The following is a 109,658-nucleotide window of genomic DNA, read 5'->3' on the forward strand; positions in this document are numbered from 1 at the left end:
GACAAGACTTTATATAGATCTTGTCTTTTTTTTATATAAAAGATTATATGCCATATTTTATATAAATAGAGCATTAAGCTATACTCAGAATATATTATAAAGCATTTTTATTACATTGCATATCTATTCTTTATATTATAAACAAGTATAACCCTATTAAAAGATTAATCCTTTTTTATTTCTCTAGGGAAATCATATTCCTCTAAAGGCAGCAATTTAGGAGCTTTTTCAGATATATCTCTAAGCTCTTTTGAATAGAAATACTCTGTACCTGAGATTTTTTTAGATATATATTTTCTCATGCTCGAAATATATATAGTAACTCCCGGGAAAAATCCTTCCATAGAAGTAATGCTGCTATGGTATAATTTTTCAAATTCTGCACTCATTTCATCTCTTTTAGCCTCTAATTGGGCAGTCTCTCTTACAAGATTTGTAATTCTTTTGAGTATATCTTTTATACCTTCTCTTTTGTTAGGCGGTATTCTCTCTATAAAGGCTTTTGGATTTTTAAAATACTCTGTACCTAAAAGGGATTTAATCTTACTCATTTCTTCCTTATTGGTTTTCACTGTTGCAACAATGTTTTTAAACTCTGCATCAGCTTCAGCATCTCTTCCAACTGTAATAGTAGTTTTTGCTTCACTCATAGAACCTATGCTTTTAGCCCAAACACCATTCAAAGCCTTAACATTTCCGCCAATAATAACGCCCTTACCTTCCAATACAATAACCCTATCATTTCCTGCTATTTCAGCATTAACAAGCTGCTGAGCCAATACATCTCCTTTACATATTATATTGGCATTTCTAATGAATTGAGAATACATCTTTCCATTAACATGTATTGTACTATTAGGACCTCCTATTATGCCTCCGGATACTATCAAATTACCGGCACATTCTATATATGCATCTTCAATATTACCATGAACATATATATCACCCTCTGTTTTTATAGAAAATCCAGGAGCAACATTATCCCTAATGATAAGAGAACCATTAACTTCAATATTACCTGTTGATAAATCTACCTTATCTATTTCAGCTACCGTACTAACTGATAAAGTGCTATTATGATTGCTTAATATTCCTCTAATACCGCTTCTAATAGTAATACCATCATCATCAACAACTATATTTTTTCCTAATTTATAGCAAGGATCATCATCATAATGTGCTTCCATAAGAACATCATATATATCAAGACCATCAATAGAAGGTTTTTCTTCCATAAAATGAGCTATTTGAATTCCTGCTTCTATATTATGAATAAATCCCCGTTCTTTAAAGTCTATAGAACCTGTTTCAGACTCTTTTCCGCTATCCAAAGTAAAATCATAATCAAGTATAACCTTTTGAATATTACCATCTATAGGCTTTCTGCCTTCCACAAATACACACATAACCCCTTCATCATATTTCAAATTATGTGCTACAAGTTCGGCTATTTTATCATAATTAACCATTAATTTGATAGGCATTTCAGCTATGATAGCCTGTATTTCCTCAAGTGAAAGCTGCTTTTTCAAATGCTTTTGAGGAGGAAGAACCATTACGCCTCTCCATTTATCTCCTACATTGATAACAGGTATTACAGAAACTGATTTTAACTCATCATAAAATACATATCCGTAAACAGTACTTTTATAAACCCCTGTCATTTTATCAAATTTTACATTTTTACTAGCTTTTACACCCTCTCTTTTTGAAATTGATTTTAATACGGGATCTCCGGGACGAACATAATTTTTTAACAATTCATCATATAAACTATCATTATTGCTATCAACATCTACAATTTGATCGTATACATCCCTTGTATTTATAAGATTATCATAATAAAATTCATAATTATTTGGATCAATTGATAATGTTTGATTTACAACTTCCTTAGCCATATATTCTCCTTAAAAAAACAAATCAGCATACTCAACTTTTTTTACATAAGAAGAGCATAACATCACCCATATTAAATAATTTAACATATTTATCAAAAAAAGCTTTAATTATTTTATTGGGCTTTTTCTCTATAGGTATAGACCCCCAAGAAAAATCACTGATTATCTTAAAACCTATACTTTCCATATATTTATACAATGTAGTCTTTGAAAATAGCCATAAATGCTGCGGCATTACTGCTCTCCAAGCTCCCCCATATCTTTTAGCAAACAACCCATCTGCATTCGGAGTTGTTATTGCTAAATAACCGCCTTTGGCAAGTATTCTGTAAATTTCTTTAAGAGTATCCGCCGGATTAGGAACATGTTCTATAACATGCGAAAAATGTATGAAAGAAAAATATTCACTATCAAATCCGACATCAAGCAAAGGTTTTTCATGCACTGTTATACCATAATTTTTTCTAGCATACTCAGCCGAAGATGAACATATTTCAATACCTTGTGCATTATAACCTTTAGTTTTTAAATAATTTAACATCATACCCGTAGCACAGCCTATATCAAGAACATTTTTATTAGGAAGTTTGCTTTCTATTTTTTCAAAACCTATATCCCTCATAGCAAGCTTCATAAGTCCAAAAAAATTTTCCTGATTAGCTACTTCATACTCAAAATAATTATCACTATATATATCATCTATTTCTTCCTGACTCAAAACAGGATACTGATATATAAGTCCGCAATTTAAACATTTATTATAGCTCACTAAATCTGTTTTTATATAAACTTCAGACTCAGTGCTACCGCAAAATTCACATTCTTTCTTTTCCACTGTAAGACTCTCCAATATATATTCGGAAAAAAAGATTGTTTCTTTACATCTTCAACAACATATCATATATTCTATTGAATGTTAGATTCTTTTTTATTAACAGTTAATATTATCTCGCTATTAACTCCAACTACCTCCTCTGCTGCTGGAATTTGAGATAATACTACATCATTTTCATACATATCATCAGATACATTTACTTTAGGTAAAAGTGTTACATTAGTCATGCTATTTAAAACTTCATTACTAATTATACTGAGAGCTTCATTATACTTCATACCTGTAACATCCGGCATTTTTATAAGAGATTGCTCTGCAACATTAACCACCAAATATACTGTTCTGCCTCTTTTAACCTTTACTCCGCTTTTAGGCTCCTGACTTACAATAGTACCTAATGGGTAATTATCAAAATAATGTGTTTGAACATTAAGATTCATACCCTCTTTTTCTAACAAATTAAATGCTTCAAATATCTCTTTTCCTTGAACATCTGGAAGTTTAAATGATTCGCCTCCGGATTTAACAACTATAAATACTATTAAAGTAACAACAATACCTTGTAAAACAAAAAGAAAAACAGCGAAAAGTATTAATCTTTTAAATACTAAAAATGACTTAGGATCACTGATTATACCATCAGGTAAAATTTTGTTTATTATTTTTTTTATAAAGAATAGTAATTTATTAAAAAATTCTTTTATTTTATCCATTTTTAATTAAAATATTCTCCTACAGCTAATTTATTTCCGCATAAAAACTCTTTAACAGTCTGCCTTTTTTTTCCTTCTCTTTGAAGTTCTTTTATTACATATAAACCATTAAGAGCCTCTATATAAATACCATTATTATTAATATCTACTATTTTACCAAAATTACTGCTATTTGATTTACATATATATTCACTATTAAAAACTTTTATAGAAATATTTTTGTAAAAACAGTAAGCAGTAGGCCATCTTACAAAAGCCCTTGTCATATTATGCAAACTAATAGCATCCTTTGAAAAATCAAGTCTGCCATCTTCTTTTTTTATCTTACTGCAATAAGTAGCCAAAGAATCATCTTGCTTTATCATACTAGATATATATTTATCAGTATCTTTAAAAAACTCTTTTAATAAATATACTCCACTTTCTTTTATTTTATCATATAAATCATTAAATTGCCAATTTTTATCTATACTAACCTCATGCTGAAGAATAATATCGCCTTCATCTAATTTAATATCCATTTTCTGCAATGTAGTGCCGCTTTTTTCAAAACCATAAAGCAAAGCATGTTCTACAGGACTAGCCCCTCTAAGAATAGGAAGCAGAGAGCCATGAATATTAAGAGGCATTATTTTTGGCAAGGATAAAGTTCTCTTATTTAAGATTTTACCATAAGCTACTATTATAAGAAAATCAGGAGCTAAATCTAATAAAGTATTATAAAAATCATCTTTATTTATACTCTCCGGCTGAAAAAGATTAAGATGTTTATCTAATGCAATTTCTACTACAGGGGAATTGATAATATTGCCTTTTCTATCTTTTTTAGTATCTATAGGAGCTATTACTCCATTAAGATTAACATTATCTAATTCCATTAATTGTAAGATACAATCTCTTGTAAAATCGGTTGAACCAGCTACTATAACATTATACATAACATTATTGATTATATATTTTTATTGTTAAAAGTCAAATATAAATTATCAAATAAATTAATAATGCTATTCTTCTATAACTTCTATGCCTTTTACATCAGACAAAAATTGAATAAATAAATCCAATATTATAGGGTCTACTGCTATTTTATTTTCTGTAAACATCTTCTTCATAAATAATGCTACTTCCTGAGGATTTTTATTTCTACGACCTTCCATGAAACTTAATGTATCATATATATCCACTACCTCAAACATTTTAGCAGGAAAATATGCAAGTACATCTGCATTTATGATATCATCTGTTTCAAAACTCATTAAAAAATCAACTTTATGTTTAGGATCATTTACTTTTTTATCCATAAAGTTCTTTAATATTCCGCTGCCGTAACCATAGCATTCATGATGAAGTCCTACAATTAAAGAGGCCTCATCTTTCTGATTTAATACATATTTCAAAAAGTAATATGCTTTAGCTGTATGGAAATCTTTAAAATCTCCGTCTTTAATAAAATCATCTGTAGGTACAAAATCTGTCATATTAAGCATAGCTACATCATGATAAAAAGCACCTGTAGCATAACTTACTATTTCAGAGCCTGTAAACTTTCTTATTCCAAGCCTAAATACATTTTCCAATTTTTCTATACTTTTAGAAATATTAAATCTGCTTAAAATAGTTCTGTATTTTTCGAGATATATGCTTTTATAATCTTGTCTTAATTTACTGCTCAAACCTTTATTAAATATTTTATTATAATAGTATAAAAATTCTATCATAAGTATACATACCCTGTTACTATGACTTAATATATTTGAATCATCAAGCATATCTAAATTATCAAATATATCTCTATAAAAATATTCTTTTTCTAAATATGTTACTATAGCATTCATTATACTTGATATCATAATTTCAGTTTCTGTATTAATAATATCATTTCTTTTTATACTAGCACTCTTTATATATTTTAAATGTCTGATAAAATCTAATCTTCCTATAATTCCCATTCCTGTTAATAAACGCTCTATATTAACTGCAATCTCTGATGTAACTTTTGGAGCTTTAGATTCTAATTTTAATTGATCCAGATTAGGTTTTAATAAATAAAGTCTGTTATTAACTCTCTCTTTTACTATTTTGGATAAGAGATCATTATTTGCAGTCTTTAATTTCTCATTATTATTTGATATGCAGTTTTTATAAATATGGTAAAAATATTCAAATTCTCCATATTTATTTTCATCTGTGCCGTCTATTACGCTGCTTTTATTAGTTTGAGGATTATTTAAATTAAAAAACTTTGTAGAAAATGATGATATATAAAACTTAGCACCTTTAATTAAAGCATTATCTTTTTGCTCTAAAAGTACATTAACCGCTGTACCCGGTATAATGATGCTTATGCCGTCAGAGTTAATACAAGTAAGCTCTATATTTTCTTTAATTATCATTTCTTTCATTTCTATGATCTTATCAAAGTTAATCTCATAGTATTTGTTCATTGCCTTAAACATAATTTACTTCCCATATTTATTTTTTATAATTAATTAATTTAATTTCCCATTTCTTGTAAAATTTCATCTATATGTTTAAGCTGTCTGTCTGCTGTTTTATTATAATCTATCTCGCCAAGTGCTATTTTGTATGCCTTATCAATCAAATTATCCATTTCAAGTTTAGCTTTATTTTTCATAACTTTATCTGCTAATTCTTTAGTTAAAGCCCATCTTTCCTTAGCTAAATTATAGAAAAATACTGCATATTCAAAACTCTTCTTTATATCCTCATCAAACTGAGAATTATAAAAATAATAATTTTCCTTGTCATAAAGCCCAGCAAGATAAATATAATTTTGTGTTATTAGATAGTTAAACTGCATATGCATAAGATCTTTATATCTGGTATAAGCCTCTTCTGTTTCAATAATTGTTAATGCCCTATTAACGAAATCAAAAGGTGCATTTAAAGCCCTTTCAAGATAATCTACATTTCTAAGCAAATCATATTCGCCGTAATAGGAAGGCAAAGAGTAAAGCCTGTAATAATCTTCTGCATAAACTATATAACCATAGTCTTTTTTCTCTACTATAGTGGACTCTTTCATGCCTATTTTAGGGTATAGGCTTATACTAAATATAAAAACAAATAATAATATTATTTTTTTCATAATTCACAGCTTATAATTTAAATATCACTGTTTTTATTAACGGTATAAATAATATAATTCTTTATAAATTATTATTCTGCTTTTCTTCAGCCTCTTTTAAAATCTCAAATATAGCACTGTTATTATTATCCCTTGCTATATCTATAGGATACTTTCCTCTGTTATTTCTAACAAGAACATCAGCCCCTGATAACACTAATTCGCTTACTATATCAACATTTCCAGAATTAACAGCTTTATGCAAAGGAGTATCTCCGTCTTGATCTTGTATATTAAGATTAGGCTTTTTTTCTAATAACATTCTAACAATAGGAAGTTTTGAATATCCTGAAGCTATATGCAAAGCAGTATCTCCATATTTATCAACTGCATTTAAATCTACTTTCTGTGTTAATAGTATTCTAGTAATATTTTCTGCTCCGCTTTTTGAAGCTATCATTAAAGGAGTATAACTTGATATTCCTGCATAGTTTATATCCGCACCATTTTCAACTAATATCTGAAGTAAATCAACATTATCATTATTAATAGCATATTCAATTAAGCTCTCTCCATCTTTAGTTACAACTGAAAGATTAGCTTTATTAGCTATTAACAATTTTGTAAGCTCAACATCATTATTCATAACAGCAATAGTTAAAGGACTAAGACCATTACTGTCTTCCGCATTGATATTTGCTTTATTTTCTATTAAAAGCTTTATCATGTCATTTCTGCTTGATTCTATAGGACTGTTCATAGCATATAAAAGAGGAGTTTTCTCTTCATAGCTTTTAGCATTAACATTAGCATTATTTTCTATTAAAACTTTAGCAAGGTCAATATCCCCATTATTTGCTGCATACATCAAAGAAGTCCAGCCGTCATTGTCTGAAGAGTTTACATCCGCACCGTTTCTAAGAAGCACTTTAACCGTATCTATATATGAATTACCGCTTGCTATTATTAATGCATTTTTTCCATTAACAAGTCTATTAAGTATATTTTTATCTATATTAGTAATTATTTTCTCCATTATTTTGGCACTGTCTGCCGATTTCTGCTGAACCAATACTAAATCCACAGGAGATGAACTAGTATTATTAAATTTAGAACCAGCAGCAGCCATTATTATATTTCCATATACATCACTTTCGCCTGCATCTTCTATTTTAGCGCCTTTAGATACAAAATAATCAACTAATGCAGGATTAAGTGATAAAACAGCATTATAAAGTACAGTAGTTCCATCAGCATTTTTATAATTAATATCCGCCCCATTATCTATTAAATAACGAACTATATTCTCATCACTATTTTGAATTGCATAACTTAAAATTGAAGGCTCTCTTTTTAAATCAAATGAATTATCTAAAAGAAGTTTTATCATATTTTTATTAGTTTGAGAAACAGCATAATACATAGGATATTTTTCCACATCATTTCCTGTATAAGAACCATATACATTAGCCTTGCCTTCTTTTATAAGAAGTTCAGCTATTTTTGTATTATTATTGCTTATAGCTAAAATTAATGGAGTAATTCCTAAATTATTGGCGATTTCTGTATCTGCTTTATTTTCTATTAGGAATTTTACGGCTTTAAGATTATTATTTTGTACAGCATAAAATAATGGTGTTTGATTATTATTGCCTGTTTCATTAACATCAGCAGCATAATTATTGACCATTTCTTTTACAATGCTATCTCCGTATTTTTTCTTATATATTTCCTCACTGTATATTTCATAGTTTCTAACCATTTTCTCCATATCAGACTTGCCCTTTATAAATAAGAACAAACCTACAAGTATACCGGCACCAATAAAAAGTACGAATACTATAGCAATTGCTACAACTGCAACTTTGAATATATATTTTTTATTTTCTTCTGCTTCTTTAGCTTTATCTATTCTTTGAATATTAGAATTTACATTATTATTTGAATTGTTTTGATTATTATTAATTAAATTATTATTTTCACTGTTATTATTTTCTAAATTTTCCATAAACTTAACCTGCCAAACTAAATTTTGAGAAATATAATAACATATTTTTAATAAATTTTAAAGGCTGAAATAAAAAATTTATATACCAACCTATTGTAATGCAAAACTTCTAGTTTCTATATAAGGAGTTTCATCTGCTATATAAGACTCTACTACAATAATATAATTTCCTCTAGGCAAAGATGCCAATTCTTCTTTAGTTATAGTTAATTTAAATACATCATTTTCTAAAACTGCATTATATTCTCTTTCGCCTCCATTTTGTAATTGAAGCAGAACTTTTACAGTAGTATTAGGGTCTGGAAGCTCCAAAGCATTGTCTGGATAGTTGTATGAAGAAACATAAATATCAATATTAATATCATTATTTCTATTTGCTATAGCTGGCATATCAATATCTTCTATCCTGCTCATTTTAGTAGACAGTCTTTCAATCCAATACTCAGCAGTATAACTATAATCTTTAAAAGCGGTTAACTCTATATAATTAGCCTTTGAATCTATTCTTGATATAAAGAAAGGTCCGTTTGATATATATGCATGTCCATATTTCTCTATAAAGTCAATAGCAGCCTGATATCTTTTAACCGCTTCTTCTTTTGTGATGAAATCTTCTATGCCAGCAGGTATATATTCACTGTCTCTCATCTCAATTAATTTCTCTTTTATATCCGATACACAAGTAGGATTTTTTACATCTATGGAAGTTAAAGACTGATCCTGAGAAATAGTATAAACATTTCCAGATTTAGAGCCTTCAAGTACAATTTTCATTATAGCTTCATTTATCTCAAAAGGAATAACAGTATTTCTGTTTGGATTTCCTATTTTTGGACTAACTGCTGCAATGGCAATTTGTTTGTCCATATCCATAGGCCAATAATAATTTCCATAGAGAGTAAAACTTCCGTCTTCATTTATAATACTTCCAACAGCTCCGTCCATAGCTGAAAGATATCTTCCAGCCATAGCAGAATCATAATATTTATCATTTTCATTAGTTTTTGTTATAACATTAGCTATAAATACGCTTCCATACATCAAATCAACTAAAGAAGATTCTATACCATGATGCCATTTGAAACTTCTAGGCTTAAAATCACATTTCACATAAGCAGTAAGATTATCTGACTTTTGATAAACTAGCTCTCCGTTTTCATTGACTTTTACAGTAAGACCCTCTTCCCATTTCTGAGTATAAGGGTTATACATCTTAGCATTTTGAGGCACCTTTATAGTACCAACAGGTATTCCATTATTTCCAGCTCTCACTCCTATTTCTAAACTATTAGTGTCAGCCTCTCCAAGTATAAATACGGTTTTGGCAGTAGAAGGCGATTCAAAAGTAGCACCCGCATCCGAACAAGGACCTATCATAATAGCAGAATAAGCATCAGAAAATCCGCCCACACCCACAGGATCCCAAGGACTTATAAACAATGAACCTTGAGCCGAATGCTGAAGAACTCTTAATACTTTTTCTCCGTTTCGGTTGGGCTTTATATCTGCACTTCTTATAGACCAATCATTAACACCGTCTCCTACTCCGTAAAGCATTCTTCTATTGAATCTCTCTTTATTAGCAACAAAAAACTGAGTCTGAGAGTTTAAATATATTCTTACAGCATCTTCAAGCCCTATTTCCTGCAAACGCATATTACCATTCCAATATTCATCAGCAGTCAAAAACCAGCCGTTTGAATTCTTATCGCTTATTCTTGAAGCCTCTTTATTATCATAATTCCAAAACTCAGAAATATTTCCGCCCGGCATATAATTGCCTTCTCTTACATACATCTGCCTTAATGTAACATCCCACCAAGCTCTTGTTGCACCTGCTCCCCAAGCCTCAGTTATAATATTCCATTCATAGTCTTTTGGGTCTGAACCGTATACAACTTGTGTGGATTTATTTCTGTCATATAGCAGCTTTTCTACTTTTATGCCTGTTTTTTCTATCAAATCAGAAATGGCATTACCTGCAGGAAGCCTTCCTGTTGGGTCATCAACTCTTATAACAAATTTAATGGTTACTATTTCTCCATTATATTTCCACCAGCCATTTTCTTTTACTAATTTCCCTCTATTTTCTGGTAAATTAGCAGCTTTTTCCATAGCTTTATTTATATCATTAATTGCTTTCTCTTCATTGCCGTTTGCTGTCATACCCATTTTTGAAGGGATAAGGTTATATCTGTAAGTACCCGGCTGTCCCGGTGTAGCCTGAGTAAATGAAGGCTCCCCTGCTCCTCTTAGAATTTCATCAACAAGCTTTTTTCTGTCAATCAAAAAATTCATTGCAAATCTTACTTCTTTTATAGCCAAAGGATTAAAATAAGTTTTACCGTCTCTAGTTGTAACTGTATATGGGGCTTTATTTGGTACAGGATTAAAAAGCAAAGACCAAGATCCTGAAGGGACTGCATAGGTATCTAATTTTTCCAAATCACTTTCACCTAATGACAAATATGTACTTCCATCTATTCCGCTTGCCATTAAATCTGCTCTTCCAGCCGCTACATCTTTGATTGCTATTGTCATATCAGTTCTCACTTCATATATTATTTTATCTATTAATGCTCCGCCTCTGTCTATTTCTTTTTGCTCAATTTCTTCTTGGTTATTTGAACATGATAAAATTATAATTGATAAGATTAGTAAATATACTTTACCCAAAATTTTATTATTTAGTTTCATTAAAAAGCCTCATTATACAAATTAACATAATATATAATAATAGTATAAATGATAAATGTCAATAAAATAATATCTATAAAATTTGTTTAAAAATATTTTTTATTTTAAAAAAATATAAAATATTTATTATTATAAATAAAATATTTTTTATTAGTAGTACATGTACAATAAATATATAAAAATAAATAACTTGACAAATATAAAAAAGAAAATTAGAATAACTAATTAAATTCCAATATGCTTAAAAAGTTAAGAGGAAATTATGAAGGTAATAGATATAGATAAAAAACCAGAAAGCGAGAAAATATTCTTTGGAGATTTCGGGCATTATATAAGAATAGATTCTGTAAGCCATGAAATAGCCAGAAAATTAAAGGAAGCAAGCGAAGGTAATACATGGTTTACTAAAGAAGTTGACTATAAATCTGATAAAACTAGATTTTCTTCACTTCCAGAAGATGCTCAAAGGGCTTTCAAACTAAATATAGCATATCAAACTCTAATGGACAGCGGAGTTACAAGCGGATTTTCATCTATATTAAATAGAATAGTAACAAGTTCAATATGGTCTATACTTTATGCGAGAATAGCTATAGAAGAAACTATACATGCCGAAAGTTATTCTTACGGACTTTCTGAAGTATTCGGTCATCAGGCAAGCGAAACATTGGATTTAGTATATAATGATGAGTTTGTAAAGCATAGAATGGAAAAAGAAGTAGAATTATTCGGAAAAGTTGATGAATTATGTAATTTAGAAAACTCTAATGCTCCATTAGATGAAAAAAAGCAATCTATATTAAAATTATTATTAGGAATATATTTACTTGAAGGTATAAAATTCCCATTCTCTTTTCTTGTAACTTTCACTATAAATAACAGTTATGATAATGCCATAGCAGGATTTACAAAAACTATTAAACTAATAGCACATGATGAGCTTAATGTTCATGTACCTACCGGTAAAAATCTAATGACAATATTAAGAAAAGAAACTAATCAAGGTTTTACTCATTTATTTAAAAGCGGCTGGTTTAATGATACAGCTAAAGCAATGGCAGAATATACTGTAAATGAGGAGATAAAATGGGCTAAATACCTATTTGACGGCAAAGAAGTTTCAGGAATTAATTCTTCAATAAGCGAGCATTTTATTAAATATTGGGCAGGCATAAGATTAAGAGATATAGATGTAGAAACAGAATATTTATCTGAGAAGAAGTCTGATATTATAGATTGGTTTAACAGCTATAGAGATATAAATAAACAAAATGCAGCATTACAGGAAACAACTAATACATCTTATCAAAAAGGTGCATTAAAAAACGATTTATAATTTATACTTAATTAAAAAATAAACAATAATTATCAGGGTAAAATTATGATAGAACTTACAAAAGATAAAAAACATATAATCATTAAAAGGGACGGCAGAGAAGAGCCTTTTAACGATGAAAAATTAAGAAAAGTTATAGATTGGGCTACAGAAGGTAAAGAGGCTTTCACTAATAAGCTATTAGAAGGACTCAATATCAAAATCAATGATAAAATGAAAATAGAAGTATTATATGATGAGCTTATAAATACAGCAGTTAATATGATAAGCCCATTATATCCTATGTATGATACAATAGCAGAAAAACTTTATTTAATGAAAATATATAAAGAAACATGTGGGCTTAAGAAAATAGGATCATACCCTCATATAAAAAATTTCTTAAAAAAAGGTATAAAATACAAAATATATGATAAAGATATAATAAAACTTTTTACTGATAAAGAATTGGATAAAATCAATTCTATGATAGAGCCTAATAGAGATTTGCTTTTTACATATAAAGGATTAGCCATATTCTATAAAAAATACTGTAAAAATATAGGAAATAAAAAATTAGAGCTTCCTCAAATAACATATATGGTAGCTGCTATGTTTTCATTTTATAATGATTATTATAAAGGTGAAAATAAAGATAAATTAGAAATAAGTAAAACTGAAAGACTTAAATATATAAAAAGAACTTATGACATGCTTTCAAAACATGAAGTAACATTTGCAACTCCTAGGATAGCTAATAGTATGACAATAAAGGCCCAGTTGGCAAGCTGTATATTAAATACACCTGATGATGATACTTGGAGTTTGAATCAAACAGACGGAAATATGGCATTATACTCAAAATTTTCAGGCGGCATAGCTTATGATGCTTCATATATAAGGGCATCTGGTTCTACTATACAAACAAATAGAGGCCGTTCTGACGGACCTATACCTTTTATAAAAAGAGTTGAGCAGACTATATCATCTTTTAATCAAGGCGGAGTAAGAAAAGGAGCTTGTGTTATTACTTTTCCTTGGTGGCATTTAGATGTATTAGACCTTATTATGCTTAAAGATGCAGGAGGCACTGAAGATACTAGGGCTAGAAAATTAGTTTACTCTATTAGAATAAGCAATATATTTAGAGATCGTGTTAATAAAGACGGATATGTAACTCTTTTTGATCCTAAAGAAACTCCTCTTCTTAATGAAGAATATGGAGAAAAATTTAATGTTGCTTATATGTATTATGAAAGTAAATCTTCTATAAGAAAAAAGAAAATTAGAGCCAAAGATTTATTATTTCAAATATTAAAAGTAAGACAGGAAACAGGAAACTTATATCTTACATTTGTAGACAACATTAATGAACAGAATATGGTCAATAGATTTGTAGGAGCTTCCAACCTATGTCAGGAAATAGTAATACCCTCCTACCCTTCTAAACTCATAAAAGAAAAATATATTATTAATGAAGATGGGGAATATGAAATAGTACAAAGAAAGAAAAGCGGTGAGATAGGTATATGCAATTTGGTTTCTGTAAATCTAATGTCTTGGGTAAATTTTAGCCCAGAAAAGAAAAAATCATTCTGCTATACTCTTTTAAGGGGCTGTGATAATATAATAGATACTCAATTTTATCCTGTTAAAGAAGGTGAAATTGCTAATAAAAAAAACAGACCTATAGGAATAGGGGTTATAAATTATGCCAACTTATTAGCCTCCAATAAATTAAAATATACAGATAAAGAAGCTTTGGAGTTTACAAATAAAGTTTTTGATGATTTATATTATCATATATACGAAGCCTCTAATATATTGGCTATGGAAAGAGGAGCTTATAAAACTTTTAATGAATCAAAATGGAAAGACGGACTTACACCTTTTCATATATCATTATTAAACAATAAAAAAAATAATTTAAATGTAACTGTAGACAAGGAAAAATGGGATAAGCTGGCTGAAAAAATAAAAGCAAATGGAGTTAGATTTTCATTTCATGGAGCAATAGCCCCTACTGCTACATCAGGAAAGAGCGTATCTGCAACAGAATCTATAGAACCTATAGTAGATTTATTCTTTGTAGAAGAAGGCATACAAACTCTTCCTAGCTTAGTACCTAATATAAAAAAGAATAGAGAATATTATCAGAGATGCTGGAATATTCCTGCAAAAACTATAATAGAGCTTGCGGCTGTAAGACAAAGATATATAGATCAGTCTCAATCATTAAATTTATATTATGTAAAACCAGAATCTGCTAAAGAACTTTGGGACGATATTCAATATGCTATGGATTTGGGGTTAAAAACTCTTTATTATATGAAAACACCTAAATCTAATTTTGAACTTGAAGAAGTATGTGAGTCATGTACATAAAACATATAAATAAAAAATTAAGATAATCAAGTTGACATATTATAATATTATGTTAGCTTGATTTGTTTTTTATTATATTCTTCTATTATATAGATTATATATATCTGGGTATAGTTTATATAAAAAAGCAAAATTTAAAATTAAATTTCAAATTTTGTATTGACATAATCTTTTTTCTAGTATATAAAAACTGCGTTAAGCTTGAGAATTAACAAAAAACTATTTCGGAGTGAATCAATATTATGAAAAAGATTTTGATTTTCCTAATACTTTCAAGCATGTTCATGCTTATTTCATGTGCAGGCGGTGCCTCAAATCCAAATGATGTAGTAATTACAGGTTCTTCTTCAGTTTCTCCATTGATGTTTAAATTGGCGGCAAAGTTTGAAGAGCTTAATCCTGATTACATAGTTAGAATAGAAACTTCTGATTCTACTATAGGAATTCAAGACACTGTAAACGGAAATAACAATATAGGAATGGCTTCAAGAAATTTAAAAGAAGATGAGCTTTCTGGTCTTGATACTTATTTATTATGTCAGGACGGCATAGTAATTATAGCAAATAAAGATGCGGATATAAATCAGATAAGTGAAGAAGAACTTTATAATCTTTATATGATGAATACTGCAGTAAACGGTATAACAAAATCAATATCAAGAGAAGACGGTTCTGGTACTAGAAGTGCTTTTACAGATTTAACTTTGATAGGCAAAGATAATCCTCTTCCTTCAACAGTAGAAATACTTGATGCTACTGGAAAGGTTAAAACTTCTATTATGAATGATGCATCAAAAATAGGCTATATATCTTTAGGCTCTATCGATGATACAATAAAGCCTCTGGCATACAAAGCAAAAGGACAAGATGAATATATTTCTGCTTCTGTAGAGAATATACAGAATAGTTCATATAAACTTTACCGTCCTTTCTACATATTCACCAAAAAGGGAATTGAGCTTGATGCTGGTACTAAGGCTTTCCTAGATTTCATAAATAGTGAAACAGGAAAAACGGTTATAAATGAAAACGGGTATGTAGCTAGTTAATAAAAAGCAAAGTCGGTATACAAGCAATTAATATTTGTATATCGGCTTTTTTATTATTACTAAATTTTTTTATATAAAATTTTTATTATAAAAAATTAATAACAAAAAAATAGGATATATATTTTGAATAACAATATTAATAAACATATAATTAATGAAATTGCAGATAATATTATGAGATATATATTTTTTATATGTTCTATATTTTCAGTTATAGTTGTATTTTCAATATGTATTTTTATATTTATCTACAGCATTCCAATATTTAAAGAAGTAGGATTTTTAAATTTTGTTTTTGGTATGAATTGGTCTCCTTCATCAAAAGAGTTTGGAATATTTCCGATGATAGTAGGCTCTGTATATATAACAATTCTCTCTACAATTATTGGAGGAGGATTCGGATTTTTTACAGCAGTTTATATATCGATGTTTGCACCATCAAAATTAAAAACAATATTATCACAGGTTATAGATTTACTTGCTGGAATACCATCAATAGTTTACGGATTTTTTGGAATGGCGGTATTAGTGCCTTTTCTAAAAAATATATCTCCAAACAATATTGGCGAAGGAGTTTTAGCAGGTTCTATAATACTTGCGGTTATGATACTTCCTACTATAACATCTATTACCAAATATAATTTAGAGGCAGTATACAAATATTATTATGACGGAGCTATAGCATTGGGCAATACTCATTCTCAGGCTATTTTCGGCGTTATAGTAAAAGCTGCAAAATCTGGTATATTTTCGGCTATAGTGCTTGGTATGGGAAGAGCTATAGGAGAAACTATGGCGGTTATGATGGTTGCTGGAAATGCTCCTTTTATACCTAAAGATTTATTTTCGTATTTCAGAACTATGACTATTAATATAGCTTTGGAAATGGGATATGCTACTGGTATTCATAGGTCGGCATTAATTGCAACGGCATTTGTACTTCTCATTTTTATACTTATAATCAATATTATTCTCTCTCTATTAAAAAGAAATAATTTATATTTTTCATTTTCTTTAAGCAGTTTATTTAGTAGAAATAAAGAATTAAAAAATGATATAAATAATTTCTCTTTTAAAAATATAGATATGAGAGTGTCAACAGTAAAAGCGGATATACTTAAATATATTTCTATAATAGCTTCTATAATAGCAACACTTTTTCTTGTATTCATAGTAGTGTTTATACTTGTAAGAGGATTGCCTCATATTAACTTTAATCTTTTATTTGGAAAAAGCAATAATTCTCAAATGACGCTTCTACCTGCTATAGTCTCTACTGCTATGATACTTTTTATGTCATTAATAATAGCAATACCTCTTGGAGTTTTTGCGGCAATTTATTTGACAGAATATTCAAAGGCTAAAAGCAAATTAATATCAGTTATAAGAATATTTACTGATAGTTTGTCTGGCATACCTTCAATAGTATTCGGGCTTTTTGGTATGCTTGTATTTGCAAATCTTTTTGGTATAGGAAGAAGTATATTAGCAGGTTCTCTAACATTAGTTTTGATAATACTTCCTTCTATAATAAGGCAGACTGAAGAGACATTATTATCAATTCCTTCAAGTCTTCGTGAGGGAAGTTTGGCACTTGGAGCTTCTAAAGTGAGAACTATATTTAAGATAGTGCTTCCATGCGGTTTTTCTGGAATAATGACTTCTGTTATACTAAGCATTGGAAGAATAGTAGGAGAAAGTGCCGCATTAATATATACTGCTGGGGCTGTAAGATATATGCCTAGAGGATATTTAAGTTCTGGAAGTACATTTTCTGTTATGATGTGGATGTTTTCAAGCGAGGGGCTTTATATTAATCAAACTTTTGCTACGGCTAGTATTCTTCTTATTATGGTTATATTTCTTAATGCTTTATTATTCTTTGTAAATAAAAAGCTGAAAAAAGATTATTAAGAATATTAATATTATTAATAAAATGGAGGTTAATATATATCATATGACTAAAGAATTAAACTCTAATATAAACTTTGATTTTAATATTGATAAAGTTATAAAAACTCAGAATCTAAATCTGTATTATGAAAGTTTTCAAGCATTAAAAAATATTAATATAGATATAAATAAAAACAGCACAACTGCATTTATAGGTCCTTCAGGCTGCGGCAAGTCTACCCTATTAAAAACTTTTAACAGAATGAATGATTTAGTTGCAAACTGCAAAATAGAAGGTGATATAGAAATAGCAGGAGTTAATATTTATAATAAAAATGTTAATGTATCATATTTAAGAAAGAATGTTGGAATGGTATTTCAAAAGTCCAATCTTTTTGCTATGAGTGTTTATGATAATATAGCTTACGGACCTAGAACATTCGGAATAAAAAAGAAATCAGAACTTGATGATATAGTAGAATACAGTTTAACAAAAGCAGCTATTTGGGACGATATAAAAGACAGGCTTAATAAAAATGCTTTAGGACTTTCTGGAGGACAGCAGCAGAGACTATGTATAGCAAGAGCATTATCCGTAAATCCAAAAATACTTCTTATGGACGAACCTACAAGTGCATTAGACCCTATAAGTACGGGTAAAATAGAAGACCTTATTAATGAACTTAAAAATGAATACACTATTGTAATAGTTACTCATAATATGCAGCAGGCTATGAGAGTATCTGATAAAACTGCATTCTTTCTATTTGGTGAAATAGTAGAATATGATGATACAGAAGAAATATTCTCTAAACCTAAAGATGAAAGAACAGAAAAATATATTACAGGAAGATTCGGATAATTTATACTTTTTATACTATTTATTTTATAAAAACAAATGGAGAAACAATAGATGAAAAAATTTGAAGAAGAATTAAATAAATTAACAGAGTATGTTGCTGAAGCTGGGGATATGATACTTGAAGCTTTAAGAAACTCATCTACTGCCTTAATAAACGGAGACATTGAACTAGCTAATAATGTAATAGAAAATGATAGAAATATAAACAGAATATCATACAAAATAGAAAGTGCATCTTTAAAAATGCTTTTATTAGAGCACCCTGTAGCAACGGATTTGAGAATAGTTTCTGCAGCATTAAAAATAGCCACTGACCTAGAGAGAATAGGAGATCAGGCTAAAGATATATGTGATTTGATTAGATTTTTACTAGAAGGAAATCTATATAAAAATAATATTGATACTATAATAGAAATGTCAAAAATAATAGACTATATGGTTACAAACTGCATTAAGGCTTTTAGAGAAAGGGATTCTCAATTATCAAGAGATGTTATAGAAAGAGATGATAAAGTAGATAAGCTATTTTATAAAATGCGTGATTCTATGGTTGAGCTGATAAAAAGCGGAGCTGAGAATGCTGACCAAGCTATATATTTAATGATGATAGCAAAATATTTTGAGAAAATGGGAGACCATGCGGAAAATATAGCTAAATGGGTTTATTACTATACAACAGGCGAAAGATTTAAATAAATATAATTATTTAAACTAAATTAATAAATATTATAAAAGTTCTTATACTATAATCATTTTTTAGTATAAGAACTTTTTTATTTATATATAGTTTATTAGACCTGTTTCAAAACTACTTGACAAACAATGTTATGAGTTTATTATTTTATGTTAAATTAAATAATATTAACGACAATTTAATTAAATGTTTTATATGTTGTATAAATTGTATGTTTAAGCTAGAAAATGCAGTTCTTTTGGTTCTTTTATACCAATAAAAGAACTGGGGTTTGGCACGACTGTGTACTTCGTAGGCAAAGCCCCAATTATTAAAACTATAAATATTATTTTTAAATTTATTATATAATAATATCACTATATGTATGTACAAAATTGCAACAAGTCTAATCATTTTTTAGTATAAGAACTTTTTTATTTGTATATAGTTTATTTATAAAATATCAAAAAAATTCTAATTTACATATTGCACCTTGAGTTAACTTCAATGATATAATTCTCAAAAATTAATAATATTAGGAGAATTGTCATAATGAAAAAACAAAATAATATTTTAGTATTAATATTGGCATTTGCTATATTTGCAATATTAAACACAGAAATAGGAATAGTAGGAGTGCTTCCTATAATTGCAGAAACTTTTAATGTAACTATAGAAAAAGCAGGAATTTTAGTTAGTGCTTTTGCCTTTACAATAGCCATATCTGGTATAATAATGCCTTTATTATTTTCTGGTATCAATAAAAAAATATCTATGCTAATAGTAATTGGAGTATTTATAATAAGCAATATAGTGTCAGCATTTACAAATAGTTTTAATGTTCTTTTAATATTTAGAATAATACCTGCTATTTTTCACCCTATATACTGTTCTATGTCATTTACTGTAGCTTCAGAAACTGCTGAAGAAAAAGATATTCCTAAAGTTGTATCTATAATAATGATGGGAGTTTCTGCTGGAATAGTAATAGGAACTCCTGCATCAAATTTTTTTGCTGAAAATTATTCTTATAAAGCATCAATGTTGTTTGCGGCAGCTTTAAATATACTATCATTTATAGCGATAATATTTTTAGTCCCTTCAATGCCTGTAGGCAAAAGACTTTCTTATGGCTCTCAGCTTTCTGTATTAAAACTTCCTATAACTTGGATATCACTTGCAGCTGTTGCTTTGATTGCAGCTTCTATGTCATCAGTATACAGTTATTTTGCTCAATATATAAAAGATGTATCAAATATCAATGTAAAATATTCAAGCATTATACTTTTTCTATTTGGTATATAAAGCATAGTAGGAAATTTTTTAGCAGGAAAGTTTTTATCTAAAAATGCTGTAAAATTTGTTACGGCATATCCATTTATATTTATTCTAATATATATTTTAGTATTTCTTTTAGGAGGTATATTTGCTTTAATGTTTGTAATATCATTTATTTGGGGAATAGTATATGGAATGGGTAATAATATTCAGCAGTATTGGATTACCTCGGCACTTCCTCAAGCTCCTGAATTTTCAAATGGACTTTTTATATCTTTTGGAAATCTGGGAATAACCATAGGAACTTCTTTAGGAGGACTATTTATAACAAATACAAAGATTAATAATCTTCCTATATGCGGAATAATATTTTTGATATTAACATTTATATCTATAATAATAAGACTTTTAATCAATGAAAAAGATGTATCAAAAATAACATTAACTTAAAATTAATAAATTATAAGCAGATTATATAATTATAATATAGTATGCTATTGTAATATTAAGATAATAAGAGTTTATCACTTAAAGAACCTTCAGCTGTTTCAAATTTCTTGAGTAAATCAGATATCTCTAAAGATTTTTTCTCTTCGCCTGAAACATCATATATAATATTACCGTCATTCATCATTATAAGTCTATTGCCGTAATGAATGGCATCTTTAATATTATGCGTAACCATAAAAGCTGTAAGTTTATCTTCTCTGATGATTTCTTCTGTAAGTTCTAATACTCTTTTAGCAGTTTTTGGGTCAAGTGCTGCAGTATGCTCATCTAATAATAAAAGTCTAGGTTTTTTAAGAGTTGCCATAAGAAGTGTTAATGCCTGTCTTTGACCGCCTGATAAAAGTCCTACTTTTGAATGAAGCCTTGTTTCAAGTCCTAAATCAAGTCTTTTTAATTTTTCCACATATTCTTCTCTTTCTGCATGAGTTATGCCCCATCTTAAAGTTCTTCTCTTTCCTTTTCTCTTAGCAAGTGCCAAATTTTCTTCTATACCCATATTTGAAGCAGTGCCAACCATAGGATCCTGAAATACTCTGCCGAAAAGTCCCGCTCTTGCATATTCTTTCTTATCTGTAATATCAACTCCGTCAACTGATATAGTACCATAATCAACTTCATAAACACCTGCAATCAAATTAAGAAGCGTAGATTTACCAGCTCCGTTTCCTCCTATAACAGTAACAAAATCACCATCATTTAATTTGAGGTTAACTCCTTTTATGGCTTTTTTTTCTGTGATGGTGCCTCTATTAAATGTTTTATAAACTTCTTTTAATTCTAGCATAAACTCCCCCAAATATTTATTTTCTTTTTCCGCCTACTGCTCTTTTAACTTTCCTATTGAGTACAGGCACTGAAAGAGCAAATGCAACTATAATAGCAGTAAGAAGTTTTAAATCTGTAGCCTTTAATCCAAGCTGAAGAACTATAGCAATTATTATTCTGTATATTATAGAACCCATTACAACAGAAGCAAGTTTATACCAGAATGAGAATCTGTCTCCAAATACAACCTCCCCTATTATAACAGATGCAAGTCCTATAACTATAGTACCCGTTCCCATACCAACATCAGCATATCCCTGACTCTGAGTAACCAAAGCACCTGATAAAGAAACCAAAGCATTTGAAATCATAAGTCCTATTATTTTCATAACATTAGTATCAACACCTAATGCCCTAATCATTCTCTCATTATTTCCTGTAGCTCTTATAGCACAGCCCATTTCAGTTCCGAAAAACCAATACATCAAAAGAATTATTATTACAGAAAATATAAAGCCTACAAGCAAATCTGATAATACTTTACTTAGTGAAAGCATATTTTGAATTATAGTCAAAGAAGTATCCATTCCCAAAAGCGGTATATTAGGTCTGTTTCCCATAACCCTGATATTAATAGAATATAATGCAATCATTGTAAGAATACCTGCTAATATTCCAGGTATTTGAAGTTTTGTATTTAAAAAACCTGTTGCAAATCCTGCCAAAGCACCTGCCAAAAAAGCAAAAAATAAAGTTATAAAAGGATTCATACCATTTGATATAAGTATCGCACTTACAGCACCGCCTAAAGCAAAACTTCCATCAACAGTCAAATCCGGAAAATCCAAAACTTTAAATGTAATATAAACTCCAAGTGTCATTATTCCCCAAATGATCCCCTGAGATGCAGCACCTTCTATTGCCAAAAAAATCCCTTCCATATAAAGTCCTTCTATATATCATTATATCATTGCTAACAAACTAGTTTTTTTAATTCGATTATAAAATCAACTATTGTTTATATAGCTTTAAATATTACTATTTATTAACTAGAATATGATATATTTAAGTTTATCATATTCTAGTTTATTTTATTAATAAAAACTGAGTATAAAAAATTTTTAAATATAAAATCTAAATTTTTATAATTTATTACTTATTATATAATGACTCAGGTATTGTTATTCCTATACTATTAACCATATTAGTATTAACTACCAAATCAAAAGTTTTTAAAGTTTCTATAGGCATATCTGCAGGTTTTTTCTCTCCTTTTAATATAGATACTGCCTGAGTAGCTGTCAATTTTCCAAGTTCATAATAGCTTATAGCATAAGTAGCAGTTCCGCCAAGCATAGTCATACCGCCCTCGCCGCAAACTACAGGAAGTTTAGCAGGCTCAGCAACTAAAGCAACTGTAGCCATACCAGCTGCAATCATATTATCAGTCGGCGTATAAATAGCTTCAACTTTTCCAACCAAACTTTGAACAACCTGCTGTATTTCATTAGCAGATGTTACTGTAGCATCTATATATTTTAATCCCATAGAATCTAGTTTTTTCTTTGCTATATCCATTTGAAATACTGAGTTCTGCTCGCTTGAACAATATAAAAGTCCGACTGTTTTTAAGTTCGGAGTAATCTCATTTAATAATTCTATTTGAGCTTCTACAGGAGTTAAATCAGAAGTACCTGAAACATTTCCTCCTGGAGCATTATTATCAGCAACAAGTTTGGCTGCCGCTGGATCTGTAACTGCTGTAACTAGTATAGGTATATCTTTTGTCATATTTGCAACTGCCTGTGCTGCAGGTGTTGCTATTGCTAAAATTAAATCGCTTTTATCATTAACAAACTTTTGCCCTATAGTTACACAATTAGCCTGTTCGCCTTGAGCATTCTGATAATCTATAATAATATTTTTTCCGTCTTCATATCCTGCTTCTTTAAGTCCGTCAACAAAGCCCCTGTATGAAGCATCTAATGCGTCATGTTCTATTAATTGAAGTATTCCGATTTTAAATACTTTATCTCCAGCAGCAGTATTAGAATTAGAAGCTCCTGAAGAACATGAAATAAATATAAGTGATGTTATAATAAATAAAGAATATAAATATTTTTTCATGATTGACTCCTATTTTTTTATAAAAAATTACTAAGAAACTATATACAGTAATTATACTATATATAATAATAATGTCAATTAATAGTTATCATATTATTAATATATCAAAATAGTTTTTAAAAAATTAAATATAATTATTATAAATATATTTTTTAGAACATAAATATTAAATTAGTATTATTAACAAATAAAAAATAAATAATTGATAAAAAATAAAAATATATTTATATTATACTCCATAAAAATTATGAGGAGTTTTTATGACAAAAAAATTAAACTTTTATTAACATTATCAATATTTTTAACTTTAGCATCTTGTGCTAAAAATAATCCAAGTTCTCCTGGAGATGGCGGAAGCACTTCTATACCAGGAAGTGATCATTCTAGTTTCATAATATTAAAAGGACAATGGATGGAGTCTCAAGGTGATATGGGAGAATATGATATTACAGATACAAGTATTGAACATAGATACCAAAGTGCTCTTGCTGAAACTAGCGATTTAGCAGAAATTGCTTGGAACGATGATGGCAAATCAGGAATAATATATGGAAAATATATTACAACTCTTGACAGTAAAAATGGAAAGTACTATGCTTTAGCATTTAGAAACTTAACAGATACAACAGTAGACTTTGTTCAAGCGGATAAGTCAGGTGATGATACAGCTGATTCATTAGAAGAAGCAAAAACTAAATTTACTGAAGCTAACGGTTATATTGATTGGAATAATGTAAAAACATATAACAAAGGTCAATATCACTAAATAAATTAATCTGTTAGAAAATTTTTGAGAGGGATATTTCAAGTCCCTCTTTTTTTGTATTCAGTAATAGACTTGTTTCAAAACTCAAATTTTTAATATTTATAGTTTTTTAATTTAATATTTTTTTGATTATAGTTGGGGCTTCACAGTCGTGCCCCGCTCTGCGTGCTTCGCAAAACCACACTTCTTTTGTGACGCCTGTCCGCCTTCGGTGTGGCACAGGCACAGCCCGCCTGCGGCGAGAAGCATACGAAGTACGCCTCACTGTGTGTGCCTACGGCAGGCGAAAGACTGCATATTTATATACTAAAATAATAATTTATAAAAACATGTCAAACATTATTTTATAAATTATAAAATTACGAAATTTTCATATATAATCTTGTCAAGTAGTTTTGAAACAAGTCCAATAATTACATAGCATAAAACTATGAAATAAATCATTTTACAAAAAAATATAATATTTTGATAAAAAATAACATTATAGCTTGATAGAATAAAAAAAGCATATATAATATACTATATTCTGTGGGAATGAGGGTGAGAATCCTTCGCTGGCACGCAACCGTAAAGTTTAATTCTATTTTTATAATTTTAAGAATTAACGAAGTCGGATACCATTAAAATAGTCGAGTGCACTATCTACAAAATTATGCACTCCTTTATTAAATAGCTTTTAATTTTTAATTTAAATAAAGGAGCATTTTATGCAAAAACAAATCAAAGTTTTATTAACACTTCTAATTACTTTATTCTTAGCAGTATCTTGTTCTAAAGACAATGTAACAAATCCAATAAAAACTAAAGAACAAATGCTTCAGCAAAAATGGAAATATACTAATTATGATGGAGGATATGATATTACAGCTGATAAAATAGACGATTATGCTGGAACTGCAGTTAATTATTCCCTTTCTATAGAAGAAATAGTATGGTATTCTGATAATGCCTCAGGAATGATATACTGCAAATATACTACAGCTCCAAATTACAGACCAGAAGTAGCTAATAAATATTATGCCATTGCTTTTAAGGATTTAACAGATACAACTGTAAAAATTTCTGGTGCTTATAAAGAAGGAGGAGTTTATGCAACTGATGAATTAGCAGAAGCAAAATTAGAATTCACTGAAGCTAATGGTTATTTTATTTATTCAGAATTTACTGTAGCAAAATAAATTAGATTTTTTAGAGGTATCCTATGAAAATTAAAAAATCATATTTGTTAATTATAATATTTGCATTAATTATATCTTGTTCTAATCCTTCTACAAATCCTGATAACAATAATAATCAAAATACTTCGTCATCTATAAATGCTGTAACTTCTGGAGTACATACTATACAATACGGCAGTAAAACTTCTGAAATTGATGTAACAGATGAAGCTCAGTTAAAAACTTTATGGATTGGTTTAGTAAATGGAAAAACTGTTTATGAATCAAGTAATTATTCATCTATAAGCGGAACATTTGATACTGAAGGTAATTATTATGATAGTACTGATACAGTAAATATAAGAACAAAATTTATAAAATGTGCAGTATATGAATATAATAATAAAAAATATCTTGCAGCTGTATATTGGGATAATAAAACAGGAACAGGAATGCAGGAAAGATATAGACTTATAATAGCAGATGATGCCGGAGCTGAACAGGCTTGGTACGGCGGAGGAAGTGATGAAAATGTTATACCGGATGCAAATACTCAGTGGACTAAATATGGTTTTGTTTTCGGATATTTAAAAGAATATTAATTTAATAAAAATATAAGGAGCGGTATATAAAGCCGTTCCTTTTTATATAAAATAATATAATCTATATAAAAATGAAAAAACTAAATATTTACTCTGCAGCATTATTTATTATAATAACTATATTTTTTTATTCTCAAAATATAAATGCTCAGACATACCTAATAAGAGAACTTAAAGGCGGTATTTGGGTTACTTCTCAAGTAGAAATAACTAATGCATCTCAAACTAATCAAACAAATCAGATTTCAGCACCAAAAGTTCCAATAAAAGCAAATAATCGTATAATAACTTCTGAAGAAATAGACAGAATGGGATATAAAAATGCTCAGGAAGTTTTAGCTAATCAGCCTGGATTTGTAAATAAAGGCAGTTATATGGGAAATGAAGTTGTTGATCCCGCAGGAGCCAATGGAGACAATATAAAAATATATGTTAATGGCGTACTTATGAATACTGCTAAAGGAAATGCTGATGCCGGTGTTGATTTAAGAAGAATACCTTCAAATCTGATAGAATCTATTGAAATAATAGGAAACTCTATATATATTACAACTAAAAGTCCGGTTCAGGATATACTTTTGATATCATTAGGTTATGGTTCTTATAATACTGTAAGACCGTCCATACTATTTTCCAGAAATATTGATGAACATCAGGTATTTACTTTCACGGCAGATTCATACTACAGCGACGGTAATTATTATTATGATTTTATTAACTCTTCAGGAGACAGGATACAAGGAAATTTAAAAGATAATAGGCAGTTTATAGTAAACTCATCAGCCAACTATAAATATACATTCGATAATAAAGATTATATAAATGTATTTGCTAATATATCATATTCTAGTTCTGCCGCACAATACGAAATTCCTCCTATAAATAAAACAGATTCTTGGTTTACTTTTACTACTCTTACATCTTCAATATCATACAATGGATTTTCTGATATTTTAGATTATACTGTTACTTTATCATATTTATTTGATTCATTTGTAGACAGACCTTATTATCAGAATGGGAAATTTATATCAGATTATAAATCGCATGCTATAGCTTTAAATACATCTTTATCAAGAATGGATGAATTTATACCAAATACTATCACAATGTATAATAAACTAACACCTGAATATAGATATGATATTTTAACAGAGGATACAAATTCCATAGAAACTAACTTTTATTATTATCCCCAAAGACATTCTCTTTCATTAAAATATGAAATGCAGTTATCTTTCGGATATTGGGATAATGCTTCACCAATATTTACATTACTTCCAAGTATAAAATATGAATATCAAAATGAAGTATTTAGAAATCAAGAAAATAAAAATTATTTAGCATATAATGTTGGATTTAATTTAAATTTTTATAAAGGCTACGGATTATATTTTGGTTATATGAGTGATTATACAGCCCCCACATTTAATGATTTGTATTACGGAACTTTTAGTAATCCTTATCTACTGCCTGAAAGCTATAATCAATTACTTACAAAATTAACATTAGAACCCGTTACAAATTTGAAAATAGAAGCATCTTATGCCTATACAACATATACAAATAAAATAATTTGGTATAGTAATACCCCTATAAATGTTGATACGGCAGTTTCTCATATAGTTACGCCAAGCATAAGTTATGATATACCATTTGCAGTGTATCATAAGATAAAAACAAAATTAGGTTATTCTTATCAGCTTGCATATATGGGTAAAGATAAAATGCCTAAAATAGGATTGCCTGAACATGTTATAAGTGCATTATTAGGATATGACTTTATACCAAAAAATAAAGTATTAAGCTCATTATCATTGAATATTTACTATACCTACTCTGTTCCAAGACCTTTAACAGATTATATGCCTATACGATACTCTGAAGCATTTCATGATTTTAATATATCATTCTATTCTATATGGTTTGAGCATTTAATATTTTCTATGCATTTTAAAAATATTTTTAATAAAACGCCTGTACTTTCTACATATTCAGTTGCCAAGCCTTTTACTTGGGAATTTGAAATTGGATATAATTTTTAAACATTTATCATTTTTTTACTTCATATTAAAATACTTTCAAAAATATGAAACAATTTTACTTTTTTATAATATTCTATTGACTTTTAAACACTTGATTATATACTTAATAAATATTAGTAAAAATTCAATAAATATTCTTTCTACATATTATAGTAGGAGTTATTAATGGAATTCATATTAAATACCAAAATAATATCTGGGCATAATGCTCTATTAGAATTGGATCTTTCAAAATCTAAAAGAGTTTCCATTTTTACAGATAATAATATGCTCAAAATCGGTGCCTGCAATACAACAATAGAATTAATAAAAAAAAATAATATTGATTATGAAATTTTTTCAGATATAGAACCGGATCCTAGTTTTGAAATAGTTATAAAATGTTTAAGTAAGATTTTAACATTCGAATCTGATACCATAATAGCTATAGGCGGAGGATCTGTAATAGATACTGCTAAATCAGTAATATATTTTGCTTTAGAAATAAATAAAAGAATGTCAAGCGGTTTGAAAAAGCCTTTTTTCATAGCTGTGCCTACTACAAGCGGTACAGGTTCTGAGGTTACTTCTTATGCAGTAATAACTGATAATAAAACCCATACTAAAGTACCTCTAGTTTCAAATGAAATGTTTCCTGATATAGCATTATTAGATTCTCAATTTACTTTAACCGTTCCTCCTAGAATAACAGCTGAAACCGGAATGGATGTTATGACTCATGCCTTTGAATCTTATGTATCTATTAATTCAAGTGCATTTACTATGCCTTATAGTGAGTATGCTATAATAGGTGTTTTTAATAATATTTCAAAAGCTGTTCATAATGGAAAGGATATTAAGGTAAGAATAGCTATGCATGAATTATCATGTACTGCCGGTATAGCTTTTAATAATGCTGGTTTAGGTTTGATACATGCTATGGCACATGCACTTGGAGGAAGATTCAGTCAGCCTCATGGAAGAGCGAATGCAATATTAATGCCTTATGTCATAGAATATAATGCTGAGCATTGCAGTAAGTCTGCTTCTAAATATGCTAAAATTATAAGACTTTTAAATGTTAAAAATATAGATGATGATATTACTGCAAGTAAAATATTAAAATCTATAATTTTAGAATTAAATAAATCAATAGGAATAAATCAGAAAATAACCGACTATGGTGTAGATAAATCAGAATTTGAAAATGCAATAGAGGAAATGGCTTCACATGCTATTAAAGATGTATGTATATTAACTAATCCTGTTAAGCCTAGTTTGGAAGATATCAAAAATCTATATAGAAATCTTATTTAAATATAATATTTTAAATAAAAAATATTTTGCAATTTTAATTTACTTTAGTATAATCTTTTATATATAAAAAAGATTATGAGTTTTTTATGATAAAAGATATATCCAAATATATAAAATATAGAATTGACAGAATGCTTAATAAAGGGCTTTTCTATCAATTAATGCTTTTAGTATTTGCAATAATAATTCTTCTTTTAATAGTATCTATATTTATAATAGTATTTTTTCAGTATCCTCCTAAAGATGCATTTTGGGATAGTTTGATGCAGTTTATAGATACAGGAAATATATCATCGGTAGAAGGCAGCACAGGTATTGTATTAACTTTTCTTATGGTAACTTTTATAGGAGTATGCGGCTGGGGTTCTCTTATAGCGATGATTAATAAAGCACTTCAGGATAGAATTAATAATTTAAGTAAAGGCAATGCTTTTATTATGGAAAAAAATCATTCTATTATATTAGGATATGGTGAAGAGGCTTTGACTATAGTTGAAGAGTTTATTATGGCTAAAGTAAAAACTATAATTATACTATCCGAACATAATGTTGATATAATAAGAAAAAGAATATCCTTTATAAAAGGAGCTAAAAAAACTAATATAATAATAAGAGAAGGATCACCAAGCAGAATAGAAAATATCAAACTTCTTAATATAGCAAAATCTTCAAGCATATCAATAATAAATAATGATGATACAGAGTCATTAAATATACTTCTAGCTTTAAAAAAGATAGTCGAAGAAGAAGAACTTGATAAAAAAATCAATATATGCGTATTAGTTCATGAAGAGGATACTATTGAAATAATAAAATCTATTGAAGAAAAAAATTTCGTCATACATGTAATTTATAAATATGAGATATTATACAAACTAATAGCTCAAAGTATTATTTATACAGGACTTAGCAATGTTTATGAAGATTTATTTTCTAATGATGGAAATGTATTTTATATAGAAACAGATCATGATTTTAACGACTGCAAATTTGAAGATGCTGCTTTGAAATATCTTGATAAGGGAATGATACTTCTTGGAATCACAAAAGAAGATAGAAGTCAGTTGTTAATACCAAATTATGATTATGTATTAAAAAAAGAAAACAGACTTGTAATACTTTCAAGAAATAATAATGATGATAATATAAAAGAATATCCTGATATAAAACCAAGCATAATAAAATATAAAAATAATATATTATTAATATGCGAAGAAAACAGATATGATGAAATAATAAAAGAGATTTCTGAATATATGGAAAATCATAATACAAGTATGATTAGTTATGCTTCTATAAAATCTCAAAAAAATAAATATAAGTTTATGCGTGAAAAACTAAAAGAAGAAAATACTACAAAAATAGTTTTAATATCAGAAGATAATGTTACTGATGTAAAAAGTATTAATATACTTTTAATTATAAGACAGATTATAAGAAAAGAAAATTTCAATATAGCTATACTCTCTTTATTAAACTCTATACAAAAAAGGAATTTAATATATTCTGATGATGTAAGAGATTTTATAGTAAGCGGTAAATTAATAGGTATGCTTATGGCTCAGGCTTCTATAAGTTCAAATATATTGTATATTTTCTATGGTCTTCTAAGTAAGAATGGAAAAGATATAATAATGTCGCCCTACTCTGATTATTTTAATGAATCAAAAAGTTTTAAAGATGTTTATTTATATTTACTTAGAAAAAAAATTATCATTATAGGGGTAAAAAGATATAATGATGTTATTATAAATCCTAATAATGATTGTATGTTAGACAATAAAGATGAAATAATCATTATCACTAACTATGTACTTGAAGAAGAAAATGAAGAATTAATTTTTTAATATTATTTTCTTTACTTTTTACACATAAAACATATAATTATTAATAAAAATATAATCATATAAAGCATATAAAAGAGATGAGTTTATGTCATTAATAGATAAATTGTCCAAATATATAAAATACAGAATAGACAGAGTATTTAATAAGGGCTTATTATACCAATTAATGATATTGGTATTAATCATAGTGATATCATTATTTATTATATCTGTAATAATGAAAATACTATTTAACTACCCTATTTTAGAAGCATTTTGGGATAGTTTAATGCAATTCATTGACATAGGAAACATATCGGCAGCCGAAGCAGACATAGGATTTAATGGTGTAGTTATTATTTTTTTAGGAGTAACATTTTTTGGTGTTTGCGGCTGGGGTTTATTAATTGCTATGATAAATAATTCATTACAAGAGCGTATAAAAAACCTTAGCAATGGAAATGCATTCATAATGGAAAGGAATCATTCTATTATACTTGGATATGGAGAGGAAGTTCTAACTATTATAAGTGAGTTTATATCAGGAAGAGCCAAAAAAATAGTTTTATTATCCGAAACAAATCCAGATGAAATAAAAAAAAGAATATCATTTTTTCCTAATTATAAGAGAACAAATATTGTAGTAAGAGAAGGAAATCCAAGCATATTTGAAAATTTACAAATGCTTAATATAGAAAGAGCTCATAGCGTTACAATAGTAAATGATGATGATGTTAAATCATTAAAAATTTTATTGTCATTAAAAAAAATATTAAAATCTGCATCCCATATAAAAAAAATAGATATATGTATACTAGTTAATAAAAAAGAAAGTATAGAAATTATATCATCTATAAACGACAGCGATTTATTTGATATACATATAATTTATAAATATGAAATACTTTATAAATTAATAGGACAAAGTATTACATATACAGGATTAAGCAGCATTTATCAGGAATTATTTGATGTAAGCGGAATAGACATAAGAATAGAATACAATAATCAAAATGAAACATTTGAATCTCTCTCTTCAAGTTATTTAAATAAAAGAGAAATATTAATTGGATTAGTTTATGAAGATATTTCTGAAATTAATAAAGTAAAAAAAATAAAAAAGAGTTTATTGATACCAAATAATGATTATATAATAAAAGGAAAAGATAAACTTGTAATACTTTATCAAAAAGAAGAGAATATACAAAATATTGGTACAAGTATTCATATGACAGATAAAATAATATATGATCATAATGTTCTTTTAATATTAGATAGAAAAAAAGAAAATGAAATTATAAAAGAAATATCTCAGTACACAGAAAAAGAAAAGATAGTAAAACTCTATTATGAAGATATAGAAAATGCAGAAATAAAAAAAGATTTTATCGCATCAAAAATAGCTGAAAATAAAATAAGTAAAATAGTATTAATATCAGAAACTTTAGAAACAGATATTAAAGCAATCAATATTCTATTAATAATAAGAAGAATAGTTAAAGATCATTATGACATTCCTATTCTTTCTTTAATGAGTTCTATAGAAAATAGGAATTTAATAGACTCTAATGATATAAGAGATTTTATAGTAAGCGGTAAACTTATAGGAATGCTTATGGCAACAGCTTCTAATAATTCTGATTTGCTATATGTATTTAATGATCTTCTTACTAAAAATGGAAATGATATTATTATGGTTCCTTATGAAAAATATTTTTGTAATAATGATAGCATGGAATTTAAAAAAGTATATACTGAATTACTTACAAAAAATATAGTGGCCATAGGAGTTAAACATAAATCTAATATAATATTAAATCCTAAAGCTGATGATAAAGTTAATAGAGAATGTGAAATAATAATTATAATAGATGAAAATATAAAAAAATAATACTATTCAATAAGCTTTATTATATCAATATAATTTTTTTGCTTGGCATAGAATAAAGCATCATTACCATGTTTATTCACTATAGATTTATCAGCATTTGCTTTAATTAATAATTCTACAACTTTAATATGTCCTTCCATACATGCCAATATAAGAGCAGTGTTTCCAACATCATCTTGTACATTAACATTAATATTTTTAGCAATAATTTTTTCTATAACATCTTCATCTCCAAATATTGCTGCATCCAAAAAAGTTTCTTCATCTTGACTAAGAGGATATAGTTTATTAAAAGAGATAAAAGTTATAGATATAATTATTAATATAAGTATAGGTTTTTTCATAAAAAATGTCCTCCTATTTCTATTATCGGAGAAAAATTAATTTATAGTTAAAAAAATAAAAACTATTCTCAAATAATAATTTAAGAATAGTTTAATAAAGATGTGGAGGTTATGGGGATCGAACCCACGACCTACTGCGTGCAAGGCAGTCGCTCTCCCAAACTGAGCTAAACCCCCGTTATATGAAAAGAACCTGAGCGTGTGGGCCTGGGAGGAATTGAACCACCGACCTTTCGATTATCAGTCGAACGCTCTAGCCATCTGAGCTACAGGCCCTTAAAATTATTCATCAACGATATGTGTTAGATTATAGCATATTTAAAAAAAATAGCAAGCATTTTTTTTATATTTTTATAAAACTTTATAAAATATGTTGTAAAAAAACTATTTAATATTATAATATAAGAATATGATTGGTAAAAATAATTTTTTTTCTAAAGATAATAATTCTTTAATACATAATAAAATTTTGATTATTGGAGGAGAAATACTATTAGTTGCAATAGTATTCTCAGCATTTTTTTATTTTTGTTATTTGATTAGAGAGATAATCAACCCTATTATATTGTTTCTTATACTTATAGCGGCATTAATACCTTTTTGGAAATATATATGGGCAAAAACTTCAATAGTATTAATATTAGCACTATTTACATTATGGGTAATTAAAGAGGCAGGATATTTGGTAGCTCCATTTATTTGGGGAATATTTATTGCGTATATGTTTGATCCTTTAATAACAAAAATGCAAAGAAAAATTCCTAGAATAGTAGGTGTATTATTAATATATATACCATTGCTGATATTAGCTATAATATTTTTCATATTCATACTTCCTAGAACCATAGAACAAATTGAAGTGATATTAAAAACATTACCGCAGTATGTAGATAAAATATACAACTCTATATCAGATATGCTTATAACACTATCTGGAAAATTAAATAGGACTATAGGAAAAAGTTTTGATATAAATTTAGAAATAGATTCAAAAGCTATAAATGACTTTTTATTCGGAGATAGCGGCGTAATAACTTTAATGTATAAAAAAATTATAGATTTTAGATTCCAGAATATAAACAGCATAACCAAAATATTCAGTATAATATTTTCATACTTTGTAATACTTCCATTTGTAACTTTTTATCTGATGCTGGATTTTCAAAATATCAAAGGAAGAATAATAAAACTAATTCCTATGAGATGGCAAAATTCTGTAAGTGATATAATAAAAAATTCAAATTATATAATAAATGGATATATAGTTGGAATGACTATATTAGCTGTATCATTTTTCGTAATAACTTATATACTTCTCTCTATAACAAACACTAAATATGCATTTATATTAGCTTTACTTAGAGGAATTCTAAACTACATACCATTTATAGGACCATTTGCAGCATTTATCTCAGCATTATTCATAGGAGTAATTACAGAAGAAATATGGTGGTATGGAGCTTTAAAAATGTGTATAATATACGGAATTATACAAGTAATAGATTCAGGAATAATGGCTCCTAAAATATTAGGAAAATCAGTAAAGATACACCCAATAGCAGTAATGTTCAGCACAATTATAGGAGGAGTTCTTTTTGGTTTATTAGGAGTATTATTTGCAGTTCCATTTTGCGGAATCATACTTATAATAATAAAAAACTTTTTTAATAAATACTATCATTCAAAATTTTATACTTTAACTAAAAGAGGCGAATAAATGTTAGTTTACTTAATACCAATATTTATAATACTTCCGCTAATATTAATGGCACTGATGATATTTCTTCCAACATTCATAGGAAAGAATATACCTCCTTCTTTCTCTAAAGAAAAAACTCAAGTATTTAATATTAAAAGAGATGAACTATATAATTTGCTTATAGACTATGAAAACTACCCCGCTTGGCTTAAATATATATCAATAGTTCGTATAGAAAAGCTAGATAATGATAAATTAAAAATAATGCAGACTTATTCAAATAGAAGAACATATCAGGAATTAATAGAAGTAAGAAGAATAGAAAACACTGAAATATCAATCGTGAAAATGGAAAATGAGTTTACAGCTCTATGGACATATATACTAGAAGATGCTGAAAATGGAAGAACAAGACTAACAATAAAAGAAAGCATGTATGTATATCATCCGTATTTAAGATTTATGCTTAAATATGTACTTATAGATGAAAATGGTAAAAATGATTTCTTTAGAAGGTTAAGAAGTTTTATTAATAAAAAAAATAGGAATAATTAATTATTTTATATATTTCTCTACAAATACACATATATATTTTATGCATGCTATAGTATTTTATTAGTATATTAATGAAAAGTAGTAATAAAGCATTTGAAATTTATAAATTGAGAACATTTACATTAATGAATTTTGATATATAATATATAGTCAATAAAATTAAAAAAAGGATAAAAATATATGCTTAATTTTGAGCCTATTAGTTTAGATAAACAAGAACTATATCATAAATATTTTTCAATAACACCAGAGCAGTCAGCAGATTATACATTTATGAATCTCTTAGGACTTAAAGATATATACATGCTTGAATGGGCATTTACAGAAAAATTAGTTTGGATAAGACAGAAATCACCATATATTACTTATTGGGCACCCGTTGGAGATTGGTTTAATACTGATTTTTGTAATGATATGGGACCTTGTGAAATATCAGGAGAAGCTGTTATAAGAATACCTAAAGAACTTGCTTTATTTTGGGAGAAAACTACTAAAATAAAAATAAGAGAAAGCAGAGATGAATGGGAATACTTATATGATTTTAATGAGCTTGTTACACTTCCAGGAAAAAAATTTCATAATAAAAAAAATCTATACAATCAATTTATAAAAAATGATTTTGAGTACAGACCTATAGATAAAACCATTGTAAAAGATATACTTGATTTTGAAGCAAAATGGGAGGAAGAAGAAAAAAATAATAATGATTCATCTCAAAACAATGCTGAAGAATGTGAAGCTTTTGACAGTAATAAATTATTATCTCATGAAGTAAGAGCAGAAGCTGATACTATAATGATAAAAACCTTGCTTAATAATTGGGATATTATAAACAATATAGTAGGCGGTGCAATATATGTTAATAAAAAAATAGCCGCATACACAATATCTGATTTGAGTATGAGAGATACAATAGTAGTTCATTCTGAAAGAGGAGATAGAAATTATAAAGGTACTTATCAAGCTATAAACAGAATGTTTTTAGAAAATTTAAAAAATTATGTAAGCGATTATGAAAGATTTAAATTTGTTAATAGAGAGCAGGATGTAGGAGATTTGGGACTTAGAAAAGCAAAATTGTCATATAATCCTGTAGGTTATGTAGAGAAATATAAAGGTTTTTGTGCTGAGTTTTAATATAAATTAAATAATTTTACTTAAAAAATAAATAAGGAAGCCCAAAGAATTGAGCTTCCTTATTTATTTATATAACTTATTAACCTAATATAGCCAAAAGCACTCCAGCAGCAACTGCAGAACCAATTACACCAGAAACATTAGGTCCCATAGCATGCATTAGTAAGAAGTTATGAGGATTAGATTCCTGTCCAACTTTATTAGCAACTCTTGCAGCCATAGGAACAGCAGATACTCCAGCAGCACCAATAAGAGGATTAATTTTATCTTTGCTGAATAAATTCATTAATTTAGCAAGAAGAACTCCTCCGGCTGTACCCATAGAAAACGCTATTAAACCTAAAACTAATATACCAAGTGTTTCAAAACGAAGGAATTTATCTGCAGCTAATTTACTTCCTACTGATAAACCCAACATAATTGTAACAATATTTATTAACTCATTTTGAGCAGTTTTAGAAAGTCTTTCAGTAACACCAGATTCTTTTATTAAGTTTCCAAACATCAAAGCACCGATAAGAGGAGCAGCATCAGGTAAAAGTAAAGCAACAAGAATGATAACAGTAAGAGGGAATATAATTTTTTCTCTTTTGCTTACAGGACGAAGCTGTTTCATCTCAATTTTTCTTTCATTTTCAGTAGTAAGCCATTTCATAATAGGAGGCTGAATAATAGGAACTAAAGCCATATATGAATAAGCAGCAACAGCTATGGCACCTAATAGATGAGGTGAAAGTCTTGAAGCTGTAAATATAGCAGTAGGACCATCAGCACCTCCAATAATACCTATAGAAGCAGCATCTTTCAAAGAGAAAGAAATTACAGGCACATAAGCAGATATTATCATAGCTCCTAATAAGGTTCCGAATATACCTATTTGAGCAGCAGCACCTAATAATGCAGTTTTAGGGTTAGCAATAAGAGGTCCGAAATCTGTCATAGCACCAACACCTATGAATATGAATAATGGAAATAATCCAGATTCAATACCAAAAGTATATATCTGACCCAAAAAACCGCCACTATTTAAAGTTACGGGAATACCATTCATAACTTCAACTACAGGAAGAGCCGCAATATTAGCAATAGGGATATTAGCTAAAATACCACCCATACCTATAGGAATAAGAAGTAATGGCTCAAATCCTTTAGCTATAGCAAGATAAACTAAAAGCAAACCTACACAAATCATTATGGCATTCTGCCATAAAGGTGCAGATTTTACTTTAATGTCATTCAATTTAGTTTGATATTTTTCCTGCTTGCTATTTTCAGCTTTAATCTGAGCTTCTGCTATCTCTTGTTCGCTTCTAGGAAATAATCCTCCAAAAGCAGTATTTCTAGCCAAAGAAATAAGCGAATCTTTTATATTAAGAGGTTTCTGAGCACTTTCTTGAGGCAGTACTATAGATGCTGTCATAAATATAAGTGCAAATACTAAAAATATTTTTCTCATTATTTTTATCTCCTTAAAATCAGCATCAATTATCAGCCAACAATAGCTAATTCCTGACCTGCAACTACAGCGTCTCCTGGCTTTACTTTAACTTCTTTAACAACACCATTAGCAGTTGATTTTATTTCTACTTCCATTTTCATAGCTTCCACTATTAATATTGTAGAACCATCTTGAACTTGAGTTCCTACAGGAGCTACTATTTTTACTACTGTACCAGGCAATCCTGCAGTAACAGGAGTAGCAGCACCAGAAGAAGCAGGGGCAGCAGACTGAGAAGCTCCAGCAGCTATACCATCTTTAATAGTATAGTCATAGCTTACACCATCAACTATAGCTTTTCCATTTTCTATTTTTACACCATAGCTTGAACCGCCTACAGTAACAGTAACCTCATTGCTTGTAGTTTTAACACCATCAGAAGAAGCACCGCCTGCATTTTTTCTAATACCAAGTTTAGCTTCGCCTTTAAGGAACTGTATACCCTTTTCTTTACAAGCAGCAGCTATAAATACATTTTCATCAGAAAGATCTGTTATACCAGCATCTTTTAAAGCCTGTTCAGCAGCTTTTCTTCCTTTTTTAGGGTTTTTATCATCTATATCCATAGCAAGTTCTGTTGTAGGCTGTAAACCTAATTGTTCGCTTGCTATTTTTACTATTTCTGGATCTGGTGTAGAAGGAGTTTTACCAAAATAACCTAATACCATTTTACCATATCCGTCAGCTATTTTTTTCCAATTACCCTGCATTACATTATTGAATGCTTGTTGGAAATAGAATTGTGATACAGGAGTTACAGAAGTACCGAAACCGCCTTTTTTTACCACTTCAGTCATAGCTTTTATAACTTCAGGGAATCTGTTCATTACATTAATATCTCTCATCATCTGAGTATTAGCAGTTAAAGCACCGCCAGGCATCGGAGCAAATGGAATCATAGGCTCTACTGTTCTGCTTTCAGGCGGTAAGAAATAATCTTTCATGCAGTCTTTAAATACTTCTTCAGCTTCTCTGATTTTATCTATATCAATATTCAACTCATATTCAGTTCCTCTTAAAGCATGCCACATAACTATTAAGTCTGTCTGACAAGTACCGCCAGACACAGGAGCAGCTGAAAGGTCTATACAATCAGCACCGGCATCCAAAGCAGCTCTATACTGAACAGCACCTATACCAGCAGTTTCATGGCTATGAACCTGTATATGCATATTAGAACCTAAAAGTTTTCTAGCTTCTTTAACTGTATCATAAACAACTTGAGGAGTAGTAGTACCTGAAGCATCTTTAAAACATACTGAATCAAACTCTACATTATCTATAATTTGTTTTAATACTTTGGCATAAAAAGCAGCATCATGTGCACCTTCACAGCCAGGAGGTAAAGCCATCATACTAACGCATACTTGGTGTTTTAATCCAGCTTCTTTAATACATTTTCCGCTGAATATAAGGTTATTTACATCATTTAAAGCATCAAAATTTCTAATAGTGGTAACACCATGTTTTTTGAACAACTGAGCATGCATTTTTATCATTTCTCTAGGCTGAGATTCCAAACCTACAACATTAACACCTCTTGCCAAAGTTTGTAAGTTTACATCAGGACCTACTGTTTTTCTAAAAGTATCCATTACATCGAAAGCATTTTCTTGGTTATAGAAAAATGCACTTTGGAAAGTTGCACCGCCGCCTGACTCAAAATATGTAACTCCTGCTTTAACAAATGCTTCTACTGCAGGCATAAAATCTTTAGATAATACTCTAGCACCATAAACAGATTGAAATCCGTCCCTGAATGCTGTTAGCATAAATTTTACTTCTTTTTTAGCCATTATCATTTCTCCTTAATCTTAATAAACTATATACTCTTATTTTTTATTACTATGAACATGTGCTAAAGCAATAGCAATAGCAACCATCTTATCATTATTAGATGTTTGTACAGGTGTCGGAGAAGACGAAATCGCTTCCTGAGGAGGAGGCATTAGTTTGTCTACTTTAGCTACAATAGCACCGACAATTTTCATAACGAAAACTAATATAATTAAAAACAATACAACAACAGCCATACCAATGATCATTATTTGTAATGCTTCTATGATACTACTATTCATCAAAATACTCCTATTTCTCTAAATTTCTTAATACTGCATTATACACTATCTTCTACTTATATACAAGTAATTTTATTACAAAATATAACTTTTATTTCACAATATCATTGACTTTATAGAAATACTTTATATAATAATTCGATATTTATTTAGTTAACTTAATAGGATAAAATAATGAACATTAATTCATCTGTATCCAATATGCCTATAGCTGTTTTTGATTCAGGTTTCGGAGGATTAACAGTTCTAAAACAACTGTTAAAAATACTTCCTAATGAAAATTATATATATCTTGGAGATAATGCTAATATTCCTTACGGAGATAAATCAAAAGATGAAATTATAAAATTAACTTTGAAAATGGCTGACTTTCTAGTAAATAAAAAATGCAAAATGATTATAATAGCATGCAACACTATATCTGCATGTGCTTATGATATTTTAAAAGAAAAATATGAAATACCTATAATAGAAGTTATATCAAATGGTACTGCTGATGCTTTAAATAGTACAAAAAATAATAATATATCAATAATGGCTACAGAGTTTACAACACATTCAAATATATATAAAGATAAAATGATAAATAAAAATAAAAACATTAAAGTTACTCAAATAGCATGCAAAGAATTATGCCCTATGATAGAAAATGATTGGAATAGTTATGAAAATAGATTTGATGTATTAAAAAACTATTTAGAGAAAATAGATAAAAAATCTGATACTTTAATATTGGCTTGTACTCATTATCCTCATATTATAAATGATATAAAAAAGTTATTAAAAGATGATGTTGATAATTCTATAAAAAATATAATAGATCCTTCCTACTGTACTGCAATATCTGTAAAAAAATATTTAGAAAAAAATAATATTCTTAATACAGAAAATAAAAAAAATGTAACAATATATACAACAGAAAATATAGAAAGAGAAAAAAAATTATAAATATATTTATGCCTAAAGATACGGTATATAATTTAGAGCAGATAAAACTATAAATTAATAAATTTCCTTTAAGCCATCATCTATATCAAATATCCAATGCTTATTAAACACTTTTCTGTATGAATAACCAAAAGGGAATTTTCCTATAGATACAGCAAAATATTTATTACCGTTATTTTTTTGTCTGCTGCACATAGTTACCAAATTATTAGGCATATCCTCCATTATAAAATCAGATAAAACTAATACATCAGCATTTCTAAAGGAAGAAGTATTCATCATTCTATTTGCCTCATAAAGTGCTTTGTATATATCAGAACCTCCATGATAGCTTAACTTCAAAAACTTTATTAAATCTTCAATTCCATTTTCTTTAGTGAATTTGCATGTATATATCTCAGTGCTGAAATTAATAAGATAAGCATTTCTATTTTCTGATAAAGCCTGCATAACAATTTTAAACATGGCAGCTTTTGCAATATATTCATTTATACCTTTCATAGAACCGCTCGTATCTATGCATATAATCATATCGCCTTTGCCTTCTTTATATCCGGCTCTAACCAAATGCTCCATATCATCATTAAATACATAAGCACTCTTATCAAAGCACATAAGCCTATTTTCTATATATTTTAATTTAAATAATTTTTCACTCTCTTCATTACATAAAAGAGAAAGCTCCTCTGGTATAACATTTTCTATATCTTTGGCAAAGTATATTCCAACTATCTCTTCTTTAGAACTTATTTTTTTATTTGTATTGCTGTAAGTATTTTTAAACTCAACATTTCTTAAAGATTTTTCTATATCAATCCTTCTTCCTATACTGTCGCAAATTATTTCTATATCTTTATGTTCATTAATAAAATCAACCCATCTCTTTAATAAAGATATATCCTCTTCCTCAAGCTCCCCTACTCTAAAATCCCATAATACTCCAGTTTTTATTCTGAGTATATTTGATATATATTTTAATTTTTTAAGCAAATTAATCCAAGATTCTATATCAGAAATAAATTTATCTCTTCGCTCTTTTACAGTAGAAACAAGCCAATCATTATTTTTTTTATTATAAGTTTTTTCCCATACTGAAATTATATTCTTTTTTAATATATTTAAATCATCTGAATTTGATAATCTGTCTCTCCAAAACTTCGTATCAATGGATAAAGCATCTAAACTATTTAAATCATTAAATATATCTTCTCTGCTTGTATTTTTCAATTTTTTTAATGCTATATCTAATTCTGTTTTATTGTCATGATACGGATTATTGTCATTTATAAATATATTTAAATCTTTTTTCCATTTAGTAATTTTTATTTCTAACTCTTCACTCAATCTTTCATCTCTGCTAAGATTATTAAAAGCACTATTAAATACTCCCTTAGCCATTATCTCTGTTTTTTTTATTTCATCTTTATAAGAATCATTGTCAAATTGTTTCATGCTGCTCTATTTCACTTTTAAGTCTTTGTGCATCCAATTTTTCACTCTCAAGATTTTCTATATAAGAATTAAACATCTCTGTAAAAAAATTGAACTTCTCATCTGATATGAATACGCTTTTATTTGAATATTTATTTTTATTAAAATCATTTTTAAAATTTACTATAATATTTTCAATGCTTGATATTAAAGAATTTATTAATTTTAAATAGGAATCTTTTTTTTCTTTTTCAAGTTTTTTAGGACTGACCTTTTTCATATAAAAATCAGGCTCAGCTTCGGTAAGAAACTCATAATTTTTAGAAAGCATACCGGATACAAAACCATTTGAAGCGGTGGCGGAATTTATTTCAATAGTACATTTATCTGTAGCGTTAAAATTGCATCTGAATTTTCTTGTTTGATTTCTTCCGATATCTAAAGGATAAAAATAACCTTTCTTACCTAATTGTTTTATTGGTATATATATTATAGTCTCACCTTTATTTCCATATTCATCAATATTAATAGACAAAGTTTTTGCTATATGAGGCTTATCATCTATATTTTCAGTATTATAAGTCTTTTCTAAATTATAAAACTCATCATCTATATTTTTCTGAACACTCTTAAAACTTTCCCTCCACTCATTAATATTCTGATTATTCAAATCATAACATATACTTATGGCATTCTCTGCTATTTTTTTTACTGATTCAATATGCTCTTCCAAACTCCATAAGCAATTATAAATTAAAATGCTTTCATAAATATCAACTTCATTTTTCTCATTTAAATATGCAGCTGTCTTAAGCAAATATGAAATATGCTGCCATCTTCTGTCAGAAACATATATTGCTATATCTCTATTATCCTCATTAAATTTTTCTATAGAAAGTTTTATATTATGAATTATATCAATAACCTCTTTTGAGAGTTTTATATTATTTACTTCTTTTCTTATATTCCCCCATTCATCATTTGATATTTTCAATTCATCATCTATATTTATATAGGAATCTAATTGAGTATTTTCAAGTATCTTCTCAAAATTATCCCTGCTTTTTATATTATTAACCATTAAACGAACAATGAACCTGTCATATAAAGCCTCAAGACCCTGACCTTCAGGAGGAGTTTCATTGCTTGCTGAAATTAAAGCCTTTAATGGTACTTTTATTTCTTCATTTCCGTTTTTAAAAACTCTTTCATTTATTATAGTCAAAAGTGTATTAAGTATAGCTGGAGTGCTTTTCCATATTTCATCTAAAAATGCAAAATCACTGTCTGGTAAATAACCTTCTATTTTTCTCACATATCTGTCATTTTTTAATTCTTCCAAACTAATAGGTCCGAATATATCTTCAGGTGTGCTAAATCGCTGCATCAAATATCCAAAGTATTTAGCATCTTTAAATGCAGATGAAATCCTCTTCGCTATAAAACTTTTAGCTGTACCCGGAGGACCGTATAGAAATATAGGCTTTCCTGCTATAGCACTAAGTAAGGTTAAAGATACTATTTCTTCCCTTTCATAAAGCCCATCTGAAATAAGTTTAATAATTTTTTCTATCCTAGATTTTATATTTTTCATAAATATATATTTCTCTTAAAATTACATTATCTTTACTTTAAGAAGTAAATTTGTAAAAATATTATATCATTTTTAATATAAATTGGAATTACTTATTTTATATGTTATAATAAAAAATATTTATGAAAAAAGGGTTTAGAAATGTTAAACAATGATAATATAAAATTACTAATATTTGATATGGACGGTACTCTTATAGATAGTGCATATTTAAATTATTATTCCTACTACAATGCATTCAAAGAATTTAATATAGAATTAGATAAAGATTACTATTATAATAAATGCTTCGGACTTCATTACAAAATATTTACAAAGAATATTTTAGAATTAAATAATAAAATTACGAAAGATGAAAATAAAAATAATGAATTAATAGAATCCATTCATAATTTAAAAGAAAAAATATATTTAGCCAATCTTAATCTCATACAAATTCACCCTTTTATATTAGAGACTTTAATTGATAACTATAATAAAAAAGAAAATAAAAAACATACAGCATTAGCAACTACAGCCTCTCCTAATGGAGTTTACGGCATATTAAAGGAATTCAAACTTGAAAAATTATTTGATTTAATTTTAACAGGTAATGATGTAGAAAAGAAGAAACCGCATCCTGAAATATTTTATAAATGTATGGAGCATTTTAATGTAAAAGAAAAAGAAAGCATTATATTTGAAGACAGCGAAGTAGGACTTGAGGCTGCCAATCAAACTAATGCTTGGGTTATAAAAGTAGAAAAGTGGGCAAAGATTTAAATTATGGTATTTTTATCTTTTTTAAAAAATTTACTTAAAAACATACTTATAAAGCCATTAGCCCAGCTAAATATACCGATCTTTATTGATATGATTAGATACTCAAAAAAATTCATTTTTTTATCAGATGAAAACTCTATATTCATATTATCATCATCTAAATTTTTTTCAAAGTATCCATGATGAAAATTGAATTTATGATATCCTGTACCATCAAAACCAAAATTATTTGTAAAAGATTTTTTTGAAGGCCAAACACATAATTTTTTTCTTTTATACATTGTAAATGAATAATAAATATCCCATAAATTATTTTGAATATAAAAATTATCCTTAACAGACTTTTTTATAGCAAGTAAATGAAACCAAGAGAAAACGCCTCCTAATATTCTATGCTTAATACTTTTATTATACCAAGAAGTATCGCATGTATCCCAATTTATATTATTCCATTTACTCTTCCAAGTACCCCAACCCCAGCTATGGAAAGCGTATGTAAATATAACATCATGTTTATGATTTTTAGTAGCATGTTTATGTGAGAACGCTGTTATAGCCATAACATCTTCATCATCTTTATAATAATTCAAAGCATTATTCATAAACTCAAGAAAATGTTTATTTGTTTCAATATCATCTTCCAAACCTATAAAATATTCATGATGCTCAAATATTGTGTTTACAGCATTAACAGTAGAATATTTTATACCTAAATTTTTTTGAGCTTCATATATATAAACATTTTTAAAACCATCTTTGATAGTTTTTAAATATTCTCTAAGCTCATAAACAGATGCTTCATCTTCTTTTTTGCTAGGTGCATCTGAAAATATATATAAATCAGTATCTGAAGCTAAATTATTTTTCTTTAAAGCTTCAATAACTCTTTTTGTATGTTCTATTCTATTATAAACTACTAAGCCTACGGGTGTTAAGTACATAAAAACTCCTTTAATTTTGTAGTTATTAAAAAATATTTGTATTAAAGGAATATTTATCAAATTATATATTGGCTTAAAAGAGTTATTGTTTTTTTATTTTCAAAGTAAACCGAAAAAAATATTAATTTATTTTTTATAATCAAATAATTAATTGAAAGCAGAAATTGATTATCTAATAAAATCTTTATTAAAAGAAAATCTTGCAATGACAATAGATGATTTATACTATAAAAAATAGAATATATTTTATAGTATATTACTGAGTTCTGAGTTTTCATATTTAAACTATTATATATTATATATATTTTTTGTCAAGAATATATAAATGAATTTATTTTATTGCATAAAAAACATATAAGATAATAACCCAATTATATTTTTCATTCCAATGCTTGATTTGATAGTAAAAATTATATATAAAAATCAAATTAAAGGCATAAAACTAATAACAAGATATTATATTACTAATAAATATTAAAGTTAATAATTTTTTAATAATTGTACTAAAACAAAATAAATTGTATAATATATAATGATATTATATAGTTGGAGATATCATGGATTTTACTATACCTTATGAAAATGAAATTGATGAAAAAGATAAAACTATAATACAAGAATATATACTTAACAATATAAAGGATTATGAAAATAATTCAACTAAATTAACAGAACTTATTATAGAAGCTGTATCATCTTTAAGTGCAGGAAAATCCAGAACTGAGTATCTAGCCAAGCAAGGTTTTTTACAGAATATAATTAACTCTATGACAGGACAAAACAGAAAAATAAGAGGAGAAATAGATTATAATTATGCCGTAGTAAAAAATGCCTCATTAAAAATGATAGAATATTTAGCTAATCAAAATAAAATTACCTATGAAGGGCTTATATATTTAAATAATAAATTAAACAATATAGAAAAAAATATTGAAGAAGAATTAATCGCAATATGCAATAATGTAAGAGAATCATTTAATGTAATACTTAATAAAATTAATAAAGAGTCAAACAGAATAGATTCATTAGAAAAAAAAGTTCAATTATTAGAGTTTAAAGCGGCATCCAATATTCTTGAATTTGATAATATAAAATATATTGATATGGATAATATAGAAAAGATTATATGTTTAAGCAATGATCTATTTACAAAAATATCAAATGTAAATAATGCAGACAATAATATACCAAAAGAAAATATTTACATGATAAAATCTATATTATTTGATTTTAATATTGATATGAATCAAAAAATAAAAGTAAATGATATATACTATAAATTAATAGAAAAACCTAATTTTATAAACAAACTTTTTTTGAACACACAAAACAATATAAATACTTATGAATATATTACACCTATATTAAGCGGAATAAAAAAGATAGAAAAATTGGATAAAGAAGAAAACTACATAATAAATACTATAATAAAAATTAATCCTAACATAAATATAAAAGATATAAAAATTGACTTAGTAAATGAATATGGAATAAACATATCTAATTTTGATTATAATTCTGAAATTACAAATTATGATATTATTGTGCTAATTATAAATGAGCTTAAAATGATATCCAAAAATTTTAATACTCCAATAAAATATTCAGATGAAAAAAAATCTATAGAATCAGCTAATAAATATTTTGAACAAAAAAAATATAAAAAGGCAATGATTCAATGCGATTTAATATTATCAAAAGATAAAAAGAATAAAGAAGCACATCATATAAAAATAGAAAGTTTATACCAGCTTCTAATTAAAGAGGTAAAAAATTTTGAATCGCCTTTATGCTATAAAGAAATAGCTAAAATATATTTAATTAAAAAAGACTATGAAAACACATTAAAATATTTAAATAAATATTTTGACTCATACTCATCAAATAAGGAAATATTTAAATACAAAGAGAAGCTTCAATTTCAATACAAAAAAATAATGGAATATGAAGAGAAAACTAATAAGAAGCTTGAAAAAATTACAGATAAGAATAAGAGAGATTATTTAGAGTTTATAAATGACTTTTGGGGAGTGTATTTAAATAAAATTTAATTCTCATATTTGGAGATTCTATGAAAAAATTAGGTTTAGTTTTAGGCGGTGGCGGCGGACTTGGAAGCTATCAAATAGGAGTATGGAAAGCTTTAAGAGAATATGAAGTTGATAAAATGATTAAAGCAATATCCGGTACTTCTGTAGGTGTTCTCAATGCATGTTTAATAGCACAAAATAATTATGATATAGCAGAATATATTTGGACTAATGAAATAGAAGATAAAATACTTTCAAAAAAGAAAATGGATAGAGAAAACAATTATATATCTTCAAATGGTATATTCAGCAGAAAAGGCTTAATCGAGATAATAGAAAAATATTTAAATATTGATATCATCATAAATTATGAATATCCAATATATGCTACAGCGGTAAATTTAAAAAACATTGATGCTGAATATTTTAAATTAAATAATAAATCATCAAAAGAAATAAAAGAAATAATGATGGCTACAAGTGCAATACCTGTTATATTCGGAAGGCAGACTATAGAAGGAGTTGATTATGTAGACGGCGGAGTTGAGATATTAAAAGGAAATAATCTTCCATTAAAACCATTATATTATGAAGAAAAATGCGATGAAATAATAGCTATTAATTTATATAAAGAAAGCACTAGAGAAAAATTCAATGACTGTAAAGTCTATGAAATAGTACCGAGCCATGATATAGGCAACTTCTTTAACGGTGCTATGGATTTCTCGCTGGAAGGAGCTAAAATTCGTATTCAGGAAGGCTATAATGATGCAAAAAATATGCTTAGAGAAATATTTAAAATGGGAAAAATACAATTAGATAATTTAGAAAATAATAACATGCTTTATATGTACGAAAATGAAAATGAAGAAGAAAGAAAGAAAATCAAAAATAAATTAAACAAAGCAATAGATAGTTTAAAATTAAATGATGACAATTAATAATTAAATGATATTTATCATATGCTATTTACTATTTTTGTATATTAAAGTATACTAGTATAGTTTTAAAAATTATTTTATTCATTTTTAATTTAATTATAGAGAGGTTGTATACATGTTGGATAATAATAAAAAAAGTATTGGAAATAATAGTTTAATATTTAAATTTTTAATACCATATATGGCTGCCTTATTTATAATTTGTACAGCCATATATATTTTATATTTTCCTCAGTATAAAATGAGATTTATCAGTTCAAATCAATATAATGCATCTAATATTTCATCTGAAATAGAAAATAATATTTCTTACTTATACGGAAAAATAAATATATTTTGTTCTTATTTAGAAAAAGAAACAAACAGTGATAACTTATTAAATGTATTCAACAATATCATCAAAAATGAACCTAATTTAGTAAATATATTTTATGCTGATACAATACCCTACAAAGACGGAGGAACAGTATTAAATACACTTGGATCATTACCAAGCGACTATGATCAAACATCAAGAGAATGGTATAAAAATGCCATAACTTCAAAAGAAATAGTCATATCAGAACCTTATATAGATATTATTACTAAATCTATCATAGTAACTTTTTCAAAAACTATATATGTGAATGGACAGCTTTCTGGTGTAGTAGGAATAGATGTTGATTTTTCTAAAATTATATCTTCTGCATTAGAGGAAGCCAAAAAATACAGCTATAATATAAATATTATTAACAAAGAAGGATTGTACATATATAATGAAAATCAAAATTCTATATTAAAAGAAAATATATTTAATAATAAAGAAATATCATCTCATAAAAATGATATTATGAACAATAATAATTATGCATGGATAGATAAAAAATTATCATATATATCTTCAAAAATAAAAAACACTAATTGGAATATAATTCTTAGTATAGAAAATAAAGAATTAAATTTATCATTATTAAAATTGCTTATACTTATAATATCTGTATTTATATTATTATCAGCCATAGAGGCAGTATTAGTCATAGTCATAGCAAAACCTATATCAAATACTTTAGATAATACCATTTCAACAATAAAATCTATGTCCAAAGGTAATTTTAATACGCATTTTGATGAAAAAGAATTAAATAAAAAAGATCAAACAGGCGATGTGATAAGATCGCTTAATGATATGCAAAATAAACTAGGTGATATTATTTATAGCATGAAAGATAATATAAATGGAATTAATAGCTCTGTTAATATTATAACAAACGGAAATATAGACTTATCTGACAGATCTGTATCACAGGCAAGCTCTTTAGAAGAGTTAACAAGGTCAATAGAATTTGTATTTTCATCATTGAAAGACACTGCTGAAAATGCTGGAAATGCCAAAAACATGAGTGAAAAAGTATCAAATGCCACAAGAAACGGAGTTAATGCTATAAATGCCACATCAGAAAATATGGCTTTGATATCTGAGGCTAGTAAAAAGATTTCGGACATTACAAAAATAATAGAATCTATAGCTTTCCAAACTAATATATTGGCTTTGAATGCCTCTGTTGAAGCTGCTAGAGCTGGAGATCAGGGAAAGGGATTTGCCGTTGTTGCAAGCGAAGTTAGAAACCTTGCAATTAATGTTGGAAATGCTGCTAAGGATATAACAGCAATAGCTAATGAAACTGTTGAAAAAATAAATAATGGAAGCGCATCTGTACAGGCTTCATCATACATACTTAACCAAATAGAATCATCTGTTAATGATGTTCTAACACTATTAACAGAAATATCAAGTGCTATTATAGAAGAAGAAAACAGTCTCTCTCAAATTAATACCGCTGTTATAGAAATCAATAAAATAACTCAGGATACTTCTAAAATAGCAAATGACGGAGCAAATGCAAGCAAAGATATGCTTGATAAATCCAATAACATAGTAGAACAAGTTTCTTATTTTCATTTTAATTAAAATTAATAGTTATATATAATAATTTTGCTATTTATATATAACTATTAAGGAATAATTAATTAAATAATTCAATTTTTTTTATAAAAAAATATTATTCATATTGAAAAATATAAAATATTATTCTATTATATTAAAATAAATTATCAATAAAAGTAGGAGATTATTACATGAAAAAATTATTTTTAATGTTATTAATGAGTGCTTCAGCATTTGCAGCTGGAGGTTTTGAAGTGTCATTCAATATTCCGGTATTAATTTCTTTAGGAATACCTATTGGAAATACTGGAGAAAAACGTGATGTTAGCGGAGGTGCTGATACAGGAATTACGGCTCAGCTTGGATACGGATTATATTTAGAAAACGGACTAGGCTTTAGCATATTAGGAGAAGTAGGATATGCTTTTAATCAATTTGTCAATTATTATCCTAATAGACCAAATGAAGAATTATTTTATTATTCATTTCATAGTTTGCAGTTAGGTTTGCTTCCTAAATTTAACATTGGAAAGTTCGCTATAGGTTTAGGAGGAGGAGTTAAAATACCATTTTCTGGATACATAATGAGATATAATGAATACTCATCTTCAGAAAGAAATTATCATTATAAGGATGTAAATTTCTCATATATACATAATACTTATAATCAAATGTTTGTTATCCCTTATGTAAAATTAACTTTTGATTTTTACACACCAAATTTTGATGGGGAATCAGGTAAAATGGATGCTGGAATAGGTATATATCTAGGATATGATTTCGGACCTAAAGCTAAAAATAATATAGGAACGGACAGCTTCAGTATAGGAGCTCAATTCAGCTTTAGATTAAAACCAACTAATTAATATTAATATAAAAAATAGCAATAAGCATTGATTAGATATATAAATTTAATCAATGCTTTTTTATTTTAAGGTTTTAATTTTTAGTCTTTGATAATAAAGTAATATCAGATATTCTCATATTTTTATCAACAGCCTTGCACATATCCCATATAGTAAGAGCCGCAATACTAACCGCAGTTAATGCTTCCATCTCTATACCTGTTTTATAACTGCATCTGCAATAAGATTTTATAACTATTCCGTCATCTTCTAAAGTAAAGTCTAAAGATACTTTTTCTATATTAATATTATGACATAAAGGTATAAGCTCAGAAGTGTGTTTAGCTCCCATAATGCCTGCAATTCTAGCAGCTGATATAACATCTCCTTTCTTTATATTATTTTCTTCTATCAATTTAAGAGTATCTTTTGATAAATATATTTTTCCTGATGCTTCCGCAGTTCTTTTTACAATATCTTTATCACCTACATCAACCATATTAGCATTGCCACTTTCATCTATATGCGTTAATTTATCACTCATTTTTATAACCTCAATTTTTATTTAATTAACCGCCTATCATACTTAATGATTCAGCATCACTATAAGCACCATTTTCAGGCTTTCCTTCAATACATTTTATTATAGAACTTCTTATATCATTAAAATCAACTTTGAATTTTATATTACTATGCAAACAGCTTAATAAATATCCGTCAGATAGTAATCTTATTCTATTGCAGTATTTGCATTTTGCAGGTCTGTCATAATCTGCAGAATCTATTTTCTGACTGTTAATATCATAATACTGAATAGTTTGAAGTTTAGCATTTATATTTTCAGCATATTTTTTTAATAAAGGTAATTCTTCTATGCTTTTTTCATCATAAACAACAACATTAATCTTTAATTGAAAACCCAATTCAGAAGCTATTTTTATTCCTTTCATAGCATCGTATAAACTTCCGCCTCTTGTAATATATTTATATCTTTCACTGTCTAAAGTATCAAGAGATATATTAATGGAATCAAGACCTACATTTTTTAATTTCTCTGCAATGCCTTCAAGTAAAACTGCATTAGTTGTCATAGCTATTATATCAACTTTTTCTATACTTCTAATCATAGCTACAAGCTCATCAATATTTTTTCGTACTAAAGGCTCGCCTCCTGTTATTCTAACTTTTTTAATTCCTAGTTCAGAAGCCTCTTTAACCACATCATATATTTGCTCATAACTCAAAATTTGATTATGTGCTTTTTTTATAATACCTTCTTCAGGCATACAGTATACGCATCTCAAATTACATCTGTCAGTAACAGAAACTCTTATATAATTTATCTCTCTATTAAAGGAATCTAACATCAACCATACTTCCTTTTACAATATCTGAAATTCCAATATCTATTTTTAATATGCCATTAGCCTCAGAAAATGATGATATCATAGAAGAATTATTATATTTTATAAGCTTCACTAATAATTTTGTATCATCAAAAAACAATCGTACAGGTACATATTCAAGCCTTTCAGCATCTTTTCTTTTAAAGTCTTCAGTGATTAAAGCCTTTATATAATTAGTGTCATAATTTATTCCTAAGCAGCTAAATATATAAGGCTTAACCATTATTTCAAAAGTCATAAAAGCAGAAACCGTATTACCCGGCAAAGCAAACACCGCCTTTTTACCTAATTTACCAAAAAATAAAGGTTTTCCTGGTTTCATAGCAATACCATGAAATATTTGATTAACTCCAAGATCCAATAACTCTTTATGTACATAATCAAAATCTCCCATAGATACTCCGCCGCTTATAAGAACAATATCATTCTCATCTAATGCCTTTGAAAGTATTTCTCTTATTTCTTTTTCATCATCATTAACTTTACCATAAAATTTAGTATTACATGATAAAGAAGAAGTTATAGCCGCAAGCATCGGAGCATTAGCATCATATATCTGACCTTCTTTTAAACTTTCGCCTATATTTGCTATTTCATTACCTGTGGATATTACAGCAGTATTTATTTTATTTTTCACTTCTATATTAGAATAACCAAATCCTGCAAGTATAGCAACATCTTTAGGCAAAAGTATTTTCTTATCCAATACTTTATCTCCAGATTTTTTATTATTACCTTTTTTTATTACATTATTAGTTATTTCTTTTTTAGTGAAATTAATAACTGTTTTAGAATTTTCTTTTACCTCCTCTACCCACTCCACTCTCTGAACAGCATCGCAATTTTCAGGAAGCATAGCACCTGTCATTATTTTAACACATTCTCCGCTTTTAACTTCAATTTTATTGCAAAGTCCAGCATATATAATTTTATCTTCTATTAAAACATAACTATTTTTATTTTCATCTTCTTTTTTATAAGCATATCCGTCCATAGAAGATTTATTGAAAGGAGGATCATCATTCAAAGCATAAACATCATCAGCTAAAACTCTGTTATAAGAATCAAGCACTGATATTTTTTCATTGCCATAATCTTCAGAATTTGTTAATACTAATTCCAAAGCCTCATTAGGATGTAAAAAAGTTCTAGCCATATAAACTCCTATTATTGCAATATATATAATTTCATAAAGTTATAGTTATAAAAATTATAGTTTTTTTATTAAAGTTTTTTAATTGCATTAACTCTCTTATAAGAGTAAATTTCTGCAATTATTAAATACTTATAGTTCATACTTTCCGAATAACATTGTAATTGATAATAAATTAATTTTTTATTTTTCTTCTATTCTCTGCTTTTGCTCTTACAAGTATAAGTTCTGCTGCTATACTTATTGCTATTTCTTCTGTAGTCTCTGCACCTATTGCTATCCCTATTGGAGCATGCACTTTCGATATACTTTCATCAGTATAATTTTCTTCTTTTTTTAATCTGTCATGCAATGTTTTTATTTTATTCTTACTTCCTATCATTCCAATATATAAAGCATCAGTTTTTAAAGCATTTTTTTCAACTATATAATCATGAGAATGTCCTCTTGTAACTATTACTATATAATCTTTATCACTAATATTTATTTTATCAAAAACATTTTCATAATCTTCTACTATTATTTTACTAGCATTAGGAAATCTATCTTTATTTGCAAACTCTTCTCTATCATCTATAACAATACAATTAAAACCTATTCTATACAAAACTTCTACCAAATCATAAGATACATGTCCTCCGCCGAATATATAAACATTGCTTTCCTTATCTTCAATTTCTTTTTTTATATTATTTATTATATCTTTATTATTATTTAAATATATAAATGATATCTCAGCACTTCCTCCGCATACCATACCAATTCCGCCAGCTTCCTGAGGAGTTAAATTATATTTTTTATTAGAAGTTTCTTTATTATCTAAAAATACATAAGCATCTTTTAAAGCTTCAAATTCCAATAAACCTCCGCCTATAGTACCAATATTTTTCTCTTTATTATCTTCTCTATAAGCTATCATAAAGGCATCTAATGTTCTTGGAGCAGATCCTGATATTTTAAGTATTTTTATTAGTTCTGTTTCTATATTATTATTTACAAGTTCCAAAGCCTTATCTAATATTTGCTTATTATTCATTTTCATTTCTCATTACAAATAGTTTCTATAATATTATAATAAATTTTTTGTAATTTTTAAATAAAATTCTAAAAAAAAATTATATTTATATTGAATATTTTATTTTTTTGTATAAACTTCTAAATAATAATACTTTTTTATTAAATATAAGCAGAATTGCATTATGGAAAAGAAATATTTCAAACTAATTTCATTAAATATATCCAAAGAAACAGGTACAATAAAAACTCCTGTAGAAAGTATAACTTTGGTAGAAGATAAAGGCGTTCTTAATGATGCCCATTTTAATAAGTTAAAAGACAGACAAGTTTCTCTGCTTGCCATTGAAGATATAGAATACACAAATGATAAAATGCAAGCCAATCTCAAACCGGGTGATTTTGCAGAAAATATAACAACAAAAGACATTGAGCTTTATAAACTGCCTATAGGAACAAAAATGTATATAGGAGATACTATAGTGGAAGTTTCTAAAATAGGAAAGGCATGTCATAATGGATGCGATATAAAGCAATTAGTGGGCGACTGCATTATGCCGAAAAAAGGTATATTTGTAAGAGTTGTTAAAGGCGGTGAAATAAAAATTGAAGATACTTGTTATTACTGTGTCTGACAGAGCTTTCAAAGGCATATATGAAGATAAATCCGGTGCTGTCATAGTAAAAACTCTTGAAGATAATTTTAAAGATAAAATTGAAAATATAAAAAAAATAATAGTTCCAGATGAATATGATATAATATTAAAAGCCTTAAATGAAAATAAAAATAACTTTGATATTATAATAACTACAGGAGGAACCGGCTTATCTCAAAGAGATGTAACTCCTGAAGCAACAGAGGCATTTTGTAAAAAAGAAGTAAGAGGAATATCTGATTATTTAAGACAAGAGTCAATAAAAGACACAATATTTGCTGCTTTATCAAGAGGATATGCAGGGATTAATGATAATGTATTTGTAGTTAATTTTCCCGGAAGCAAAAAAGGTGCTGAATACTGCACTAATTTACTGATACCTTTACTAGAACATATCATTAGTATGATGAAAGGTGAAGGGCATTAAATATTTTTAATATAAAAAATAAAATAATTTTAAAGGTGTTGCTATGAAAAAAATAATATTTATAACTTTATTAATATCTTATTTATTTGTATCATGCGGTTCTTCAAATACTGCACAAACTAATACAGAAAATAAAGAAATATTAGTATTGGCTGCTGCAAGTTTAACTGATGTACTTACAGAATTAGCTGACAATTATAAAACAGAAACAGGAACAACTGTTACATTCTCATTTGCTTCATCAGGAGCTTTACAAACTCAAATAGAAGCAGGAGTACCGGCTGATATTTTCTTTTCGGCAGCACAAAAACAAATGGATGCCTTACAAGAAAAAGACTTAATTGATGCAGATACAAGAAAAGATTTGCTTGAAAATAAAGTTGTATTAATATCTCCAAGTAATTCAGATTTAAATATAAAATCATTTACAGATATAACAAATTCAAATATTACTAAAGTAGGATTAGGAGAACCAAAAAGCGTGCCTGTAGGACAGTATTCTGAAGAAATATTAAGTAATTTATCCATACTTGATGCTGTTAAACAAAAGGCAGTTTACGGTTCTGATGTTAGAAATGTACTTTCTTGGGTAGAAACAGGAGAAGTTGACTCTGGTATAGTTTATGCTACCGATGCACAAATAGCAAAAAATATAAATATAATAGCAGAAGCTCCTGAAGGCAGTCATAAAAAAGTTATTTACCCTATAGCTATAGTAAAATCTTCAGAAAATAAAGAAGAAGCTAAAAAGTTTATAGATTATATATCTAATGACAAAGCTATAGAAACATTCAAAAAATACGGTTTTACTGTAATACAATAAATAAACATGGAATATTCTCCATTAATTTTATCTATAAAAACAGCATTATATTCCACAATAATAACTTTTTTTATAGGAATATACGCAGCTATTATAGTAGTAAAAATTAAAAAATTTTCATCTCTTTTTGATATAATATTTACACTTCCGCTTGTGCTTCCTCCTACAGTTGTGGGATTTTTTCTATTATTATTGTTTGGAAGAAATTCTTTTATAGGAGGCATAGTTGGTAAATTAGGATTTCCTTTTGTATTTACATTAAGAGGTGCAGTATTAGCTTCATTTATAGTATCATTTCCTATAATGTATAGAACTTCAAAAGGTGCATTCGAGCAAATCGATAAAAACATAATAAATGCAGCAAGAACATTAGGAAAATCAGAAAATTGGATATTTTGGAGAGTAATACTTCCAAATACTTGGCATTCTATACTTGGAGGTACTATACTATCATTTACAAGGGCATTGGGAGAATTTGGTGCTACTATAATGATAGCAGGAAATATACCAAAAAAAACACAAACTATGTCATTAGCCGTATATACTGCAGTTCAGGCTGGAGACAGAGAACTAGCTTTTAAATGGGTTATGATAATTGTGTCAATATCATTTATAAGCATAATGATTATGAATATTATACTGCCTATTTCTGATAGTATAAAAAAAAGATTATGAGGTTTTATATTGAGTTTAATAGTTGATATAAAAAAGAAGCTATCTAATTTTGATTTAGACTTGCAGTTTGAAGTAAAAAGAGAAGTATTTTCTATACTCGGAGCATCTGGAAGCGGTAAAAGTATGGCTTTAAAATGTATTGCAGGAATTGAAAAACCTGACAGCGGATATATAGAATTTAATGGAAATGTTTTTTATGATTCTAAGAAACATATTAATATAAAACCTCAAAAAAGAAATGTAGGTTTTTTATTTCAAAATTATGCTTTATTTCCAAATATGACAGTTGAAGAAAATATTAAATGCGGTATAAGAGATAAAAAAAATAATATTGACATTAAAAGCATAATGAATAAATTTTTTATATATGATATTAAAAATAAAAAGCCAAGAGAAATATCAGGAGGAGAACAGCAAAGAACTGCATTAGCAAGAATATTTGTATCATCTCCTAGTATATTAATGCTTGATGAGCCTTTGAGTGCTTTAGATTATCATATAAAATGGGAACTAGAAAAATTTATTTTATCAGCTATAAAAGAGTTTGATGGCACTACTTTATTTGTATCGCATAACAGAGATGAGGTTTACAGACTATCAGACAATATAGGAATAATAAATAAAGGAAAATTCGATATAATAGATTCTAAATATAACCTTTTTGAAAATCCTAAAACATACTTCTCAGCACTTCTTACAGGATATAAAAATTTTTCAAGAATAAAAATATTAGAAAATAGCAAAATAGAATGCATTGATTGGAATATTAATTTAACTATTGAAAATAATAATCTAAAAAATATAGAAAATGCTAATTATATAGGAATGCGTCCTTATTCTTTTTTTGATTATGATGATGATAAAAAAAGTGATATATATATAAAATCAAAAATAACAAATATTACAGAAGATATGTTTTCATATATTATAACTTTAGTGCCGGTAAACAGCGAAAACCAAATAACTTGGAGGCTCGATAAGGATAAATATAAAAATGATTATAAACTTGGAAAAGAAATAAATTTAGGTTTTGAAAGTAATGACATAATATTTTTAAAATAAATAAAAGCAGCAGGATAAAATCCAGCCGCTTTTATAAAAATGCATCATCAATTAATCATCAAATTTTTGTCTCATAATCTGTCCGTTTCCTGTTACCATAAGCTCCATCATATTATTTAATTTTAATTTATAGTTTCCCCACTCTTTTTCTGCATCAATTATAGCAGCCTGAGGATATGCATTTCTTACAGCCTGTATAACAGCAGCAGGAAAAGCAGCATCTGGTATAGGAGCATATTCACTATCTATATTATCCCAATCTCCATTACCTAAAAAGTCTATAGACACACCATTTGACAACTGCACATCAAATTTTCTTCCGTCTCTTTCAACTTTCCAAATTTGAGCTCCAGGAAATACTCTTTGTATAAATGCTGATGCTTGCTGAGGCAATGCTGAAGGCGGAACCACCATATCAGCAAAAAGGCTTGAAGCTGATAAAATAAATAATGATGCTAAAAAGATAGATAATTTTTTCATGATTTACTCTCCTTAAATATTGATATATGTAAATTATCTTTACAATTATAAGTATAGCACTTTTAGTATATTTGTCAAGTTTTTTTACAATATTTTTACTATTTTTTTACAATATTTTCTATTTTTTTTATTAATTCTTTTAAATCTTTGGGTAAAGGAGCTTTTACTTTGATTATTTCATCAGTGATTGGGTGATTAAATTTAAGACTATAGGCATGTAAAGCCTGTCTATTGAAAAAACCTTCAGGAATAATACCTTTTTCTATAAAATCATCAAAAACTTTAGGACCATACTTTCCATATATTTTATCACCTATCATAAAAAAACCTTTAGAATATAAATGCACTCTTATCTGATGCATTCTTCCCGTATAAAGTCTTGCCATAACAATAGCATAATCCCCAATTCTTCTTATGGTTTTAAAAGAAGTTTTTGAATATTTTGAGCCTTCTATATTTTCTTTATGAAGTGTTTGAAATCTTCTGTAATATTCATGTCCGCTTTCAAGCATATAGCCTTCAACGGTAAATTTATCTTCTATATCTTTAGCATTTTCTATTAGAGCAATATATGTTTTTTTTATTGAATTTCTTTTATACTGCTTTCCATTCACTTTTCTTCCTGCAAGCATAGCACAGAAATTCGATGCCGATTTGCTGCTTCTTGAAAGAACTACACATCCGCTGGTTTCTCTGTCTATTCTATTAAGCATATTTATATTGCTATTGAGCATATTTTTTACTATTGTATGAAGTGTATTATGATAATATTTACCAGAAGGTATAACAGGCAAATTAGCAGGTTTATTCGCTACTATTAAATCTCCGTCATCATATACTATAGATACATTTTTATCAACTTCAGGCTCTTTCATTCCTATAATATGATAAGCTATCTCATCGCCTTTTTTGACAGTTCTTGTATACTTCACTTTACTATTATTAAGAAGAACTAAACCCTGCCCTATTAAATCCTGCCATTTATTTCTTGAATAATAAGAAAATCTCTCTCCCATATATTTATCTAATCTTGTATTTTCTTCGATATCCTCTTCTATGCGGCATTTTCTTATTACAGATTTTTTATATAATTCTTCTATATTTTCATTCAATTTATTTTTTTTCTTTTTCATGAATATGATTATACTAAGAGTATAAAGATTTGTCAAAATATTTATTATTATTTCTAATATTACTAATAAAAATTACATATTAATTTTAAAGATATAAACAATAAACTAGCAACTGATTAAAAAAGCTGCTAGATGTTTTTTAGCGAGCTTATACTATTAATAATAAAAAATTATTATTTCGGATTGATGATTCTTAAAAATTTAGTATAAAAAGGAGTTGAGAAAGTTACAGAATCCCCCTTAAATACAGATACAATTTCACCATTTTTCACTTCAATTTTTCTTCCTTCATAATGAATAATGAGAGTTCCTTCCAAAACAACATACATTTCATCATATCCAAGCACGCATTGCATATCTGTATTATTCAATTCCATTAATAAACATTTTAAATGACATCTCTCATACTCATTAAAAACATCAGTTACATAAGAATTATCTTCATACTTTATTTTATTAGAATCTATATCAGAGATTGATTTTTTTACTAATGTTTTTTTATGATTATTTGAAGCATCTAGTTTATATCCGGAAGCAGTACCTGTATGCAGAAAATCACAAACAGCTTTATTTACAATAGACTCAATATTTTTTATATCTTCCATAACGGTAAAACTCCTTTAATATATTAAGGTATGATACTCCATATATCATCATGAGGCTTTGCAATAATAGCATGACGGCATTTAGCATTTAATTTTTCTACAGCCGTCTCAGCACTTTTTACAGCCTCTTTAATGTTAGATATACTGCCTGCTATAATTATAACAACTATTCCAGCTCCTATAAGTTCTTTATCTATAACTTTAACATCAGATGCATTCAATAAAGTATCCAAAGCACTAATTGTAGCAATATATCCTGTAGTTTCTATTATTCCAATAGATAAATTTAAATTTTCCATTTAAAAATTTTTATGAATTAATCCTTTTTAATACTTCAACTATAACATTTTTTATAATTTTTTCATCGGTTATATTACATTTATTCACCAAAATTTTTATTGTCTGCTTAACTATTTCAGCAGTATCATTATTCTTGTCAGCAATATCATTACTACTGCAATTACAATTTTCATCACCATATACTATTTTTATTCTCTTTGATCTTATAATATCCATAGCACTTGGAGTAAAAATAACATTAGAAGGCACATATATAGTATCAGAATTACAATTTATAAGTTCATGAATATTCTGAGTATTATAAACTATTTTATTTTTATTCATAATATACACTCCCAAAATCATAAAATAGAATTATATAATTCATCTATAGGCGAAGGCAATATACAATAATCAACTATAAGTCCCTCATCTTCAGCCCTCTTCATTCCTGCTTTAACCGCTTCTTCAACAGCACTTACCTTACCTGTCAAAGTAATATATGATTTTCCTCCTATAGCAAAACCAAGCCTTACATTAACAAGAGAAACATCACTTGCCTTAGCAGCATCATCAGCCCCTTGTACAGCTGAAGCTATAGAAAAATATTCTATAACACCAATAGCCTCTCTAGGAAAATCATACAAAGTACCATTAATAGCTTCTATTACACTTTCATGAATATTAGCTATAACAAAAGAATTAATCACAGAAACACCGCCTATTTCAATACCAGCTTTTTTAGATGACTCCACCGCCCCTACATCTCCGCAGAATATAACAATATATTTTCCTGGACATACAGAATGGGATCTTAAAATTTTAACATTGGCAGCTTTTCCTATATGATCTGTAACTAATATACCTCTAGCTATACTATTTAATTCTATCATTCCTATAGACTTCATTTAACACTTCCCCCATTTATAACTATTTTTTCAGTATCAACAGACTCTACAATACCATTTATACTAGAATGTATATTAGCCCCAACTTTATCCATAGGTACTGCAGCTATAATTTGTCCCTCATTAACTGAATCCCCAACCTGTACAACAGCTTCAGCAGGCATTCCTATATGCTGTCTTAATTCTATAGATACCTTTGAAACATTTATTTCTTTAGGATTATCCATGTCAGCTTCAACATGAGAATATTTATCTAATCCTAAAATAGTAGTCAATCTATTTGTTGATACTCTCCTATACTCTATAGAAGGATGTACTCCATGATCTTTTACATTCCTATCAGGTTTAATATTAGCCTTTCTTAAAAGAGATTTAACATATATATTCATATTAGCAGGATTTATGCCCATAGGACAGGAATAAAGCTCACATATTCCGCATTCACAGCAGAAATTTGCTTCTTTAAGTTTATCTAAAGTATGTTCGCTATTATTTTCTATATTTTCCAAATCGGCAAAAGCAACTGTACGCATAACTAAATGAGGATTAATTTTATGACCAATTAAATTTCTAGGGCATAATTCAGAACATGCACTGCATTGTATGCAAGAGCATTTTGCCATAGCCACAATTTTAGAGTAATTTATTTGTTTCTTTTTTACTAAATAATGATCTTCATCAATAACTATCAATGCACCTGTTGTTTTTTTAACATAGAGATTATTAGTTTCAGTTATATGATAATATCTGCCCATCATAGGACCTCCTACTATCACATATTTATTATCATCTTTTACATTTACTTGATGAAGGATCTCTCTTAAATTCGCCCCAATAGGCACTTTAACAATACAAGGATTTTCAACTTCTCCTAATATTGACATATATTTTGAAATTACAGGTTTATCGCTTAAGCTGTCATAAATATTACATAAAGTAGCAACATTAAATACCACGCATCCAACCTCTAAAGGTATACCACCTGCTTTAATAACTCTCTTAGTAATATTATATACTAAAGTTTGCTCATCACCTAAAGGATAAAAACTTTTAAATGCTTTTATTTCTATAGGAACATTTTCTTTTTTAATAGCTTCTTCTAAAGCATTTATCTGCTTCACATACTTTTTCTTTGTTCCTATGATTATATGTTCTGCAGATATTTCTTTACCTATAATAGACAATGCCTTCACTATCTTTTCAGCATATTTAAGCATAAGAAATTGATCCGTTTGTAAAAGTGGCTCACATTCAGCTGCATTAGCTATTAAATATTCTACTTTTTCCGGAAGTTTTATATGTGATGGAAAACCAGCTCCGCCGGCACCCACAATACCAGCATTATATATTTTTTCTTTCAAGCTCATATATAAACCTTTATTTTTTTATTTATTTAAATCTACCTGATCCACTATACCAACTATAACTGCATCTATAGGCAGCATATTTTTATCTCCCTGAGCATTTCTAGCACCGCTTCCTGAAGTAATAATAACTATATCATCAATACCAGCACCTATATAATCACAAGCCACAACAATATTTAATTCTTTATTGGTATCAGGTTCAAAAACTCTAGTTATTAAAAGTTTGCTTCCGGATAAAGCTTCCTCTTTTTTAGTAGCCCATACACTTCCTATTACTTTTGCTAATACCATTGATAATCCCTCTTTATTATTTATTCATATAGAATATTTATTTTATTTTCTTTAATATAATCCATAACAAGCGGAGTAATAATTGCATTACTGCTGATTTTTATACTTGAATAATCATTAATAATATCAACTATATCGCTTTTAGTAATAACTTTCTTATCTTGAAAATTAAAACAATTTCCTGAACTAATGATATTTTTATCATCATTTATTTTTTTGTATTTTCTAAAGTATGATAAAAAATTGCTTTTATCCAATATAATAAGTCCGTAAGATTTAGCTGTATTTTCTAATTCCAATAACTTAGAGAATAATTGACTAGAAGCAGTATTTTTATAATTATCAAATTTTTCATTATTCTTTAAGGCTATAACCTTTTTACCGGATAATAAAGCATTAATTATAAAAGAAACATTTTCATTTTTGTATAGAATATTAGATATGCATGATAAAATCTCTGCTGATAAATCATCTATTATGACAGCAGAGTAACTATCAATATTAATATCATTTGCAGAAGATGCTATATTTAAATTGTATCCGATATTTTCTAATTCATTTTTAAAACAAAAACTATCAGACAGAACAAATATAGAATCTATACAAGTTTTATTTAATTGATTTATTACTTCTAATACAATTTTTTTTAATGTTAAATCGTCCATACTTACTCTAAGCCTTTGTTATTATTTACTAAGCTCATAGCTATACCTAAAGGAGTAACTAAAAAAGGATTTTTCGGTTTTATAGTATGCACATTGGTTTCTTTTTCTATAATACTCTCAAATCCATCTAAACAAACTGTACCGCCTACCAAACATATCAAATCAACATTATAGTCTTTTATATGTCTGCTTATTATACTTCCTACTTTCTGTATAACAGGCATAACTATTCTAAATATTTCTTTTGAATTGTTTTTATCTTTCTTTCTATTTTCTGCTTCATTAAAAGGAATTCCATAATTACCAGCAATAGTAAGAGTAAAATGAGTTCCTCCTGTAGGTTCATCAGCTGTATATATCATCTTTCCATCATTAAATATAGCAATACCTGTAGTACCGCCTCCAACATCAACAACAGCACCATTTTTTATATTTAATATATAATTGGCAGCTTCAGGTTCCTCTATAACATTCAAAACTTCAAAACCAGCACTTTCAGCTACATATCTATGCGTAGCAACCGACTTATTATTAACTCCGGGAGGCATAGCAATAGCCGCATTTATAAGCTCAACTCCAAGCCTATTTTCCAATTTTCCTTTTAATTCCCTAACAATAGAACAAGCTCTTGAATAATCAACAACTAGTCCGTCCCTTACAACTTCAGCATATTGTAATTCAGCAGCTATAGGCTTTCCATTAGAATCAACAACTACTAATACAATATATGCTGTACCTAAATCTACTCCTACATATAACTTATCATTTATATTGAAATCATTTACTTTTTCTATGCACTCAGTAGTTTCATCTATAAGTGAATTAACATGTTCAAATGAAAAACTCATAAAATGATTTCTCCATAACCTTGATTAAGCAAACCGCATGCATTAGCTTCATCAAAATCTATATGCATAGCAGGCATAAATCTATCACTTACCCTTGCAACAACCTCATCAAATATTAAAGCTCTAACACCATAAACTTTAACTTTAACAATCTGACCATTTTCTATATTCCATTCTTCAGCATCTTTCTTTCTTAAATGAATATGCCTTTTTGCAATTATAACAGAATTTCTAGCTTCTATGCGTCCCTTCTCACCAGCAATAATGATACTTCCAGCACCTTGAAGATATCCAGACTCATTAATTGTAACATCTTTAACACCTAAAGCCCTAGCATCAGACAAAGATAATTCAACTTGCGTATCATTTCTAGTAGGTCCCAATATTGCAACATTACGCATTTCAGACTTTGGTCCTATAAGTTTAACTCTCTCCCCGCTTAAATACTGCCCAGGCTGAGAAAGTTCTCTTTTAGGAGTTAAAGAATAATCAATGCCAAATAATGTTTCTAAATCTTTTTGAGACAAATGAACATGCCTAGCAGATATTTCTACTTTTATAATTCTTCTTTTACTCAGTTCATACTTAATAGAATCAGATATATTCTTAATCAAAAGCGATTGTTCATTCATTTGGTTACATCCTTACCTGTATATGCCATCAACATCAATATATATATAGCACTGCTCATGCGATTTAATAATTTTATGAGATCTTCTCTTTCATTTTTCAAAGCATTATAAGCTATTAATTCTGCTTCTCTAACTGCCGTTCTTATTAAATTAAGTTTTATAACAGTATAGGGCATATTATAATTAACAAATATATGATCACATCCAAAATACTCTTTAGGGTGATGAGATATCTTTCTTATCTCTTCTTCTGTCAAGCCGAATATAGTGTCAAATTCCAAACCTTTATTTGAAACCTCAGAATATAATATTGTATGAATAAGTTTCTGATATTTTTTTAAATATTCTAATAATTTATCCTCATGCTTTTCTTTAAAATCATATTGTATATCTATTATCAAAGCAAGAAGACTGTCTAATTTTCCTCTAAACATTATTCTAGGGTGATTCTTTTCTACTAATACATTATTATATAAATGAGTATAATTTTCAGGTTTAGTATCCAATCTCTTATTTGTTTCATAATCTATATAGTACCCCATATTCTCTATCTCTCTTATACCATAAGATTTAGGGCTTGATGTAGAACTTCCAATATTAATATTATTAGATACTGTTTTTAGTTCTATTTTGCGGGAAGCCAAATATTCTTTAGCAGAAGGCGTAACAAAAACTCCTTCCTCTATAAAATATTCTGATACATCTCTATTGAGTATTTCACTTCTGAGCATTTGTTCTGTTAAAACTTTCATAAATAAACCTATACATTATTGTTTATATTACTCTTGTTTATCACTATTATTAACAGGAGGATTATTAGGAAGCAAGGATTCCACTTCTTCATGAGGTCTTGGTATTACATGAACGCTAATAAGCTCTCCTACTTTAGCCGCTGCTGCTGCTCCGGCATCTGTTGCTGCTTTTACTGCTCCTACATCGCCTCTTACCATAATTGTTACTAAACCGCCGCCTACTAATGTTTTTCCAACTAGATTAACATTAGCTGCTTTTACCATAGCATCGGCCGCCTCTATTGCTGATACCAAACCTTTAGTTTCTATCATACCTAAAGCCATAGAACTTGCCATATTCTTTACCTCCAACAATTATTTATTTTATAATACTTTCAACTTCTTCATGAGGTCTTGGTATTACATGAACACTGATAAGCTCTCCTACTTTGGCCGCTGCTGCTGCTCCGGCATCTGTTGCTGCTTTTACTGCTCCTACATCACCTCTTACCATAATTGTTACTAAACCACCGCCTACTAATGTTTTTCCTACTAGATTAACATTAGCTGCTTTTACCATAGCATCAGCTGCCTCTATTGCTGATACCAAACCCTTAGTTTCTATCATACCTAAAGCCATAGAACTTGCCATATTCTTTACCTCCTATAATTATTTATTTTATAATACCTTCAACTTCTTCATGAGGTCTTGGTATTACATGAACGCTGATAAGCTCTCCTACTTTAGCCGCTGCTGCTGCTCCGGCATCTGTTGCTGCTTTTACTGCTCCTACATCGCCTCTTACCATAATTGTTACTAAACCGCCTCCAATTAATGTTTTTCCCACTAGATTAACATTAGCTGCTTTTACCATAGCATCGGCTGCCTCTATTGCTGATACCAAACCTTTAGTTTCTATCATACCTAAAGCCATAGAACTTGCCATATTATTTACCTCCAATAATTTTTATTATTTTATTGATTATCATTCTTTTTCTTTTTTCTTGTCTTTTTCTTTGAAACAGATTCATTAGAAGCCGTTTCACCATCTGTTTTTTTATTAACATCTTCATCAAAAAAAGATGCATTTTCAGCATTGATATTTGATGAACTTATGTCTGCATTTTCATTAATTATTTCTGTATTGCTTTCTAATTGCTTATTTTCTTCAGTATTTTTTTCTTCATTCTCTTTTATTTCTTTATTGTCATCTTCAACCGTATTATTATCAGAAGATGCATATGAAAAAAGAGTATTAAGAACCTGTTTATCCAATCTGGCTATAACATTACTGCCCAAAACTTTACCGACTTTCTCAGCAGCAGTAACTCCAGCATCGACAGCAACTTTAACAGCAGAAACATCTCCAAAAAATGACACCGCAATTCTTCCGCTTCCAACATGCATCATAGAAGGCAGAATGATATTGCTAGCCTTATTTGCTGCATCTAAAGCCTCAATAGCAGCAGTATGACCATGAGTTTCTATCATACCTAAAGCATATTCCATAATAATTAATATCCTCTTGTATATAAGTATATAAAAATATAATTATTTATCTAACAAATAATCCATTTTTTAATACGCATCTTCTTTTTCTAGTAAATGTTATTGTACTAGTAATACCATCTCCTGTACTGCTAGCCAATGTAAAGCTAGTATATCCTTCGCCTCCTAAACCTATACCGGCATAAGAAGGAGCATTCTTAACAAATATTGTTGTCTGCAATCTTCTAGGAGCTATAGTTAATCTGTCTATATGTTTAGAATGCATAGCAGCAGTATGTCTGCATCCGTTTTCTAATTTAACAGCTAACTCTAAAGCCTCATCAAAATCTTTACATCTTATTAAAGGAAGCACAGGCATCATAAGCTCTTCAACTGCAAAAGGATGTTCTTTATGAGTTTCCATGATTATAAGCCTAGGATCATAAGAACATTCTATACCTAAAGTGTCCAATATATATTTAGCATCTTTACCCACAAATTTTTTATTTACAGTTCCATCAGGATTTATAAGGGCTTTTTCTAATTTCATCATATCTTCTTTTTTAGAAATCTTAAAAGCATTATTTTTTTCCATATTAAACATTAAATAATCAAATATAGAATCAACTGCCAACACCTCTTTTTCAGCTATACAAGGCATATTATTATCTAAAGAAGCACCAGCAACTATGTCAGCAGCAGCCTGCTCAATATCGGCAGTTTCATCAACTATAACAGGCGGATTTCCTGCACCTGCCCCTATAGTTTTCTTTCCGCTTTTTAATCCCTTAATAACTATAGGCATACCGCCTGTAATACATAATGCATTTATTTTAGGGTGCTCCATCATATAATCAACTTCTTCAACTGATGCCTTTGAAATGGCAACTACTAAATTTCTCTCTCCGCCTGCCTCTATTATAGCCTCATTGATTTTACCAACAAGCCAATTAGAAACTTTTACAGCACTAGGATGCGGACTGAAAACAACACTGTTTCCGGCTGCAAGCATATTTATACTATTGCATATTATTGTTTCTGTAGGATTTGTAACAGGAGTTATAGCACCAATTACGCCAAATGGAGAAAATTCTAATAAACTTAATCCGTCATCTCCTGTTAAAGCACCTGTATGTAAATCTTCAACACCAGTGCATCTTTCTATAGCCAATGTATTTTTATTTATTTTATCCTCAACTCTTCCCATTTTACTTTCTTCTACAGCCATAACTGACATCTCTTTAATTAGAGGTCTTAATTTATTTCTTATAGAATCAGTTATTTTTTTTCTTTCAGATAAAGTAGAACATAAAAATTTTTTTTGTGCTATACTTGCATATTCAATAGCTTCTTTCATAGTATCAAATATACCAAGCGTATTTGTATTATTATTATTGGATTCCAATATGTTTATATTCTTAGCAACTTCTCTTACTATAGATTCAATCAATTTCTCATCCATAATTATATTCTCCATAAAAATTATTTATTAAATACCTCTAAAGCAGACTTAGCTATAAGAATATCTTCTTCTACAGCACCTCCGCTTATTCCAATAGCCCCTAATAATTTACCATCTTTAAATATAGGAATTCCCCCTCCGAACATCACAATCTCACCAGACATAGCAGTATCAAGTCCGTATAAACTCTCATCAATAAGTTTCTTTATTTCAGAAGTAGGAACTTTCAATGATATACTGCTGTAAGCCTTTTTAAAAGCCAATTTCTCACTTATTTTAAGAGCATTATCCATTTTACAAAAGAAAATCTCCTCACCATGGCTATTAACAATGGAAATGCAAACATCAACATGCATGCTTCCTGCCTTCTTCAAAGCCTCTAAAGCCATACTAAAAGCATCATTTAAACCAAGTTCCATAAAATTTCCTTTAAATCAATCATTAAGTATAAAATAAATTCCCTTAACAAGTCTAGCTGAGTTAGATCCAACACTCCTCATATTCTGCATATTCATTGACTTAACAGGATAGAAAAATAAAGGACTATTCTCATCTAAATTAGCATAATGCACCGCTATGTACTCATTGTCAGCAGCTACCCCAACAGATAACTGAGAAGCAACAGCAGCTTTATAAGATGCCTCTTTTACATCTCTATACTCGCCAATATCTTTTTCTTCAAATATATAAGGAATTCCCTCCTCTTCTATTCCATACAAAATCTGATCCATTAATTTTGAATCTGTATTTCCTAAACTATATATAATAATAGATGGTATATCCATATCAGCCATTCCTCATTGCTCTAACATAATCTAATATAAGCCCTGTAGCAACTGCATTTCTAGGTCCCTCTTTACCTCTTATATTACCTCTTCCAGCAACTATCTTATAATGAGATAAAGCATCCATAACCATTTGAGGTATTTCAAAATCTAATGATGAACCTCCAACCAATACTACAAAAGGTATATCCCTTATATTACCTGTAGAACTTACTGTTTCCAATGCCCTTATAGAATTAAATACAAATACTTTTTCTTTTGCTGTTCTTCTTACAATTCTTATTTTTTCTAACGGTATATCAGAATCTATAGGAACAAAATTATTTTCTTCTACTACTATAACTCTAGCAAATAATTTAGGATCTAAAGGCTCTTTAAAAAACTGAACAGTACCATCTTCATGTCTTATATGAAATACACTTTCAACTTTTGCCAAAGGATATTTTTTTATTCTCTCAGCCATTTCAAGATCATCTAATCCTAATTCCGAGTTAATTAAAAGTGTAACCATATTTCCGGCACCTGCTAAATGCGTATATGTTATTTTACCATCTTTATCTATTAAAGAAGCATCTGTACTTCCTGCTCCCATATCTATAATAGCCAATGGCGCAGAAGAACCCGGAGTAGTTAAAGCCCCAAGTATTGCCATATCAGCTTCAACTCCGCCTATTTCAACATTGATATTCAAATCTTTCTTAAGCTCATTTGCAATTATTTCCATTTGAAGCCTGTCTGATTTTACCATGCTTGCTATGCCTACAGCACTCTCCATAGAAAATTCATTAGCAAGTCCGCCCTTTACACTTCTAGGTACAAAAGTATCTACAGCTAATAAATCACGAATTTTAATATCATCTTTATTTTTATTTGTGAGTTTAGCCATAGTCTGCCTAACTTTTTCTATCATACCGCCTATATTAGTACCCGGCTCACCAATAATATCTTCTATATCTGCAGCTTTATTTATCGTAGACATTATTTTTTCGGCACCAGCCTCTATATCTACCTCCAAACTTTTTTTGGCATCAATTATCTTTAATTTGCCTGCAGGTATTCTTCTCTCTTTAACATTTCCTTCAGGAGTTTTTATTACAACAGCCGAACGATTTCCTATTAAAGCTCTGGCTATAGGTACAACTGACTGAGTTTCCTCAGGTGATAAATTAAATACTGTTGCTATACCATAAGGATTTGATAATGTTTCAATTACTTTACCCGGCAAAGCTACCTCAAGTGCACAAAGCATGCCTATAGGAACTTTATCTATAAGAAGCACTTCATCAACTATAGGAATATTTTTATTAATCCTATTTTGTACAAGAACACCATCATCTTTTTGTAAAATAAGTCCATTAACATTAATACCTTTTGATACAGCATTATTAACAGAATTGGCGGCATCTTTGAAATCTACGCTGCTAGGAATAACTATTATTACATTTTCACCCTTATTTATATTTGAAATATCGTCATAGAGTACGCTTTTTCCTATACCTATTCCAGAACCGCCCGGTGTCTTTGGATTATGTCCTATCATAGTAGATTCTGTTACAATGGTTTCAGTTATAGTTTCCATTGCAACATCTCCTATTACAGGTGTAGCCTCATTTATTCTTATTAAAGATATATCTTCTATTGTAAGGTTAACTTTATCTAAGCTCTTTTTCAAAACTCCAAAAATACCATGCTTATTGGAAAAAGTACCTTTTATACCCGTAGTAAATACTAAATCACTAGAGATAAATTCTACATCATTATTATCACTAATCTTAGCAACTGCAATTTCAGTAGTAGAATTGCCTATGTCTATTCCTGCAATATATTTCATTGGCACTTCCATAAATAGAAATTATTTTTTATTTGCTATGTAAGCTGCATATAAATAAAAATATTTGTCAGCTTCATAGCAATTAAAATTATTATTTTCTTCTTAAACGATCTCTCTTCTCATAAACTTCAGCAGCCTCTCTAACCAAAGAAGCAGATATTGTAGCTGAATACTTATTTTCAAGTTCATCAGCTATAGCAATTAATTCTGCCTTAGTTGATCTGAAAGGTCTTAAAGCATTATATATCTCTAATATTCTGTCATCGCTTATTCTTGTCAATTCAGCAGCTCTTCTCAAATTCATAGCAAATATTTTTCTTCCTACAGACTCTGCAATCTTTGCCTGATATTCCAAAGTTTCAGCGGTAATACGAACATCATTAGGTCCTACTCTGTCATTCATTACAGCATCTAATGTAATATCATCTAAACTTTTTCCTGTAGAAGTTTTTATTAAATCTTTTCTATTATAACCTAAAGGATAATCTTTGGCACTAACCTCAACACTGCTATTAGAAATATTTTTTGAATTGCTTGTATTACTAATATTGCTAACTATTTCTTTTATCATTTTTTCTAAAAGTTGTTCATCCATATTTTATCTCCTTATAAATTATTATAATGAAATTGATAGTTCTATAGGATCAGCATTGTCTACAACATGTTCAGTTTCTTTTATATGAAGCAAAGCTGCAATTGCCTGATATTTAGGACGAGCCATCTGATCATTACGAACAGGAACAGGAGTTGGAGATTCTCCTTTAGCATATTTAGCAGCATTTTTACCTATAGCTCTGAAAGTAGGCAAATCCAAAAGAGGCGCCTGAGGAAATAATTCAACATTACTTAAAGGAAGCAAATCTTTTTGGTGTATAACTGTAGTACCTTTAGACTGTATTCCTATACCTATTCCAGAACCGCTGTATTTGGCAGCTGCATTGGCTATAAATGATACATCTGATGTATGCAAGAAACGCAATATACGTGCCTTTAATCCTTCTTCTTCTATACCAGCTATTAATTCTCTTAATACTTGAGAATGCGGTATATGAACTATAGTTTCAGTCTGATGAAGTCCGAAAGAAGGAGCTAAACCTATTACTACTTCAGATTTATTTTTACCAACTTCAGCTTTTCCAAGCTCTTTGAAATTAAGAGGAGGAGGAGCCTGATGATTAGTACTTACATTAGGATTCGGATTGGAACTTACAGAAGTACTGCTGCTTGTATTATTATTTTGACTATTAATATTTTTTATAACTTCGCTAACTATCAATTTTAGAGTTTTTTCATCTATATTCATTACTTACTCCTTAAATAGAATCTGGGCTAATAGCATTAGGAATATTTTTAATCTCTTCCCAACGCTCTTTATTTATTTGATAACCTGTACCAGGACCCTGATAATCATTAACATCATTAACAGCACTAATAACATAACCGTTTCTATCAATGATAGCAGAAGTATGCAAATAGTCTCCAGCAACGCGTTGTTTTAACATATTCAAAACACTTTGAGCAACATCTTCAAAGCCTTTTCTATATAAAGCTTTAACAATATCTAAACCTGTTATTCCATTAGTAAGTATGCTTTGTGCTGCTTTTAAATCTTCTACAACATTTCTATCCGGCATATCTTTACTTCCATGTGCATAAGTTGCAGCTTCTACTTCTTCATCTGTGATTTCTGGGAATCCCAAATCAGCAAATATAGCCTGCATAGCTCTTGCAGCTTTATTTCTAACAGCTATTATTTCTTCTTCTTTTACAGGTCTTAATCCGCCGTCAACTTTCAAGTCTCTTTGTAATACATTGATATCATCAAAGTCTTCAGCATCAAAGTTAGAACCTGCAAACATATTGTCATAGTTAGGAGTAGAACTATAACCAGAGAATATAAAATCAGTACCAGGAAGGAACTGCATTAACATTCTTGCTGTTCTTCTTATATCTGAGTGAGAGAAAGTTTGGTCATTACCGGAAGCAACTTCCAAATCCAAACATTCTGTAATAAGGTTTTCAGCCAAAACTGCTCTGATACCGCTAGGAACTCCGCCCGGAACACCTATACAGCTTATAGAACCATTTTGCAAACCTTGTACTCCGGCACCTTTAGTGATGAATACACATCTAGCTTCCAAATAAAGCATAGATTTACCTTCAGCATATCCCATTTGTACTTCACTTCCTGTACCAGAAGTAAAACGCATTTTTAAACCGCGTGATGCATAAGATGAAGCTAAGAAAGCTTTAGAATATGGTGTATCATCTCCGTCTGTAAATACTCTTTCTGTTCCGTATACTGATATTGTTTCTGCATAACAAGTTAATCCTCTCATACCTAGCAGCAATTCAGTAGCCTCTTCTAATGAACATTGAGTAAGTATACCTGGTCTTCCAACCTGAGCACCTACCAATAAGCCTAAAGCATTAAAAGGAGCATAACGAACTATACCTACTGTAGTTTCTTCTTCATCAAAACCTCTAACAGCTGCTTCTGCCGCATCTGCTGCTATTTGTATTGGATTATCTTTTACATTAGTTACATGGCATTGATTGGAAGGAGTTTTTCTTGCTCTCATTTTCTGCAAAGCCATCATCATTTCAACAACATTCATACAGCTCATAACTTCTGATATTTTAGCAGGAGTTATAGATGTTGTTATAGGAATTATTTCACTTCTTTGTACATTAGGATCGCATAGCATAAGAGCTATTTTTTTAGAGTCAATATTCATAGCTTTTTCAGCATTCTCAATATTTATAGAATAATTAGCTATAAATGTATCTATAAAATCAAAATCTTCAGCCTTTTTACCATCAAGCTCAACTATTTTACCATTTACTATTTTAATGCTAGGTTTAGGATCATTAGGTCCGTCCATAGCTATAAGACCAACTTCAGGCCATTCGCCAACAAATCCGTCCTGATTTACTGGTCTGTTTCTTAATATTTCAAATCTTTTAGATTTCATGAGCTTCTCCTAATAATTAAATTATATATGACGGTCTGTCATTTTTAGGTGTAGAACCTAAAGTACCCAATAATTCGCAGCCTATTTCTCTAGCAGCTATTACAGCCTGTCTAACAGCTCCTGAATCACCGCATATTTGTAATATAACCTCATTTGAAAAACTAGTGCCGTTTGCCGGAGAAGCATATCCAACAACTTCTACATTAGCAGCTTTAACTGCAGTATCTGCCATAACTACACCTATAGCAGCAGGAGCACCAACACAAATTCCAAAAGCCTTACCTATTGGGGCACCAAATGCTTTGTTGCAGGCATAACTAGCTCTAGCAGTGTACTGAAGCTCTATATGTCCAGCCTCATTTCCGTAAACATCTCCGAAAGTTCTGTCCAAATCTTTTAAAGCAACCTCAACCGCGCGTCTTGAATCTGAAACATCATCTGAACCGAATATAATTAAATTACCATGACCTGCACCGCCTTTAGTATCGCGAGCTAATTGTATAGAAACAATTTCAGTATTAGTAGCTTTTACTGCCTCATCTGCTGCCAATATATGCGGACCTGCTCCTGTTCTTCCTCCTATAATACCAATAGAACGATATTTTGTTTCAAAATTCATTTTCTCCAATACACTTTTATCTACATTAGCAATAACAAGACCTATAGTATCTCCTATAGCAGTTCCTACAAACTCTATTGCTCTACTCATAAAAATTCCTCCTTAAAAATAATAAAATACAATTAATAGTTTTATTTTTTTAATACAAGTCAATGAATTAATATATATTAAGAGTAAATTTGAAACGAAAAATAGAAAATTATCAAAAAAATATACAATAAGTCATTGCTATACATAATAGTATAAACAATGAAATACTATTGTCAACAAAAAGAAATCACTTTTTTAAAAAAATGAAAAAATTTCAATAATTTGAAACAATATGTGAATTAATTTATTTAATTAAACAAATTAGAATAATTTTGAATTAATTAATAATTGTGAAAAAAAATTACTATAAAAAGATTTCCATTCCATGCTCCTCGACAGAAAAATAAACTATATATTGAAATATTCCGACTTACAGCTTTCTACATCCTACCTTCTCATCACCTCAATAGGCAACAATGGTTAACTAGGGTTCGCTACTGAATACGGCTACGGGCTAGTATAGGATTCTGACCTATTTCCTTCAATATACATATACATTATAATAAAAAAAATATAATAAATCAAGTTTTAATTTATACAAAATTATAATTAATTTGAAACATTATCAAAAAATAAAACAAAATTACCATCTTTTTAAAGAATTAGTCATATATTCAATTACATTTATATCATAAACATCATTTAATAATCTCATATCAAAATTATCTATATTTCCGAAATACATAGAACTTCCGTTTTTTAAAATCAATAATTTATCTGCAAAATTCAAAGCAGCATTTATATCATGAAGAACCGCTATAATACATCTCTTTCCATTTTTTACCCACTCTTTCAAATTATAAATTAATTCTATTTGGCTATTTAAATCCAAATGATTAGTAGGCTCGTCCATAAGTATTATACTTGGATCTTGAACTAAAGTTCTAGCTAAAAATATTCTCTGTAATTCACCGCCTGAAAGTTCTGTTATCAATTTATCTTTCAAATGCATTATTTTTAATTTTTCCATATAATAAATTACAAACTCCTTATCCTCTTTACTTGGCACTGATAAAAGTTTATCCTTATAGCTTGAATATCTTCCCATCATTATAGTATCATAAGCTGTATATCCAAAATATATAACAGACATCTGACTCATCATTGCTATAGTTTTATAAGCATCTATTTTTTTTATATCTTCATTATTAATAAGTATTTCTCCATCATCGAAATCTATTATCTTACATAGAGATTTTAACAAAGTGCTTTTTCCGCATCCATTAGGTCCTATAATACATAAACTTTCATTTGAATTGACATCAAAATATATATTACTCAAAACTTTTTTCTTATTTGAATAACTTAAAGATAAATTTTTAACTTCAACCATTTTATTTATTTTACTAATATCATTCATAACAAATCACATTCCTTTCATATTGCTGCTAGATATAAAAACATACAAAAAGAAAGGTGCCCCTATAACTGCAGTAACAATACCTATTGGAATATTAGCTCCTTGAACTATAATCCTTGAAAATATATCAGAAACATTCAATATTAATGCTCCAATTAAAGCAGACATAGGAAGTACAACTATATGCTTGGCTCCGAATATTTTTCTTGCTACATGAGGAGACACTAAATCTATAAAACCTATTATACCCGTAAATGCTACCAAAACGGCTGTTATAAATGATGAAATTAATATAAAAAATATTCTCATATTCTTAACATTTATGCCAAGTGATAAGCTAGTTTCATCTCCAAATGTCATTATATCTAATACGCTTGAGTATTTCATAAGAATAAGCAATGATATTAAAGTCATAAATATTATTATTAAAATATCCAATTTATTTCTCACAAATAAACTTCCAAGCTGCCAAAGTATTATTTGATTTGAATATTTAGGAAACATATATGATAAAAAACTCATTAAAGAACTTAGAAACAATGATATAACAATTCCGGCAAGTATTATAGAATTATTGCTCATATATTTATCTATCCTGTTTGAGATAAATAATATAAATAATATAGTGATAAAAGCAAACATCATTGATACACCTATAAACAAATATTGATTAAAAGATACACTCATAATTATAATCAATGCAGCCCCAAGACCTGCCCCTGATGATATACCCAAATTATATGCAGAGGCTAATGGATTTCTTAGTATTGACTGTATAACAACACCTGTTATAGATAATGAAGCTCCTACAAATAATGATAATATAGAATGCTGAAGTCTAATACCTATAATATCAGCATTTATTTTATTTATATTCATAATCTCGAAATTAAAAAATTTATATAATAAAATTACAAATACTTCTTTTGGATGTATAAATACGCTTCCTATACATATTGATAATACAGTAGAAATAATAACTAAAAGCAAAATTATTATAACTTTTTTAATCATTATACTAATTCCTAATTGCTTCAATATCTTTGTATTCATTAGGATAAGCATATTTAGCCATCATAATTAAAGCATTTACAATATTATGCGTAGGCAATGAACCTGAAACTATATAGTATACATCTTTATTTTTTACAGCATTTATATTCTGCCAAGATTCACGGCTTAATATTTCTTCTGTAGGATTATCTATATAGTGAACGCTTGTAAATATTATATCAGGATTAGAAAATAATACATTTTCTTCAGTAGTAGTTATCCAAGAATTTTTATCAGAAAATATATTCGACGCCCCTATAATATTTATCATATCATCTAAATAAACATTAGTTCCGAATGAATATAAATTAGGCAAAGCCGCTATTTCAAAATAAACTTTCTTTTTATTTTGTATGCTTTCACCTATAGCTCTAATATTTTCTATATTTTTGTCCATAATACTTATAATATTAGAAGCTTCATCACTTTTATTCAAAACATCGCCCAAAAAAGTTATATCATCTTCTATAGATTTTATAGTATAGCTATTTGGTATAACAGCAACACATATATCTGAAGCCTTTATAGAATCTAATGAGTTTTTTCCTGAAAATACACTGAAAGTATTAACAAAAATAATATCAGGTCTCATAGCTATCATTTTTTCTGAATCAGGATTAAGCATATCGAAAGCTGCTATATTTGATACATCAATATTATTAGTCTGTAAAATTTCTATTGAAGTAGAATCAGAAGCTGTTATCTTATCTGCAAGCCCTAATGCCAATATAACATCTGTGACGGAAGGAGACAAACATGCTATATTTTCTATTTTTTCAGGCACAACAATTTCATTTCCTGCCCTATCTTTTATAGATAAGTTTTTATTATTTGTATCTGCATTACTGCATGAAAATAAAAATATACTAAAAAAAGCAAATAAAAATATTCTAACTGTTTTCATAAAAAACTTCTTTAATTAAAAAATATTTTAACTGCAGAAGTATAAATCAAAGAATAGTTATTGTCAATTATTAATTTTCTGTTTTAATATTGCTTTCATTTATTATATAATCTGAAACTTCATTTGATAAATTTTCTATAAATAAAATTCTTTCATTAAGAGTATTTACAAAATAGTTATAAAATACCACAGTAGGTATAGCAATAATAAGTCCTGCTGCAGTAGTAAGAAGAGCATTAGCAATACCTGAAGCCAAAGCAGAAGGGTTTCCGCTTCCAGCAACTGATATTACAGCAAAGGATTGTATCATACCAAGAATAGTACCTAAAAGTCCAAGCAATGGGGCTACTGTTGATATTGTTGAAAGAGCCGAAATAAATCTTTCAAGTCTTGGGAGTTCTTTATTGGAGGCACTTTGCATAGCTTCTTTAGGCATATCAGAATTTTTAAGTCCTGACATCACAATATTTGCCAAAGGAGATTTTGATGTTTCGCATAAGGCAATTGCAGCTTTTAATTCTTTATCTTTTATTAAAGAAATAAGTTTAGGAGCCAATGAATTATCCTGAGATTTTATTCTAGTAAAATAAATAAATCTGTCAATTATTATTGTTAATCCCAATATTGAGGATATTAAAAGTCCTATCCAACAAACCATCATAGCTGAATTTAAAAGACTTTCAGAACCGAATATACCATTCATATATATAAATGCCTCATTAAAATGTCATTATTTGTTAAAACATTATAATTGTAAGAATATAAAAAATCAATAGAAATATTCTTCAATATAAAATTAAATTTACATTTAATAATAAGCATTTTTAATATTTAAACTAGAAAATATAATTCGTAACATATTATAATTTATCTTAAATAATAATTTTAAATAGTATTTAACTATGATTTTTTATTTATAAAAATTCTTGACTTTTTTATTATCAATAGTATAATAATATGCAAATATTAAACAGTTTTAGGAAAAATAAAAATGTATAATATAGTTTTTTATATAAAAAATTATCTCTCAAGGCGTTAAGCCTCCATTCATTTCATTCACATATTAAAATAAATTTCTCAAAAATAAAAGCAATTATATATTATTCTTTATAAATATTATTATAGGAGTGTTTTATATGATAAAAGTATCTGTTATAGGTGCTACAGGATATGCAGGTGCAGAATTAATAAGATTATTATTATCTCATAGCAAAGTAGAATTAAAAAATTTATCTTCAAAAAGTTTTGTAGGAAAAAGTATAAATGAAGTATATCCCAATTTAAATAAAAACTTAGATAAACTATTATTAGATGAAAATGAAATATTTGAAGATACCGATGTTCTATTTGCTTCACTTCCTGCAGGTTTAAGCGATGATATTGCAAATAAATGTTTTGAAAAAAATATTTTGTTTATAGATTTAGGTGCTGATTTTAGATTGGAAGATGAAGAAGATTATAAAAAATGGTACGGCAAAGAATATAAATATAAAAATCTTCATAAAGAAGCAATATATTCAATACCAGAAATAATTAAATATGATAATGTATACGGTAAAAAAGAATTAAAGAATGCAAAAATTATAGGAAATCCTGGTTGCTATCCTACTTCTATAGGCTTAGCATTGGCTCCTGCTTTGGTGAATAAATTGATAATAAAAGATGATATTATAATCGATTCTAAATCAGGTGCTACAGGTGCAGGACGGGAATTAAAATTAAATACTCACTTTACAGAATGTAATGAAGCATTTGCACCGTATAAAATCGCAGAACATAGACATACTCCGGAAATAGAACAGACATTATCAAATATATACGGAGAAGATATAAAAGTAACTTTTGTACCTCATTTGCTTCCATTAAATAGAGGAATAGTTTCAACAATATATGCCAAATTAGAAAATAAAAATGATACATTAGAAAATATACATAATATTTATAAAGAGTTTTATAAAGATTCATCATTTGTAAGAGTGCTTAATATTGGAGAGACAGCAAATTTAAAATATGTTAAATATTCAAACTACTGTGATATATCTTTGCATATTGACAGCAGAACAAATAAATTAATAATAGTATCGGCAATAGATAATATGGTAAAAGGAGCAGCAGGACAGGCAATACAAAACATGAATATAGCATTAGGCCTAAAAGAAGATGAAGGACTTAATTTTATTCCTCCAGCTTTTTAATATAATTAGTTGGATTAACTTAAAACTATAAACGAGCATCTGATAACCGACGAAGGAAATTGTCAGATGATTAAAAGCGAGTTTATAGCTAGCAACAATAATAAAATAATTTTAACGCTATAAACGAACATCTGATAAGCGACGAAGGAAATTGTCAGATGATTAAAAGTAAGTTTATAGCTAGCAACAATAATAAAATAATTTTAACGCTATAAACGAGCATCTGATAACTGACGAAGGAAGTTGTCAGATGATTAAAAGCGAGTTTATAGCTAGCAACAATAGGAGATTAAATAGATGACAAACATTAAACAAATTGAAGGCGGTGTATGTTCTGCTAAAGGTTTCAAAGCAAATGGAGTACATGCTGGTATAAAAAAGAATAGTGAAAAAAAAGATTTAGCAATAATTTATAGTGAAAGTTTATGTTCAGCAGCCGCTGTTTATACACAAAATAAAGTATGCGGAGCAAATATCATTGTAAGCAAAGAGCATTTAAAAGATGGTAAAGCAAAAGCAGTTATATGCAATTCTGGAAATGCTAATACCTGCAATAAAGACGGAGTTGAAAAGGCAAAGGAAATGTGTAAACTCGCAGCTGATGTATTGGGTATTGATGAAAAAAATGTAGCAGTTGCTTCTACAGGTGTTATAGGAGTTCCTCTTAATATAGAGCCTATACAAAAAAATATGAAAGTATTAATAGATAATTTAGGACATTCTAAAGAGCATGCTCAAAATGCAGCAGCAGCCATAATGACTACAGATACAACTATGAAAGAAATTGCTTATGAATTTGAAATAGACGGAAAAAAAGTTCATATCGGAGGTATGTCAAAAGGAAGCGGTATGATTCACCCTAATATGGCTACCATGCTTGCATTTGTAACTACAGACTGCAATATTACAAGTGAAATGTTGCAAAAGGCTTTAAGCGAGGATGTTAAATCTACATATAACATGATTAGTGTTGACGGAGATACTTCTACTAATGATATGTGCGTAGTGCTTGCTAATGGAGAAGCTCAAAATAATATAATAGATAAAGAAGATGATAATTATAAAATATTTTGTAAAGCATTAAATATGACAAATACTTATTTATCAAAACAGATGGCTAAAGACGGAGAAGGTGCTACAAAATTAATAGAATGCGAAGTTATAAATGCAATCGATATGAAATTAGCTAGAAAAATAGCAAAATCTGTAATCACTTCAAATTTAGTAAAAGCTGCTATGTTCGGATGCGATATGAATTGGGGAAGAATTTCATGTGCTATAGGGTATACAGAAGACGCTGATTTTGATATTAATAAAGTATCTATTAATGTAGGTTCTAAATACGGCGAGATGAATGTTTATAAAGACGGATACGGGGTAGAGTTCAGCGAAGAAGAGGCTTTGAAAATATTAAAAGAAGATGAGATAAAAATTACAATAGATATGAACTCTGGTACAAGTAAGGCTGTTGCTTGGGGCTGTGATTTAACTTATGATTATGTAAAAATTAATGGCTCTTACAGAAGTTAATAATATAAAGGAAATAAAAATGGAAAATATTTCAAATAGAGATAAAGCGTTTATATTAAATCAGGCTCTTCCTTATATACAAAAATACACAGGAAAAACCGTTGTTATAAAATACGGCGGAAGTGCTATGGAAAATCCAGAATTAAAAAAGAAAGTTATGACTGATGTTGCACTTTTATCTACAGTTGGTATAAAGGTTATAGTGGTTCATGGCGGCGGTAAAGATATCACTGCGGTACTCAATAAAATAGGCAAAGAATCTAAATTCATAAACGGACTTAGATATACTGATAAAGAAACTGCAGAAGTAGTAAAAATGGTGCTTGCTGGAAAGGTTAATAAAGATTTAGTGGCTTCTCTTGAAAACTCAGGCGGTAAATGTTTAGGTATATGCGGTATTGACGGAGGTATGTTTAAAGTAAGTAAATACAAAGGAGATGATGATTTAGGATTTGTAGGTGATGTTGATGAAGTGGATACGGATTTATTAAATACAATTATAACAAATAAATATATTCCAATAGTTGCAACTATAGGATGCGACAATGAAGGAAATGTATATAATATCAATGCTGATACTGCCGCTGCTAAAATAGCAGAAAGCCTCAAAGCAGAAACCTTAATATATATGACAGATACTCCGGGACTTTTAAAAAATAAAGATGATGAAAGCTCTTTAATAAATCAGATAAATATTAAAGATATAGATAATTTAATAAAAGACGGTACTATATCAGGAGGAATGATACCTAAAGTTAAGCATTGTATAGATGCAGTTGAAAATGGAGTATCAAAAGTATTTATAATAGACGGAAGATTATGTCATTCCTTGTTAATAGAAATGTTTACCGATGAAGGTATAGGAACTATGTTTTATAAAGACTAAAAATAGTAATGAGTAAATAAAATAAAAATGAGGGTAAAAATATGCCATGCAAAAAAACAAATAAACAAAATACTGAAAATAATGAAAAGTCAAAACTAAAAAAAGAATATATAAATAACAGTAAAAAATATGTTGCTAATACTTATGCCAGATTTGATTTGGTTTTAGAATCTGGAAGCGGTGCTAAATTAAAAGATATTGAAGGAAAAGAATATATTGATTTAGGAAGCGGAATTGGGGTTAATAGCATAGGATATGGTAATAAAAGCTGGATTAATGCTGTAGCTAATCAGCTAAAAACTCTTCAGCATACTTCTAATTTGTACTATACAAAACCTTATATTGATTTAGCTAAAAAACTATGTACTATAACAAAATATGATAAAGTATTTTTCTGCAATTCTGGTGCTGAGGCTAATGAAGCTGCTATAAAATGTGCAAGAAAATACTCTTTTGATAAATACGCCAATAATGATAAAGAATATAAAAGAAATAAAATAGTAACATTAAAAAACTCTTTTCATGGCAGAACTATGGCTACACTATCTGCTACAGGTCAGGAAGTTTTTCATAATTACTTTTTTCCATTTTTGGAAGGATTTTCATTTGCAGAGGCAAACAATTATGAAGATACTGTTTCAAAATTAAAAGATAATGCTTGTGCTATAATGCTTGAACTTATACAGGGAGAGGGCGGAGTTATACCTCTTGATAAGGAATATGTGCAGAAAGTACATAAATACTGCGAAGAAAATGATATACTTTTTATAGTTGATGAAGTACAAACTGGAGTTGGAAGAACAGGTAAATTTTTATGCTCAGAGCATTTCGGTATAAAACCAGACATAACTACATTAGCTAAAGGTTTAGGTGGAGGACTTCCTATAGGGGCAATACTTATGGGTAAAAAATGTTCTGATGTATTTAATAATGGAGATCATGGTTCTACATTTGGTGCTAATCCTATAGTGGCAAGCAGTGCTTTGGAAGTATTAAATATCATAAACAAAGACCTATTAAAAGAAGTAAGTAAAAAATCAAAGTATATAAAAGATAAATTAATGAAACTTGATAATGTAGAAAGTGTTGATGGTATAGGTTTAATGCTAGGAATAAAACTTAAAGAAGGTTTGAATGCCAAAGAAATAGTAGAAAAATGTATATCTAAAGGTGCTATTCCATTAACTGCCAAAACAAAAATAAGACTTCTTCCTCCTCTTACAATAACAGAAAAAGAATTAGAGAAAGCGGTTTCTATACTTTGTGAATGTATAGGATAATAATATAATTTTGTTTTTATAAAATAAAAGTGCATTATAATTAATTTTATTAGCAATAATAAAAAAAATAATATAATATATTATTATGAGTAAAGTATTAAAACAATCAAAGGCAGTTCTTATTACTGCACTAATGTATAATGACATAGATATATATAATTGTGTATTAGAAAAACTTATTAATAATTTCGGGGAAATTGAAATTATAAGTGATGAATATTTATTTTCGCATTCTGTTTATTATAAAGAAGAGATGGGTGAATCACTAAATAAGCGATTTATAGTTTTTAAAGATATGATAGAAAGAGACTACATAAGTGATGTAAAAAAAATAACAGATAATATAGAAAAAGAATATTCAGATGAAAACAATAGAAGAAAAATTAATATAGATCCTGCAATATTGACTTTGGAAAATTTTATTCTAGTTACAAATAAAAACTTTACGCATAGGATATATTTAAAAGAAGGAGTATTTGCAGATTTAACTCTCATATATAAAAAGAAAAAAGGATATACTGAATTAGAATGGACTTATGCTGATTATTCAAGCGATGAAACAAAAAGGTTTTTAAATAAAATAAGAGAGCTTTTCTACAATAGACTTATAGAAAGCTCTCCATTTGGTTCTAATTGGAAATAATTTTTAAGAATCTTTTATTCCGGCTATTCTTACAAACTCTTTATCCCATACACCGATATGTTCTATTAAAAGTTTAGCTAGAAGCTCAGCAAAATCAATAGCAACTTTTTTCCAATCGCTGCTTGATTTAAATGCTTTATATTGATCATCAATAGCTCTTTCAAATCTTCTATGTTCTTCAAAATGTTCTTTAATTTTATGATATTTATCTTTATGTGCAGCCTGTATTTTCTGCTCTTCAGCAAAGTGATATTTAGTGTAATCAATAGCACCTCTAAATGCTTCATCAACATCTTCTTTTACACCATTATATAAAGCAGCATGAACTTTATTAGCATATTCTATAATTTTTACATGCTGACCATCTATAATTTTATTATGAGTATAATACTGATCAAGCCATTCTAATTTTCTAGCACCAATCTTAAAGAAAGACATAGCATTGGACAACTGCTCCATCTGATCTTCAAGTTCTTTAGATGATTCATGCATAGAAGAAACCAATGTACTATTATCTTGAGTTTGTGCATCCATACTAGACATAGCACTATTTATACTATCTATACCTATTAACTGTTCTTTAGTAGTATTAGCCATATCAGCAATAACTTTTGTAGTTTCTTCAATTTTACTTTCTATATCTTCAAATAAAGTTCTAGACATATTGGCAGAATCAGTTGCTTTTTTTACCTTATCATTACTTTCTGTAATAAATGAAGTGATATTATTAACAGAACTTTGAGTAGTCTGTGCCAAATTTCTAACCTCAGAAGCAACAACGGCAAATCCCCTGCCCTGCTCTCCTGCTCTTGCTGCCTCTACTGAAGCATTCAAAGCCAGTATATTAGTCTGAAAAGCTATATCTTCAATAAACTTTACTAATCCGCTAATCTTTTGACTATATTCAAAAGCCTGACTAGTATTTTGAGCGGTTTCTGCAATAATGCTTCCGGCTTCTTCTACAGCAGTCCTTGCATCTGTCATCATATCATTAATAATAGAAGCATTCTCTGCTGTTTTCTTTATGGTACTTGATATCTCTTCTGTAGCTTCAGCTGTCTTTTCTAAATCTGATGCCTGATTCAAAGTTCTTGAAGCCAAATCTTTATTTGAATATGATAGAGAATATGCTGTCCTCTTAGTCAAAGCAACATTTGAATTAGCTACATCTATAATATCTCTTATAGATGTTTTTATATTATCAAAACTTTTTATTAATTCTCCTGTTTCATCTTTTCTGCCTAAATATTCATTATTTACCTCAAAAGTTAAATCTCCTTCAGATATTAAATTTGCTAATCTCAAAGCCTCTTTTAAAGGAGATGTTAATCTTCTTGTAAATGCTACAATAACAAGAGTTACAATTATTATTATAGCTATTCCAAATAATATAGAGAATATAATAGTTTTTCCTAGTGAAGAATATAACTCATTTTGTAAAATAGTTATTATGATGTACCAATCTGTATTATCTACATTGTAGTATGACATTAAATATTTTTGATTATCAGAAATATCCTTATAATGAGTAATACCATTTTTATTTTTTAAAACCTCGTCATAAGGAAGATAACTTTCTGCTGTAGTTAAAATTTTATTCTTGTCATTATGAGCTAATATTTTTTTATTTCCATCTATTATAGAGATTTTTCCGCTTTCTCCTATTTTCACATTTAATATGTATCCGTTAATCAAATCTCCCCAATCTACATTTCCAGATAATACCCCTAGAACTCTGCCTGTATTATCTTTTATTCCTGCCCATACTCTATAAGTAGGATTTCCTGTAGCAACTGATTTGCTTACACTTGCCTCTCCTCCTAAATTATATCCGCCAGATACAAAAGCCTTCCAACCTTCATCATTTCTATCCATAGTTACATTATTAAGAATGCCATTCTCAGAATCTATTATAGCATTTCCATTTAAATCTAATAATATAAAATTGATGAATGAATTTTTTGAAGTCTTGAAATACTTCAAAGCTTCTTCAGCTCTAAGTTTTAAAGTTTCATCCCCAGGATTTAATAAAAAATTTATTAATGATTCAGAGGTAATAAAATTTCCCATAGAAGAATAATTATCCTCTAACCAAAGATTAATTAAATTTTTATAAGAAATAGATGTTGATTCAAATCCGCTATCAACAGCATCATCTATAGCCTTTGTACTAAAAAATAATACAACCCCAACGCTAAGCAATATAGATATAATTATAGCAGTTATAAACAAAACAGGTATTTTAAATCTTAAACTATATATTTTCATACTTTCTCTCCGAAGTATATTTTTAATTATAATGTAGAATAATAACACTTATAGAAATAAATTTCAATATAATACAATAATCTTATAAGTAGTAATTATCAATAAGTATATATAATTATCCCTTACTAAAATAATTATATAATAAAATATAATAAAAGTTTTTCATATTGCAAAATTTTTTATAAATAATATCGTATATATATAAAATTTTATTACTATATTCCAGCTATTTTTACAAATTCTTTATCCCAAACCCCTATATGCTGAATAAGCCATTTACTTAAAATATTTGCCATATCCAAAGCCGTATTTTTCCAATCACTAGCATTATTTAGCTCTTTAATTTTTTTATCAACTAAATTTTCAAAACTTCTATGCTGTTCAAAATGTTCCTTAATCTTTTTGTATTTATTAGAATTAGCATTTTGAAGTTTCTCTTCATCGGAAAAATGGTATTTGGTATAATCTAAAGTCATATTAAAGATATTTTTTACTCTATCTTTATCATTTTCATAAATAGCAGAGTATATATCATTAATAAAGTTAATCAATTTCATATGCTGTTCATCTATATGAGCATTATTAGTATTATAATTATCCGACCAATCTATATGATGAACACCTGTTTTAAAGAAACTTATGGCACTGAAGAAATTATTAGTTTGTTTTTCTAACTCTGAAGACGAATTTTTCATAAGCTCTACTAAATTGGCATTATCTTTAGTCTTCACATCTATACTAAGCATAGAATTATTAATTTTAGAAACATCTTCATGCTGCCTGTCTATCCTTACAACCATATCCTGCATTATATTAGTAGTATTTTCTATTTTCTTTTCTATCTCCACAAATAATTTTTGCGACATATTAGCAGAATCGGTAGCTTTTTTTATTTTATCATTACTATCTTCTATAAGTAAAGTGATATTTTTGGCAGATTCCGAAGTGCTTTGTGCCAAATTTCTAACCTCAGAAGCAACGACAGCAAATCCCCTTCCCTGCTCTCCAGCCCTAGCAGCCTCTACAGAAGCATTTAACGCCAATATATTAGTCTGAAAAGCTATATCCTCAATAATCTTTATAATATCACCTATCTTCTTACTAGATTCAAATACAAGTTCAGTATTTTTAGCCGTATCAAATATTATAGCTCCGGCATTATTTATTTCATCTCTGGCATCCATCATACTTTCACTCATAGATTTCATATTACTTGTAGATTCATCTATAGCCATAGAAATATTTTTCATAAACTCTGTTGTTTCATTTATATCTGAAGCCTGAGATATTGTTCTCTCAGATAGATCTTTATTAGAATAATAGAGACTATATGCAGTTCTTTTTGTCTGTGAAATATTAGAGTTTACTACTTTAATGATATCTTTTATAACTTTTTTCATTTTATTAAAGCTATTTAAAATATCTCCTATTTCATCTTTTCTAGTTAAATATTTCTCTGATATAACACTAGTTAAATCACCATTAGAAATACTTTCTGCCTCTTTAACTGCTTCTTTAATAGGATACATAACATGCTTACAGAATAGCCAGATTACAATTATGGAAATAATACTAAGAACTATTCCTACTGCAATAGGAAGTATAAGCATAAACTTAACAGGATTATAAAGTTCGCTTTCAGCTATAGTTACAACTATATACCAATGAGGATAGATAATAGTATTAAAATAAAGCATATAAAGTTTACCGTCATTGTCTTTATAATGTTTTATTCCTGTTTTAAGATCTGTAATATCTTTTAAAGGTTCAAATTCAGAAAGACTAGTAAATACTTTAGTTTCATCTTTAGAAGCTATTACATTCTTATTTTCATCTATTATGATAATATTTCCTGTTTCTCCGTATTTATAATTAGATATAGAATGACCTATAAAATCAGCCCAATCAATATGATATGATAATACTCCAATTATATCACCATTAGCATCATTTATATCCGAATACATTTTAAACACAGGCTTTCCTGTTATAGCCGACTTAGAAATCCATATTCTTTCATTTTTGGTATTATTTCTATAAGAATAAAAATCAGAATCAGAGCCATGATTATAAGCCATTAAGCTTCCGCCTTCTGAATCCAGCAAAACTTTTCCATCTGTATCTAAAATTACAAAATGAAGTGAGGATTTCCTATAATTTTTAAATGCTGAAAGACTATCAGCTGCCATTTGAGTATTTTCTTCTGTCCTATCCAATAAATAATTGATAATACTTTGATTTGTAGAAAAAGAATCTACCCTTGATTGTTGTTCTTCTATCCATAGATTAACCGTACTTTCATAAGCAACGGCTGTTGTTTCAAATCCATTTTGAGCCGCTATATCAACGGACTTCAATGATATTAAAAACATTATAACAGTTATTACAAATATTGATAATGTAATAGAAAGTCCCATAATAAGCGGTATTTTAAATGTTAAACTATTAAGTTTCATTATTAAAACCCTTATTATAAAATATTATAATACATTATATCATATTATAAAATTAAATCAAATCATAACTATCTTAATAAATTCAAAGCATCTTTAGGTAAATTATTAGAATGTACAAGCATAGCTAAAGCAGACTGCGATTTTATTGAGCTTATAGCTTCAAAAATAGAAGCTTCAGCTACATCTCTATCCATTTTTTTACTGCCGTAAGCTATAACATTTTCATAAGAAGTCATAAGTCCTTGAATATATGTATTAAATCTATTTTTATAAGCTCCTAAATCAGATCTTTGTTTAATAACATATCCGATCGCTTCATCTATTATTCCTATGGTTCTATTTGCTTTGCTTACAGAAGATACAGAAATATAACTGTTGAGTTCATTTTTCAATTTCAAAGAATTGGCTGTCATTGTGGCAATATAAATTCTTTTTCTCTGATCTCTGCTTGGTCCTATATGAATCCACATACTTGCTGATGCATTAACAGTATTTGAAAATCTTCCTGTAAATATATTTAAAGTATTAAATTGTGCTTGACTTGCTACCCTATCTATTTCATCTATTAAACTTGATACTTCTGCCTGAATATATGCTCTGTCAGAATTATTGTATATTCCATTTGCAGCTTTTACTGATAATTCTCTAATACGCTGCAATATATTTATTGTTTCATCCAAATATCCGTCAGCTGTCTGTATAAATGATATTCCGTCCTGAGTATTTTTTTCGGCACGAAGTATATATCTTCTCTGCACTAAAGGTCCTTTATCGCCTGCAAATAAACTAGGAAATTTTTTCTTATGCTCAGTTGAATTAACTTTTAAATATCTGTTTGCCCTAATTGCATTAATATTATTTGTTATTATCATAAAAAACCCCAATTATTCATTAATTTATTTAATAATATTATAATACATAAAGAATATTTTCAATAATTTATTTATTATTATCGGTATTAATTATAGAATTTTATTATATCATTAAGTAAAATAAAACTTTTAATATTATTTTATTTTTATAAATGTAATTTTTTTAGGTTTATAATATAATTAAAATATTAAAAATAAATCATTATTAGTGAAATGAATAACTATAATATAAAAAAATTAGCTATACTTCATCCTACTTTCGGATATAACGGCGGTGCTGAAAATGTAATACTTTCATTTTCAAAGTATTGTCATAATTTAAATATAGAAATAACCATATATACATATAAACTAAGGAATAATATTCCAAACTATATAAAACAGATAAAAACAGATATAAAATTAAATCCCTTTATCTTTAATAAAACCTCTAAATTTCTAGCAAATGAATTAAAGAATTATGATGCTGTTTTAATACATAATTTTCCGGCATCTATATTCTTTGGACTTGCATCAAAATATGCACAAAAAAATAATATTAAACTTCCAAAAAGTTTTTGGTATTGTCATGAGCCTAGTGTAAGACTTTACGGATATGATGATGAAAGCTATAAAAAACTTCAAAACACATGGGATATAATTGCAAGATACACAATGCATTTAGATAGATTAGGAATAGAAAAAATAAATTATATAATGTCAAACAGCATAAGAACTAAAGAGGCAGTAAAAAGAGTTTATGATAGAGAAGCAGAAGTCATATATCCTTGCATATCTGATGCAGAAAATATTATGACCATTAATAAAGGAAAACATTTTCTATACATAGGAAGAATAGAAAAACCTAAAAACTTGGAAAAAGCTATCATTGCATTTAAATCATTTATTGAAAAAATAGAAGATAAAGAATTAAAATTCATAATAGCAGGAAAAGGAAGACATGAAAACTATTTAAAAAAACTCACAGAAAAAATAAATATGCATAATAATATTATATTCAAAGGTTTTGTAACTGATGAAGAAAAAAGAGAATTGATGAATAAAAGCTATGCACTAATAATGCCAGCCGTTAATGAACCATTTGGACTTACTGTGATAGAAGCATTATATTCTTCATGCATATCTATAATATCAAATAAATCAGGAGTATATGAAGCAGTTAAAGATTTATCTATTAGCTGTGATATGGAAAATACAAATGAAATAGAAAACTCTATACTACTTGCATATAATGATAAAAATATAAAAAATAATATTATAAACGCTTCAAAATCAATATTAAATCTATTTACAGTATCATCATATAGTGAAAATGTAATAAAATATATAGTAAATCACTTGTAATATTTTTAATATGTATTATAGTTATAATTAACTATGTATCATTTTATAGTTAAATAGTTATAATTAATTATGGAGAGATTATGAAAAATTATACATCTATACCTAGTGCATTTTTTGAAACAGTTAAAAATATGCCTCAAAGTCCAGCTTACAGATATAGAGATAATAACGAAGAAAAAATTACAATCACATATAAAAAACTTTATGATAAAGTAAATGCTATTGCTAAGGCATTCGATGTTAAAGGATTATCAAAAAAACATGTTGCAATATTCTCGGAAAATAGAATAGAATGGTTTATATCAGATATGGCACTTTTAGCATTAGGTTCTGCTGATGTTCCAAGAGGCATAGACTCTACATCTGATGAATTAAATTATATAATAGAACATAGTGAATCCCAAGCTGTTCTAGTAGAAAATGAATATGTTTTTAACAAGATAAAAAAGCATCATAAAGATTTATCATTAATAGTTTTTCTCGACAGTTCTAAACATGATCCTGATAATAATATATACTCTTTTGAAAAGTTTTTAGAACTTGGTGAAGAAAGTTTAAATGGAGATGAAGAGTTTGCCGTAAAAAAGGCATCAAAATTAACTAATGAAAGTACAGCAACTATAATATATACTTCCGGAACCACAGGAAAACCAAAAGGTGTCATACTCACACATGGAAATATACTTCATAATATAAGAGTTCTTCCGGATATCATAAAATTACAGCCGGGGGAAAAACTTCTCACTATACTTCCGATTTGGCATATATACGAGAGAACAATATCTTATGTAACAGCAATAACAGGTTGTTTTACCGCTATTACAAATAAAAGATATTTAAAAAATGATTTCACAGAAGAAAAACCGGATATATTTATTTCTGTACCTGCAATATGGGTTAATATATATAATACTGTAATGAAAAACATAGACAGAAAAGGCACAATAGCTAGAAATCTTGCAAAATTTTTCATAAAAAGATCTTTAAAATATATAAGAAGTCTAAGGTTTCAGAATGATTTAGTTTATTTATTAGGAGAAGAATCTAAAGCCCATAAAAAATCAGAGTACAGTATAGGAATGTTTGATCCTATTTACCATAAAATGGCAAAAAAAATGGTATATAGTAAAATATTAGAATTAACAGGCGGTAAAATGCGTCTTACTATATCAGGCGGCGGAGCTTTACCTATGTACATAGAAGACTTTGTTGAAGCTGTAGGAATAAATTTGGTTGTAGGATGGGGTATAACAGAAACTTCTCCTGTTGTTACATTGAGATCCCCTTATAAAAATTACAGAGGAACTTGCGGTGCTCCAATACCAGAGGTGAAAATAGAAATTAGAGATAAAGAAGGAAATATTTGTAAAGATGGAGTTATGGGAGTATGCTATATAAAAGGTCCTAATATTTTTAAAGAATATTATAAAGATCCTGAATTAACTAAACAGGCAAAAGTTGATGGATTCTTTAACTCTGGAGATTTAGGAGCATATACTCAGCAAGGTGAAATAGTATTGACAGGAAGAGCAAAAGAAACAATAGTTCTGCTTACAGGTGAAAATGTGGAGCCTCAGCCTATAGAAAATAAAGCATTAGAATCGCCTTATATTTATCAAATCATGCTTATAGGACAAGATAAAGCTTCAACAGGTGCTATCATAGTTATAAATAAAGAAAACATAAAAGAATATTTTGATAAACATAAAATTTCTTATGATGAAAATACACTTTCCTCTTCAAAAGATGTTTATAAATTAATAAGAGAAGAGTTAGATAATTTAATTAACTATAAGAACGGTTTCAGACCTTATGAAGCTATAGCAAAAATGATAATCACAGATGAAGAGTTCACAATAGAAAATGGACTTCTCACTCAGTCTTTAAAAATAAAAAGAGCTAATGTTATGGAAGCATATAAAGATAAAATAGATTCTTTATATGACAGAATTAAATAATTCCTAATTCATTTATAATTTTTATATACTGATGTATAAAAAATTTATTTTTAATGTATAATAAAAATAAAAATTTAGGAAAATAAATAATGTTCATAACAAGTAAAAATGCAATAGTTGAAGCTATTTCAAAAGATTTAGTAAAAACTTTATATATAAAATTTCCAATTTCTAAAAGAGAAAAAGATATTATCAAATTAGCTGAAAAAAAGAAAGTATCAATTAAAAATGTTGATAAAAATGAAATGGAAAAAATTGTAGGAAAAATATATTCTGTAGCAGCAGATATAGATGAAAATGCTGAGATAGGAATAGAAAGTTTTATAGAAAAAGCATTTGAAAAAAGAGAAAATCCTTTAATATTCATATTAGATTCTATAACTGATGTTCATAATTTAGGTGCTATAATAAGAAATGCATATTTTTTTGATATAGCAGGAATTGTAATGCCGAAAGATAACTCTGCCCCTATTAATGAAAAGGTTTATGAAATATCAGAAGGAGCAGCATATCATTTGCCGATATCTATAGAAACTAATTTAAATAGAGTTATAGATTTTATGAAAGATAAAGGTTTTTGGATATATTACGCTAGTGAAAAAGGTGAAACCTCATTAGAAGATTTTAAATTTAACTCTCCTACTGCAATCATATTAGGTAATGAACATAGCGGAGTTAGAGATATATTAAAAAAAAATTCAGACGGAAGTGTTATCATAAATTCTTCTACGGATTTTGATTCTCTGAATGTATCTGCAGCATCTGCAGTCATAGGTTATGCTTATTCTATTTACAAATAGATATTATTATTATTTTATTAATATTAATTAATATTGTTATATAATAATGTATATATAGATTTTTTTACTTGCAATAATAGTAAAAAAGTATATATTAAATATATAGGATATAAAATTTAAGGCATAATATATGGAGATTTAAGATGCCTATAGCACCTTTAGACTTGCAACAATTATATATGCAGCAATCGCATATAGGCCGTATGGAGCATGTAAGAATGGCTGCAAAAACTATTGCAATGCAGTCGGAAGATAGAGATATACATAGAGATTCATATATAAAAGATTCTACTGTTGTAAAGTCTGAAAACATATCTGATGAAACTAAGGTTAAAGAAAAAAAAGATGAGCAAAGACCAAAAGATCATGGATATATGTCATATAGAAAAAAGAGTAAAAAAAGAATGGCAGATAATATTGATAATGATGATGAAAAAAATAATATTATAGAAATAGAAGAGGTTTCAGCAACAGAGAAAACTAAAGGTTCAAGAATAGATTTTTTAGGATAATTAATCTAATTATGCAAATTGTAATATCTATAATCATTAATATAGTTATATTGGCAGTTACCCTACCGCTATTTTATATTTATATAGTTTCAAAAGCTAGGGAAAGACTAGAAAAAGAAACTATGTCAAAGGCTAGAGAAGAAATAGAAGCTTTAGTAAAAGAATTTAATAATATAGCTTTATCAAGAATATCAATATTAGAGGATTCCATAGTAAGAGCAAACAGATTGGTAAAAGAGTTAAATAATTTTCAAGATAATAAAAAAGATAATGATATTAATAATGCAGTTATAACAGTAAAAGAAGATATAAAAAAAGATATAGAAGAAAATATAAATAAAAAAGAAGAAAAAAAACTTGATGTTTCAATTCAAGAATCTAATAATACAGAATCTAATATAGTGATGAACAATGAAAATAAAAATAAGAAATTAGATATAAGAGTAGAAGATAATAATATAAAAATAAACTCTAAAATAGAAACAACCGAAAAAGAAAAAAATGCAGAAATAAAACCTAAACCTAAAAAAAATAACATAGATACCGCAGCTAAAGCAATAGATGATGAAGCAAGAAGAGAAGTTATAGAAAAATTAAGAAATAAATTAGACAGAACTATTAAGACAAATATGGCAATATATGATAAACCTATAGAAGATAAAACTATAGCATTAGTTAATGAACCATTAGAAAATACAGTAAAAAATTCTAATAAGAATGAAGATATAATCAAACTATACAAAGAAGGTTTAAGCAAAGAAGAAATAGCCAAAAAATTAAATTGTTCTATAACTGAAATAGATATAGTAATAGATTTAAATATGGATTGATTAGTTAATAATTATCATAAAAAACCGCCTATTAAAATTAATTAACAAGCGGCTTTTTTTATATTATGATAACTTTATGCGTCTGTTTTTACAACTTTTTTCTTATAGATTGTATCAACTATAACACCCAAAGCATTATCACCGGATACATTACAAGCAGTACCGAATGAGTCTTGAGTAATATATAAAGCAACCATTATAGCACTTAAAGGACTGTCCGGACCGCCAAGCCCAACCATATAAAGGAAAGGTAAAGCTGTCATTATTGAACCGCCAGGAGCACCAGGAGAAGCTATCATAGCTATACCAAGCATAGCAATGAAAGGAAGTACTGTAGTGTAAGTTATAGGTATTTGATGCATTAAGCATACTGCAGTGGCACAGGCTGTAATTGTTATCATAGATCCTGCCATATGTATATTAGCACAAAGAGGTACTACAAAGTTTCTTATTTGTTCAGATATTCCATCTTTTTCAGCACATTGTAAATTTACAGGTATTGTAGCAGCTGATGACTGAGTACCTAAAGCTGTTGCATATCCTGCTATTTGGTTTTTCATAAGCATAAAAGGATTTTTCTTTCCTATTGTACCAGATACTAAGAATGCTATTAATAAATAAAGTAAATGCATTATTATTACCACTATAAATACTTTCCATAATATACCTAAAATTACAAAAGTTTTTCCAGATCTAGTCATATCTACAAAAGTACCGCAAATATAAAGAGGCAAAAGAGGAATTATAGATACGCGTAAAACTTTATCTATTATAGTTGATAATTCTTTAAAAACATTGTACAAATAATCACCTATTTCTTTTCCTCTCATAGTAGAAATACCAAGTCCTATTATGAAAGCAAATAAAACTGCAGCTAAAGTATCTAATAGAGGGGTTACTGTTATTGATAGATAAGGTGCAACAGAATTTCCAGCAGCAGCAGCTATTCTTTCAATATCATCAGGATTCATAAAACTAGGAAATAGATTATAAGATACTAAAAAAGACGCTGAACCAGCAATTAATGTAGAACCATAAGCCAATACACAAGTTACAAGAAGCAAAAATCCCGAGCCTTCTTTTAAGTCAGCTATACCCATAGACACATAGGAAACTATCATTAGCGGTATTACAAACTTCAGATAAGAACTAAATATTCCAGATGCCGTAACAATAATTCTTGATATTACTTCTGGTATAAAGTGCTGTCCAAAGAATATACCGAGCAGAATTCCAATGATTAGTCTAGGTACTAATCCAAGTTTAAATTTTTTTTCCATGTATTTCTCCTAAATTAATATGTATACTATATAATATATACAAAAATATTAATATGTAAATAGAGAACACATTTTTTTAGATATAATGTATATTATAATATAAAAAAAGCTTACTATATTACTATATAGAATATTTTAAAATTATAAAATTTCACTATAATAACTAATATATGTAAATTAAAATATCATAAATATAAAAAATATATTAAGTGTTTATTTAATAACCAAATCAGATGTACAATTCGGGCATTTTACGGCATTAATATTAATACTAGAACAACAATATGGGCAAGTTTTTTCTTTTAATTCTTTATCATCATTTTCTTTTTTTAAAATTTTTGCCTGCATTCTATTAAATAACTTTATTATCAAAAAAATAGCAAAAGCAGTAATAATAAAGCTTATAATAGTATTCAAAAAAACTCCTACACTAATAACAACGGCACCAGCTTCTTTAGCAGCTGCTATAGAATTATAAACTCCAATATTATCAGAACCTTTTTTAAGAACTATAAATATATTAGAAAAATCTATTCCGCTTAATAGCATACCTATAGGAGGCATTAATATATCATCTACAAAAGAATTAACTATCTTTGTAAATGATGCTCCGATAACTATACCAACCGCCATATCTAATATGCTTCCTTTCATAATAAAATTTTTAAACTCTTTTATCATAAGAATATCCTATAAAATTTTTAATTTTATTATATATTAAAAATTAAAAAGATACACAATAAATGTTAATATTATAAAAAATAATACTAGCATTGTTTCAAAACTATTTTTTTATAATTTGAGGAAACTAGCCATACGAAGTACTCCTACTGAAGTCATTAAGTGAAAAAAACTCATATTTATACATCAAAACAACTAATTATAAAACATTATTTTTATAATTAATAAATTACTAAATCTTCATATATAATCTTGGAAAGTTCTTTTGAAACAAGTATAATTTATATACTGAATATGATAGAAATAAAAATATACGGATAATAAATTTTATTCTATTAATAAATTCTGTCAAATTTAGAGTTATATTAATTTTATGAAATCAATTATATATTTAAGGGGACTATTTATTATATAGCCCCCTTCATTAGAATCGTATATATATTTTATAAATTATCTGTAATAATAGTATCTCATTCTATATGTGTTTAATTGTTCTAATTGTTCATCTGTTAGAACATCAAGCATAGTAACATCTTTTTCTATTCTAAGATAGTCTATTTCTTTTTCTAAATCTTTCTTTTGATTAATTAAATCTTTTACTAAGTTTAAATCAATATCTATTTTTTCTCTTTCCATTTTAAATTTATAATCTATATTTCTTTTTTGATATTCTAGATCATTAATTTTTAGTTCATATTCATAATTAATAGAACTAATTTGATCAAGCTGTTCATCTGATAAATATATACCAGCATTTCTGCACATTCTGTATATATCGCCTTTAGGTCCTCCAGCCCTAGGTCTTGGTGCAGTATCTCTAACTCTAGTTTCTCTTTCTCTTGGTGCAGCTTCTCTTCTCTCTCTTGGTTCTGCTTCATATCTTCTTCTCTCGCCAGCAGCAGGATCTGCAGGAGGTACTTGGGCAAAAACCATAGATGACATTAAAGCCATAATAAGTGTTGTTAATAATATTTTTGTTTTCATTGATTAATCTCCTACTTTTTAATTTTTTTATTTGATTGTTTCTATTTGCTTTATTAGACGATAAGAATAATAAAAAGTTCCTAAAAAAATAAAAAAATTATTGTGCTATTGATAAAAAATGAATATTGTTATATAGTAATACTCTATAGCAATATTATTATAAAAGGTATTAATCATGGAAATTTACGATATTGAAATGATAAGAAAATTCTATTCAAACTATTCTAACAAAGTTAATAATGTAAAACAAAAATTAAACAGAGCATTAACATTATCAGAAAAAATATTATATGCTCATTTATACGATGAAAAAAATATAAAAGATTTTAAAAGGGGAGAAGATTACGCAGATTTCAGACCAGACAGAGTGGCAATGCAAGATGCTACAGCTCAAATGGCATTACTTCAATTTATGAATGCTGGAAAAACATCTTCTGCCGTACCTGCTACAATACACTGCGATCACTTGATAGAAGCATGTAAAGGTGCTGAAGAAGATTTGAAAAATGCACTTAATATAAATAAAGAAGTTTATAACTTTTTGGAAAGCGTTGCAAAAAAATACGGACTTGGTTTTTGGGAAGCAGGTTCTGGTATAATACATCAAATAGTGCTAGAAAATTACGCTTTTCCTGCAGGTATGATGATAGGTACAGACTCTCATACTCCTAATGCTGGAGGACTTGGAATGCTTGCTATAGGTGTTGGAGGGGCTGATGCAGTGGACGTTATGACTGGAATGGAATGGGAATTAAAAATACCTAATATAATAGGAGTAAAATTGACAGGTTATCTAAACGGCTGGGCTAGTGCTAAAGATGTTATATTAAAATTGGCAGGAATCTTGACAGTAAAAGGTGGAACTAATTCCATTATAGAATATTTCGGAGAAGGTGCTTCTACATTATCCGCTGCTGGAAAGGCCTCAATATGCAATATGGGGGCTGAAGTGGGTGCTACTACTTCAATATTTCCTTATGATAATAATATAAAAGAATATTTGATTGCTACAGGTCGTGAAGATGTGGCAAAACTTGCAGAAGAAAATATTGATAACTTAAAAGCTGATAAAGAAGTATATGATAATCCAGAAAAATATTATGATAAAATAATAGAAATTAATTTATCCGAATTAGAGCCGTACTTAAACGGACCATTTACTCCAGATGCTGCCTGCACTATAAGTGAGTTTGCCAAAAAAGTAGAAGAAAATAAATACCCTACTGATATGGAAGTAGGATTAATAGGTTCTTGTACCAATTCTTCCTATCATGATCTAAGTAAAGCTGCCTCAATAGCACGTCAGGTTATAGATAAAAAATTAAAAGTAAAATCAAAAATAATAATTAATCCAGGTTCTGAAGCATCATATAATGCAGCATTAAGAGATGGAATAATAGATGACTTCAAAAAAATAGGTGCTGTTATAATGACTAATGCATGCGGACCTTGTATAGGACAATGGGACAGACAAGAAAAAGATAATACAAGAGCAAACTCTATAGTAACATCTTTTAATAGAAACTTTGCAAAACGTGCAGACGGCAATCCTAATACTCATGCATTCGTTGCTTCCCCAGAAACTGTAATGGCTTTGAGTATAGCAGGAGATTTGAGATTTAATCCTCTTAAAGATACTCTTACAAATGAAGAAGGTAAAGAAGTTAAACTTGATGCCCCTATAGGAATAGCTTTACCAAAAAACGGATTAAACACAGAAAATAAAAAAAGACAGAATAATCCAGATCCAAAAATTGAAATTGTAATAGATAAAGATTCTAAACGTTTACAATTATTAAATCCTTTCGACAAATTCAATATTAATGATTTTAATAATATGCCTCTACTTATAAAAGTTAAAGGTAAATGCACCACAGATCATATATCAATGGCTGGACCTTGGCTAAAATTCAGAGGACATTTGGAAAATATATCAGACAATATGTTAATGGGAGCCGTTAATTTCTTTAATGATAAAACAAACTCTGTATTCAATCAATTAAATAATAATTATGAAGAAGTTTCAAAAACAGCTAAAGAATACAAACAAAAAAATATATCATCTGTAGTAGTAGCAGAAGAAAATTACGGAGAAGGTTCAAGCAGAGAACATGCTGCAATGGAGCCTAGATTTTTGAATGTTAAGGCTGTACTTGCTAAAAGTTTTGCTAGGATACATGAAACAAACTTAAAAAAACAAGGTATGCTTGCCATAACTTTTAAAGATAAAGATGATTATAATAAAATACAGGAAAAAGACAAAATAACTATATTAGGACTTGATAATTTTAAGCCTAAACAAAACTTAACTGTTAAACTTATTCATGAAGACGGAAGCGAAGATACATTTGAGGTTATGCATACATATAATGAAGCACAGATTGAATGGTTTAAAAACGGCGGGGCTTTGAACACTTTAATGAAAAATTAAGTTTAAGCTATAAAGTTAATTAAATATACGGCATATCTTAAATGTCATTTTATAAAACATAGTAAGTTATTTATAGATTATATTAAAAAATTGACAAAGCAAAAATGTTTTACTATAATTAGTAATATAAAAATTGGGGATCATTTTATGAAAAAAATAATTATAATGGCTTTAATATTAATTGGTATAATAAATATAATAAGCTGCGGAGTTGGTAAAAGAGAAAAAACAAATAATACAAATAATTCAGAAGTAAATAATGAAAATAAATTAAATAATAATGAAGAAATCTATCAGGGATATGCTTCTAATGATATGTGGAGTATATATAAAACTACAATGTTAGAAGAGGAAGAAAAATTGTTTAATGAAATTGATTCTATAAAAGATAAAAAATCTTTCGATGAATGGCAGTCAAAAAATCCGAGTAAATCTTCTTTAGTATTTGCTATTGATAAATTTCCTACAGAAGAAAAGGCTATTGAATTAATATCTTATGGTGCTGATGTAAATATGAAAGATGATAATGACAGTAGGACTCCTTTAGAATTAGCTTCAGAAAATGGATATTTGAAACTTGTAAAAGAACTTATCAAACAAGGTGCTGATGTTAATTTTAGAGAAGAAGAAGGAGATATAGACGCTTTATATTATGCAGTAGAGTCTGAAAAAAATTATAATTTGGAAGTAATAAAGGAATTATTAAATGCTGGAGCAGACACTGGTATTATTTATGGTACTAAAGAAGAAAATGAAGATAATATATTATATCCTGCTATAAAAAGATGCGATTTAGAAAAGGTTAAACTCCTTACAGAACATGGAGCAGATATAAATTATTCAAATTTTGAGTATGGCCCTGTAATTGCTTATGCTATTTCTCAAGAATGTATTGATATAATAAAATATTTAGTTTCTCAAGGTGCTGACCCTGCTATGACATATACCAATGGTTATTCATATTCAGGTAAAAGTTATTCATTACTTAATGCTGCAGTAGGAAATAAAACTACAGAAATAGCAGAATATTTAATAGAGCAAGGTGCGGATATTAATACTCAAACTGATAGTGTTTCTGATTTACCTTTAATATTTATTGCTCTTAGAGCTGAAAATATTGAACTTCTTAAACTTTTGATAGAGAAAGGTGCAGATACTTCTGTTGTTGATAAAGACGGAAAAACAATTTTTGATTTAGCTAAAGAACAAGGCTATGATGAGATTGCGGCTTTAGAGAAATAATAAAAATTAAAAAATCGAGCAGCTAATAACTGACGAAGGAAGTTATTAGCTCTTTATAAGCGAGATTTTTTAATATATAAATAAGAAAAAAGCCGCCTCGATAAGTCATTATCGAGGGTCTCATAGGCTTTTTCGAGCATAGCAGCAATAAATAAAAAATCGAGCAGCTGATAACTTTAGTTGTCAGCTATATTAAAAATAAAAAATCGAGCGTCTATCAGCTAAAAGCTGATAGAGATTTTAAAGCTAGATTTTTTATATATAATAATAAGTTTATCGAAATTAGTATTTTATTTACTTTTATATTTAGTTGTGATATTATAGTAAACAATAATGATTAAGGAGTGTTTAAATGAAAAAAATAATTATAACAGCTTTAATATTAATAAGTATAATAAGCTGTAATTCTAAAAAAACTGATAGTACAGAAGTAGACACAAATACTAATGCCGTTAATACCAATAATACAGAAATATCTAATAATGATGAATATGTTGAAGATAATAATACTGAGGAAATTAATACTGATACTGAAGAAATTAATGAAGTGCCAGAATGGGATTTGGATGCTTTTAATGAGCTTAAAAATGTAAAAGATGCAGAGTCTTTAAAAAGCTGGGAAGAAAAACATGGAGAAAGAAGTTTAATAATGGCATTACAATACGGGGATAAAAAAATGGTTACTCAATTACTTTCTTACGGTGCTAATGTTGATCAGACTTATGTTGATAATGATAGTCCATTAAAAACAGCTTCTGCAAAGGGAGATTTAGAACTTGTAAAAGAGTTTATAAAAAGAGGGGCAGATGTTAATTTTAGGGGAGAAGGAAATATTGATGCTTTACATTCAGCAGTAATGTCTACAAATGAAAATAGTTTAAAAATAATGAAAGAATTATTAGATGCAGGTGCTGAAGTAGATGTCGAGTACGGCTGGGAAGAACATGTTCCTATATTACTTGAAACAATTGGAGTTGACGAATCAAAATGTGATTTAGAAAAATTTAAAATGCTTGCTGAATATGGAGCTGATATAAATTATGATAGTTATGGCTATCCTTTAATTCGTTATGCTGTTAATGCAGGCCGTTTAGATATAGTAAAATATTTAGTTTCAAAAGGCATTGACCCTGCTATGAAATATGAACTTAAAGAATACTATCCAAATGTAAATATTTCATTATTGGCTAGTACTCTTTATAATAGTGATACTTTAATGGCAAAGTATTTAATAGAGCAAGGTGCCGATGTAAATACTCCTATACCTTCAGAAGATGGTTATCCTTTACTGCTTCAGGCTATTGACAATGGAAAAACAGAGCTTGTTAAACTTTTAATAGAGAATGGAGCAGACACTACAGTTGTAAACAAAGAGAAAAAGACTGTATTCGATATAGCTAGAGAAAAAGGTTATAATGATATTGTGGCTTTAGAGAAATAATAAAATGTTAAATTAAGTGAGCAGACCTTGTTATATAGCAATAATAAAGTGAGAAAAAGCCGCCTCGATAAGTTATTATCGAGGGTCTCATAGGCTTTTTCGAGCATAACAACAATAAAAGGCTTTAGAGAAATAATAAATTATAATATAATGAAATTATGAGCAAAACAAAAACTATTAATGTATTAAATGATTATTTTGTGAGATATCTATTCTCATCTAAAGACAGTAATCTTATATTACTTGATTTTATTAATTCAACAATGCTTGATTCTGGTATGAAAACTTTTAGAAGCGTTGAGATTTTAACACCATTTAACTATAAGGAAAACTATGAAGATAAAGAAACTATTGCAGATGTTAAATGCATTACACAGAATGGAACTGTTGTTATTATAGAAATACAATTACAGGGCAATTCAAGATTTCCAGAACGTATACTATATTATTGGGCTTCTAATTACAGCAAACTTTTAAAACATGGTGAAAAATATGATGCTCTTACCCCAGTAGTAAGTATTAATTTACTTGACTTCAATTTAGATGACTTTGATAATATACATTCATGCTATATGATTTATGATACTAACAATAAAAGACTGCTTACAGATCATTTGCAGATACATATAATAGAATTAAAAAAGTTTAAATATAATTTACTTAAGCCTGATTTAAATTGCTGGCTTAAATTTTTTACTATGAAAGATAATAAGGAGGCAATTATGTCTGAATTAGTTAAAGAAAAACCTATAATGGAAGAAGTACAAAAAAGATATAATAACTTCATAAAAGACAGGCTAATGATGAATGAATATGATAAAAGACAGGCATATCTATACGGAAATCAAATAATGCTTGAAGAAGAAAGAAGATTAGGAAAAGAAGAAGGCATTAAAGAAGGTATTAAAGAAAATCAAATAACAACAGCAAGAAATATGAAAAATGATAAAATAGATTTCAATACTATTTCTAAATATACAGGATTAAGTGTAGAAGAAATAGAAAAGCTGTAAAATTTTTATTAATAAAATAATCAGTTGTTATTAGTCAATAAAACTAAGTTTATTTATAACAACAAATCAATTAAAAGTAATAGGATTTTAATATGAGCAAATTAGAAATGAAAAACGGTAAATTAATAGTACCAAATCAAGTAACAATACCTTTTATAGAGGGAGACGGAGTCGGAGCAGAAATCACACCTGTTTCACAAATGATAGTAAATGAAGCTGTAAAAAAAGCATATAACGGAGAAAAATCTATCGAATGGAAGGAAGTTCTTGCAGGAGATAAGGCACAAAAAGAATTAGGAACCCCTCTTCCTGATGACACTATAAATATTTTTAAAGAATATCTTATAGGTATAAAAGGACCTTTAACTACTCCTGTCGGGGAGGGTATGCGTTCTTTAAATGTAACACTTAGACAGACTTTAGATTTATATGTATGTTTAAGACCTGTAAGATGGTTTAAAGGCACTTCTTCCCCTATCAAAGAGCCTAATAAAGTTAATATGGTAGTTTTTAGGGAGAATACTGAAGATATATATGCAGGTATAGAATGGAAAACAGGCACAGAAGAAGCTAAAAAATTTTATAACTTCCTAAAAAATGAAATGGGAGTAACTAAGGTAAGATTTCCAGAAACTTCATCTTTCGGAGTAAAACCTGTATCAGAAGAAGGTTCTAAAAGACTTATACGCTCTGCTATAGAATATGCTATTGAAAACAAACTTCCTTCTGTAACATTAGTTCATAAAGGAAATATAATGAAGTTTACTGAAGGCGGATTCAAAAAATACGGATATGAACTTGCAAGAAAAGAATTTGCTGATGAGACTTTTACTATGGAAGAATATGCCGAGATAAAAAAAGAGTTCGGTGAAGATAAGGCAAAAGCAAAATTAAAAGAAGCTAAAGAAAATGGAAAAATTATAATAAAAGACAATATTACTGATGCTTTTCTACAAAACACATTATTAAAACCTGAGGATTTTTCTGTGATAGCTACATTAAACTTAAATGGTGATTATATTTCGGATCAATTAGCTGCAATGGTTGGAGGAATTGGCATAGCACCGGGCGGAAATATTAATTATAAAACAGGTCATGCTATTTTTGAAGCAACTCATGGTACAGCACCTGATATAGCAGGAAAAAATCAAGCCAATCCTTGTTCATTAATACTTTCTTCTGTCATGGCATTAGAGTATTTAAATATGAATAAGGCATCAGAGTTAATTATAAATGCATTAGAAAGATCTTTTGAGAGCGGATATGCTACTGAAGATTTGGCTAGCTTTATGGATAATGGTGTATCGCTTGGTACTAAAGAGTTTGGAGAAAAAATAGTTTCTCTATTATAATTTTATATTTTATTTTTATTTAAAAATAAACATTATATTTTATAAACTAAAAATTAATAACAAAAGGAGTTTATTATGAAAAAAGAATACCTACTATACAAACTATACGATCATTCGAGCAAGCGTATAAAAATTGATAGCGAACTTTTTCAAAAATATAATGTAAAAAAGGGGCTTAGAAATGAAGACGGTACAGGAGTGCTTGTAGGACTTACAAATGTAGGCGATGTTGTAGGATATGAAAAAGATGAAAATGGAAATGTATATCCTATAGACGGAAAACTATATTATAGGGGATACAGTATAAACGATATAGCTGAAGACATCTTAAAAAATAAACGTTTCGGTTATGAGGAGGTTTGCTATCTTCTGCTTTCTGGAAAACTTCCAGATGAAGAAAGGCTGCAGTCTTTTAGAGAACTCATAGCAGAAAATATGTATTTGGATAAGAAAACTATTATGAATATAATAGATTTGGAAGGTCAGAATATTATGAATATTTTATCAAGAAGCGTTCTTGAGATGTATATTCATGATCCTAATCCTGAAGATCTATCATTAGATAATTTAATGCTTCAGTCTATACAATTAATAGCAAGATTCCCAGCAGTTATCGCTTATGCTTACAATATGTATAAGTATAGTGTAGACCAAAAATACTTAACTATTACACTTCCTAAACCTAAATATTCTATAGCTGAAAACTTTTTATACATGCTTAAACAGGAGTTCACACCATTAGAAGCTAGAATGCTTGATTTATTATTAATACTTCATGCAGATCATGGCGGCGGTAATAACTCTACATTCACAGTACGCGTTACAAGCTCATCAAGAACAGATACATATTCAAGTATATCCGCAGGAATAGGTTCTCTTAAGGGTGATTTACATGGAGGAGCTAATGCCAAAGTTATGGATATGTTTATTCATTTAAAAGATGCAATAGATAATTGGGAAGATAAAAATGAAATAGATGATTATCTTACAAAAATGCTTAATAAGGAAGCGTATGATAACAGCGGACTTATATATGGTATGGGGCATGCTGTTTATACTTTATCAGATCCTAGAGCTGTTATATTAAAAGATTTGGCTCGTCAGCTTGCTAAAGAAAAGAAAAAAGAATGCGAGCTTCAATTTTTGGAATTAATAGAAGAAAGGGCTGTTGAATGCTTTATAAAAGTAAAAGGTGAGAAAAAAAGAGTTTGTGCTAATGTAGACCTTTATTCTGGTTTTATATATGATATGCTTGGAATACCTAAAGAGATTTATACTCCATTATTTGCTATGTCAAGAATAGTAGGCTGGTGTGCTCATAGAATAGAAGAGCTTAATTTCGATGACAGAAGAATAATAAGACCCGCATATAAAAATGTTATAGAGCCTCAAGAGTTTATTACTATGGATAAAAGATAATTATTGAAATATAATTAACAAAAAATTATGATAAAAAATTAAAAGGAGCTTTATTTTATATATAGCTCCTTTTTTATTATAAAACAAGAATGATTAATCTGATATATTT

The 109,658-nt window shown here is 28.2% G+C and carries 101 protein-coding genes, 2 tRNA genes and 1 riboswitch; of the genes, 45 read left to right on the forward strand and 58 right to left on the reverse strand.

Annotation, left to right across the window (positions count from 1 at the left end):
• Positions 1–164: 164 nt before the first annotated feature.
• The 8 genes from A966_RS10485 to A966_RS10520 form a co-directional block, all read right to left on the reverse strand.
• Positions 165–1,901: a DUF342 domain-containing protein gene (locus A966_RS10485; protein ID WP_008725363.1), complete on the reverse strand. Its 1,737-nt coding sequence runs from the start codon at positions 1,899–1,901 to the stop codon at positions 165–167.
• Between the two features lie 31 nt (positions 1,902–1,932).
• Entirely contained in the window at positions 1,933–2,736 is an 804-nt protein-coding gene (locus A966_RS10490) for a class I SAM-dependent methyltransferase (protein ID WP_008725364.1), read from the reverse strand.
• A 71-nt stretch (positions 2,737–2,807) separates the two neighbouring features.
• Positions 2,808–3,449: a PASTA domain-containing protein gene (locus tag A966_RS10495; protein ID WP_008725365.1), complete on the reverse strand. Its 642-nt coding sequence runs from the start codon at positions 3,447–3,449 to the stop codon at positions 2,808–2,810.
• 2 nt (positions 3,450–3,451) lie between these two features.
• A complete protein-coding gene (gene fmt, locus A966_RS10500; protein WP_051024057.1) occupies positions 3,452–4,387 on the reverse strand; it encodes a methionyl-tRNA formyltransferase in 936 nt (311 codons plus the stop codon).
• A gap of 66 nt (positions 4,388–4,453) precedes the next feature.
• Positions 4,454–5,905: a hypothetical protein gene (locus A966_RS10505; protein ID WP_008725368.1), complete on the reverse strand. Its 1,452-nt coding sequence runs from the start codon at positions 5,903–5,905 to the stop codon at positions 4,454–4,456.
• Positions 5,906–5,943: 38 nt separating this feature from the next.
• Positions 5,944–6,558: a hypothetical protein gene (locus tag A966_RS10510; protein ID WP_008725369.1), complete on the reverse strand. Its 615-nt coding sequence runs from the start codon at positions 6,556–6,558 to the stop codon at positions 5,944–5,946.
• 61 nt (positions 6,559–6,619) lie between these two features.
• Positions 6,620–8,545, reverse strand: coding sequence for an ankyrin repeat domain-containing protein (locus A966_RS10515; RefSeq protein ID WP_008725370.1), 1,926 nt, complete (start codon positions 8,543–8,545; stop codon positions 6,620–6,622).
• A 90-nt stretch (positions 8,546–8,635) separates the two neighbouring features.
• The gene (locus tag A966_RS10520; RefSeq protein WP_008725371.1) at positions 8,636–11,242 is read right to left on the reverse strand and encodes an ABC transporter substrate-binding protein; all 2,607 of its coding nucleotides are present in this window, start codon (positions 11,240–11,242) and stop codon (positions 8,636–8,638) included.
• A 262-nt stretch (positions 11,243–11,504) separates the two neighbouring features.
• On the opposite strand from A966_RS10520, the gene A966_RS10525 reads away from it, so the two are divergent.
• The 8 genes from A966_RS10525 to A966_RS13840 all read left to right on the forward strand — a co-directional run bounded on the left by A966_RS10525 (position 11,505) and on the right by A966_RS13840 (position 21,147).
• Positions 11,505–12,578: a ribonucleotide-diphosphate reductase subunit beta gene (locus tag A966_RS10525; RefSeq protein ID WP_008725372.1), complete on the forward strand. Its 1,074-nt coding sequence runs from the start codon at positions 11,505–11,507 to the stop codon at positions 12,576–12,578.
• A gap of 45 nt (positions 12,579–12,623) precedes the next feature.
• Complete coding sequence (locus tag A966_RS10530) at positions 12,624–14,942, forward strand: ribonucleoside-diphosphate reductase subunit alpha (protein ID WP_008725379.1); 2,319 nt, start codon at positions 12,624–12,626, stop codon at positions 14,940–14,942.
• A gap of 242 nt (positions 14,943–15,184) precedes the next feature.
• Positions 15,185–15,991 carry a substrate-binding domain-containing protein gene (locus A966_RS10535; RefSeq protein WP_008725381.1) on the forward strand — a complete coding sequence of 269 codons (807 nt, stop codon included), beginning with the start codon at positions 15,185–15,187 and terminating at the stop codon, positions 15,989–15,991.
• 123 nt (positions 15,992–16,114) lie between these two features.
• Positions 16,115–17,905 (forward strand): phosphate ABC transporter permease subunit PstC, encoded by a 1,791-nt coding sequence (gene pstC / locus A966_RS10540; protein WP_008725383.1) that lies wholly within the window; start codon positions 16,115–16,117, stop codon positions 17,903–17,905.
• A 43-nt stretch (positions 17,906–17,948) separates the two neighbouring features.
• A complete protein-coding gene (gene pstB / locus A966_RS10545; protein WP_008725385.1) occupies positions 17,949–18,746 on the forward strand; it encodes a phosphate ABC transporter ATP-binding protein PstB in 798 nt (265 codons plus the stop codon).
• Positions 18,747–18,797: 51 nt separating this feature from the next.
• Positions 18,798–19,442 carry a phosphate signaling complex protein PhoU gene (gene phoU / locus A966_RS10550; RefSeq protein WP_008725387.1) on the forward strand — a complete coding sequence of 215 codons (645 nt, stop codon included), beginning with the start codon at positions 18,798–18,800 and terminating at the stop codon, positions 19,440–19,442.
• Positions 19,443–19,971: 529 nt separating this feature from the next.
• On the forward strand, positions 19,972–20,724 hold the full coding sequence (locus A966_RS13835) for an MFS transporter (RefSeq protein WP_232817769.1): 753 nt from the start codon (positions 19,972–19,974) through the stop codon (positions 20,722–20,724).
• A gap of 129 nt (positions 20,725–20,853) precedes the next feature.
• Positions 20,854–21,147 carry an MFS transporter gene (locus A966_RS13840; RefSeq protein ID WP_232817770.1) on the forward strand — a complete coding sequence of 98 codons (294 nt, stop codon included), beginning with the start codon at positions 20,854–20,856 and terminating at the stop codon, positions 21,145–21,147.
• A gap of 55 nt (positions 21,148–21,202) precedes the next feature.
• On the opposite strand, the gene A966_RS10560 is transcribed toward A966_RS13840, so the two are convergent.
• The 3 genes from A966_RS10560 to A966_RS10570 all read right to left on the reverse strand — a co-directional run bounded on the left by A966_RS10560 (position 21,203) and on the right by A966_RS10570 (position 24,099).
• Positions 21,203–21,991, reverse strand: coding sequence for an ABC transporter ATP-binding protein (locus A966_RS10560; RefSeq protein ID WP_008725388.1), 789 nt, complete (start codon positions 21,989–21,991; stop codon positions 21,203–21,205).
• A 16-nt stretch (positions 21,992–22,007) separates the two neighbouring features.
• Positions 22,008–22,913 (reverse strand): ABC transporter permease, encoded by a 906-nt coding sequence (locus A966_RS10565; protein ID WP_008725389.1) that lies wholly within the window; start codon positions 22,911–22,913, stop codon positions 22,008–22,010.
• Between the two features lie 211 nt (positions 22,914–23,124).
• Positions 23,125–24,099, reverse strand: a complete 975-nt coding sequence (locus A966_RS10570; RefSeq protein WP_008725390.1) for an ABC transporter substrate-binding protein — start codon at positions 24,097–24,099, stop codon at positions 23,125–23,127.
• Positions 24,100–24,346: 247 nt separating this feature from the next.
• On the opposite strand from A966_RS10570, the gene A966_RS10575 reads away from it, so the two are divergent.
• The 7 genes from A966_RS10575 to A966_RS10605 all read left to right on the forward strand — a co-directional run bounded on the left by A966_RS10575 (position 24,347) and on the right by A966_RS10605 (position 33,682).
• Positions 24,347–24,865 (forward strand): hypothetical protein, encoded by a 519-nt coding sequence (locus A966_RS10575; protein ID WP_069724515.1) that lies wholly within the window; start codon positions 24,347–24,349, stop codon positions 24,863–24,865.
• 707 nt (positions 24,866–25,572) lie between these two features.
• Positions 25,573–26,043, forward strand: coding sequence for a hypothetical protein (locus A966_RS10580; RefSeq protein WP_008725392.1), 471 nt, complete (start codon positions 25,573–25,575; stop codon positions 26,041–26,043).
• A gap of 23 nt (positions 26,044–26,066) precedes the next feature.
• On the forward strand, positions 26,067–26,624 hold the full coding sequence (locus A966_RS10585) for a hypothetical protein (protein ID WP_008725393.1): 558 nt from the start codon (positions 26,067–26,069) through the stop codon (positions 26,622–26,624).
• A 71-nt stretch (positions 26,625–26,695) separates the two neighbouring features.
• Entirely contained in the window at positions 26,696–28,669 is a 1,974-nt protein-coding gene (locus A966_RS10590; RefSeq protein WP_008725394.1) for a TonB-dependent receptor plug domain-containing protein, read from the forward strand.
• A 165-nt stretch (positions 28,670–28,834) separates the two neighbouring features.
• Complete coding sequence (locus A966_RS10595) at positions 28,835–29,965, forward strand: 1-propanol dehydrogenase PduQ (RefSeq protein WP_008725395.1); 1,131 nt, start codon at positions 28,835–28,837, stop codon at positions 29,963–29,965.
• A gap of 86 nt (positions 29,966–30,051) precedes the next feature.
• Positions 30,052–31,812, forward strand: coding sequence for a CASTOR/POLLUX-related putative ion channel (locus A966_RS10600; RefSeq protein ID WP_008725397.1), 1,761 nt, complete (start codon positions 30,052–30,054; stop codon positions 31,810–31,812).
• An 85-nt stretch (positions 31,813–31,897) separates the two neighbouring features.
• Positions 31,898–33,682 (forward strand): CASTOR/POLLUX-related putative ion channel, encoded by a 1,785-nt coding sequence (locus tag A966_RS10605; protein ID WP_008725400.1) that lies wholly within the window; start codon positions 31,898–31,900, stop codon positions 33,680–33,682.
• Between the two features lie 2 nt (positions 33,683–33,684).
• On the opposite strand, the gene A966_RS10610 is transcribed toward A966_RS10605, so the two are convergent.
• From A966_RS10610 to A966_RS10620, 3 genes are all read right to left on the reverse strand, one after another.
• A complete protein-coding gene (locus A966_RS10610) occupies positions 33,685–34,026 on the reverse strand; it encodes an ankyrin repeat domain-containing protein (protein ID WP_008725403.1) in 342 nt (113 codons plus the stop codon).
• Positions 34,027–34,129: 103 nt separating this feature from the next.
• Positions 34,130–34,203: transfer RNA gene (locus tag A966_RS10615), tRNA-Ala, on the reverse strand.
• A gap of 25 nt (positions 34,204–34,228) precedes the next feature.
• Positions 34,229–34,302, reverse strand: a tRNA-Ile gene (locus tag A966_RS10620).
• Positions 34,303–34,435: 133 nt separating this feature from the next.
• Here A966_RS10620 and A966_RS10625 point away from each other — a divergent pair.
• From A966_RS10625 to A966_RS10635, 3 genes are all read left to right on the forward strand, one after another.
• A complete protein-coding gene (locus A966_RS10625; protein ID WP_008725405.1) occupies positions 34,436–35,743 on the forward strand; it encodes an AI-2E family transporter in 1,308 nt (435 codons plus the stop codon).
• The gene (locus A966_RS10630; protein ID WP_008725406.1) at positions 35,744–36,280 is read left to right on the forward strand and encodes an SRPBCC family protein; all 537 of its coding nucleotides are present in this window, start codon (positions 35,744–35,746) and stop codon (positions 36,278–36,280) included.
• A 180-nt stretch (positions 36,281–36,460) separates the two neighbouring features.
• Positions 36,461–37,417: a DUF2156 domain-containing protein gene (locus tag A966_RS10635; RefSeq protein ID WP_008725407.1), complete on the forward strand. Its 957-nt coding sequence runs from the start codon at positions 36,461–36,463 to the stop codon at positions 37,415–37,417.
• 79 nt (positions 37,418–37,496) lie between these two features.
• Here A966_RS10635 and A966_RS10640 read toward each other — a convergent pair whose 3' ends face one another.
• The 3 genes from A966_RS10640 to A966_RS10650 are packed head-to-tail and all read right to left on the reverse strand — an operon-like array spanning position 37,497 to position 40,993.
• Positions 37,497–38,873 (reverse strand): sodium ion-translocating decarboxylase subunit beta, encoded by a 1,377-nt coding sequence (locus A966_RS10640; RefSeq protein WP_008725409.1) that lies wholly within the window; start codon positions 38,871–38,873, stop codon positions 37,497–37,499.
• Positions 38,874–38,905: 32 nt separating this feature from the next.
• The gene (locus A966_RS10645) at positions 38,906–40,711 is read right to left on the reverse strand and encodes a biotin/lipoyl-containing protein (RefSeq protein WP_008725411.1); all 1,806 of its coding nucleotides are present in this window, start codon (positions 40,709–40,711) and stop codon (positions 38,906–38,908) included.
• 36 nt (positions 40,712–40,747) lie between these two features.
• Positions 40,748–40,993, reverse strand: a complete 246-nt coding sequence (locus A966_RS10650) for an OadG family protein (RefSeq protein WP_008725413.1) — start codon at positions 40,991–40,993, stop codon at positions 40,748–40,750.
• 174 nt (positions 40,994–41,167) lie between these two features.
• Between A966_RS10650 and murI the strand changes: the two genes are divergently transcribed.
• Complete coding sequence (murI, locus tag A966_RS10655; protein ID WP_008725415.1) at positions 41,168–41,941, forward strand: glutamate racemase; 774 nt, start codon at positions 41,168–41,170, stop codon at positions 41,939–41,941.
• Between the two features lie 54 nt (positions 41,942–41,995).
• Here the strand turns inward: murI and A966_RS10660 are convergent, their stop codons facing one another.
• Both A966_RS10660 and A966_RS10665 read right to left on the reverse strand, forming a co-directional pair.
• Positions 41,996–43,393: a VWA domain-containing protein gene (locus A966_RS10660; protein WP_008725417.1), complete on the reverse strand. Its 1,398-nt coding sequence runs from the start codon at positions 43,391–43,393 to the stop codon at positions 41,996–41,998.
• A complete protein-coding gene (locus A966_RS10665; RefSeq protein ID WP_008725431.1) occupies positions 43,380–44,966 on the reverse strand; it encodes an AAA family ATPase in 1,587 nt (528 codons plus the stop codon). Before A966_RS10665 ends, A966_RS10660 begins: the two co-directional genes overlap by 14 nt.
• 141 nt (positions 44,967–45,107) lie before the next feature.
• On the opposite strand from A966_RS10665, the gene A966_RS10670 reads away from it, so the two are divergent.
• On the forward strand, positions 45,108–45,728 hold the full coding sequence (locus A966_RS10670; RefSeq protein ID WP_008725432.1) for an HAD family hydrolase: 621 nt from the start codon (positions 45,108–45,110) through the stop codon (positions 45,726–45,728).
• Here the strand turns inward: A966_RS10670 and A966_RS10675 are convergent.
• Complete coding sequence (locus tag A966_RS10675; protein ID WP_008725433.1) at positions 45,725–46,669, reverse strand: hypothetical protein; 945 nt, start codon at positions 46,667–46,669, stop codon at positions 45,725–45,727. The two genes, A966_RS10670 and A966_RS10675, sit on opposite strands and share 4 nt — an antisense overlap.
• Before the next feature lie 557 nt (positions 46,670–47,226).
• Between A966_RS10675 and A966_RS10680 the strand changes: the two genes are divergently transcribed.
• The 4 genes from A966_RS10680 to A966_RS10695 all read left to right on the forward strand — a co-directional run bounded on the left by A966_RS10680 (position 47,227) and on the right by A966_RS10695 (position 52,430).
• Positions 47,227–48,720, forward strand: a complete 1,494-nt coding sequence (locus tag A966_RS10680; RefSeq protein WP_008725434.1) for a hypothetical protein — start codon at positions 47,227–47,229, stop codon at positions 48,718–48,720.
• Between the two features lie 20 nt (positions 48,721–48,740).
• On the forward strand, positions 48,741–49,640 hold the full coding sequence (locus tag A966_RS10685) for a patatin-like phospholipase family protein (protein ID WP_008725435.1): 900 nt from the start codon (positions 48,741–48,743) through the stop codon (positions 49,638–49,640).
• 115 nt (positions 49,641–49,755) lie between these two features.
• On the forward strand, positions 49,756–51,588 hold the full coding sequence (locus A966_RS10690) for a methyl-accepting chemotaxis protein (protein ID WP_008725436.1): 1,833 nt from the start codon (positions 49,756–49,758) through the stop codon (positions 51,586–51,588).
• Between the two features lie 167 nt (positions 51,589–51,755).
• Positions 51,756–52,430, forward strand: a complete 675-nt coding sequence (locus tag A966_RS10695; RefSeq protein ID WP_008725438.1) for a hypothetical protein — start codon at positions 51,756–51,758, stop codon at positions 52,428–52,430.
• 73 nt (positions 52,431–52,503) lie between these two features.
• Here A966_RS10695 and moaC read toward each other — a convergent pair whose 3' ends face one another.
• The 4 genes from moaC to A966_RS10715 all read right to left on the reverse strand — a co-directional run bounded on the left by moaC (position 52,504) and on the right by A966_RS10715 (position 56,004).
• Entirely contained in the window at positions 52,504–52,953 is a 450-nt protein-coding gene (gene moaC, locus A966_RS10700; protein ID WP_008725439.1) for a cyclic pyranopterin monophosphate synthase MoaC, read from the reverse strand.
• Positions 52,954–52,978: 25 nt separating this feature from the next.
• Positions 52,979–53,776 carry a GTP 3',8-cyclase MoaA gene (locus tag A966_RS10705; RefSeq protein WP_008725440.1) on the reverse strand — a complete coding sequence of 266 codons (798 nt, stop codon included), beginning with the start codon at positions 53,774–53,776 and terminating at the stop codon, positions 52,979–52,981.
• Positions 53,760–54,971, reverse strand: coding sequence for a molybdopterin molybdotransferase MoeA (locus tag A966_RS10710; RefSeq protein ID WP_008725441.1), 1,212 nt, complete (start codon positions 54,969–54,971; stop codon positions 53,760–53,762). Before A966_RS10710 ends, A966_RS10705 begins: the two co-directional genes overlap by 17 nt.
• A 172-nt stretch (positions 54,972–55,143) precedes the next feature.
• The gene (locus A966_RS10715; protein ID WP_008725442.1) at positions 55,144–56,004 is read right to left on the reverse strand and encodes an XdhC family protein; all 861 of its coding nucleotides are present in this window, start codon (positions 56,002–56,004) and stop codon (positions 55,144–55,146) included.
• A gap of 163 nt (positions 56,005–56,167) precedes the next feature.
• Between A966_RS10715 and A966_RS10720 the strand changes: the two genes are divergently transcribed.
• The 5 genes from A966_RS10720 to A966_RS10740 are packed head-to-tail and all read left to right on the forward strand — an operon-like array spanning position 56,168 to position 59,625.
• Positions 56,168–56,617, forward strand: a complete 450-nt coding sequence (locus A966_RS10720) for an MOSC domain-containing protein (protein ID WP_008725443.1) — start codon at positions 56,168–56,170, stop codon at positions 56,615–56,617.
• Positions 56,589–57,065: a MogA/MoaB family molybdenum cofactor biosynthesis protein gene (locus A966_RS10725; protein WP_008725444.1), complete on the forward strand. Its 477-nt coding sequence runs from the start codon at positions 56,589–56,591 to the stop codon at positions 57,063–57,065. The genes A966_RS10720 and A966_RS10725 overlap by 29 nt, the downstream gene beginning before the upstream one ends.
• A 43-nt stretch (positions 57,066–57,108) precedes the next feature.
• Positions 57,109–57,888 (forward strand): molybdate ABC transporter substrate-binding protein, encoded by a 780-nt coding sequence (gene modA, locus A966_RS10730; RefSeq protein ID WP_008725445.1) that lies wholly within the window; start codon positions 57,109–57,111, stop codon positions 57,886–57,888.
• Positions 57,889–57,894: 6 nt separating this feature from the next.
• Positions 57,895–58,563, forward strand: coding sequence for a molybdate ABC transporter permease subunit (gene modB, locus A966_RS10735; protein ID WP_008725446.1), 669 nt, complete (start codon positions 57,895–57,897; stop codon positions 58,561–58,563).
• Between the two features lie 9 nt (positions 58,564–58,572).
• Positions 58,573–59,625, forward strand: coding sequence for a sulfate/molybdate ABC transporter ATP-binding protein (locus A966_RS10740; protein ID WP_008725447.1), 1,053 nt, complete (start codon positions 58,573–58,575; stop codon positions 59,623–59,625).
• 51 nt (positions 59,626–59,676) lie between these two features.
• On the opposite strand, the gene A966_RS10745 is transcribed toward A966_RS10740, so the two are convergent.
• From A966_RS10745 to A966_RS10880, 28 genes are all read right to left on the reverse strand, one after another.
• A complete protein-coding gene (locus A966_RS10745) occupies positions 59,677–60,105 on the reverse strand; it encodes a PepSY-like domain-containing protein (RefSeq protein ID WP_008725448.1) in 429 nt (142 codons plus the stop codon).
• Positions 60,106–60,203: 98 nt separating this feature from the next.
• Positions 60,204–61,238 (reverse strand): RluA family pseudouridine synthase, encoded by a 1,035-nt coding sequence (locus tag A966_RS10750; protein WP_008725451.1) that lies wholly within the window; start codon positions 61,236–61,238, stop codon positions 60,204–60,206.
• Between the two features lie 173 nt (positions 61,239–61,411).
• Positions 61,412–61,843: a cupin domain-containing protein gene (locus A966_RS10755; protein WP_008725452.1), complete on the reverse strand. Its 432-nt coding sequence runs from the start codon at positions 61,841–61,843 to the stop codon at positions 61,412–61,414.
• Positions 61,844–61,866: 23 nt separating this feature from the next.
• Positions 61,867–62,142, reverse strand: coding sequence for a BMC domain-containing protein (locus A966_RS10760; RefSeq protein ID WP_008725466.1), 276 nt, complete (start codon positions 62,140–62,142; stop codon positions 61,867–61,869).
• A 10-nt stretch (positions 62,143–62,152) separates the two neighbouring features.
• Complete coding sequence (locus A966_RS10765) at positions 62,153–62,467, reverse strand: hypothetical protein (RefSeq protein ID WP_008725467.1); 315 nt, start codon at positions 62,465–62,467, stop codon at positions 62,153–62,155.
• A gap of 17 nt (positions 62,468–62,484) precedes the next feature.
• Positions 62,485–63,030 (reverse strand): BMC domain-containing protein, encoded by a 546-nt coding sequence (locus A966_RS10770; RefSeq protein ID WP_008725470.1) that lies wholly within the window; start codon positions 63,028–63,030, stop codon positions 62,485–62,487.
• The gene (locus A966_RS10775) at positions 63,027–64,397 is read right to left on the reverse strand and encodes a 4Fe-4S dicluster domain-containing protein (protein WP_008725472.1); all 1,371 of its coding nucleotides are present in this window, start codon (positions 64,395–64,397) and stop codon (positions 63,027–63,029) included. Before A966_RS10775 ends, A966_RS10770 begins: the two co-directional genes overlap by 4 nt.
• A gap of 18 nt (positions 64,398–64,415) precedes the next feature.
• Entirely contained in the window at positions 64,416–64,688 is a 273-nt protein-coding gene (locus tag A966_RS10780; RefSeq protein WP_008725473.1) for a EutN/CcmL family microcompartment protein, read from the reverse strand.
• A 20-nt stretch (positions 64,689–64,708) separates the two neighbouring features.
• Positions 64,709–65,353, reverse strand: coding sequence for a hypothetical protein (locus A966_RS10785; RefSeq protein ID WP_008725475.1), 645 nt, complete (start codon positions 65,351–65,353; stop codon positions 64,709–64,711).
• A 2-nt stretch (positions 65,354–65,355) separates the two neighbouring features.
• On the reverse strand, positions 65,356–66,201 hold the full coding sequence (eutJ, locus tag A966_RS10790; RefSeq protein WP_008725476.1) for an ethanolamine utilization protein EutJ: 846 nt from the start codon (positions 66,199–66,201) through the stop codon (positions 65,356–65,358).
• Entirely contained in the window at positions 66,198–66,833 is a 636-nt protein-coding gene (pduL, locus tag A966_RS10795; protein ID WP_008725478.1) for a phosphate propanoyltransferase, read from the reverse strand. The genes eutJ and pduL overlap by 4 nt, the downstream gene beginning before the upstream one ends.
• Positions 66,830–67,585, reverse strand: coding sequence for an ethanolamine utilization cobalamin adenosyltransferase (locus A966_RS10800; RefSeq protein WP_008725481.1), 756 nt, complete (start codon positions 67,583–67,585; stop codon positions 66,830–66,832). The genes pduL and A966_RS10800 overlap by 4 nt, the downstream gene beginning before the upstream one ends.
• A gap of 27 nt (positions 67,586–67,612) precedes the next feature.
• Entirely contained in the window at positions 67,613–67,921 is a 309-nt protein-coding gene (locus A966_RS10805; protein ID WP_008725483.1) for a BMC domain-containing protein, read from the reverse strand.
• A gap of 22 nt (positions 67,922–67,943) precedes the next feature.
• The gene (locus A966_RS10810; protein WP_008725485.1) at positions 67,944–68,216 is read right to left on the reverse strand and encodes a BMC domain-containing protein; all 273 of its coding nucleotides are present in this window, start codon (positions 68,214–68,216) and stop codon (positions 67,944–67,946) included.
• Between the two features lie 22 nt (positions 68,217–68,238).
• Entirely contained in the window at positions 68,239–68,511 is a 273-nt protein-coding gene (locus tag A966_RS10815; RefSeq protein WP_008725487.1) for a BMC domain-containing protein, read from the reverse strand.
• 29 nt (positions 68,512–68,540) lie between these two features.
• Positions 68,541–69,074, reverse strand: coding sequence for a BMC domain-containing protein (locus A966_RS13975; protein ID WP_008725489.1), 534 nt, complete (start codon positions 69,072–69,074; stop codon positions 68,541–68,543).
• A gap of 46 nt (positions 69,075–69,120) precedes the next feature.
• A complete protein-coding gene (locus tag A966_RS10825) occupies positions 69,121–70,515 on the reverse strand; it encodes an aldehyde dehydrogenase family protein (RefSeq protein WP_008725491.1) in 1,395 nt (464 codons plus the stop codon).
• A 20-nt stretch (positions 70,516–70,535) separates the two neighbouring features.
• On the reverse strand, positions 70,536–70,934 hold the full coding sequence (locus A966_RS10830; protein WP_008725493.1) for a GlcG/HbpS family heme-binding protein: 399 nt from the start codon (positions 70,932–70,934) through the stop codon (positions 70,536–70,538).
• Positions 70,935–70,949: 15 nt separating this feature from the next.
• The gene (locus A966_RS10835) at positions 70,950–71,309 is read right to left on the reverse strand and encodes a glycerol dehydratase reactivase beta/small subunit family protein (RefSeq protein ID WP_232817771.1); all 360 of its coding nucleotides are present in this window, start codon (positions 71,307–71,309) and stop codon (positions 70,950–70,952) included.
• Complete coding sequence (locus A966_RS10840) at positions 71,302–73,131, reverse strand: diol dehydratase reactivase subunit alpha (RefSeq protein WP_008725497.1); 1,830 nt, start codon at positions 73,129–73,131, stop codon at positions 71,302–71,304. The genes A966_RS10835 and A966_RS10840 overlap by 8 nt, the downstream gene beginning before the upstream one ends.
• Before the next feature lie 91 nt (positions 73,132–73,222).
• The gene (locus A966_RS10845) at positions 73,223–73,726 is read right to left on the reverse strand and encodes a diol dehydratase small subunit (protein ID WP_008725498.1); all 504 of its coding nucleotides are present in this window, start codon (positions 73,724–73,726) and stop codon (positions 73,223–73,225) included.
• 21 nt (positions 73,727–73,747) lie between these two features.
• The gene (locus A966_RS10850; RefSeq protein ID WP_008725499.1) at positions 73,748–74,434 is read right to left on the reverse strand and encodes a propanediol/glycerol family dehydratase medium subunit; all 687 of its coding nucleotides are present in this window, start codon (positions 74,432–74,434) and stop codon (positions 73,748–73,750) included.
• Between the two features lie 10 nt (positions 74,435–74,444).
• The gene (locus tag A966_RS10855; protein ID WP_008725500.1) at positions 74,445–76,106 is read right to left on the reverse strand and encodes a propanediol/glycerol family dehydratase large subunit; all 1,662 of its coding nucleotides are present in this window, start codon (positions 76,104–76,106) and stop codon (positions 74,445–74,447) included.
• A 16-nt stretch (positions 76,107–76,122) separates the two neighbouring features.
• On the reverse strand, positions 76,123–76,815 hold the full coding sequence (gene pduB, locus A966_RS10860) for a propanediol utilization microcompartment protein PduB (protein ID WP_008725502.1): 693 nt from the start codon (positions 76,813–76,815) through the stop codon (positions 76,123–76,125).
• Positions 76,816–77,152: 337 nt separating this feature from the next.
• Positions 77,153–77,323, reverse strand: a riboswitch (cobalamin riboswitch).
• 75 nt (positions 77,324–77,398) lie between these two features.
• Positions 77,399–78,175 (reverse strand): ABC transporter ATP-binding protein, encoded by a 777-nt coding sequence (locus tag A966_RS10865; RefSeq protein ID WP_008725504.1) that lies wholly within the window; start codon positions 78,173–78,175, stop codon positions 77,399–77,401.
• A gap of 6 nt (positions 78,176–78,181) precedes the next feature.
• A complete protein-coding gene (locus A966_RS10870) occupies positions 78,182–79,189 on the reverse strand; it encodes a FecCD family ABC transporter permease (protein WP_008725506.1) in 1,008 nt (335 codons plus the stop codon).
• Positions 79,190–79,193: 4 nt separating this feature from the next.
• The gene (locus A966_RS10875) at positions 79,194–80,132 is read right to left on the reverse strand and encodes an ABC transporter substrate-binding protein (RefSeq protein ID WP_008725509.1); all 939 of its coding nucleotides are present in this window, start codon (positions 80,130–80,132) and stop codon (positions 79,194–79,196) included.
• Between the two features lie 70 nt (positions 80,133–80,202).
• A complete protein-coding gene (locus tag A966_RS10880) occupies positions 80,203–80,835 on the reverse strand; it encodes a MotA/TolQ/ExbB proton channel family protein (RefSeq protein WP_008725511.1) in 633 nt (210 codons plus the stop codon).
• Between the two features lie 433 nt (positions 80,836–81,268).
• Between A966_RS10880 and argC the strand changes: the two genes are divergently transcribed.
• The 5 genes from argC (at position 81,269) to A966_RS10905 (ending at position 86,666) form a co-directional block, all read left to right on the forward strand.
• On the forward strand, positions 81,269–82,327 hold the full coding sequence (gene argC / locus A966_RS10885; protein WP_008725512.1) for an N-acetyl-gamma-glutamyl-phosphate reductase: 1,059 nt from the start codon (positions 81,269–81,271) through the stop codon (positions 82,325–82,327).
• 297 nt (positions 82,328–82,624) lie between these two features.
• Positions 82,625–83,857 (forward strand): bifunctional glutamate N-acetyltransferase/amino-acid acetyltransferase ArgJ, encoded by a 1,233-nt coding sequence (argJ, locus tag A966_RS10890; protein WP_008725515.1) that lies wholly within the window; start codon positions 82,625–82,627, stop codon positions 83,855–83,857.
• A gap of 19 nt (positions 83,858–83,876) precedes the next feature.
• Positions 83,877–84,743, forward strand: coding sequence for an acetylglutamate kinase (argB, locus tag A966_RS10895; RefSeq protein WP_039955760.1), 867 nt, complete (start codon positions 83,877–83,879; stop codon positions 84,741–84,743).
• A gap of 41 nt (positions 84,744–84,784) precedes the next feature.
• A complete protein-coding gene (locus A966_RS10900; protein WP_008725520.1) occupies positions 84,785–86,023 on the forward strand; it encodes an aspartate aminotransferase family protein in 1,239 nt (412 codons plus the stop codon).
• Positions 86,024–86,108: 85 nt separating this feature from the next.
• Complete coding sequence (locus A966_RS10905; RefSeq protein ID WP_008725523.1) at positions 86,109–86,666, forward strand: DUF4416 family protein; 558 nt, start codon at positions 86,109–86,111, stop codon at positions 86,664–86,666.
• A gap of 3 nt (positions 86,667–86,669) precedes the next feature.
• On the opposite strand, the gene A966_RS10910 is transcribed toward A966_RS10905, so the two are convergent.
• The 3 genes from A966_RS10910 to A966_RS10920 all read right to left on the reverse strand — a co-directional run bounded on the left by A966_RS10910 (position 86,670) and on the right by A966_RS10920 (position 92,262).
• Positions 86,670–88,934 carry a methyl-accepting chemotaxis protein gene (locus tag A966_RS10910; protein WP_008725526.1) on the reverse strand — a complete coding sequence of 755 codons (2,265 nt, stop codon included), beginning with the start codon at positions 88,932–88,934 and terminating at the stop codon, positions 86,670–86,672.
• Positions 88,935–89,149: 215 nt separating this feature from the next.
• Positions 89,150–91,390, reverse strand: coding sequence for a methyl-accepting chemotaxis protein (locus A966_RS10915; protein ID WP_008725529.1), 2,241 nt, complete (start codon positions 91,388–91,390; stop codon positions 89,150–89,152).
• A gap of 68 nt (positions 91,391–91,458) precedes the next feature.
• Positions 91,459–92,262: a flagellin N-terminal helical domain-containing protein gene (locus A966_RS10920; protein WP_008725532.1), complete on the reverse strand. Its 804-nt coding sequence runs from the start codon at positions 92,260–92,262 to the stop codon at positions 91,459–91,461.
• Positions 92,263–92,475: 213 nt separating this feature from the next.
• On the opposite strand from A966_RS10920, the gene A966_RS10925 reads away from it, so the two are divergent.
• The 5 genes from A966_RS10925 to A966_RS10945 all read left to right on the forward strand — a co-directional run bounded on the left by A966_RS10925 (position 92,476) and on the right by A966_RS10945 (position 97,706).
• The gene (locus tag A966_RS10925) at positions 92,476–93,606 is read left to right on the forward strand and encodes a glycosyltransferase family 4 protein (protein ID WP_008725535.1); all 1,131 of its coding nucleotides are present in this window, start codon (positions 92,476–92,478) and stop codon (positions 93,604–93,606) included.
• A gap of 80 nt (positions 93,607–93,686) precedes the next feature.
• A complete protein-coding gene (locus tag A966_RS10930; RefSeq protein WP_008725536.1) occupies positions 93,687–95,564 on the forward strand; it encodes an AMP-dependent synthetase/ligase in 1,878 nt (625 codons plus the stop codon).
• 89 nt (positions 95,565–95,653) lie between these two features.
• On the forward strand, positions 95,654–96,364 hold the full coding sequence (gene rlmB, locus A966_RS10935; protein ID WP_008725538.1) for a 23S rRNA (guanosine(2251)-2'-O)-methyltransferase RlmB: 711 nt from the start codon (positions 95,654–95,656) through the stop codon (positions 96,362–96,364).
• A gap of 143 nt (positions 96,365–96,507) precedes the next feature.
• The gene (locus A966_RS10940; protein ID WP_008725541.1) at positions 96,508–96,876 is read left to right on the forward strand and encodes a hypothetical protein; all 369 of its coding nucleotides are present in this window, start codon (positions 96,508–96,510) and stop codon (positions 96,874–96,876) included.
• Between the two features lie 11 nt (positions 96,877–96,887).
• Positions 96,888–97,706 (forward strand): hypothetical protein, encoded by an 819-nt coding sequence (locus tag A966_RS10945; RefSeq protein WP_008725543.1) that lies wholly within the window; start codon positions 96,888–96,890, stop codon positions 97,704–97,706.
• A gap of 74 nt (positions 97,707–97,780) precedes the next feature.
• On the opposite strand, the gene A966_RS10950 is transcribed toward A966_RS10945, so the two are convergent.
• From A966_RS10950 to A966_RS10960, 3 genes are all read right to left on the reverse strand, one after another.
• Positions 97,781–98,986 carry a dicarboxylate/amino acid:cation symporter gene (locus A966_RS10950; RefSeq protein WP_008725545.1) on the reverse strand — a complete coding sequence of 402 codons (1,206 nt, stop codon included), beginning with the start codon at positions 98,984–98,986 and terminating at the stop codon, positions 97,781–97,783.
• 213 nt (positions 98,987–99,199) lie between these two features.
• Positions 99,200–99,667, reverse strand: a complete 468-nt coding sequence (gene mscL / locus A966_RS10955) for a large conductance mechanosensitive channel protein MscL (RefSeq protein WP_008725547.1) — start codon at positions 99,665–99,667, stop codon at positions 99,200–99,202.
• Positions 99,668–100,117: 450 nt separating this feature from the next.
• Positions 100,118–100,651, reverse strand: coding sequence for a Spy/CpxP family protein refolding chaperone (locus A966_RS10960; RefSeq protein ID WP_008725548.1), 534 nt, complete (start codon positions 100,649–100,651; stop codon positions 100,118–100,120).
• Positions 100,652–100,826: 175 nt separating this feature from the next.
• On the opposite strand from A966_RS10960, the gene A966_RS10965 reads away from it, so the two are divergent.
• From A966_RS10965 to A966_RS10990, 6 genes are all read left to right on the forward strand, one after another.
• The gene (locus A966_RS10965; RefSeq protein ID WP_008725550.1) at positions 100,827–103,082 is read left to right on the forward strand and encodes an aconitate hydratase; all 2,256 of its coding nucleotides are present in this window, start codon (positions 100,827–100,829) and stop codon (positions 103,080–103,082) included.
• A 147-nt stretch (positions 103,083–103,229) separates the two neighbouring features.
• Positions 103,230–104,324: an ankyrin repeat domain-containing protein gene (locus tag A966_RS10970; RefSeq protein ID WP_008725552.1), complete on the forward strand. Its 1,095-nt coding sequence runs from the start codon at positions 103,230–103,232 to the stop codon at positions 104,322–104,324.
• 352 nt (positions 104,325–104,676) lie between these two features.
• Complete coding sequence (locus A966_RS10975; protein WP_008725555.1) at positions 104,677–105,765, forward strand: ankyrin repeat domain-containing protein; 1,089 nt, start codon at positions 104,677–104,679, stop codon at positions 105,763–105,765.
• Positions 105,766–105,923: 158 nt separating this feature from the next.
• Positions 105,924–106,778 carry an Rpn family recombination-promoting nuclease/putative transposase gene (locus A966_RS10980; protein ID WP_008725558.1) on the forward strand — a complete coding sequence of 285 codons (855 nt, stop codon included), beginning with the start codon at positions 105,924–105,926 and terminating at the stop codon, positions 106,776–106,778.
• Positions 106,779–106,870: 92 nt separating this feature from the next.
• A complete protein-coding gene (icd, locus tag A966_RS10985) occupies positions 106,871–108,130 on the forward strand; it encodes an NADP-dependent isocitrate dehydrogenase (RefSeq protein WP_008725560.1) in 1,260 nt (419 codons plus the stop codon).
• Positions 108,131–108,205: 75 nt separating this feature from the next.
• Complete coding sequence (locus tag A966_RS10990; RefSeq protein WP_008725562.1) at positions 108,206–109,549, forward strand: citrate/2-methylcitrate synthase; 1,344 nt, start codon at positions 108,206–108,208, stop codon at positions 109,547–109,549.
• The last annotated feature ends 109 nt before the right edge of the window (positions 109,550–109,658 follow it).

Source organism: Brachyspira hampsonii 30446 (assembly GCF_000316195.1).
GTDB classification, from domain to species: Bacteria; Spirochaetota; Brachyspiria; order Brachyspirales; family Brachyspiraceae; genus Brachyspira; species Brachyspira hampsonii_C.

Bases quoted from the DNA above. Each gene is read 5' to 3' on its own strand.
- A966_RS10485 (WP_008725363.1), bottom strand. From the start codon at position 1,901: ATGGCTAAGGAAGTTGTAAATCAAACATTATCAATTGATCCAAATAAT.
- A966_RS10495 (WP_008725365.1), bottom strand. From the start codon at position 3,449: ATGGATAAAATAAAAGAATTTTTTAATAAATTACTATTCTTTATAAAA.
- fmt (WP_051024057.1), bottom strand. From the start codon at position 4,387: ATGTATAATGTTATAGTAGCTGGTTCAACCGATTTTACAAGAGATTGT.
- A966_RS10505 (WP_008725368.1), bottom strand. From the start codon at position 5,905: ATGTTTAAGGCAATGAACAAATACTATGAGATTAACTTTGATAAGATC.
- A966_RS10510 (WP_008725369.1), bottom strand. From the start codon at position 6,558: ATGAAAAAAATAATATTATTATTTGTTTTTATATTTAGTATAAGCCTA.
- A966_RS10515 (WP_008725370.1), bottom strand. From the start codon at position 8,545: ATGGAAAATTTAGAAAATAATAACAGTGAAAATAATAATTTAATTAAT.
- A966_RS10520 (WP_008725371.1), bottom strand. From the start codon at position 11,242: ATGAAACTAAATAATAAAATTTTGGGTAAAGTATATTTACTAATCTTA.
- A966_RS10525 (WP_008725372.1), top strand. From the start codon at position 11,505: ATGAAGGTAATAGATATAGATAAAAAACCAGAAAGCGAGAAAATATTC.
- A966_RS10530 (WP_008725379.1), top strand. From the start codon at position 12,624: ATGATAGAACTTACAAAAGATAAAAAACATATAATCATTAAAAGGGAC.
- A966_RS10535 (WP_008725381.1), top strand. From the start codon at position 15,185: ATGAAAAAGATTTTGATTTTCCTAATACTTTCAAGCATGTTCATGCTT.
- pstB (WP_008725385.1), top strand. From the start codon at position 17,949: ATGACTAAAGAATTAAACTCTAATATAAACTTTGATTTTAATATTGAT.
- phoU (WP_008725387.1), top strand. From the start codon at position 18,798: ATGAAAAAATTTGAAGAAGAATTAAATAAATTAACAGAGTATGTTGCT.
- A966_RS13835 (WP_232817769.1), top strand. From the start codon at position 19,972: ATGAAAAAACAAAATAATATTTTAGTATTAATATTGGCATTTGCTATA.
- A966_RS13840 (WP_232817770.1), top strand. From the start codon at position 20,854: ATGTTTGTAATATCATTTATTTGGGGAATAGTATATGGAATGGGTAAT.
- A966_RS10560 (WP_008725388.1), bottom strand. From the start codon at position 21,991: ATGCTAGAATTAAAAGAAGTTTATAAAACATTTAATAGAGGCACCATC.
- A966_RS10565 (WP_008725389.1), bottom strand. From the start codon at position 22,913: ATGGAAGGGATTTTTTTGGCAATAGAAGGTGCTGCATCTCAGGGGATC.
- A966_RS10570 (WP_008725390.1), bottom strand. From the start codon at position 24,099: ATGAAAAAATATTTATATTCTTTATTTATTATAACATCACTTATATTT.
- A966_RS10575 (WP_069724515.1), top strand. From the start codon at position 24,347: ATGAGGAGTTTTTATGACAAAAAAATTAAACTTTTATTAACATTATCA.
- A966_RS10580 (WP_008725392.1), top strand. From the start codon at position 25,573: ATGCAAAAACAAATCAAAGTTTTATTAACACTTCTAATTACTTTATTC.
- A966_RS10585 (WP_008725393.1), top strand. From the start codon at position 26,067: ATGAAAATTAAAAAATCATATTTGTTAATTATAATATTTGCATTAATT.
- A966_RS10590 (WP_008725394.1), top strand. From the start codon at position 26,696: ATGAAAAAACTAAATATTTACTCTGCAGCATTATTTATTATAATAACT.
- A966_RS10595 (WP_008725395.1), top strand. From the start codon at position 28,835: ATGGAATTCATATTAAATACCAAAATAATATCTGGGCATAATGCTCTA.
- A966_RS10600 (WP_008725397.1), top strand. From the start codon at position 30,052: ATGATAAAAGATATATCCAAATATATAAAATATAGAATTGACAGAATG.
- A966_RS10605 (WP_008725400.1), top strand. From the start codon at position 31,898: ATGTCATTAATAGATAAATTGTCCAAATATATAAAATACAGAATAGAC.
- A966_RS10610 (WP_008725403.1), bottom strand. From the start codon at position 34,026: ATGAAAAAACCTATACTTATATTAATAATTATATCTATAACTTTTATC.
- A966_RS10625 (WP_008725405.1), top strand. From the start codon at position 34,436: ATGATTGGTAAAAATAATTTTTTTTCTAAAGATAATAATTCTTTAATA.
- A966_RS10630 (WP_008725406.1), top strand. From the start codon at position 35,744: ATGTTAGTTTACTTAATACCAATATTTATAATACTTCCGCTAATATTA.
- A966_RS10635 (WP_008725407.1), top strand. From the start codon at position 36,461: ATGCTTAATTTTGAGCCTATTAGTTTAGATAAACAAGAACTATATCAT.
- A966_RS10640 (WP_008725409.1), bottom strand. From the start codon at position 38,873: ATGAGAAAAATATTTTTAGTATTTGCACTTATATTTATGACAGCATCT.
- A966_RS10645 (WP_008725411.1), bottom strand. From the start codon at position 40,711: ATGGCTAAAAAAGAAGTAAAATTTATGCTAACAGCATTCAGGGACGGA.
- A966_RS10650 (WP_008725413.1), bottom strand. From the start codon at position 40,993: ATGAATAGTAGTATCATAGAAGCATTACAAATAATGATCATTGGTATG.
- murI (WP_008725415.1), top strand. From the start codon at position 41,168: ATGAACATTAATTCATCTGTATCCAATATGCCTATAGCTGTTTTTGAT.
- A966_RS10660 (WP_008725417.1), bottom strand. From the start codon at position 43,393: ATGAAACAATTTGACAATGATTCTTATAAAGATGAAATAAAAAAAACA.
- A966_RS10665 (WP_008725431.1), bottom strand. From the start codon at position 44,966: ATGAAAAATATAAAATCTAGGATAGAAAAAATTATTAAACTTATTTCA.
- A966_RS10670 (WP_008725432.1), top strand. From the start codon at position 45,108: ATGTTAAACAATGATAATATAAAATTACTAATATTTGATATGGACGGT.
- A966_RS10675 (WP_008725433.1), bottom strand. From the start codon at position 46,669: ATGTACTTAACACCCGTAGGCTTAGTAGTTTATAATAGAATAGAACAT.
- A966_RS10680 (WP_008725434.1), top strand. From the start codon at position 47,227: ATGGATTTTACTATACCTTATGAAAATGAAATTGATGAAAAAGATAAA.
- A966_RS10685 (WP_008725435.1), top strand. From the start codon at position 48,741: ATGAAAAAATTAGGTTTAGTTTTAGGCGGTGGCGGCGGACTTGGAAGC.
- A966_RS10690 (WP_008725436.1), top strand. From the start codon at position 49,756: ATGTTGGATAATAATAAAAAAAGTATTGGAAATAATAGTTTAATATTT.
- A966_RS10695 (WP_008725438.1), top strand. From the start codon at position 51,756: ATGAAAAAATTATTTTTAATGTTATTAATGAGTGCTTCAGCATTTGCA.
- moaC (WP_008725439.1), bottom strand. From the start codon at position 52,953: ATGAGTGATAAATTAACGCATATAGATGAAAGTGGCAATGCTAATATG.
- A966_RS10705 (WP_008725440.1), bottom strand. From the start codon at position 53,776: ATGTTAGATTCCTTTAATAGAGAGATAAATTATATAAGAGTTTCTGTT.
- A966_RS10710 (WP_008725441.1), bottom strand. From the start codon at position 54,971: ATGGCTAGAACTTTTTTACATCCTAATGAGGCTTTGGAATTAGTATTA.
- A966_RS10715 (WP_008725442.1), bottom strand. From the start codon at position 56,004: ATGAATAATAAGCAAATATTAGATAAGGCTTTGGAACTTGTAAATAAT.
- A966_RS10720 (WP_008725443.1), top strand. From the start codon at position 56,168: ATGGAAAAGAAATATTTCAAACTAATTTCATTAAATATATCCAAAGAA.
- modA (WP_008725445.1), top strand. From the start codon at position 57,109: ATGAAAAAAATAATATTTATAACTTTATTAATATCTTATTTATTTGTA.
- modB (WP_008725446.1), top strand. From the start codon at position 57,895: ATGGAATATTCTCCATTAATTTTATCTATAAAAACAGCATTATATTCC.
- A966_RS10745 (WP_008725448.1), bottom strand. From the start codon at position 60,105: ATGAAAAAATTATCTATCTTTTTAGCATCATTATTTATTTTATCAGCT.
- A966_RS10750 (WP_008725451.1), bottom strand. From the start codon at position 61,238: ATGAAAAAGAAAAAAAATAAATTGAATGAAAATATAGAAGAATTATAT.
- A966_RS10755 (WP_008725452.1), bottom strand. From the start codon at position 61,843: ATGGAAGATATAAAAAATATTGAGTCTATTGTAAATAAAGCTGTTTGT.
- A966_RS10760 (WP_008725466.1), bottom strand. From the start codon at position 62,142: ATGGAAAATTTAAATTTATCTATTGGAATAATAGAAACTACAGGATAT.
- A966_RS10765 (WP_008725467.1), bottom strand. From the start codon at position 62,467: ATGAATAAAAATAAAATAGTTTATAATACTCAGAATATTCATGAACTT.
- A966_RS10770 (WP_008725470.1), bottom strand. From the start codon at position 63,030: ATGAAGTCTATAGGAATGATAGAATTAAATAGTATAGCTAGAGGTATA.
- A966_RS10775 (WP_008725472.1), bottom strand. From the start codon at position 64,397: ATGAGCTTGAAAGAAAAAATATATAATGCTGGTATTGTGGGTGCCGGC.
- A966_RS10780 (WP_008725473.1), bottom strand. From the start codon at position 64,688: ATGGTATTAGCAAAAGTAATAGGAAGTGTATGGGCTACTAAAAAAGAG.
- A966_RS10785 (WP_008725475.1), bottom strand. From the start codon at position 65,353: ATGGACGATTTAACATTAAAAAAAATTGTATTAGAAGTAATAAATCAA.
- eutJ (WP_008725476.1), bottom strand. From the start codon at position 66,201: ATGAGTTTTTCATTTGAACATGTTAATTCACTTATAGATGAAACTACT.
- pduL (WP_008725478.1), bottom strand. From the start codon at position 66,833: ATGAATGAACAATCGCTTTTGATTAAGAATATATCTGATTCTATTAAG.
- A966_RS10800 (WP_008725481.1), bottom strand. From the start codon at position 67,585: ATGAAAGTTTTAACAGAACAAATGCTCAGAAGTGAAATACTCAATAGA.
- A966_RS10805 (WP_008725483.1), bottom strand. From the start codon at position 67,921: ATGGCAAGTTCTATGGCTTTAGGTATGATAGAAACTAAAGGTTTGGTA.
- A966_RS10810 (WP_008725485.1), bottom strand. From the start codon at position 68,216: ATGGCAAGTTCTATGGCTTTAGGTATGATAGAAACTAAGGGTTTGGTA.
- A966_RS10815 (WP_008725487.1), bottom strand. From the start codon at position 68,511: ATGGCAAGTTCTATGGCTTTAGGTATGATAGAAACTAAAGGTTTGGTA.
- A966_RS13975 (WP_008725489.1), bottom strand. From the start codon at position 69,074: ATGGAATATGCTTTAGGTATGATAGAAACTCATGGTCATACTGCTGCT.
- A966_RS10825 (WP_008725491.1), bottom strand. From the start codon at position 70,515: ATGGATGAGAAATTGATTGAATCTATAGTAAGAGAAGTTGCTAAGAAT.
- A966_RS10830 (WP_008725493.1), bottom strand. From the start codon at position 70,934: ATGGAACTTGGTTTAAATGATGCTTTTAGTATGGCTTTAGAGGCTTTG.
- A966_RS10835 (WP_232817771.1), bottom strand. From the start codon at position 71,309: ATGGCTGATATGGATATACCATCTATTATTATATATAGTTTAGGAAAT.
- A966_RS10840 (WP_008725497.1), bottom strand. From the start codon at position 73,131: ATGAAATATATTGCAGGAATAGACATAGGCAATTCTACTACTGAAATT.
- A966_RS10845 (WP_008725498.1), bottom strand. From the start codon at position 73,726: ATGGATGAACAACTTTTAGAAAAAATGATAAAAGAAATAGTTAGCAAT.
- A966_RS10850 (WP_008725499.1), bottom strand. From the start codon at position 74,434: ATGAATATAGATGAAAAAACTCTAAAATTGATAGTTAGCGAAGTTATA.
- A966_RS10855 (WP_008725500.1), bottom strand. From the start codon at position 76,106: ATGAAATCTAAAAGATTTGAAATATTAAGAAACAGACCAGTAAATCAG.
- pduB (WP_008725502.1), bottom strand. From the start codon at position 76,815: ATGAGTAGAGCAATAGAGTTTGTAGGAACTGCTATAGGAGATACTATA.
- A966_RS10865 (WP_008725504.1), bottom strand. From the start codon at position 78,175: ATGAATGATATTAGTAAAATAAATAAAATGGTTGAAGTTAAAAATTTA.
- A966_RS10870 (WP_008725506.1), bottom strand. From the start codon at position 79,189: ATGATTAAAAAAGTTATAATAATTTTGCTTTTAGTTATTATTTCTACT.
- A966_RS10875 (WP_008725509.1), bottom strand. From the start codon at position 80,132: ATGAAAACAGTTAGAATATTTTTATTTGCTTTTTTTAGTATATTTTTA.
- A966_RS10880 (WP_008725511.1), bottom strand. From the start codon at position 80,835: ATGAATGGTATATTCGGTTCTGAAAGTCTTTTAAATTCAGCTATGATG.
- argC (WP_008725512.1), top strand. From the start codon at position 81,269: ATGATAAAAGTATCTGTTATAGGTGCTACAGGATATGCAGGTGCAGAA.
- argJ (WP_008725515.1), top strand. From the start codon at position 82,625: ATGACAAACATTAAACAAATTGAAGGCGGTGTATGTTCTGCTAAAGGT.
- argB (WP_039955760.1), top strand. From the start codon at position 83,877: ATGGAAAATATTTCAAATAGAGATAAAGCGTTTATATTAAATCAGGCT.
- A966_RS10900 (WP_008725520.1), top strand. From the start codon at position 84,785: ATGCCATGCAAAAAAACAAATAAACAAAATACTGAAAATAATGAAAAG.
- A966_RS10905 (WP_008725523.1), top strand. From the start codon at position 86,109: ATGAGTAAAGTATTAAAACAATCAAAGGCAGTTCTTATTACTGCACTA.
- A966_RS10910 (WP_008725526.1), bottom strand. From the start codon at position 88,934: ATGAAAATATATAGTTTAAGATTTAAAATACCTGTTTTGTTTATAACT.
- A966_RS10915 (WP_008725529.1), bottom strand. From the start codon at position 91,390: ATGAAACTTAATAGTTTAACATTTAAAATACCGCTTATTATGGGACTT.
- A966_RS10920 (WP_008725532.1), bottom strand. From the start codon at position 92,262: ATGATAATAACAAATAATATTAATGCAATTAGGGCAAACAGATATTTA.
- A966_RS10925 (WP_008725535.1), top strand. From the start codon at position 92,476: ATGAATAACTATAATATAAAAAAATTAGCTATACTTCATCCTACTTTC.
- A966_RS10930 (WP_008725536.1), top strand. From the start codon at position 93,687: ATGAAAAATTATACATCTATACCTAGTGCATTTTTTGAAACAGTTAAA.
- rlmB (WP_008725538.1), top strand. From the start codon at position 95,654: ATGTTCATAACAAGTAAAAATGCAATAGTTGAAGCTATTTCAAAAGAT.
- A966_RS10940 (WP_008725541.1), top strand. From the start codon at position 96,508: ATGCCTATAGCACCTTTAGACTTGCAACAATTATATATGCAGCAATCG.
- A966_RS10945 (WP_008725543.1), top strand. From the start codon at position 96,888: ATGCAAATTGTAATATCTATAATCATTAATATAGTTATATTGGCAGTT.
- A966_RS10950 (WP_008725545.1), bottom strand. From the start codon at position 98,986: ATGGAAAAAAAATTTAAACTTGGATTAGTACCTAGACTAATCATTGGA.
- mscL (WP_008725547.1), bottom strand. From the start codon at position 99,667: ATGATAAAAGAGTTTAAAAATTTTATTATGAAAGGAAGCATATTAGAT.
- A966_RS10960 (WP_008725548.1), bottom strand. From the start codon at position 100,651: ATGAAAACAAAAATATTATTAACAACACTTATTATGGCTTTAATGTCA.
- A966_RS10965 (WP_008725550.1), top strand. From the start codon at position 100,827: ATGGAAATTTACGATATTGAAATGATAAGAAAATTCTATTCAAACTAT.
- A966_RS10970 (WP_008725552.1), top strand. From the start codon at position 103,230: ATGAAAAAAATAATTATAATGGCTTTAATATTAATTGGTATAATAAAT.
- A966_RS10975 (WP_008725555.1), top strand. From the start codon at position 104,677: ATGAAAAAAATAATTATAACAGCTTTAATATTAATAAGTATAATAAGC.
- A966_RS10980 (WP_008725558.1), top strand. From the start codon at position 105,924: ATGAGCAAAACAAAAACTATTAATGTATTAAATGATTATTTTGTGAGA.
- icd (WP_008725560.1), top strand. From the start codon at position 106,871: ATGAGCAAATTAGAAATGAAAAACGGTAAATTAATAGTACCAAATCAA.
- A966_RS10990 (WP_008725562.1), top strand. From the start codon at position 108,206: ATGAAAAAAGAATACCTACTATACAAACTATACGATCATTCGAGCAAG.